Annotated in this window: 90 protein-coding genes, 2 pseudogenes and 1 riboswitch (1 of these 93 only partly in view); of the genes and pseudogenes, 59 read left to right on the top strand and 33 right to left on the bottom strand. The window is 71.5% G+C overall.

What is annotated here, in order from left to right; genetic code table 11:
* The 4 genes from rpoZ to ACH4YP_RS23840 form a co-directional block, all read left to right on the top strand.
* Positions 1 to 114: the final stretch of a DNA-directed RNA polymerase subunit omega gene (rpoZ, locus tag ACH4YP_RS23855; RefSeq protein WP_030610454.1), read on the top strand. Its footprint begins 159 nt before the window's first position; the window shows 114 of its 273 coding nt (coding positions 160-273); its start codon lies off the left edge, out of view; its stop codon occupies positions 112 to 114.
* Between the two features lie 102 nt (positions 115 to 216).
* Positions 217 to 1,419, top strand: coding sequence for a bifunctional phosphopantothenoylcysteine decarboxylase/phosphopantothenate--cysteine ligase CoaBC (gene coaBC, locus ACH4YP_RS23850; protein WP_398492352.1), 1,203 nt, complete (start codon positions 217 to 219; stop codon positions 1,417 to 1,419).
* A gap of 238 nt (positions 1,420 to 1,657) precedes the next feature.
* Positions 1,658 to 2,866, top strand: a complete 1,209-nt coding sequence (gene metK, locus ACH4YP_RS23845) for a methionine adenosyltransferase (RefSeq protein WP_143635364.1) — start codon at positions 1,658 to 1,660, stop codon at positions 2,864 to 2,866.
* A 473-nt stretch (positions 2,867 to 3,339) separates the two neighbouring features.
* Entirely contained in the window at positions 3,340 to 5,517 is a 2,178-nt protein-coding gene (locus tag ACH4YP_RS23840) for a primosomal protein N' (protein WP_398492351.1), read from the top strand.
* A gap of 309 nt (positions 5,518 to 5,826) precedes the next feature.
* Here the strand turns inward: ACH4YP_RS23840 and ACH4YP_RS23835 are convergent, their stop codons facing one another.
* Positions 5,827 to 6,378 (bottom strand): hypothetical protein, encoded by a 552-nt coding sequence (locus ACH4YP_RS23835; RefSeq protein ID WP_361058200.1) that lies wholly within the window; start codon positions 6,376 to 6,378, stop codon positions 5,827 to 5,829.
* Between the two features lie 301 nt (positions 6,379 to 6,679).
* Between ACH4YP_RS23835 and fmt the strand changes: the two genes are divergently transcribed.
* Both fmt and ACH4YP_RS23825 read left to right on the top strand, forming a co-directional pair.
* Positions 6,680 to 7,612: a methionyl-tRNA formyltransferase gene (fmt, locus tag ACH4YP_RS23830; protein ID WP_326731064.1), complete on the top strand. Its 933-nt coding sequence runs from the start codon at positions 6,680 to 6,682 to the stop codon at positions 7,610 to 7,612.
* A 322-nt stretch (positions 7,613 to 7,934) separates the two neighbouring features.
* Entirely contained in the window at positions 7,935 to 9,365 is a 1,431-nt protein-coding gene (locus ACH4YP_RS23825; RefSeq protein WP_398492348.1) for an RsmB/NOP family class I SAM-dependent RNA methyltransferase, read from the top strand.
* A 153-nt stretch (positions 9,366 to 9,518) separates the two neighbouring features.
* Here the strand turns inward: ACH4YP_RS23825 and ACH4YP_RS23820 are convergent, their stop codons facing one another.
* Entirely contained in the window at positions 9,519 to 11,705 is a 2,187-nt protein-coding gene (locus tag ACH4YP_RS23820) for an MMPL family transporter (protein ID WP_398492346.1), read from the bottom strand.
* Between the two features lie 182 nt (positions 11,706 to 11,887).
* Here ACH4YP_RS23820 and rpe point away from each other — a divergent pair, with 182 nt between their 5' ends.
* The 3 genes from rpe (at position 11,888) to ACH4YP_RS23805 (ending at position 16,634) form a co-directional block, all read left to right on the top strand.
* Complete coding sequence (gene rpe / locus ACH4YP_RS23815; RefSeq protein WP_143635342.1) at positions 11,888 to 12,574, top strand: ribulose-phosphate 3-epimerase; 687 nt, start codon at positions 11,888 to 11,890, stop codon at positions 12,572 to 12,574.
* Between the two features lie 78 nt (positions 12,575 to 12,652).
* Positions 12,653 to 13,696, top strand: a complete 1,044-nt coding sequence (locus ACH4YP_RS23810) for a sugar-binding domain-containing protein (protein WP_361058194.1) — start codon at positions 12,653 to 12,655, stop codon at positions 13,694 to 13,696.
* A gap of 286 nt (positions 13,697 to 13,982) precedes the next feature.
* Complete coding sequence (locus tag ACH4YP_RS23805) at positions 13,983 to 16,634, top strand: tetratricopeptide repeat protein (protein ID WP_398492344.1); 2,652 nt, start codon at positions 13,983 to 13,985, stop codon at positions 16,632 to 16,634.
* Between the two features lie 53 nt (positions 16,635 to 16,687).
* Here ACH4YP_RS23805 and ACH4YP_RS23800 read toward each other — a convergent pair whose 3' ends face one another.
* Complete coding sequence (locus ACH4YP_RS23800; protein WP_398492342.1) at positions 16,688 to 18,769, bottom strand: hypothetical protein; 2,082 nt, start codon at positions 18,767 to 18,769, stop codon at positions 16,688 to 16,690.
* Entirely contained in the window at positions 18,766 to 19,923 is a 1,158-nt protein-coding gene (locus tag ACH4YP_RS23795; protein ID WP_361058189.1) for a toll/interleukin-1 receptor domain-containing protein, read from the bottom strand. Before ACH4YP_RS23795 ends, ACH4YP_RS23800 begins: the two co-directional genes overlap by 4 nt.
* A gap of 146 nt (positions 19,924 to 20,069) precedes the next feature.
* Here ACH4YP_RS23795 and ACH4YP_RS23790 point away from each other — a divergent pair, with 146 nt between their 5' ends.
* The 3 genes from ACH4YP_RS23790 to ACH4YP_RS23780 all read left to right on the top strand — a co-directional run bounded on the left by ACH4YP_RS23790 (position 20,070) and on the right by ACH4YP_RS23780 (position 24,001).
* Positions 20,070 to 21,275, top strand: a complete 1,206-nt coding sequence (locus ACH4YP_RS23790; RefSeq protein ID WP_398492340.1) for a CHAT domain-containing protein — start codon at positions 20,070 to 20,072, stop codon at positions 21,273 to 21,275.
* A 43-nt stretch (positions 21,276 to 21,318) separates the two neighbouring features.
* Positions 21,319 to 23,403: a hypothetical protein gene (locus ACH4YP_RS23785; RefSeq protein ID WP_398492339.1), complete on the top strand. Its 2,085-nt coding sequence runs from the start codon at positions 21,319 to 21,321 to the stop codon at positions 23,401 to 23,403.
* 133 nt (positions 23,404 to 23,536) lie between these two features.
* A complete protein-coding gene (locus ACH4YP_RS23780) occupies positions 23,537 to 24,001 on the top strand; it encodes a hypothetical protein (RefSeq protein WP_398492337.1) in 465 nt (154 codons plus the stop codon).
* On the opposite strand, the gene ACH4YP_RS23775 is transcribed toward ACH4YP_RS23780, so the two are convergent.
* Complete coding sequence (locus tag ACH4YP_RS23775; RefSeq protein WP_361058180.1) at positions 23,995 to 24,903, bottom strand: TIR domain-containing protein; 909 nt, start codon at positions 24,901 to 24,903, stop codon at positions 23,995 to 23,997. The genes ACH4YP_RS23780 and ACH4YP_RS23775 overlap by 7 nt on opposite strands.
* Positions 24,904 to 25,001: 98 nt before the next feature.
* Between ACH4YP_RS23775 and ACH4YP_RS23770 the strand changes: the two genes are divergently transcribed.
* The 8 genes from ACH4YP_RS23770 to ACH4YP_RS23735 all read left to right on the top strand — a co-directional run bounded on the left by ACH4YP_RS23770 (position 25,002) and on the right by ACH4YP_RS23735 (position 35,345).
* On the top strand, positions 25,002 to 27,137 hold the full coding sequence (locus tag ACH4YP_RS23770) for a tetratricopeptide repeat protein (protein WP_398492335.1): 2,136 nt from the start codon (positions 25,002 to 25,004) through the stop codon (positions 27,135 to 27,137).
* Between the two features lie 19 nt (positions 27,138 to 27,156).
* Positions 27,157 to 29,997, top strand: coding sequence for a tetratricopeptide repeat protein (locus ACH4YP_RS23765; protein WP_398492333.1), 2,841 nt, complete (start codon positions 27,157 to 27,159; stop codon positions 29,995 to 29,997).
* 82 nt (positions 29,998 to 30,079) lie between these two features.
* Positions 30,080 to 30,397 carry a barstar family protein gene (locus ACH4YP_RS23760; protein WP_361058175.1) on the top strand — a complete coding sequence of 106 codons (318 nt, stop codon included), beginning with the start codon at positions 30,080 to 30,082 and terminating at the stop codon, positions 30,395 to 30,397.
* A gap of 128 nt (positions 30,398 to 30,525) precedes the next feature.
* A complete protein-coding gene (locus ACH4YP_RS23755) occupies positions 30,526 to 31,968 on the top strand; it encodes a GuaB1 family IMP dehydrogenase-related protein (RefSeq protein WP_398492603.1) in 1,443 nt (480 codons plus the stop codon).
* Positions 31,969 to 32,062: 94 nt separating this feature from the next.
* Entirely contained in the window at positions 32,063 to 32,587 is a 525-nt protein-coding gene (locus ACH4YP_RS23750; protein WP_361058173.1) for a GNAT family N-acetyltransferase, read from the top strand.
* 15 nt (positions 32,588 to 32,602) lie between these two features.
* The gene (locus ACH4YP_RS23745; protein WP_398492330.1) at positions 32,603 to 32,998 is read left to right on the top strand and encodes a hypothetical protein; all 396 of its coding nucleotides are present in this window, start codon (positions 32,603 to 32,605) and stop codon (positions 32,996 to 32,998) included.
* 417 nt (positions 32,999 to 33,415) lie between these two features.
* Positions 33,416 to 34,882, top strand: coding sequence for an amino acid permease (locus ACH4YP_RS23740; protein ID WP_398492328.1), 1,467 nt, complete (start codon positions 33,416 to 33,418; stop codon positions 34,880 to 34,882).
* Positions 34,883 to 34,892: 10 nt separating this feature from the next.
* Positions 34,893 to 35,345 carry an Lrp/AsnC family transcriptional regulator gene (locus tag ACH4YP_RS23735; protein WP_055618648.1) on the top strand — a complete coding sequence of 151 codons (453 nt, stop codon included), beginning with the start codon at positions 34,893 to 34,895 and terminating at the stop codon, positions 35,343 to 35,345.
* 81 nt (positions 35,346 to 35,426) lie between these two features.
* On the opposite strand, the gene ACH4YP_RS23730 is transcribed toward ACH4YP_RS23735, so the two are convergent.
* Complete coding sequence (locus tag ACH4YP_RS23730; RefSeq protein WP_361058167.1) at positions 35,427 to 36,176, bottom strand: GntR family transcriptional regulator; 750 nt, start codon at positions 36,174 to 36,176, stop codon at positions 35,427 to 35,429.
* A 221-nt stretch (positions 36,177 to 36,397) separates the two neighbouring features.
* Between ACH4YP_RS23730 and ACH4YP_RS23725 the strand changes: the two genes are divergently transcribed.
* The 6 genes from ACH4YP_RS23725 to ACH4YP_RS23700 all read left to right on the top strand — a co-directional run bounded on the left by ACH4YP_RS23725 (position 36,398) and on the right by ACH4YP_RS23700 (position 43,444).
* A complete protein-coding gene (locus ACH4YP_RS23725) occupies positions 36,398 to 37,543 on the top strand; it encodes an ABC transporter substrate-binding protein (RefSeq protein ID WP_398492326.1) in 1,146 nt (381 codons plus the stop codon).
* Positions 37,540 to 38,439, top strand: coding sequence for an ABC transporter permease (locus tag ACH4YP_RS23720; RefSeq protein WP_398492325.1), 900 nt, complete (start codon positions 37,540 to 37,542; stop codon positions 38,437 to 38,439). Before ACH4YP_RS23725 ends, ACH4YP_RS23720 begins: the two co-directional genes overlap by 4 nt.
* A complete protein-coding gene (locus ACH4YP_RS23715; RefSeq protein ID WP_398492323.1) occupies positions 38,424 to 39,251 on the top strand; it encodes an ABC transporter permease in 828 nt (275 codons plus the stop codon). The genes ACH4YP_RS23720 and ACH4YP_RS23715 overlap by 16 nt, the downstream gene beginning before the upstream one ends.
* A 3-nt stretch (positions 39,252 to 39,254) precedes the next feature.
* A complete protein-coding gene (locus tag ACH4YP_RS23710) occupies positions 39,255 to 40,325 on the top strand; it encodes an ABC transporter ATP-binding protein (RefSeq protein WP_361058159.1) in 1,071 nt (356 codons plus the stop codon).
* 86 nt (positions 40,326 to 40,411) lie between these two features.
* Positions 40,412 to 41,947, top strand: coding sequence for an HAD-IA family hydrolase (locus ACH4YP_RS23705; RefSeq protein WP_398492601.1), 1,536 nt, complete (start codon positions 40,412 to 40,414; stop codon positions 41,945 to 41,947).
* 123 nt (positions 41,948 to 42,070) lie between these two features.
* Positions 42,071 to 43,444 carry an MFS transporter gene (locus tag ACH4YP_RS23700; protein WP_398492321.1) on the top strand — a complete coding sequence of 458 codons (1,374 nt, stop codon included), beginning with the start codon at positions 42,071 to 42,073 and terminating at the stop codon, positions 43,442 to 43,444.
* On the opposite strand, the gene ACH4YP_RS23695 is transcribed toward ACH4YP_RS23700, so the two are convergent.
* Positions 43,413 to 43,994 (bottom strand): Repetin, encoded by a 582-nt coding sequence (locus ACH4YP_RS23695; protein WP_398492320.1) that lies wholly within the window; start codon positions 43,992 to 43,994, stop codon positions 43,413 to 43,415. The two genes, ACH4YP_RS23700 and ACH4YP_RS23695, sit on opposite strands and share 32 nt — an antisense overlap.
* A gap of 333 nt (positions 43,995 to 44,327) precedes the next feature.
* Between ACH4YP_RS23695 and ACH4YP_RS23690 the strand changes: the two genes are divergently transcribed.
* Both ACH4YP_RS23690 and ACH4YP_RS23685 read left to right on the top strand, forming a co-directional pair.
* Positions 44,328 to 45,116: a carbon-nitrogen hydrolase family protein gene (locus ACH4YP_RS23690; RefSeq protein WP_361058151.1), complete on the top strand. Its 789-nt coding sequence runs from the start codon at positions 44,328 to 44,330 to the stop codon at positions 45,114 to 45,116.
* A 62-nt stretch (positions 45,117 to 45,178) separates the two neighbouring features.
* Positions 45,179 to 46,870 carry a flavin monoamine oxidase family protein gene (locus ACH4YP_RS23685; protein WP_398492318.1) on the top strand — a complete coding sequence of 564 codons (1,692 nt, stop codon included), beginning with the start codon at positions 45,179 to 45,181 and terminating at the stop codon, positions 46,868 to 46,870.
* A gap of 30 nt (positions 46,871 to 46,900) precedes the next feature.
* On the opposite strand, the gene ACH4YP_RS23680 is transcribed toward ACH4YP_RS23685, so the two are convergent.
* On the bottom strand, positions 46,901 to 47,608 hold the full coding sequence (locus ACH4YP_RS23680) for a DUF5995 family protein (protein WP_361058147.1): 708 nt from the start codon (positions 47,606 to 47,608) through the stop codon (positions 46,901 to 46,903).
* A 173-nt stretch (positions 47,609 to 47,781) separates the two neighbouring features.
* On the opposite strand from ACH4YP_RS23680, the gene ACH4YP_RS23675 reads away from it, so the two are divergent.
* On the top strand, positions 47,782 to 48,903 hold the full coding sequence (locus ACH4YP_RS23675; RefSeq protein WP_398492599.1) for a glycoside hydrolase family 6 protein: 1,122 nt from the start codon (positions 47,782 to 47,784) through the stop codon (positions 48,901 to 48,903).
* Here ACH4YP_RS23675 and ACH4YP_RS23670 read toward each other — a convergent pair.
* Both ACH4YP_RS23670 and ACH4YP_RS23665 read right to left on the bottom strand, forming a co-directional pair.
* Positions 48,885 to 50,339: a uracil-xanthine permease family protein gene (locus ACH4YP_RS23670; RefSeq protein ID WP_398492598.1), complete on the bottom strand. Its 1,455-nt coding sequence runs from the start codon at positions 50,337 to 50,339 to the stop codon at positions 48,885 to 48,887. The two genes, ACH4YP_RS23675 and ACH4YP_RS23670, sit on opposite strands and share 19 nt — an antisense overlap.
* A gap of 126 nt (positions 50,340 to 50,465) precedes the next feature.
* On the bottom strand, positions 50,466 to 51,680 hold the full coding sequence (locus ACH4YP_RS23665; protein ID WP_398492315.1) for an MFS transporter: 1,215 nt from the start codon (positions 51,678 to 51,680) through the stop codon (positions 50,466 to 50,468).
* A 132-nt stretch (positions 51,681 to 51,812) separates the two neighbouring features.
* On the opposite strand from ACH4YP_RS23665, the gene ACH4YP_RS23660 reads away from it, so the two are divergent.
* From ACH4YP_RS23660 to ACH4YP_RS23615, 10 genes are all read left to right on the top strand, one after another.
* Entirely contained in the window at positions 51,813 to 53,012 is a 1,200-nt protein-coding gene (locus ACH4YP_RS23660; protein ID WP_361058143.1) for an ROK family transcriptional regulator, read from the top strand.
* 306 nt (positions 53,013 to 53,318) lie between these two features.
* Positions 53,319 to 53,449: riboswitch (FMN riboswitch) on the top strand.
* A gap of 152 nt (positions 53,450 to 53,601) precedes the next feature.
* On the top strand, positions 53,602 to 54,237 hold the full coding sequence (locus ACH4YP_RS23655) for a riboflavin synthase (RefSeq protein ID WP_361058141.1): 636 nt from the start codon (positions 53,602 to 53,604) through the stop codon (positions 54,235 to 54,237).
* The gene (locus ACH4YP_RS23650; protein ID WP_361058139.1) at positions 54,234 to 54,878 is read left to right on the top strand and encodes a nicotinamide mononucleotide transporter family protein; all 645 of its coding nucleotides are present in this window, start codon (positions 54,234 to 54,236) and stop codon (positions 54,876 to 54,878) included. Before ACH4YP_RS23655 ends, ACH4YP_RS23650 begins: the two co-directional genes overlap by 4 nt.
* Positions 54,875 to 56,173 carry a bifunctional 3,4-dihydroxy-2-butanone-4-phosphate synthase/GTP cyclohydrolase II gene (locus tag ACH4YP_RS23645; protein ID WP_398492314.1) on the top strand — a complete coding sequence of 433 codons (1,299 nt, stop codon included), beginning with the start codon at positions 54,875 to 54,877 and terminating at the stop codon, positions 56,171 to 56,173. Before ACH4YP_RS23650 ends, ACH4YP_RS23645 begins: the two co-directional genes overlap by 4 nt.
* Positions 56,174 to 56,198: 25 nt before the next feature.
* A complete protein-coding gene (ribH, locus tag ACH4YP_RS23640) occupies positions 56,199 to 56,684 on the top strand; it encodes a 6,7-dimethyl-8-ribityllumazine synthase (protein WP_361058135.1) in 486 nt (161 codons plus the stop codon).
* Positions 56,685 to 56,718: 34 nt separating this feature from the next.
* A complete protein-coding gene (locus ACH4YP_RS23635; protein ID WP_361058133.1) occupies positions 56,719 to 56,991 on the top strand; it encodes a phosphoribosyl-ATP diphosphatase in 273 nt (90 codons plus the stop codon).
* Positions 56,992 to 57,038: 47 nt separating this feature from the next.
* Positions 57,039 to 57,905 carry an ATP phosphoribosyltransferase gene (hisG, locus tag ACH4YP_RS23630; RefSeq protein ID WP_361058131.1) on the top strand — a complete coding sequence of 289 codons (867 nt, stop codon included), beginning with the start codon at positions 57,039 to 57,041 and terminating at the stop codon, positions 57,903 to 57,905.
* A gap of 12 nt (positions 57,906 to 57,917) precedes the next feature.
* Positions 57,918 to 58,406, top strand: a complete 489-nt coding sequence (locus tag ACH4YP_RS23625; protein WP_398492311.1) for a PH domain-containing protein — start codon at positions 57,918 to 57,920, stop codon at positions 58,404 to 58,406.
* Positions 58,407 to 58,606: 200 nt separating this feature from the next.
* Positions 58,607 to 59,977, top strand: a complete 1,371-nt coding sequence (locus tag ACH4YP_RS23620; RefSeq protein WP_398492309.1) for a hemolysin family protein — start codon at positions 58,607 to 58,609, stop codon at positions 59,975 to 59,977.
* Positions 59,974 to 61,083, top strand: a complete 1,110-nt coding sequence (locus ACH4YP_RS23615; protein WP_398492307.1) for a hemolysin family protein — start codon at positions 59,974 to 59,976, stop codon at positions 61,081 to 61,083. Before ACH4YP_RS23620 ends, ACH4YP_RS23615 begins: the two co-directional genes overlap by 4 nt.
* Before the next feature lie 65 nt (positions 61,084 to 61,148).
* On the opposite strand, the gene ACH4YP_RS23610 is transcribed toward ACH4YP_RS23615, so the two are convergent.
* Together ACH4YP_RS23610 and ACH4YP_RS23605 are read right to left on the bottom strand one after the other, a co-directional pair.
* Complete coding sequence (locus ACH4YP_RS23610; protein ID WP_398492306.1) at positions 61,149 to 63,017, bottom strand: AAA family ATPase; 1,869 nt, start codon at positions 63,015 to 63,017, stop codon at positions 61,149 to 61,151.
* Between the two features lie 434 nt (positions 63,018 to 63,451).
* Positions 63,452 to 64,078: a uridine kinase gene (locus ACH4YP_RS23605; protein WP_398492596.1), complete on the bottom strand. Its 627-nt coding sequence runs from the start codon at positions 64,076 to 64,078 to the stop codon at positions 63,452 to 63,454.
* Positions 64,079 to 64,313: 235 nt separating this feature from the next.
* On the opposite strand from ACH4YP_RS23605, the gene ACH4YP_RS23600 reads away from it, so the two are divergent.
* From ACH4YP_RS23600 to ACH4YP_RS23590, 3 genes are all read left to right on the top strand, one after another.
* Complete coding sequence (locus ACH4YP_RS23600) at positions 64,314 to 65,696, top strand: peptidase C39 family protein (RefSeq protein WP_398492304.1); 1,383 nt, start codon at positions 64,314 to 64,316, stop codon at positions 65,694 to 65,696.
* Positions 65,697 to 65,875: 179 nt separating this feature from the next.
* Positions 65,876 to 66,022, top strand: coding sequence for an SCO1431 family membrane protein (locus tag ACH4YP_RS23595; protein ID WP_200399568.1), 147 nt, complete (start codon positions 65,876 to 65,878; stop codon positions 66,020 to 66,022).
* Positions 66,023 to 66,109: 87 nt separating this feature from the next.
* Entirely contained in the window at positions 66,110 to 66,769 is a 660-nt protein-coding gene (locus ACH4YP_RS23590) for a TetR/AcrR family transcriptional regulator (protein WP_398492302.1), read from the top strand.
* A 66-nt stretch (positions 66,770 to 66,835) separates the two neighbouring features.
* On the opposite strand, the gene ACH4YP_RS23585 is transcribed toward ACH4YP_RS23590, so the two are convergent.
* On the bottom strand, positions 66,836 to 68,083 hold the full coding sequence (locus ACH4YP_RS23585) for a glycoside hydrolase family 18 protein (RefSeq protein ID WP_398492300.1): 1,248 nt from the start codon (positions 68,081 to 68,083) through the stop codon (positions 66,836 to 66,838).
* Positions 68,084 to 68,418: 335 nt separating this feature from the next.
* Between ACH4YP_RS23585 and ACH4YP_RS23580 the strand changes: the two genes are divergently transcribed.
* The 3 genes and pseudogenes from ACH4YP_RS23580 to ACH4YP_RS23570 form a co-directional block, all read left to right on the top strand.
* A complete protein-coding gene (locus tag ACH4YP_RS23580) occupies positions 68,419 to 69,591 on the top strand; it encodes an acyl-CoA dehydrogenase family protein (protein WP_361071621.1) in 1,173 nt (390 codons plus the stop codon).
* A 521-nt stretch (positions 69,592 to 70,112) separates the two neighbouring features.
* A pseudogene (locus ACH4YP_RS23575) lies at positions 70,113 to 71,196 on the top strand (hypothetical protein).
* 30 nt (positions 71,197 to 71,226) lie between these two features.
* Positions 71,227 to 72,006: pseudogene (locus ACH4YP_RS23570) on the top strand (phosphotransferase family protein); the annotation flags it as partial.
* A 215-nt stretch (positions 72,007 to 72,221) separates the two neighbouring features.
* Here ACH4YP_RS23570 and ACH4YP_RS23565 read toward each other — a convergent pair.
* On the bottom strand, positions 72,222 to 72,650 hold the full coding sequence (locus ACH4YP_RS23565; protein WP_361071624.1) for a hypothetical protein: 429 nt from the start codon (positions 72,648 to 72,650) through the stop codon (positions 72,222 to 72,224).
* Positions 72,651 to 72,914: 264 nt separating this feature from the next.
* Here ACH4YP_RS23565 and ACH4YP_RS23560 point away from each other — a divergent pair, with 264 nt between their 5' ends.
* The 4 genes from ACH4YP_RS23560 (at position 72,915) to fxsA (ending at position 77,087) form a co-directional block, all read left to right on the top strand.
* Positions 72,915 to 73,355 (top strand): Lrp/AsnC family transcriptional regulator, encoded by a 441-nt coding sequence (locus ACH4YP_RS23560; RefSeq protein ID WP_143635274.1) that lies wholly within the window; start codon positions 72,915 to 72,917, stop codon positions 73,353 to 73,355.
* Positions 73,356 to 73,430: 75 nt separating this feature from the next.
* Positions 73,431 to 75,056, top strand: coding sequence for an amidohydrolase (locus ACH4YP_RS23555; protein WP_398492297.1), 1,626 nt, complete (start codon positions 73,431 to 73,433; stop codon positions 75,054 to 75,056).
* A gap of 512 nt (positions 75,057 to 75,568) precedes the next feature.
* Positions 75,569 to 76,336 carry a polyprenol monophosphomannose synthase gene (locus tag ACH4YP_RS23550; RefSeq protein ID WP_398492296.1) on the top strand — a complete coding sequence of 256 codons (768 nt, stop codon included), beginning with the start codon at positions 75,569 to 75,571 and terminating at the stop codon, positions 76,334 to 76,336.
* Between the two features lie 169 nt (positions 76,337 to 76,505).
* Positions 76,506 to 77,087: an FxsA family membrane protein gene (fxsA, locus tag ACH4YP_RS23545; RefSeq protein WP_398492294.1), complete on the top strand. Its 582-nt coding sequence runs from the start codon at positions 76,506 to 76,508 to the stop codon at positions 77,085 to 77,087.
* A gap of 393 nt (positions 77,088 to 77,480) precedes the next feature.
* Here fxsA and ACH4YP_RS23540 read toward each other — a convergent pair whose 3' ends face one another.
* The 4 genes from ACH4YP_RS23540 to ACH4YP_RS23525 all read right to left on the bottom strand — a co-directional run bounded on the left by ACH4YP_RS23540 (position 77,481) and on the right by ACH4YP_RS23525 (position 81,110).
* Positions 77,481 to 77,855 carry an RNA polymerase-binding protein RbpA gene (locus ACH4YP_RS23540; RefSeq protein ID WP_003977404.1) on the bottom strand — a complete coding sequence of 125 codons (375 nt, stop codon included), beginning with the start codon at positions 77,853 to 77,855 and terminating at the stop codon, positions 77,481 to 77,483.
* Positions 77,856 to 78,110: 255 nt separating this feature from the next.
* Complete coding sequence (locus ACH4YP_RS23535) at positions 78,111 to 79,460, bottom strand: MFS transporter (RefSeq protein WP_398492292.1); 1,350 nt, start codon at positions 79,458 to 79,460, stop codon at positions 78,111 to 78,113.
* Positions 79,461 to 79,521: 61 nt separating this feature from the next.
* Complete coding sequence (locus tag ACH4YP_RS23530) at positions 79,522 to 80,289, bottom strand: glycerophosphodiester phosphodiesterase (RefSeq protein ID WP_398492290.1); 768 nt, start codon at positions 80,287 to 80,289, stop codon at positions 79,522 to 79,524.
* Positions 80,286 to 81,110, bottom strand: coding sequence for a hypothetical protein (locus ACH4YP_RS23525; protein WP_361065624.1), 825 nt, complete (start codon positions 81,108 to 81,110; stop codon positions 80,286 to 80,288). The genes ACH4YP_RS23530 and ACH4YP_RS23525 overlap by 4 nt, the downstream gene beginning before the upstream one ends.
* Here ACH4YP_RS23525 and ACH4YP_RS23520 point away from each other — a divergent pair.
* Complete coding sequence (locus ACH4YP_RS23520) at positions 81,109 to 82,608, top strand: PLP-dependent aminotransferase family protein (protein ID WP_398492288.1); 1,500 nt, start codon at positions 81,109 to 81,111, stop codon at positions 82,606 to 82,608. The genes ACH4YP_RS23525 and ACH4YP_RS23520 overlap by 2 nt on opposite strands.
* 156 nt (positions 82,609 to 82,764) lie before the next feature.
* On the opposite strand, the gene ACH4YP_RS23515 is transcribed toward ACH4YP_RS23520, so the two are convergent.
* Positions 82,765 to 84,387 carry a hypothetical protein gene (locus ACH4YP_RS23515; protein WP_398492286.1) on the bottom strand — a complete coding sequence of 541 codons (1,623 nt, stop codon included), beginning with the start codon at positions 84,385 to 84,387 and terminating at the stop codon, positions 82,765 to 82,767.
* A gap of 37 nt (positions 84,388 to 84,424) precedes the next feature.
* A complete protein-coding gene (locus ACH4YP_RS23510) occupies positions 84,425 to 84,619 on the bottom strand; it encodes a hypothetical protein (RefSeq protein ID WP_235799508.1) in 195 nt (64 codons plus the stop codon).
* Positions 84,620 to 84,937: 318 nt separating this feature from the next.
* Here ACH4YP_RS23510 and ACH4YP_RS23505 point away from each other — a divergent pair, with 318 nt between their 5' ends.
* The 5 genes from ACH4YP_RS23505 (at position 84,938) to ACH4YP_RS23485 (ending at position 90,444) form a co-directional block, all read left to right on the top strand.
* A complete protein-coding gene (locus tag ACH4YP_RS23505; protein WP_361065615.1) occupies positions 84,938 to 85,330 on the top strand; it encodes an ankyrin repeat domain-containing protein in 393 nt (130 codons plus the stop codon).
* Positions 85,331 to 85,631: 301 nt separating this feature from the next.
* On the top strand, positions 85,632 to 87,050 hold the full coding sequence (locus tag ACH4YP_RS23500) for a HEAT repeat domain-containing protein (protein WP_398492284.1): 1,419 nt from the start codon (positions 85,632 to 85,634) through the stop codon (positions 87,048 to 87,050).
* 225 nt (positions 87,051 to 87,275) lie between these two features.
* Complete coding sequence (locus tag ACH4YP_RS23495) at positions 87,276 to 88,400, top strand: glycosyltransferase family 1 protein (RefSeq protein ID WP_361065611.1); 1,125 nt, start codon at positions 87,276 to 87,278, stop codon at positions 88,398 to 88,400.
* Positions 88,397 to 89,590 carry a glycosyltransferase gene (locus ACH4YP_RS23490; RefSeq protein WP_398492281.1) on the top strand — a complete coding sequence of 398 codons (1,194 nt, stop codon included), beginning with the start codon at positions 88,397 to 88,399 and terminating at the stop codon, positions 89,588 to 89,590. Before ACH4YP_RS23495 ends, ACH4YP_RS23490 begins: the two co-directional genes overlap by 4 nt.
* Positions 89,587 to 90,444: an SGNH/GDSL hydrolase family protein gene (locus ACH4YP_RS23485; protein ID WP_398492279.1), complete on the top strand. Its 858-nt coding sequence runs from the start codon at positions 89,587 to 89,589 to the stop codon at positions 90,442 to 90,444. Before ACH4YP_RS23490 ends, ACH4YP_RS23485 begins: the two co-directional genes overlap by 4 nt.
* Positions 90,445 to 90,548: 104 nt before the next feature.
* On the opposite strand, the gene ACH4YP_RS23480 is transcribed toward ACH4YP_RS23485, so the two are convergent.
* Genes ACH4YP_RS23480 through ACH4YP_RS23460 form a run of 5 tightly spaced genes read right to left on the bottom strand, consistent with a single transcriptional unit; the run spans position 90,549 to position 94,953 of the window.
* Entirely contained in the window at positions 90,549 to 91,418 is an 870-nt protein-coding gene (locus tag ACH4YP_RS23480; protein WP_398492277.1) for a biotin-dependent carboxyltransferase family protein, read from the bottom strand.
* Positions 91,418 to 92,032 (bottom strand): 5-oxoprolinase subunit PxpB, encoded by a 615-nt coding sequence (gene pxpB / locus ACH4YP_RS23475; protein WP_361065599.1) that lies wholly within the window; start codon positions 92,030 to 92,032, stop codon positions 91,418 to 91,420. The genes ACH4YP_RS23480 and pxpB overlap by 1 nt, the downstream gene beginning before the upstream one ends.
* Positions 92,029 to 92,787 carry a 5-oxoprolinase subunit PxpA gene (locus tag ACH4YP_RS23470; protein WP_361065596.1) on the bottom strand — a complete coding sequence of 253 codons (759 nt, stop codon included), beginning with the start codon at positions 92,785 to 92,787 and terminating at the stop codon, positions 92,029 to 92,031. The genes pxpB and ACH4YP_RS23470 overlap by 4 nt, the downstream gene beginning before the upstream one ends.
* Positions 92,788 to 92,806: 19 nt before the next feature.
* Positions 92,807 to 93,637, bottom strand: a complete 831-nt coding sequence (locus ACH4YP_RS23465) for a putative hydro-lyase (protein ID WP_398492275.1) — start codon at positions 93,635 to 93,637, stop codon at positions 92,807 to 92,809.
* On the bottom strand, positions 93,634 to 94,953 hold the full coding sequence (locus ACH4YP_RS23460) for an MFS transporter (protein ID WP_398492273.1): 1,320 nt from the start codon (positions 94,951 to 94,953) through the stop codon (positions 93,634 to 93,636). Before ACH4YP_RS23460 ends, ACH4YP_RS23465 begins: the two co-directional genes overlap by 4 nt.
* 198 nt (positions 94,954 to 95,151) lie before the next feature.
* Between ACH4YP_RS23460 and ACH4YP_RS23455 the strand changes: the two genes are divergently transcribed.
* From ACH4YP_RS23455 to ACH4YP_RS23440, 4 genes are all read left to right on the top strand, one after another.
* The gene (locus tag ACH4YP_RS23455) at positions 95,152 to 95,847 is read left to right on the top strand and encodes a GntR family transcriptional regulator (protein WP_398492272.1); all 696 of its coding nucleotides are present in this window, start codon (positions 95,152 to 95,154) and stop codon (positions 95,845 to 95,847) included.
* 179 nt (positions 95,848 to 96,026) lie between these two features.
* Entirely contained in the window at positions 96,027 to 97,553 is a 1,527-nt protein-coding gene (locus ACH4YP_RS23450; protein WP_398492270.1) for a hypothetical protein, read from the top strand.
* 163 nt (positions 97,554 to 97,716) lie between these two features.
* Positions 97,717 to 98,595 (top strand): hypothetical protein, encoded by an 879-nt coding sequence (locus ACH4YP_RS23445; protein ID WP_398492268.1) that lies wholly within the window; start codon positions 97,717 to 97,719, stop codon positions 98,593 to 98,595.
* Positions 98,596 to 98,699: 104 nt separating this feature from the next.
* Positions 98,700 to 103,544: a hypothetical protein gene (locus tag ACH4YP_RS23440; RefSeq protein ID WP_398492266.1), complete on the top strand. Its 4,845-nt coding sequence runs from the start codon at positions 98,700 to 98,702 to the stop codon at positions 103,542 to 103,544.
* A gap of 80 nt (positions 103,545 to 103,624) precedes the next feature.
* Here the strand turns inward: ACH4YP_RS23440 and ACH4YP_RS23435 are convergent, their stop codons facing one another.
* The 8 genes from ACH4YP_RS23435 to ACH4YP_RS23400 form a co-directional block, all read right to left on the bottom strand.
* Entirely contained in the window at positions 103,625 to 105,178 is a 1,554-nt protein-coding gene (locus ACH4YP_RS23435) for a GMC family oxidoreductase (RefSeq protein WP_398492264.1), read from the bottom strand.
* A gap of 52 nt (positions 105,179 to 105,230) precedes the next feature.
* Positions 105,231 to 106,808, bottom strand: coding sequence for an APC family permease (locus tag ACH4YP_RS23430; RefSeq protein WP_398492263.1), 1,578 nt, complete (start codon positions 106,806 to 106,808; stop codon positions 105,231 to 105,233).
* A 202-nt stretch (positions 106,809 to 107,010) separates the two neighbouring features.
* A complete protein-coding gene (locus ACH4YP_RS23425; RefSeq protein WP_361065572.1) occupies positions 107,011 to 108,477 on the bottom strand; it encodes an aldehyde dehydrogenase family protein in 1,467 nt (488 codons plus the stop codon).
* Positions 108,470 to 109,633 (bottom strand): aromatic ring-hydroxylating dioxygenase subunit alpha, encoded by a 1,164-nt coding sequence (locus ACH4YP_RS23420; protein WP_398492260.1) that lies wholly within the window; start codon positions 109,631 to 109,633, stop codon positions 108,470 to 108,472. The genes ACH4YP_RS23425 and ACH4YP_RS23420 overlap by 8 nt, the downstream gene beginning before the upstream one ends.
* An 11-nt stretch (positions 109,634 to 109,644) precedes the next feature.
* Positions 109,645 to 110,799: an N-methyl-L-tryptophan oxidase gene (gene solA, locus ACH4YP_RS23415; protein WP_361065567.1), complete on the bottom strand. Its 1,155-nt coding sequence runs from the start codon at positions 110,797 to 110,799 to the stop codon at positions 109,645 to 109,647.
* Positions 110,800 to 110,821: 22 nt separating this feature from the next.
* The gene (locus tag ACH4YP_RS23410; protein ID WP_398492258.1) at positions 110,822 to 113,284 is read right to left on the bottom strand and encodes an FAD-dependent oxidoreductase; all 2,463 of its coding nucleotides are present in this window, start codon (positions 113,282 to 113,284) and stop codon (positions 110,822 to 110,824) included.
* A 97-nt stretch (positions 113,285 to 113,381) separates the two neighbouring features.
* Positions 113,382 to 114,047, bottom strand: coding sequence for an MBL fold metallo-hydrolase (locus ACH4YP_RS23405; protein ID WP_398492256.1), 666 nt, complete (start codon positions 114,045 to 114,047; stop codon positions 113,382 to 113,384).
* Positions 114,044 to 115,129 carry an S-(hydroxymethyl)mycothiol dehydrogenase gene (locus tag ACH4YP_RS23400; RefSeq protein ID WP_398492254.1) on the bottom strand — a complete coding sequence of 362 codons (1,086 nt, stop codon included), beginning with the start codon at positions 115,127 to 115,129 and terminating at the stop codon, positions 114,044 to 114,046. Before ACH4YP_RS23400 ends, ACH4YP_RS23405 begins: the two co-directional genes overlap by 4 nt.
* Positions 115,130 to 115,343: the final 214 nt, after the last annotated feature.

Raw genomic sequence — 115,343 nt, 5'->3', positions numbered from 1 at the left:
TACGTCGGTCCCCTCGTCGACACCCACGTCCACGAGAAGCCGCTCTCGATCGCCCTGCGCGAGATCAACGCGGGTCTCCTGACGTCGGAGGCCGTCGAAGGCCCGGCGCAGTAGTATTTTCTGCTTGCAGTTCGTTTTTCCACAGGCCCGGCAGCGCGACTGCCGGGCCTGTGGTGTGTGATGGGGGCGTACGTTTTCCGAGGTCTGGGGAGAGACGTGGACAAGCCGAAGGTCGTGCTGGGGGTCAGTGGCGGCATCGCCGCGTACAAGGCCTGTGAGCTGCTGCGGAGACTGACCGAGTCGGGGCACGACGTGCGGGTCGTCCCGACGGAGTCCGCGCTGCACTTCGTCGGCGCGGCGACCTGGTCCGCCCTCTCCGGCCACCCCGTGTCCACCGAGGTCTGGTCGGACGTCCACGAGGTCCCGCACGTCCGCATCGGGCAGGGAGCCGACCTCGTGGTCGTCGCTCCCGCCACCGCGGACATGCTCGCGAAGGCCGCCCACGGCCTGGCCGACGACCTGCTGACGAACACGCTGCTCACCGCCCGGTGCCCGGTCGTCTTCGCCCCCGCCATGCACACCGAGATGTGGGAGCACCCGGCCACCCGGGAGAACGTGGCGACGCTGCGCCGCCGCGGCGCCATTGTCATCGAGCCCGCAGTAGGGCGCCTGACCGGTGTGGACACGGGCAAGGGGCGGCTGCCCGAGCCGTCCGAGATCTTCGAGGTCTGCCGCAGGGTGCTCGCGCGCGGAATCACCGAGCCCGATCTCGCCGGCCGGCACGTCGTCGTCAGCGCCGGCGGCACGCGCGAGCCGCTCGACCCGGTCCGCTTCCTCGGCAACCGCTCCTCCGGGAAGCAGGGGTACGCCCTCGCGCGCACCGCCGCCGCCCGGGGCGCCCGGGTCACGCTGATCGCCGCGAACACCGGCATGCCGGACCCGGCCGGGGTCGACGTCGTACAGGTCGGGACCGCCGTGCAGTTGCGCGAGGCCGTGCTCAAGGCCGCGCCGGACGCCGACGCCGTGGTGATGGCGGCGGCGGTCGCCGACTTCAGGCCCGCCGCATACGCGGCCGGAAAGATCAAGAAGAAGGACGGTCAGGAACCGGAGCCGATCGTTCTCGTTCGCAATCCGGACATCCTCGCGGAGATCTCTGCGGACCGCGCCCGACCGGGCCAGGTGGTCGTCGGTTTCGCCGCCGAGACGGACGACGTGCTGGCCAACGGCCGGACGAAGCTTCAGCGCAAGGGCTGCGACCTCCTCGTGGTGAACGAGGTCGGCGAACGCAAGACCTTCGGCTCCGAGGAGAACGAGGCGGTGGTGCTGGGCGCCGACGGAAGCGAGACCACGGTGCCGTACGGACCCAAGGAAGCCCTGGCCGAGACCGTGTGGGATCTCGTGGCGCGTCGCATCGGGTGAATGTCTCAATCGCTTCAACGGGCCCACTGGAACCGTCGGATCGGGGTGTGGGAGCCTGGCGCAGATGGTTCGTCGTGTCGCAGAATGCCCGTGCCGCAGGTCACAGCGCTTCCGAGAGGCGAGACACTAGCCCGGCGGCAGAGCGCGACCGATAAACTGTTTCTCGGACGACGCCGGGCGCAGCCCCCGGCCGTCCGCCAATGATCAGCCAGCAGCCGCTGCAACCTCAGGGAGCGTTGTGTCCCGTCGCCTGTTCACCTCGGAGTCTGTGACCGAGGGTCACCCCGACAAGATCGCTGACCAGATCAGTGACACCATTCTCGACGCGCTTCTCCGCGAGGACCCGCATTCCCGGGTCGCCGTGGAGACGCTGATCACCACCGGCCTCGTGCACGTGGCCGGCGAGGTCACCACCAAGGCCTACGCGCCGATCGCGCAGCTCGTGCGCGACAAGATCCTCGAGATCGGTTACGACTCCTCGAAGAAGGGCTTCGACGGCGCGTCCTGTGGCGTTTCGGTGTCCATCGGCTCGCAGTCGCCCGACATCGCGCAAGGCGTCGACACGGCGTACGAGAAGCGTGTCGAGGGCGATGAGGACGAGCTCGACAAGCAGGGCGCGGGCGACCAGGGCCTGATGTTCGGCTACGCGACGGACGAGACGCCGGCGCTGATGCCGCTCCCGATCCACCTCGCGCACCGCCTCTCGCGCCGCCTCTCCGAGGTCCGCAAGAACGGGACCATCCCGTACCTGCGCCCGGACGGCAAGACCCAGGTCACCATCGAGTACGACGGCGACAAGGCGGTCCGGCTGGACACGGTCGTCGTCTCCTCGCAGCACGCGTCGGACATCGACCTGGACTCCCTCCTGGCCCCCGACATCCGCGAGTTCGTGGTCGAGCCGGAGCTGAAGGCCCTCCTCGACGACGGCATCAAGCTGGAGACCGAGGGCTACCGCCTGCTGGTCAACCCGACCGGCCGCTTCGAGATCGGCGGCCCGATGGGCGACGCCGGCCTCACCGGCCGCAAGATCATCATCGACACCTACGGCGGCATGGCCCGCCACGGTGGCGGCGCCTTCTCGGGCAAGGACCCGTCCAAGGTCGACCGCTCCGCCGCGTACGCCATGCGCTGGGTCGCCAAGAACGTCGTCGCCGCGGGCCTCGCCACCCGCTGCGAGGTCCAGGTCGCCTACGCCATCGGCAAGGCCGAGCCCGTCGGCCTCTTCGTCGAGACCTTCGGCACCGCCAAGATCGACGCCGAGAAGATCGAGACGGCCATCACCGAGGTCTTCGACCTCCGCCCGGCCGCGATCATCCGCGACCTGGACCTGCTCCGCCCGATCTACGCCCAGACCGCCGCGTACGGCCACTTCGGCCGTGAGCTGCCCGAGTTCACCTGGGAGAAGACGGACCGGGTGGACGCGCTGCGGAAGGCTGCGGGGCTGTAGGTCCTGCACTTTCTCTGCCGGCTGTTTTCGTACCAGCCAGCTGTTTTCGGCGAGGCCCGGCGCCCCTCTCAGGGGGTGCCGGGCCTCGCCGCTGTCCGCCCGTCGGATTCCGCGGACAGAGACGGCTGGGCCGACAAACGACTGGCACGGCTGTCGTCGGACTTCGTACGCTGGCGGTCCTCCCGGTGCGCAGGCCGCGGTTACTTCGGTGGAGTGCGTCGAGTGCGTGCGGTGAATCTGGTTCGTGTACCGCTGCCGTTCAGAACTCGGGAGGAGCTGACGTCGTCGCGCCCGGTGCGATGGTCGCGGTTACTTCCGGGTGATCCCCTCGCAGGTTCGAATCCTGCTGCCGGTCCTGGACCGGTATGGCCGAGTGGCCCATGGCAGAAGCGCCCCAGGGGCGTTCGTGATCCGCGGCCGGCCTTGATCTCGGGCGCGCGGCGGTGTCAGTGCGGTTTGGTAGGAATGTTGCTGTGAGCAGCACGGACGGGCGTGGTGAAGGTGGGGCCGAGGGTGCCCCGCCCGAGCAGCTTGCGTTGATTCGGGACGCCGTGCGGAAGGCGCCGCGGGCCAAGCCGCGGACCTGGCGGGGGGCCGCGGTCGCCAAGGAGCTGCCCGTGGCTCGAGTGCTCGTCGACAAGGGCGTGCTGCATCTCGATCGGTACTTCGACTATGCCGTGCCCGAGGAACTCGACGCGGATGCGCAGCCGGGGGTGCGCGTGCGGGTGCGGTTCGGGGCCGGGCGGCATCGCGTGCGGGAGGGGCGGCGCGAGGGCGGGGGGCTGATCGACGGGTTCCTGATCGAGCGGCTGGCCGAGTCCGACTACTCAGGGCCGCTGGCCGCGCTCGCTCAAGTCGTGTCGTCCGAGCCCGTGTTGAGCGAGGAGTTGCTGGGGCTGGCCCGGGCCGTCGCCGATCGGTACGCGGGGAGCCTGGCCGATGTGCTCCAGCTGGCCGTGCCGCCGCGCAACGCCAGAGCCGAACAGAAGCCGTCGCCCGAGCCGTCGCCGGTTCCCGAGGCGCCGGAGGTGGGGTCCTGGGCCCGGTACTCGCGGGGGGCCGCCTTCGTCGAGTCGCTCGCGGGCGGCGGGGCGCCCCGGGCCGTGTGGAACGCGCTGCCGGGGCCCGGCTGGGCCGAGGAGCTGGCGCGGGCCGTGGGGGCGACGCTCGCCTCGGGTCGTGGCGCGCTCGTCGTCGTGCCGGACGGGCGGGCCGTCAGCCGGGTCGACGCCGCGCTGACCTCCGTGCTGGGTGAGGGGCACCATGCCGTGCTCACCGCCGAGGCCGGCCCAGAGAAGCGCTACCGGCAGTGGCTCGCGGTGCGGCGAGGGTCCGTACGGGCCGTCGTGGGCACCAGGGCCGCCATGTTCGCGCCCGTGCGGGATCTCGGGCTTGTCGCCATGTGGGACGACGGGGACGGCAGCCACAGCGAGCTGCACGCCCCCCAGCCGCATGCGCGGGAGGTGCTGCTGCTGCGGGCCGCGTACGACAAGTGCGCCTTTCTGCTGGGGAGTTGGAGCTGCACCGTCGAGGCCGCGCAGCTCGTGGAGAGCGGCTGGGCGGCTCCGATCGTCGCCGAGCGGGAACAGGTGCGGGGGGCGGCTCCGCTCGTACGGACCGTGGGGGACGGGGATCTCGCGCGCGACGAGGCGGCGCGCGCCGCACGGCTGCCCACCCTCGCCTGGCGGGTCGTACGGGAGGGGCTGAAGCAGGGGCCGGTACTGGTGCAGGTGCCACGGCGTGGCTATGTGCCGCGGATGGCCTGTGCGCAGTGCCGGGAGCCCGCGCGGTGTCGGCAGTGCGCCGGGCCGTTGGAGGGGCAGGACGCCGGCGCGCTGCGCTGCGGGTGGTGCGGTCGGGACGAGCCGGAGTGGCGCTGTCCCGAGTGCGGTGGGTTCCGGTTGCGGGCGCAGGTCGTGGGGGCGCGGCGGACCGCCGAGGAACTCGGGCGGGCCTTTCCGGCGGTTCCTGTGCGGACGTCGGGGCGCGAGCAGATCCTGGACACGGTGCCGGGTGCGCCCGCGCTGGTCGTCAGCACGCCGGGCGCCGAGCCCGTGGCCGAGGGCGGGTACGCGGCGGCGCTGCTGCTCGACGGCTGGGCGATGCTGGGGCGGCCCGATCTGCGGGCCGACGAGGACGCGTTGCGGCGATGGATCGGTGCGGCGGCGCTGGTGCGGGGGCAGCGGGACGGCGGGACCGTGGTGGTCGTCGCCGAGCCGACGCTGCGGCCGGTGCAGGCGCTCGTGCGGTGGGATCCGGTGGGGCACGCCGTCCGTGAGCTGGCCGAGCGCGCCGAGCTGGGCTTTCCGCCCGTGTCGCGGATGGCCGCCGTGTCCGGGACGGCGGAGGCGCTCGCCGGATTCCTGGCCGCGGTCGAACTGCCGCGTGAGGCCGAGGTGTTGGGGCCCGTGCCGGTGCCTCCGGCGGATCCCGGGCGGCCACGGCGGACGGGGGCGCCTCCGGCGGGCGAGCCGTGGGAGCGGGCACTGATCAGGGTGCCGCCGGGGAAGGGGGCCGCGTTGGCCTCCGCGTTGAAGAGCGCGCAGGCGGCTCGGATGGCGCGTGGGGGGAGTGGTGGCAGCGGTGGCAGTGGTGGCGGCGGGGGAAGTGACGTGGTGCGGATTCGGGTTGATCCGCCGGATATCGGGTGACCGCTCGGTGCGGGTGCGGGTGCGGGTGCGGGTGCGGGTGCCGTGGCGAGTGCGGGCGGAGGGGATGTGGGTGCAGGTGGGGTGTGAGTGCGGCTGATGCCGGGCTGTGTGCGCCGGGGATCTCGGCGGCCGGCCCGGGCGGCTGTGGCTGTGGTGGCCTGTGTCTGGGGTGGTGAGGGCGGCCGAGTGCCGGTGTCGGTGAGGCGGCAGGGTGCCGGGGCCGGTGAAGTGGCCGCGTGTCGGCGGCTGTTCGTTCGGGATACGGGTCTGCCCCCGAGCCTCGTCGGGGGCAGACAGGTGGGTGTGGGGTCAGCCGTTGCGCGGGCCCGGGAAGGCGCTCGGCCTGATGATGTCCTCGCGGAGCGTGGAACTGCCCGCCGTCGGCTGGGTGGGCAGCGGCATCGGCATGGAACGGGCCGCGGGGACCGTGGGGAGGCCGGTGTTGACGGCGACCGTGCGGGAGGAGCCCGACGGTTCCGTGGCGCGCTCGGCCTCGGCGGCGGCCTGGGCCGCCGCCCGGCGGGCGCCGTAACGGCGGTGCACCGCCTGTTTGGTGACCCCCAGCGCCGAGCCCACCGCGTCCCACGAGAAGCCCAGTGAGCGGTCGAAGTCCACGGCGGCCGTGACCAGGGTCTCGACGCTGTCCCGCAGCTCCTGGGCGAGGCGGACGGTCGGGGCGGGCGCCCGCCCGTAGACGACGAAGCCCGTGGACGGGCCGGAGCGGCGCGGGCGGTAGACGTTGCCCAGCTGGGCTGTCAGCGTGCGCAGTGCGTCCACCTGCCGGCGGACCCGCTCGATGTCCCGCACCAGCAAGTGCAGGCTGGCCCGAGCCTGGGCGTCGTGGGTTGCGTGGTCGGCCATGAACAAGCCTCTCGAACCGGCGTTGAAAAGGACCGGGCAGCGAGTGCGGCCCGTTTTGGTCAACTCTTTCTTGACCAACGCGTTTGAGGGTGAGTGGTCACGCTTATGGGGCGTGGGGGCATATGCGTACGCCCCCGGCGGCTGGGCGTGCGCTCGCCTCGGCCTTCGTCTTCGGGCTTCGACTTCGCCTCGCGACGGGTGAGTCCCGCCCGGACTGCCCGCACCGCTCGCACGGTCCGCGCCGCCCCATAGACTGGTGTGCTGCCCGTCATGAACTCGCCCGAGAGGCCGACTGCCACCCATGAAGCTCGTCTTCGCCGGTACCCCCGAGGTCGCCGTTCCCGCTCTGGACGCCCTGATCGCCTCCGGGCGGCATGAGGTGGCCGCCGTCGTCACCCGGCCCGACGCGCCGGCGGGGCGGGGGCGGAGGCTTGTCGCCAGCCCCGTCGCCGAGCGGGCGGAGGAGGCCGGGATCGAGGTGCTGAAGCCGGTGAAGCCGCGGGACGAGGCGTTTCTGGCACGGCTGCGGGAGATCGCGCCGGACTGCTGCCCCGTGGTCGCCTACGGTGCGTTGCTGCCCCGGGTCGCGCTCGACATCCCCGCCCAGGGCTGGGTCAATCTGCACTTCTCGCTGCTGCCCGCCTGGCGTGGGGCGGCGCCCGTGCAGCACGCGGTCATGGCGGGGGACGAGATCACCGGGGCCTCCACCTTCCTCATCGAGGAGGGGCTCGACTCCGGGCCCGTCTATGGCACCGTCACCGAGGAGGTGCGGCCCACCGACACCAGCGGGGATCTGCTGACGAGGCTCGCCTTCGCGGGAGCGGGGCTGCTCGCCGCGACCATGGACGGGATCGAGGACGGCACGCTCAAGGCCGTGCCGCAGCCGGGGGACGGCGTCACGCTGGCTCCGAAGATCAGCGTCGAGGACGCGCACGTCGACTGGGCCGCGCCCGCGCTTCGCGTCGACCGGGTCGTACGCGGGTGTACGCCCGCGCCGGGGGCGTGGACCGTGTTCCGCGGGGAGCGGCTCAAGTTGATCCAGGTCGCGCTCGCTCCCGAGCGGACGGATCTCGCTCCGGGGGCGTTGGGCGTCGGCAAGAACAATGTGTACGTGGGTACCGGGTCGTGTGCCGTCGAGTTGCTGTGGGTGCAGGCTCAGGGGAAGAAGCCGATGCGGGCGGCGGACTGGGCGCGGGGGGTTCGGATCGGGTCCGGCGAGGTGGTGGGGGGCTGAGGTTCCCTTCCGTCGGATGGCTCGGCGTGGGTGGGTGTGCGGGACGCGTGGGTTGTCGGGTGCGGGCCGGTGGGGGCTGGGCGCGCAGTTCCCCGCGCCCCCGAAGGCGCGCAGCTCCAGGCGCCCCTCAGGAACGAGCCGTCCCTCGTCCCCCGTGCCTGAAAGCGTGCCGCTTCTCGCGGCCCAGAAAGAAGGACGGGGCCTGCGCCGCGCCTCCGCCCCCCTGAAAGCGTGCTGTTCCCCGTGCCCTGAGCAGCAGCACGACCGCCCCCGCGACGTACGCTGGACCCGTACCTCTTCCACGATCCGGAGCACCTTTTAAGTGAACGAGCAGTCCCGTCGGCCCCGGCAGCAGGGCAAGCCGTACCGTCGTCCCACGAAGGACCCCGTGCGGATGCTTGCCTTCGACGCGTTGCGGGCGGTGGACGAGAGGGACGCGTACGCGAATCTCGTGTTGCCGCCGCTGCTGCGCAAGGCGCGGGAGAAGGGGGACTTCGACGGGCGGGACGCGGCGCTGGCCACGGAGCTGGTGTACGGGACGCTGCGTCGGCAGGGGACGTACGACGCCGTCATCTCGGCGTGTGTCGACCGGCCGCTCCGCGAGGTCGACCCGCCGGTGCTGGATGTGCTGAGCCTCGGCGCGCATCAGCTGCTCGGGACACGGATCCCGACGCATGCCGCCGTATCCGCGTCGGTCGACCTGGCGAGGGTCGTGCTCGGGGACGGGCGGGCGAAGTTCGTCAACGCTGTGCTGCGGAAGATCTCGCAGCACGATCTCGACGGCTGGCTGGAGCTGGTCGCGCCGCCCTATGACGAGGACCCCGAGGACCATCTCGCCGTGGTGCACTCGCATCCACGATGGGTCGTCTCGGCGTTGTGGGACTCGCTGGGGGGCGGGCGCGCGGGCATCGAGGATCTCCTCGAAGCCGACAACGAGAGGCCCGAGGTGACCCTCGTGGCCCGCCCGGGGCGCTCCACCGCCGATGAGATCCTCGGCGCCCTCGGAGAGGAGAACGCGCTGCCGGGGCGCTGGTCGCCGTACGCCGTGCGGCTGTCCGAGGGCGGCGAGCCGGGCGCCATCGACTCCGTACGCGAAGGGCGTGCGGGCGTGCAGGACGAGGGCAGCCAGCTCGTGGCGATCGCCCTCGCCAACGCGCCCCTGGACGGACCCGACAAGGCCTGGCTCGACGGCTGTGCCGGACCCGGTGGCAAGGCGGCCATGCTCGCCGGACTCGCCGCCGAGCGCGGGGCCCTGCTGCTCGCCTCCGAGAAGCAGCCGCACCGGGCCGGCCTCGTCGCCAAGGCGCTCGCCGGGAACCCGGGGCCGTACCAGGTCATCGCCGCCGACGGGACACGGCCGCCGTGGCGTCCGGGCACGTTCGACCGCGTACTGATGGACGTGCCCTGCACGGGTCTTGGTGCCCTGCGCCGTCGTCCCGAGGCCCGTTGGCGGCGGCGCCCCGACGACCTGGACGGGTTCGCGCCGTTGCAGCGCGGACTGCTGCGTACGGCACTCGACTCGGTGCGGGTCGGCGGAGTCGTCGGGTACGCCACCTGCTCGCCGCACCTCGCGGAGACCCGGGTCGTCGTTGACGACGTGCTCAAGCAGTACGGCGGCTCGGCCGAACTCCTCGACGCGCGCCCGCTCTTCCCGGGCGTACCGGCGCTGGGCGACGGCCCCGACGTACAGCTGTGGCCGCATCTGCACGGGACGGACGCCATGTATCTGGCGCTGATCCGCCGGACCGGCTGAGCTCGGCCGTCAGGCCAGGCTCAGCCCGTTGGTCAACGCCCGTTGGTCAACGCCCGTTGGTCAACGCCCGTTGGTCAACGCCCGTTGGTCAACGCCCGTTGGTCAACGCACGTTGGCCAGCGACAGGATGGCCGGTTTGGTCCGGCGGTCGGGCTACTCCGACGGGCCTGTCGGCTTCGACGCCGGTTTCGTGGGCCCGGACCCGGTGGCCGTCGGTGGATCCGCCGTGCCCCCGTCCTCGTGGGCCAGCCGGTGTGGCCACCAGACCTTCGGGCCGACGTCCAGGAACAGGGACGGCACGAGGACCGAGCGCACGATGAACGTGTCGAGCAGTACGCCCAGGGCGACCGCGAAGCCGATCTCGGCGAAGGCGACCATGGGGAGCGTGCCGAGCGCGGCGAAGGTTCCGGCGAGGACCAGGCCTGCCGAGGTGATGACCGCGCCGGTGGTGGCCAGGCCCGTCACCACGCCCTTGCGGGTGCCCTGGCGGCCCGCCTCCTCGCGGATGCGGGTGGTCAGGAAGATGTTGTAGTCGATGCCCAGCGCGACCAGGAACACGAAGACGAAGAGCGGGAAGTCCGTCGCCTCGCCCGCGTAGTCGAAGATGTGGCGGAACGCGAGCGCACTGATCCCCAGCGCGGCGGCGAAGGACAGCACCACCGTGCCGATCAGCAGCAGCGGGGCGACCAGGGCGCGGAGCACGCCGCACAGGATCAGCAGGACGACGATGAGCACCAGCGGGATGATCAGGATGTTGTCGTGGGTCGTCGCCTTGTCCATGTCGAGCAGGGAGGCCGTGCCGCCGCCCACCTGAGCGTCGGCGTCGGGTACGTCGTGCACGGCGTCACGCACCCGCTCCACCGTCTGTTTCGCGGCCTCGCTGTCCGCGGGGGCGGTCATGGTGGCCTCGAAGAGGACCTTGCCCTCGAACTCGGGTTTCGTGCCCGGTGGCAGGCCGAGGGACTCCGGTACGACACCGCTGGTGGCCGCGACCGCCTGGCCGACGTCCTCGGCCTGGGCGCGGTTGCTGACGACGACGAGCGGATCGCCGCTGCCCGCCGGGAAGTAACGCGCGGACACCTCCTGGCCGACGATCGAGTCGGGTTTGCCGGTGAAGGCGTCGGCGTTGCTGATGCCCTCCGCGCGGAGCTGGATGAGGCCCAGCGAGAGCAGCGCGAGCGCCGCCACCGTGACAGCCCAGATCATGCGGGGGCGGATGGAGATACGGCGGCCCATGCGCGCCCAGACACCGCTCTCGGTCGGGTCGGGGGAACCGAAGTGCGGGATCACCGGCCAGAAGATCCAGCGGCCGAAGATCACCAGCAGGGCAGGGAAGAGGGTCATCATCGCGGCCAGTGCCACGGCGACGCCGATGGCGGCGACCGGGCCGAGGCCGCGCGTCGAGTTCATCTCGGCGGCGAGCAGCACCAGCATGCTCAGTACGACGGTCGCGCCGGACGCGAGCACCGCCGGGCCCGCCCGGTGCAGGGCGAGCGCCATCGCCTCGTGGCGGTCCTCGTGGCGGCGCAGTTCCTCCCGGTAGCGGGCCACCAGGAGCAGGGCGTAGTCGGTCCCCGCGCCGAAGACGAGGACGGTGAGAATGCCCGCGCTCTGGCCGTTGACGGTCAGGCCCGCGTGCTCGGCGAGGAAGTAGATCACCGCCTGCGCGGTGAACAGTGCGGCGACCACGCCGAGCAGCGGGACCAGCAGCAGGGTGGGACTGCGATAGGTCAGCAGCAGCATCACGATGACGACGAGCATCGCCGAGAACAGCAGTGTGGAGTCGATGCCCTCGAATGCCTCGGAGAAGTCGGCGGACGTACCGCCGGGGCCCGTTACGTGCACGGCGAGCCCGTCGCCGCCCTTGCCGACGACGTCACGGATCGAGTCGACGGCGGGCGAGATCTCCTCCCAGCCCTTCTCGTCCATCCTGATGGGGACGAGGATCTGGGCCGCACGCGGATCGGTCTGCCGGTCGAAGACCGGGCCGCGGGTCTCCGCGCCGAGGATGCCGTGCGCACGCAGTTCCTTGATCTGGCGTGCGTCCTCGGCGATCTGTGCCCGTTCCTCGGCCGTCAGGCCGCTCTCGCGGGCGTACACGACCACCGCGGGGATCTGTTCCGGCCTGAAGTCCTCGGAGATCTCCAGGACTTGGGTGGACTCGGCGGATCCGGGCAGCCAGGACGCGGCGTCGTTGTCCTGCGCGTCGGTGAGTTTCGAGGCGAAGGGCGCGATCAGGAACAGCAGCACCAGCCACAGTCCCACCACGATCCATTTGCTGCGTCGGCCGCACACCAGCCAGCCGATGCCGCGTCCCCGCTTCCCCTGTGCGTCCGTCATGGCGACCCCCGTAGCCGCGTGTGGAGCTGGTGGGCCGACAAGGATGGCACGGGCCGCGAGGCGGGTGCAGTCCCTCGGCGGGGTTGGTATATACCGATCGGTCCCGGTCGAGGACCTGGGTGACCTCGGGGACCTCGACGACCGGGGAGAACAACCGGCGCCGGACATGGCAGGCTTAACGCATGGCCGCGCAGATCAACCCCAGCATCCTGTCCGCCGACTTCGCCCGCCTTGCCGAGGAGGCAAAGGCGGTGGAAGGGGCTGACTGGCTCCATGTCGACGTGATGGACAACCATTTCGTCCCGAACCTCACGCTAGGTGTGCCGGTCGTAGAGTCTCTGGCGCGCGCTACGGACACGCCGCTGGACTGCCATCTGATGATCGAGGACGCCGATCGGTGGGCGCCGCAGTACGTAGAAGCGGGTGCCGGTTCCGTCACCTTCCATGTCGAGGCGGCCGCCGCACCCGTGCGGCTCGCCCGCGAGATCCGGGCCAAGGGCGCCCGGGCCTCCATGGCCCTGCGGCCCGCGACTCCCATCGAGCCGTACGAGGATCTGCTCCCCGAGCTCGACATGCTGCTGATCATGACCGTCGAGCCGGGCTTCGGAGGCCAGGCCTTTCTCGACATCATGCTGCCCAAGATCCGCCGCACTCGCGAGTTGATCAACAAGCACGGCCTCGAACTGTGGCTGCAGGTCGACGGCGGGGTCTCGGCCTCCACCATCGAGCGCTGTGCGGAGGCGGGCGCCGACGTCTTCGTCGCCGGTTCGGCGGTGTACGGGGCGGCCGACCCCGCCCAGGCGGTACGTGCATTGCGCACGCAGGCGGAGGAGGCGACGGCCCAGGCAGCATGGGCATGCGACCACTGAGCCAAGGGAACGTGAACGCCGCCCCTCAGGGCTGATCAAGTACGCCGGATCTGCAAGGATGAACGGCGAATCCAGAGTGTGAACAGCAGTGAGGAGATCGCCGTGTCGGGTATGTCGGCGGGCCGGTCGGCCATGCGGATGGGACCCGCTGAGCTGGTGCAGGCGGCGGCCATGGCCCGCCGTTTCTACCTTGAGGGCAAGTCCAAGATCCAGATCGCCGAGGAGTTCGGCGTCAGCCGCTTCAAGGTGGCCAGGGTCCTGGAAACCGCCCTCGAACGGGATCTCGTGAGGATCGAGATCCGCGTCCCCGCCGAGCTGGACGCGGAGCGCTCGGACGCGCTGCGCGCCCGCTACGGCCTGCGGCATGCCGTCGTCGTGGAGTCACCGGCCGAGGCCGAGGAGTCGCCCGACCCGGAGAACCTCGGTGAGGTCGCCGCGGACCTGCTCGGTGAACTCGTCGCCGAGGGCGATGTGCTCGGCCTCGCCTGGGGCCGCTCCACCATCCACATGGCGGCGGCGCTCGACCGGCTTCCGCCGTGCACGGTGGTGCAGTTGACGGGTGTCTACGACGCCGGGACGGCCGAGCGCGGGTCGGTCGAGGCGGTCCGCCGGGCCGCCCAGGTCTCCGGCGGGGACGCCCACCCCATCTACGCGCCGATGCTGCTCCCTGACGTGGCCACCGCGGCCGCGCTGCGCAGCCAGACGGGGATCGCCCGCGCCTTCGAGTACTTCGACAAGGTCACCGTCGCCTGTGTGTCGATCGGCTCCTGGGAGGCGGGCATCTCGACGGTGCACGACATGCTCACCGAGGACGAGCGCGCCCACTACGCCACGCTCGGGGTGGCCGCCGAGATGTCCGCGCACCTCTTCGACTCCGAGGGCCGCCGCGTCGGCCGGGACCTGGGCGAGCGGTGCATCACCGTCGAGGCCGACCGGCTGCGGCGGATCCCCGAGGTCGTCGCCATCGCCGGCGGCCAGCGCAAGGCCGCCGCCATCGACGCGGTGCTGCGCTCCGGCCTCGTCACCAGCCTGGTGACGGACACGGCGGCCGCGGACTACCTGATGACGGCGGGTTCGGCACCGCGTCCGGCGCTCGGCCGGACCGATCCGGACGGCGTCTGACGTCCACCGCCGCGGGCCGCACGAGGTGTCTCACCCGGTGCCGCGCGGGGACGGGGCCGGTTCGGCCGCGTCAAGCCGTGGTTCGCCCCTTCCCTGCCAGGGAGGGGGCGTTTTCCGTTGGGCTCGGACCTTCCCGGACCCGGCGACGGCCTGTCCTCGTGAACCGCCGGCGGGCACACTCTCCTGAACGCGGCCGGGAGGGGAAAGAACAGTGAGCGACCGTCTCGACGAGCCGCCCCCCACACGCGGCCGGCCAGGAGCTCGCGCGCTCCGACGGGCTCGCTGGGTGGCGCGAGCGCTCGCCGCCCACGAGCGGTACACCGAGACCGGCGACGTACGCAGCCTGCACGAGGCCGTACGCCGGCTGCGGGCGGCCCGCCTGCTGACCCCGCGGGGCCATTCCGACCGGACCGCGCTGTTCACCAATCTGTCCGTCATGCTGCTCGCACGCTTCGCGTACTCGGGGCACCGCCGCGATCTGCGGCGGGCCGTGCGCTGTGCCGAGACAGCCGTGCGCATCACACCCGCGGCCGACAAGGGCCGAGCCGCGGTCCTCGCGAGCCTCGCGGCCGCCCTGGAGGCACGCGCCGAACGGGACGGGCACCCCGACGATCAGCTGCGGGCGGTCGAACTGTCCCGGCAGGCCCTGGCCGCCACGCCCCCAGACGACCCGGAGCGTGCCGGGTATCTGTCCGATCTCGGTACGGCCCTGCAGCGCGGCTTCCTGAGCACCGGACGGCTCGCCCACCTCGACGAGGCCATCCACCTCGGCCGGGACGCCGTGGACGCCGAGCGGAACGACGCCCGGCGGGCACTCCTGTGGGCCAACCAGTCCAACGCGCTGAGGCTGCGCTACGAGCACCTCGGAGACGTCGCCGACATCGACGGCGCGATCGAGGCGGTGGAGCACGCGGCGGTCACGGACACCCCGGACATCGCCACGCGGGTCGCCCTGCTCACCAATAGCGCGGCAGCACACCGGCTGCGCTTCGATCGCGTGGGCGACCCGGACGACCTCGGCCTGGCCGTGGATCGTCATCGATCGGCGCTGCGAGCGGCGGGGGCGAACCCGGCGCTCCGGGCCGCCGTGCTCACGGGGCTCGCCGGAGCGCTCACCGACCGCTTCGAGACGAGCGGCGACGTCGACGACCTGGACGAGGCCGCGGAGGCGTGCCGGCAGGCACTGGGAGGCGTCGGCACGGACGATCCACTCCGTGTTCCCGCCGCCGCGGCGCTCGCCTCCGCCCTGCGTGCCCGCCATCGCACGACGGGCGTCGCAACGGATCTCGACGAGGCTCTCGAAGCCGGTCGAACCGCGCTGACCGGGAGCCGGACCGATCAGCCGGAACACACCACCCACCGCTCGAACCTCGCCAACATCCTGTACGACCGCTTCGAGCACCACGGCGACCTCACCGCGCTCGACGAGGCGGTCACCCTGCTCTCCTCCGTCGTGAACACCCTGTCCGAGGACCATCCGGGCCTGTCCCGTCACCAGAGCAACCTGGCTGCCCTGCTGCAGACCCGCTTCGAGCACACGGGACGGATCACCGATCTCCACGACGCGCTGTCCGTACTCGACTCTGCGGCTTCCTCCTCGGCGGCCGGCAAGGTCCCGCGGCGGGACCGACCGCGCCAGGCCGCGGCCCGGGCGGACGCCCTGGTCACCCGGCACCGGCTGACGGGTGATCCGGCAGACCTCGACCACGCCGTCGACAGCGCCCGTGCGGCCGTGGCGGCCGCGGTCTCCCCGGGCGACTCAGCGAGCCATCGCAGCGGTCTGGCCGCGATTCTCCAGACACGTCACGAACTGCGCGGCGAACGCGGAGACATCGACGAGGCCGTGGAACAGGCCCGCGCCGTCCTCGCCACGACCGCGGAGCGCCACATCGCACGCGCCGAACGGCTGTCACGGCTCGGCCTGGCGCTGCTGGCCCGTTCGGAGCACACCCGGCAGGCGCAGGAGGATCCGCTGGGCGGGCACCCGGCGAGCAGCACCCCGGCGGACGACTCCCGGGCCGTGCGCGGTGGCCAGGAGGGCCGAGGAAGGGCACGGCGGAGTCCCGCGGACGCGGACGCCGACCTCGACGAGTCGATCGAGCTGGCCCGGGCGGCCGCCCGCAGCACCGCGCCCCACCAGCCCGAACGGGCCGGCCTGCTGTCGAACCTGAGCAGCGCCCTGCTGGTCCGGGGCGACCTCGACGGCGGCCCGGCCGACCTGGACGCCGCGGTCACCGCGGCGCAGCAGGCAGTCGACGCCGTCCCCGTGCTCCACCCCGACCGGCCGAAATACCTGTCCAACCTGGCCAACGCCCTGTGCGGCAGACACGGGCGGGGACGGCACCCCGGTCACAGCGCGGACCTGGACACCGCTGTCGGGCTGCTGCGCGAAGCCGTGGCCGAAAGAGACCCGGCACACCCGGAACAGGCCACGCTGCTGTCCAACCTGGCAGCCGCCCTCCAGCACCGAAACCGCGACGGCGGCGACCGGACGGAGAGCCTGGCCGCACTGCGCGGGGCCGCCGGAACCCGGAACGCGGCCAGCTGGGTGCGGCTGCGCGCCGCCGACGCCTGGGCCGACTGGGCCTGGCGGACCGGTGAGCCGGAGGAGGCGGCGAGCGGCGGCCTCACCGCGGTCCGGCTCCTGCCGGAACTCGCCTGGCACGGCGTGGACCGGATCACCCGGGAGCGCCACCTCGGTGCCTGGAGCGGACTGTCCAGCCGAGCGGCGGCGGCGACGCTCGCCGCGGGGCGGCCGGAAGCGGCCCTGGAGGCCCTCGAACTCGGCCGCGCCGTGCTGTGGACCCAGTTCCTGCAACAGACGGAACCGCTCGACGAACTCGCCGCGGCACACCCCGAACTGGCCGACGCGCTACGCAGGGTCCGTCATCAGCTGGACCGGTCCCACGGCAGGGTTCCGCTGCTTCCGGGACCGTAATCGGGCCCGGCGTGATCCGTCCGCCACGGTGTCCTTTCGGCCTTGTTCCGTCGTCAGACCCGCCGCAGCATCGACACGGTGGCGAAGTTGACGTCGTCGAGTGCGCCGCGCACCCTTCGCAGGCCCTCGGCGAGTCCTGGCGCCACGGCACTCAGGGCGTCCATGTCGTCATGGAGGTGCAGGTGCTGGTTCCACAGCACGGCCCGTCCCTGCTCCAGGCTCCGGAAGGCGTGCTCCGCGTCCTGGGCGGCCAGTCCGGCCGCGGCCGCGTCGCGCGCCACGGTCGCCTGCCGCATCAGCCCGTGCTCCTGGTCGGAACGTTCCAGACCGTGCCAGGCCACGAGGGGCAGGAGGACACCGGCCTCCGCGTACCCCTGGACAGCGGAGTCCCAGGAGCCCCGTTCCGCCTCGAACTCCGCCCACTGCCGTGCGCAGGCCAGCCGGAGCGCCACGGGTGAAGCCGCGGCAGCCGAGCCGGACCGCCACGCCTCGACGGCCCGGTCACCGCGGCCCTCACCCGCCGCGTCGGCTCGCAGCGCCGAACCGAGGTTCAGCGCGGCACCGGCCAGGGCGGGATGCCGCTGGGGGAGCGAGCCGACCGCTTCGCCGCAGACCCGGATCGCATCGTCCAGATCGTCCGTACGGCCGTCCTGCTCGAACCGGCGCAGCAGGATCAGCCCCAGCGTGCTGAGACTGCCCAGGTGCCGGGTGGGCAGGGCATCCGCCGCCGCGGTGTCCCAGACGGCTTCCCGGAGAGCGCGGGCGGCGGCGGTGAGGTCGGCGGAATCGGCGTCTGCGTGCGTGCGGCGCCGGTGATCGAAGCGGCTGAGGAGCGCCGTGGCGTAGTTGTGCGCCCGGTTCACCAGCCCGGGGTGCCCCGGCTCGGACAGCTCCACCGCGCGCCGGGCCGTGTCGACCGCGAGTTCGAGGTCCTCCTCGTCGCCCTCGGCGTCCCCGCGGACACGCAGGACGGCGCTCGCGTTGGAGAGCAGGACGGCGAGCGCCGAAGGGTCGCCGACGAGTTCCTCCTGGCGGCCGACGGCCTGCCGGGCCGCGGCTGCCGCCCCGGTCAGATCGTCTCGGGCGCCCAGCAGTTCGTAGCGGTCGTGCAGGGCGGCGGACAGGTTCTGCCATCGGATGACGGCGCTCGGGTCGCCGGGAACGGTGGCCTCCACCGCCGTCCGGCACGCGGCCACGGCACCTTCGATGTCCCTGCGCGCGTTGGCCAGGGTGGCGCGCACCGCCCGAGCCATGCCCAGATTCGTGTGGTGCTGAGCGTAGAAGGGGTCGTCGGGGGCGGCCGAGGCGGCGGCCTGCTCGCACAGTTCGACCGCGGCGTCGATGTCGTCCGGACGTTCCCCGACGACGAAGCGGGCGGTCAGCGCGGCCCCCAGTTTCCCCAGTGCCGTGCCGCGCAGGGGATGTTCCGCCGACGCGGCCTCGACCGCTTTGACATGGGCGGAGACGGCCAGCTCCAAGTCGTCGGGGTCGTTCGAGTGCTCGAAGCGGGCGTGCAGGGAGTCCGCGAAGTTGGCCAGGCAGCCGACCCGGTCGAAGGCGTCCGGCGGGCACGCCGCGACGGCCCGCGCTCCCGTGGAGACGGCCAGGTCGAGCTCACCGCTGCCATGGCGCTCGGCCCGCATCCGGTACGCCAGGCCCAGGTTGGACAGCCGGGCGGCCAGGTGATCGCTTCCCTCGGGGGTGGCGCCGACGGCCTGCTCCAGGAGATCCGTGGCGCGATGCAGCACGCTCGGGTCGGGGTCGGTCCTGGCCCGGCCCAGGAGGTCGGCGCCCAGCAGGGCCAGCCCGTCGTCGAGGCCCGCTCCGATGGCCGCGAAACTGTCGTCCGTCACCAGCTCGGCGGCGGCGAGACGTACTTCCGTCAGGAGCCGCAGCGCCACGAGACGTTCGTCCTCGTCGCCGCCGTACAGGAAGCGCAGTGCCCGCAGGGCGGCCACGGCGTGTACGGCTTCGACCGGGGACGCGCCCTCCGGGGTCGCCGAGACACGAAGGAGCCGGTCCGCCTCGTTCAGCGCGCTCGGGTCCAGCAACGCCTGTCCGTCCCCCGCGCCTCCCGCCTCGATCCGCTTCCACAGCGCGCGCAGCAGGAGGTCCGCCTCGGCCGGATCCGTCACGAGGACGGGCCCTCGTGCAGCAGGACCCGCAGCAGATCGCCGGCTCCCTCGTGCGTGACGTCCTCCACCACGTAGTGGTCGGCCGTCCAGGGCGCGAAGGTCAGCGGGATCTCGTCCGCGGACCGTCCGGGCAGCACGACGGGGAGGATCTTCTTGAGCCAGACGTCCGGGGCACGGTGCTGCAGATCGGCCAGACGCCGGTACTCGGAACGCAGGCCCAGGTTCCGTCCCGCCGGAAGCTCGTCCTCCGCGACCTGCCGATAGGCGGGGGACGCGATGAGGAGCACGAAGTCGGCCCGCATGATCTGTCGGGTGGTCCACGTCTCCCAGTTCCGGCGCTCGTGCTGGTCCGCCTGGTCGTAGCGGACGTCGAGACCCTGGTCGCGGAGCAGTTCGTACAGCCGGCGGACCGCGTCCTTGTGGTCCGGCGTCTCATGGGCGTACGAGATGAAGACGCGGCCCCGGTTCCCGCGCGGGCGGCCGGCGGTGACGGCCGTCCTCGACCGTTCCGAGGGCGCCGTCGGCAGGCGTACGAGGAAGGCGTCGTCGAGGGAGGCGGGATACAGCCGTACGTCCGGATCGAGCGCGATGCGGTACCTGCCCTCGGCGGTCACCCGGATCTCCTCGCACCCGTCAGGCAGGGTGAGTACGAAGCAGCCGGTGTGCGACCCGGGCAGGACCCTCTCCGTGTGGCGCCACTTGACGAAGGCCTTGCCTATCCCGAAGCAGTCGATGTGTGGGTTGATCGCGGGCATGCCGATGGTGGCCGCGGGAGAACCGGCGGGCCAGCCGTGGCTCTCGCCGTTGCGCTGGGCGAAGTGCAACTGGGGCGTCAGCGTGTAGATCTCCGGTGCCGCGGGGGTGCTCACGTGGCGCGGCAGGGCGTCGACGACGGGGGTGTCGTCCGCACGATCGACGAAGGTGAACCCGACCTCGACCCAGGCGAACACGACTTCGGGGTCCAGCGTGAACTCGTAGTGGGTGCGGACCAGATAGGAGGCCGTTCCGGCCTGCTCGCTCGGTACCGGCTCCAGGCGGTGGATCTGCCAGCCGCCCAACTCGATCAGACCGATGGCGACCCTGCTGGGCGAAGCCTCCATCGACTTGGTGGACGGGGTCAGGAAGAGCGGGATGTCGCCGAGGACTGCATCCATGCATTTCTCCGAAGGCCGACGTGTCTGGCGCAGGCGCACAGTACGGTAATTACCAGTCAAACGGGGCAGTAATCGAGTCGAACGGGCCGGTGCGCGTGACCGCTGACGCAGCGTGGGAACGTCATTCACGACAGGTCGACCGGCGTATGGCCCTGGCCAGGGAGTGGGACGAACTGGTCGCTGAGGTCCGGAAGTTGGACGGCTTTCACGACTTCCTGCAGCCACCGCCCCTGGACTCCCTGCTGAGGGCCGCCGAGCACGGGCCTGTCGTTGTCGTCAACGTCAGCCGCTGGCGGTGCGACGCGCTCCTCGTCCGGCGCGAAGGCCTGGAGACCGTGGCCCTGCCCGAGCTCCTCGCGGACGACGTCTCCCGACACGTGGCGGACTACCTGAGAGTGCTGCGGGACGATCTGAGTGCCGAGGCCGGGACGTCGTTCAGCCAGATCATCGCGGCGCGTCGACGGGCCCGCCAGGAGCGTGAAGCCGTACTGCGCTCGGTCATGGAGTGGCTGTGGGACGCGGTGGCCGCTCCGGTGCTCGAAGCGCTCCGGATCACCTCGGCCCCCGCCGACGGCGAGTCACCGCCCCGGCTGTGGTGGTGCCCGACGGGACTGCTCACCCTGCTGCCCTTCCACGGGGCCGGCCACCACGCGGCCGGGGACGGGCGTGCGGTGATCGACCGCGTCGTGTCGTCCTACACACCCACCCTCAGAGCGCTCGACAAGGCCTCGAAGGCCGCTGAGGGCCGGGCGGACCGTTCGGAACGGCTGCTGTTCGTGGGGGTGCCCGACGCACCGGACCAGATTCTGCTCGTCGACGACGTGGCCCGGGAGCACGACTTCCTGAACGCGCGGTTCCCCGGCGGCATCAAGGTGATCGAGGGGGCGGACGCCACCGTGGAGGAGGTGCAGGCCGCCCTGTCCGCCCATCGCTGGATCCACCTCAGCTGCCACGGCGTGCAGAACCTCGACGATCCCTCCGCGGCCGGACTGGTCCTGTCGGACGGAGTCCTCACGGTCACCCGGCTGAGCTCCGCCCGCTACACCGGGGACTTCGCCTTCCTCTCGGCGTGCCGGACCGCCACGGGAGGTCTGAGCCTGCCGGACGAGGCGATCACGCTCGCCGCCGCGCTGAACTACACGGGATACCGGCACGTGGTGGCGACTCTCTGGTCCGTGGACCCGGCCGTGGCCGCGGACGTCACGGAGGCCGTCTACCCCGGACTGATGGACGGGGAGGGGCGTTTCCGCCCGGACCGGGCCGCGTACGCCGTCCACGATGCCGTCCGCTCACTGCGCGCGGAGGGCCGATCCCTGGACGACTGGCTGCCGTTCACCCACACCGGTCCCTGAGCCCGGGAGCCGGTGCCGCGGCGAGCTCAGGAGGAGGGGTGTCATGGACGGTCGGACCACATCGAGAGTGGACCCGGCCTGGCGGGAGCCGTTCGACGAGGCCCACGCCCGGATCGCCGCGTACGTGACCGGGGGAGACGCGAGCGGAGTGACGGGACCGGACGTCCCGGAACTGGCCGAGGACCTGTGGACACTGGCGCGGGACGACGACGGAGCAGTGCCGCTCGACGTCGCGCTGACCGTGGCCGAGCTGTACTGGCGCCGGTATCAGGCGCGTCAGGACACGGACGACGACACCGAGGATCTCGGTCACGCCGTGGCCCTCTACACCATGATCGCGGAGGTGGCGGGCGACGCCGTGCCCGAACCGCTGCGGCCCCTGTTGGCCCAGGCGGCGGCGCAGGTCGAGGAGGGCGCGTCGCTGGATCCGACGGATGCGGTGCTGGACCGCGCCGCCGACCGGCTGGAGGCCGCGCAGAGCGGCGAGTCGCCGGCCACCCTCGACGAGGCGATCGGCCTCTTCCGGTCTCTGCTGGACGACTCTCATCGCCTCCCGGAGGGCGACGCCCGCAGGTTCGCGGCGCTCTCCAATCTCGGACTGGCCCTGCGCCTGCGAGCGGAACGGACCGAGCACGGCGGCATCGACGACCTCGACGAGTCCGTACGGCTTTCGCGTGACGCCCTGCGGCTCGGCGACGCGGAGAACAGGGCCGCCTGTCTCGGCAACCTGATGTCCGGCCTCGGCACCCGGTACGGGTGGACCGGTGACGACGCCGATCTCGACGAGGCGGTCCTCGTCGGCGAGGAGGCGGTCGCCGCCGCCCGGGGCGAACCCGGATGGGCCGCCTGCGCCTCCAACCTCAGCGGGCTGCTGAGGATCCGTTTCGACGTGCGCGGCGGCGGGGCGGATCTGGACGAGGCGGTGCGGTTGAGCGCCGAGGCCGCCGGAGCGACGCCGGAGGACGACTCCGCCCGGAGTCTGCGCTGGTCCAACGTGAGCAACGCGCTCGCCGCGCGTTTCGATCTCCGCAGGCACCCGGACGACCTGGACGGCGCCGTGGACGCCGGGCGGAAGGCGGCAGCCGCGGTGGCCTCCCAGCCGGGGCTCCGGGCACCCGTGGTCGCCAACCTGGGCAACCTGCTGCTGACCCGCTTCGAGCACTGGGGGGAGACGGCAGACCTCGACGAGGCGATCAGGCGGGGACACGAGGCACTGGCCGCGGGACACCTCGGCGCACCCGCGGAAGCCGCGCTCCGCTCGAACGTCGGCAACGCCCACCGCTGTCGCTTCGAGAACGGCGGAGACGTACAGGACCTCGCGCTGGCCGTGTCGATGACGCGGGAAGCCGCGGACGCCACCGGGGAGCGCGAACCGCAGCGGGCCGGCCGGTGGTCCAATCTCGCGATGGCGCTGATGGCCGCGTACGAGCACTCCGGGGGTGCCGCGTACCTCGAAGACGCGGTCGAGGCGGGCCGTACCGCGGTCCGGGCCTCGGGAGCCGACCAGAGCAGGACGTCCAAGTACCTGTCCAATCTCGCGATCCTGCTGGCCGCCCGGCAGGGGACCGGTGACCTGGAGGAAGCAAGGGCGGCGGCGACGTCCGCCGTCACCATGCTGCCGGAGGACGACCCGGCCCGCGCGATCCGTCTCCTCAACCTGGGGACCCTTCTGACCGAGGCTGCCGGGAAATCGGGGGAACCGGCGGCGTCACAGTCGCACGGTGCCGCGCTCGCCCGCTTCCGGCAGGCGGCGGAGCTGGTCACCGCGGCGACATCGGTGCGGCTGACGGCCGCGCGCCGGGCAGCCGACTGCGCGGCAGGAGCGGGTGATCACGCCTTGGCCCTCACGTCCTACGCCGACGCCGTGGCACTGCTGGAGCGTCTCGTCACCCGGCGCATCTCCAGGCCCAGCAAGGAGAGACAGCTGGTCGGCCACGTCCGGCTGACCGGCGACGCGGTGGCCACCGCTCTCCTCCTCGGGAAACCCGACAGAGCGGCCGCCCTGCTGGAACAGGGAAGGGGAGTGCTGTGGTCCCAGCTGCTCGACCTCGATCCCGACGCCGAGTTCGCGGCCCGGCATCCTGCACTGGCCGCGCGGCTGGCGGATGTCGCCTCTGCCCTCGACTGACCTTCAGGAACCGCGGACGGGAACTGGCAGGCGTATTTTGATCGTTGCCGTTCCATGTTTTGATCGGTGTCTTTCGGTGAGTAATTCCTTACGCATCGTATCGATGACGTAGGGGTGGGAAGGGTGATGGCTGATGGATCCGGTGTCGCTCGGATTGCTGGCGGCGCTCGCCGGCGGGGCTGGTGGCGAGCTCGGACGTGAGGCGTGGGCCGGTCTGACCGCACTCGTCCGACGCCCGTTCCGGCGCGGGGACGACAGCACCGCACCGGTCCCCGCGGTCAGTTCGGGGGAACCGGAGCTCGTGCGACTCGCACAGGATCCCGACGACCAGAGCGGTGCGCACGCGCTCAGCACCGCTCTGGCGGTGCGGGCCGCGCTGGACTCGGACTTCCACACGGCCCTCGTGGCCTGGCTGCGGCAGGCCGAGGCGGTGCGCACCGAGGAAGGCGCCGTGCACAACACGATCAGCGGCGGCATCCAGCACGGACCGGTGCTGCAGGGCCGCGACTTCTCCGGTCTGACCTTCGCCTCCGCGTCCGCGCAACGGCCCGGACGGACCGACCGCGACGGGGAGGAACCCGGCGGAACCGCTCAGTGAGTGTCGGCGATCTGCTGCACCTGGTCGACGAGCCTGTTCCACAGGGCCTCGAACAACTCCTCCTTCGAGTACGACCTCACGCCGGGGGTCGTACCGAGGACCGAGTAGTCGTGCATCTCCAGTTTCACTACACCGGCGTCACGGTCGAACACCGGTGTGGCCGTGCCGTTGGTGCGGTTGCGGCCGTCTGACCAACCGCCCTGTGCGAGCGCGAAGTTGAGGACGTCGTCACGCCCCATGCCGCCGAGCTGGATGTCGATCCCGTACACGGTCCTGCCCCGATGCTCCACGCGCACCTTGAGTTCGGACTCGGAATTGCGGACCGTGCAGACGAACCCGGACCCTTCCATCTGTGCCGATGCCACTTTGTACCGTTCGGTGAGAAAGCGGAACGACTGTTCCAGCTCGCGGTACTTACTGAAGGCCTGCGGGGTCGTGACCGGCATGCGCAGCGATGGCCCCTCGGCGGTGACGGACCCTCTGATCCGTTGCTCGAAGGCCTGAGCCAGCGCCTGCGGGGTGTAGTCCTCGCAGCGGAGCAGCCCGACAGCCGGGCTCAGCAGCTCCGGAGGGACGACGACGTCTCCGAACGTCACCGGCAGGAGGTAGTCGTCGGGATTCTCGATCGCGGGCACGAGCATCGCCCTGAACTCATCCATCGGATAGGGCTTCGCCAGGTACTCCCGCGACAGGAAAGGTGCGACATAGCGTGCCTGGCTGCCGTTGTACGCGCCACGGAACCCCGTGATCAGATTGCGGCCCCACAGGTGGATGGACTGATCGCGGTCGTACATCACGGTCAGTTGGCGGCCTTTGCAGGCCTCCACCACTTGTTCGACGTAGGGTCGCTGTTCGCCCGCGAAGGAAACGGCAAGATCGTAAACAGGGTTCTGCTGACGCATGAACGGAGCTTACGACGCCGTATGTGTCAGGCGTCCGTGTGACGGGGAAGAAGCCTGCGGCACCAGTGCCTGATCAGGGAGTTCGAAGAGGTGGAGCGGTGACGAGCGAGCCCGTGCCCGGCACGCACAACAACATCGGTGGCGGTATCTTCCACGGCGCCGTCATCCAGGCGGGCAGCGTCGGGAGCCTGACTGTCACCGCCGAGCCGGCACCCGTCCCTCCGCTGGGCGCGGTGGCCGCGCCCTCGTCCGTGTTCATCGGCAGGGACGCCGAGTTGGCCGATCTCCTGGAAACGATACGGCCGGACGGGGGAGCGGTCCGGGTGGGGCTGGTGAACGGTCCCGCCGGTGTGGGAAAGAGCGAACTGCTCCTGCACGCCGCCCACATCGCACTGGAACGCGGGTGGTTTCCGGGCGGGGCGCTCTCCATAGACCTCCAGGGGTACACGGACGGCCTGCCGCCGCTGGCACCCGGTGAGGCTCTCGGACGGCTGCTGCACCGGCTGGGGTTGCCCGCGGACGCCATTCCAGGGCACGTGGAGGACCGTGCCGCCGCCTACCGGGCCTGTCTGGAGGACCGCTCGGTCCTCGTCCTGCTCGACAACGCCGGCGACAGCTCGCAGGTCCGTCCGCTCCTGCCGTCCGGCGGCTGTGCCGCCCTGGTGACGAGCCGCCACCTGCTGCCGGCGCTGGACGACGTACGCCGGATCCCGCTCGGACTCCTGCCGCCCGGGCCGGCCGGCGACCTCCTGCTCGCCGCCGCCTCGCCGGACGCGCGGACGGAGGCCGAGATGCGGACGGCCCGGTTCCATGCGCGGAGGATCGCCGAACAGTGCGAGGGACTGCCGCTGGCCCTGCGCGTCGCCGCCGCGCGGATCCGGGGCGAGACGCCCGAGCGGTTCGCGGAACTCGCCGAATGGATGGACGACGAACGGAAGAGACTGGTGGAACTGGACGACGGCGAGCGCACCGTCACCGCCGCGTACCGCGCCAGCTACCACCGACTCGGCGATGACCAGCGGCTGTTGTTCTGCCTGCTGGGCATGCACCCCGGACCCCGCGTCGGCGTTCACGCCGCGGCCGCGCTCGCCGACCTGCCGATGCGCGACGTGCGGCGCCTGCTGCAGGATCTGCGCAACCTCCACCTGATCGCGGGGGACGGGCCCGGCCACTACCGGCTGCACGATCTCCTGCACGTGTACGCCCGGACCCGCGCTCACGAGGAGATCGCCGAGGACGTCGTCCAGGCGGCCACGGACCGACTGATCGACTATTACCTGTACACGGCCGACCGCGCCGATCGCGCGGTGGCGCCGGGACGTTACCGCCTGCCGCACTCCGTGGCCCGGCCTCCGCACATGACACCGGACCTCGACGACCGGCAGGCCGCGCTGGCCTGGTTCACCGAGGAGATGCCGCACCTCACCGCCGTGCTCAGAGCCGCCGCCACCACCGCGGAGCCGGCCAGGTGCTGGCTGCTCGCGGACGCGTTGCGCGGTTACTTCTTCCACGTCAAGGCCTGGGACAGCTGGCTGGACACGCTCGACGTGGCGCTCGGCGTCGCCACCGCGGCCGGGGAACAGAAGGTGCAGGGGGTACTGCACAACAGCATGGGAATCGCCCTCATCGAGCTGGACCGGTCCTCGGACGCGGCTCGGCACTACCGGGAAGCGGAAGAGCTCTTCAGATCGGCGGGCGACGCGCACGGGGTCGCCACTTCGGTGGAGAACCATGCCTGGGTGCACCAGTACGCAGGCGACCACGTGGAAGCCCTCGCCTGCCACCAGAGGGCACTCGACGTCTACGAAGAGCTCGGAGCCCGCCGGAACGTGGCGATCGTGCTGCGGGGCATGGCGCTCGCCGAGATCGAACTGGGCCGGTCCGGGACCGCGATCTCGTATCTGACACAGGCGCTCGACGCCTTCCGGGAACTCGGCCTGGACCTCGACGCCACCATGGCTCTCAACGGACTGGGCGAGGCATGCGCCAGGGCCGGTGACACCGACGAGGCACGGCGGTTCCACCTGTTGGCACTGCGGCAGAGCCGGGCGTGCGGCAGCGTCTTCGAAGAGGCCCGGGCCCGCGACGGGCTCGGCACCCTCAGCGTGCCGGTCAGCCCCGGCCGCGCCGCGCACCACTGGCGGCGGGCACTGCTCCACTACGAGGCGCTGCGTTCCCCCGCGGCCGAGCGGGTCCGGGGCCGGCTGGACGCACTGCCGCACCACGTCTCATGAACGAACGGCTGGGGGGCTCTTGCGAGCGGACACCGAGGACCGCGGAGACTACGACGTCTTCTTCTGCTACTCCTGGAAGGACAAGGCCCGCGCGGACCAGCTGGTCGAACTCCTGGCGGCGGAACAGGTGGACGGCAGACCGCTGAGGGTGTTCCAGGACCATCGGGCTCTGGAGGACTACGACCAGATCTCCGCCTCCGTCCAGGAGGGGCTGCGGCGCTCGCGGTGCCTGGTCGTCCTCTTCTCCGAGAGGACGCTCAGGAGTCACTACTGCCGCGCGGAGCTGCGGTACGCGCTCTCGGCCGCCCGCCGCCTGGGCGGAACGGCCCAGCGGGTGATGCCGATCCTGCACCGCACCGAGTACGAGGACGTCCGTCCCCAGACCCTGGGCGCGGTGCGCCTGCCGGATCCGCGGACGTCCTCCGACGAGCACCTGATCGGCTCGGTGGCTGCGCGCGTCCGACGGACCGACGTCCGCAGGTTCGGTGACGCCCCGGAACCCGGGGCACCCGACTGGCACCCGTCGCCCCTGGTGGGAAACAGGGCCTTCCGCGGAAGGGACGTCGAACTGTTCGAGGTCCACGACGCCCTGCACGCCCACCACGACCCGGGCTCCGGCGGCGTGCCGGTGGCACGCATCGTGGGGCTCGGAGGCCAGGGCAAGACGATGCTCGCCGAGCAGTACGCGCGCGAGTTCGCGGCCGACTACCCCGGTGGGGTCTTCGTCCTGCGGGGCTTCGGCAGTCACCTGGCCGGCCGGACCACCGACCACCACGTGCGATCGCGCATCGGGGATCACATCGCGGAGTTCGCCGGGTCCATGAACGTCCCTGGGCTGGAGGGCCTGGACCGGCCCGCGGTACTCAACGCGTTCCGCGAACATCTCGGACGCCGGAAGCAGCCCTACCTGTGGATCATCGACGACCTGCCCTCGGGCCTGGACGAGAAGACCTTCCGAGCCCTCCTCGCTCCGACGGCGGACGGCCACACCCTCGTGACGACCCGGTACCGGTCCTCGGCCGAGGAGTATCCCTGGGGAGGCGAGGTCCTTCTCGGTGAACTCGACGAGGGCGCGGCACTGAGCCTGCTCACCAGCCATGTGCGGCCGGCCGACGGGGACGAGGTACGGTCCGCGCTGGCCGTGGCCGAGAAGCTCGGCCGCCACGCCCAGGCCGTCGCGGTGGCGGCCGGACTCCTGGCCGACCCGGATCAGGGAGGCTTCGACGGACTCCTGGACGCGATCGCCGCGCCGGGGCCGGACGCCGTGGAACTCGCCTCCCGCCTCGGCAGGGACCTCCCCACCGGTTACGGAGCGAGCATCGCCACGGCCATGCTGCGCAGCATCGACCGGCTGGACCACCGAGGACACGAGGTCCTGCGGATCGCGAGTCTGCTCGCTCCCACCCCGCTCCCGCAGAGCCTGTTGGAGGGCGTCGTCGCACGCAGCGACGACGGGGCGCCCTCGGAGGCCCGCACGTTCGTCGAGGCCGGTTTCGCGGACGCGGTGGACAAGTCCCTCGCCCGAGCCCTCCTCCCCGCGTCCGTGGCAGGGGAGCGACTGTGGACCGTCCACACGCTCGTGAGCCGCACCCTGCGCTTCGCCGACACCGGCGACACCCGCCGAACCCGGCTCAGGCAAGGGGCTCTGGAGGAGCTGACCGAGGCACTGGAACAGAGCAAGACACGTTTCGTCCACCGCCTGCTGACCCACCACCTGCCCCATGTCCAGGAACTGCTGACGAGCATGGAGGGCGAGGACGTCCTGCACCTCGCCAACGAGGCGAGCCGGGTGTACGCGGAACTGGGCGACGGCCGCGGAGCCCTGGACCAGTTCGAGCGGCTCCACACGGCATCCTCGCGGCTGCTCGGCCCCCACCACGAGATAACCCTGAAGACGCTGGCAGGACTGGGCGTCGGGCACGGGCTCATGGGCGACCACGTCGCCGCACTGAAATGCAAGCGAGCGGCCTACGAGGGGCTGGCCGCGGTCCTCGGAGAACACGACCCCGAGGTCCTCATCGCGCGGAACAACGTGGCCGTGACCCTGAGCGACACGGGCGACCGGGCCGCGGCCCGCGACGAGTACGCCGCGATCTACCGCATCCGGCGCCGCGTCCTGAACGTGCAGCATCCCGACACCCTCATGGCGTTGAACAACTACGCGATAGAGGTCGGCAGATGCGGCAACCACCGACTCGCCCGTCGGCTCAAGGGCATCGTGCACACACGGAGCCGTACCGTCCACGGGGAGCGCGATCCGAGAACGCTCGACGCGCTGCACAACCTCGCCGCGAGCACGGCGGCACTGGGCGACCGGGCCACGGCCCACGACCTGCTCGTCCAGGTCACCGAGGCGCGGCGCGAGGTTCTCGGCTCCGATCACGTGGACACACTCACCTCCCAGGAGGGAGCGGCGGTGACGGCCGCCTCGCGCGCGGAGGCCCTTCCCCTGTTGCGGGACGCCTACCGGCTGCGCCTGACCGTGCAGGGGCCGGCTCATCCGGACACGGTCCGGGCGCTGGTCACCCTGCTGGAGTGGAGTCTGCCCCGGGACACCGTCGCCGCCGCGCGGGCACGCGCGGACCTCGACGAACCGGACGAGGCCGTCCTGGCGGGCCTCCTCGCGATGGACCTGCACGAACGGCTGGTCGCGGAACGGGGTGCGGACCATGCCGAGACCGCGGTGGCCCGGTGCCAGCTGGCGCACGCGCTCGCACTGCAGGGTCCGGGCCTGAACGCCGACCTGCTGATCGAGGACGCGGCCGACGGACTCGCCGAGGAACTGGGCAGAGCCGCCCCGTGGAGCCGCGGCGCGGAGATCCTCAAAGCCTGGATCCAGGACGTGGAGGACCGTGGATGAGCCGCCCCCGCTTGCCGCTCGGCCCGCCCGCGAGTTCTACTGCACCCCACGATCACCATGACCGGCTCGGAAGGGCGTCCGGATGACCGAGTACGTGCTCACGCTCGACCTGGGCGGTGTCACCGACAAGGCGGGCCTGATGGACCGCTGTGCCCACGAGCTGGCACTGCCCGACTGGTTCGGGCGCAACTGGGACGCCCTGACCGACAGTCTCTCCGACCGCACCGTCTGGCCCGAGACCGCGGTTGGGCGGGAGCTGCTGGTCGTCGTGCGGAACTGGCGGGCGTACGCGACGGCGCGGCCCGACGAGTGGAAGACCGCTCAGGAGGTGTTCGCCGAGGCGGCCGACCGCACCCCCGCGCTCACCGTGGCGCTGGCGCTTGGAGGATCCCACCAGTAGCCCCTTGACCAGCCTGGACGATCGGCCCGGGGGGTGCGCACCCACTGGCATGGGACAATGAGGTACGTGCTCTTCCCTCGGGCTGTCCTGTTCGGGGGCCACCTCTGAACGACCGGGATGTGCAGCACGTGCGTTTCCTCAACGACATCCAGCCCGCGTACGACCTGACGTACGACGACGTCTTCATGGTGCCGAGCCGCTCCGCGGTCGGTTCGCGGCAGGGCGTCGACCTGGCTTCGCCGGACGGCAGCGGCACCACGATCCCGCTGGTGGTCGCCAACATGACGGCCATCGCGGGCCGCCGGATGGCCGAGACGCTGGCCCGCCGGGGCGGGCTCGTCGTCATTCCGCAGGACATCCCGATCGAGGTCGTCACCGAGGTCGTCTCCTGGGTCAAGAGCCGTCATCTCGTCCTGGACACCCCCATCGTGCTGGCCCCGCACCAGACGGTCGCCGACGCGCTGTCCCTGCTGCCGAAGCGCGCGCACAACGCCGGTGTCGTGGTGGACGACGAGGGCAGGCCGGTCGGTGTGGTCACCGACGCCGACCTGAACGGGGTCGACCGCTTCACGCAGCTGTCCGAGGTCATGTCCCGGGACCTGCTGCTGCTCGACGCGGACATCGAGCCGGGCGAGGCGTTCAACAGGCTCGACCACGCGAACCGCCGCTATGCCCCCGCCGTGGACAAGGACGGCAGGCTCGCCGGCATCATCACCCGCAAGGGCGCCCTGCGCGCCACGCTCTACACACCGGCCACCGACGCGGACGGCAGGCTGCGCATCGCCGCCGCCGTCGGCATCAACGGCGATGTCGCGGGCAAGGCCAAGCAGCTCCTCGCCGCCGGCGTCGACACACTCGTAGTGGACACGGCGCACGGCCACCAGGAGTCGATGATCGCCGCGGTCAAGGCGGTCCGCGGGCTCGACCCCCGGGTGCCGATCGTCGCGGGCAACATCGTCGCCGCCGAGGGCGTACGCGACCTCATCGAGGCCGGCGCGGACATCATCAAGGTCGGTGTCGGACCCGGCGCCATGTGCACCACGCGCATGATGACCGGAGTGGGCCGCCCGCAGTTCTCGGCCGTGCTCGAATGCGCCGCCGAGGCGAAGAAGTTCGGCAAGCACGTGTGGGCCGACGGCGGGGTGCGCCACCCGCGCGACGTCGCCATGGCGCTGGCCGCGGGCGCTTCGAACGTGATGATCGGTTCCTGGTTCGCCGGTACGTACGAGTCGCCGGGCGACCTCCAGCAGGACGCCAACGGGCGCCTCTACAAGGAGTCGTTCGGTATGGCGTCCGCGCGCGCGGTGCGCAACCGCACGTCGGAGGAGTCGGCGTACGACCGCGCCCGCAAGGCGCTGTTCGAGGAGGGCATCTCGACCTCGCGGATGTTCCTCGACCCGTCCCGGCCGGGCGTCGAGGACCTGATCGACTCGATCATCGCGGGCGTCCGCTCCTCCTGCACCTACGCCGGTGCCAACTCCCTGGAGGAGTTCGCCGAGCGGGCCGTCGTCGGCGTCCAGAGCGCGGCCGGCTACGCGGAGGGCAAGCCGCTGCACGCCAGCTGGAGCTGACGCCACTTCCGACTCCCTTCCGTACGGCCCCTGTTGTCCCGCATGCCGGGAAACGGGGGCCGTGCCGTTCTCGGTTGTCGCTAGGGTCGGGCGGATGAGGATCGACATCTGCAGGGCCGAGGACATCGCGGTTCTGGAGCGGTACATGCCCTCGCACAGCGTGGACGGGAGCCACCGGGCGCGGTTCGCGCGGCAGGAGACGGGTGACAGCAGCTATCTGATCCCCTGGCTCGACGGCCGGCCCGTCGGTCACGCGGAGGTCCGCTGGACCGGGTGCGAGGCTCCCGAGGTGCGGGCTGCCCGGCCTGGCTGTCCCGAGCTCAACGGGTTGTTCGTCTGGCCCGCGTCGCTCCGCTCGCGGGGCATCGGAACGGCACTGGTGCGTGCCGCCGAGGAACGGGCCCTCGCCCGCGGCGGCTTGCTCATGGGGCTCGGCGTGGGCGACGACAACCCGTCAGCCGCGCGGCTCTACGCACGGCTCGGCTACCGGCCCGCCGTGTCGTACGTCGACCGCTGGGCGTATCTCGACGTGGACGGTGTACGCCAGGTGTGCGCCGACCCCGGTGTCTTCCTGGTCAAGGACCTCTCGTCAAGCCCTCTTGACGTCAAGCCTGCCTGACGGGACGCTGGGGTCATGACGACACCGCAGAGCCTCGAGCCCCAGTACACGCTGCTGACCGCCGTGGCCCGTCTCGATGAACTGCGCGTGCGGGAGTCGCTGGCCGGGGCGGGGAGCGACGAGGAGGCCCTCGACCGGGGCGAGCTGCTCGAACTGCTCGCGCTGAGCGAGGTGGTGGCCCGCAAGGCCGCGTACGGGCGGCAGTTGAGCGTGCGCGCGGCGCGTCGGGCCGGGGCCTCCTGGTCGCAGATCGGGTCGGCCCTGGGCACCAGCAAGCAGGCCGCCTGGGAGGCCCACAACCGTTGGATCGACGAGCAGGCGGCGGCCCACGGGCGGCCCGGGCAACTGGGCTTCGACGAGAACGACGTGGCCGAGGCGCGGGCCATCGCGGGGGATCCGGACGGGGTCTGAGGGCGGCCTCGGGGCTGCCCTGAGGTCGGGCGGCGGGTCTGTGCGGCGAGCGGATTGGCGTCCCGCCCGAGTCGCTTCCGGGTCTCCGGACGGGGTCTGGCAGCGGGCCGGCACGAGTGGCCTCTCGGGCCGGTGCGGTGGACGAGCGAGCGGCCTCGGCGGTGGTCGCGCGAAGGGTCCCGGCGGTGGCCGTGCAACGGTTGACGAGCCCCGCGCAACGAACACTCGCCTGCCCGTGATCAACGCAACGATCTTGCGGAGGCGCGCAAGGTTGCTGCATTACGGCTGGAAAGGCCGTGCTCGTAGAGTCGTGCGCTGAACGTAGTGTGGCGGGGACCCCGTGCACGGTGGTCCCCTTCCTTCGGGCTGCCGTGGGGCCGCGCCGCCCTGACCGGCAGCGATGAAGGAGCCAGCCGCGTGCTCGACCACGGCGCACCCCCGCAGTCCCGCAGTCACCCCACCCCCGAGCCTCCGGGAGCCGGCGCCCGCCTGATGCGCCGCAAGCCCGTGGAGAGCCTGGTCGCGGAGGGTGGCCAGGGCGAGGGCGGCAGCCTGCGGCGCTCCCTCGGCCTCTGGCAGCTGACGATGATCAGCATCGGCGCCACGCTCGGCACCGGCATCTTCGTGGTGCTCGGCGAGGCCGTCCCCAAGGCCGGCCCGGCCGTCACCGTCTCCTTCGTGATCGCCGGTCTCACCGCGCTCTTCTCCGCCCTCTCGTACGCAGAGCTGGCCGGCACCATCCCGGTCGCAGGGTCCTCGTACTCGTATGCGTACGCAACGATGGGCGAGCTCATCGCCTGGATCTGCGGCTGGTGTCTGGTCCTGGAGTACGGCGTCTCCGTCGCGGCCGTCGCCGTCGGCTGGGGCGAGTACCTGAACGAGCTGCTCGACGGCACGATCGGTGTCACCATCCCGGACGCGCTCTCGGCGCCACCCGGTGACGGCGGCGTCTTCAACCTGCCCGCGCTCATCGTCGTACTGCTCGCCATGGCGTTCCTGCTCGGCGGCGCCCGCGAGTCCGCGCGCGCCAACACCGTCATGGTCGTCGTGAAGATCGCCGCGCTGCTGCTGTTCTGCGCGATCGGCGTCCAGGGCTTCCGCTCCGGCAACTACGAGAACTTCATGCCGCTCGGCATGGCGGGCGTCAGCGCCGCCGGAGCGACCCTCTTCTTCTCGTACATCGGGTTCGACGCGGCCTCCACAGCCGGCGAGGAAGCCAAGAACGCCCAGCGTGACCTGCCGCGCGCGATCATGCTCTCCCTGATCATCGTGACCGCGCTGTACGTGCTCGTCGCGGCCGTCGCCGTCGGCGCGAAGCCCTGGCAGGGGTTCACCGACTCGGAGGCCGCGCTCGCCGGGATCATGAAGGACGTCACCGGAGACGCCTTCTGGGGCACGCTGCTCGCGGCCGGCGCGGTCATCGCCATCGCGAGTGTCGTACTGACCGTGCTCTACGGGCAGACCCGCATCCTCTTCGCCATGTCCCGCGACGGGCTCGTACCGAAGGTCTTCTCGCGCGTCCACCCCAAGACCGGTACGCCGCGCGTCAACACGGTCATCGTGTCGCTGTTCTGCGGTGTCCTCGCCGCCGCGATTCCGCTCGGGCAGCTCGCCGACGCGACCAGCATCGGCACGCTGTTCGCCTTCGCGCTGGTCAATGTGGCCGTCGTGGTGCTGCGGCGTACGCGGCCCGAGATGCCCCGTACGTTCCGGGTGCCGCTGTCGCCGGTGATGCCCGCGCTGGGCTTCGCCTTCTGCGTGTGGATGATGGGCAGCCTGGACACCGTGACCTGGGTCGTCTTCGGGGTCTGGATGGCCGTCGGGCTCGTGTTCTACTTCAGTTACGGCTATCGCCGCTCCCGTCTCGCCACTCCAGAGAAGTGATCCACCCGCAGTGCTGAACGATCTCGACGAACGCATCGTGCACGCCCTCGCCGAGGACGCCCGCCGCTCCTACGCCGACATCGGGCAGGAGGTGGGGCTGTCCGCGCCCGCGGTGAAACGGCGGGTGGACCGGTTGCGGGCGACCGGGGCGATCACCGGGTTCACCGTTCGGGTCGACCCGGCCGCGCTCGGGTGGGAGACCGAGGGGTTCGTCGAGATCTACTGCCGACGGAACACCTCGCCGGAGACGATTCAGCGGGGGCTTGAGCGTTATCAGGAGGTTGTGGCCGCGTCCACCGTCACGGGGGAGGCGGATGCGATGGTGCAGGTCTTCGCCTCCGACATGCGGCATTTCGAGCGGGTGCTTGAGCGGATCGCGGGGGAGCCGTTCGTGGAGCGGACCAAGTCGGTGTTGGTGCTTTCGCCTTTGCTGCGGAGGTTTTCTTCGGGGTCGCCCACGTAGGGGGTGTGCGGGGTGGTGGGGGCGGCTGCGGGTGTGTCGGGGCTGGTCGCGCAGTTCCCCGCGCCCCTGAAGGGGCCGGGCTCAGAAGTCGGACTGGCCCGACTGGCGGGCCAGGGCGTTGTTGGCTATCGAGTTGTGGACGCTGAAGGTGATCGCGTCCGGGCGGTAGCGGTCGTCGGACCATTCGACCGGGCGGCCCTCTCGCGTCGTCGTCACACGGCGGACGCGTAGGAGGGGGCTGGTGCGGCGGACGTCGAGGAGTTCGGCGTCCTGGGCGCCGGCGGCCACCGCGTCGATGACGTGCTCGCCGTAGGCGAAGACGAGGCCGCTGTCCTCGTACAGGCGCTGGGTGACCGAGGGGCAGTCCGGTTCGACGGCCTCGACGGCGGGGGAGATCCAGGCCGCGTAGACCGTGCGCTCCAGGAGGACCGGTTCGCCGTCCAGGCCGCGTACGCGCAGGACGTGCAACACCGGGGTGCCCGCGGCCAGTTGGAGGCGGACGGAGTCCTCGGCGGTGGCCGGACGGTACCGCGACGACACCACGTGGCCCGTCGCCTCGCGGCCCATCGCGCGGGCCCACTGGGCGAAGCTGCGCAGCTCCTCGAAGGACTGGCTGCGGCGGCTCGCGAGGACCACGCGGCGCGCGCCCTGCCGGGAGCCGATGAGGCCCTCGGCGGTCAGGGCGGCGACGGCCTGGCGGACCGTACCGCGGGAGACGCCGTAGCGGGCCGCGAGGTCGGTCTCGGCGGGCAGTCGACTGCCCACGGTGTACTCCTCGCGGTCGATCGCCCTTCTGAGTTCCTCGGCGATCTCCTCGTGTCGCGTCGCCATGCTCCCCCTCTGTGCGCAGCTGAGTACCGCTTGATCAGCCTAGACGAGGATCGGCGGTGGCATGTGCGCTCGGCGAGTGGCAGGGAAACCAAGGGTCACGGTTTCGACAATGTTTACGAGCAGGTCACCAACGCCGGGCCTACTTGGGCCAACTTGTTCAGACAAGTTCTGCTGACAAGCTCTGCGTCTCATGTGATCCCTGCGCGCCCCTGGAGAAGAACGTGACCGTGTCCCTGCCCAGAACAGCCGTCTTCGTAGGCGCCGCCGCACTCGCCCTGAGTGCCTGCGGCGCGGCCCCCGACGACGCGTCCACCACCACCGACGGCAGGAGCGCCGACACCGCGACCTCCGCGGAGGCCTTCGGCGGCATGGACGCACTGGTGAAGGCGGCCAAGAAGGAGGGCACGCTGCAGGCGATCGCACTGCCCCGCGACTGGGCCAACTACGGCGCCCTCATCGACGGCTTCCAGAAGAAGTACGGCATCAAGGTCGAGGTCGAGAACCCCGACGGCGCCAGCCAGGACGAGATCAACGCCGTGACGTCGAGGAAGGGCCAGGACCGGGCGCCCGACGTCCTCGACCTGGGCAGTTCGTTCGCGCTCAGCGCCGCCCAGCAGGGACTCCTCGCGCCCTACAAGGTCGCGGGCTTCGCCGACATCCCCGAGGGGCAGAAGGACGCGAAGGGCCGCTGGTTCAACGACTACGGCGGCTACATCTCCATCGGCTGCGACGCCAAGCGCGTGAAGCCCTGCCCGACCACCTTCGCGGACCTGCTGAAGCCGCGGTACAAGGGGCAGGTCGCCCTCAACGGCAACCCCACCAAGTCCGGTTCGGCCTTCGGCGGCGTATGGGCGGCCTCCCTCGCGAGCGGCGGCTCCTTCGACGACATCCAGCCCGGCCTCGACTTCTTCGCCAAGCTGAAGAAGAACGGCAACTACACGCCCGTCGAGTCGACTCCGGCCACGGTCGAGAAGGGCGAGACGCCGATCAGTATCGACTGGGACTACCTCAACGCCGGATACGCCGAGGAGTTCAAGAAGAAGGGGCTCGACTGGAAGGTCGCGGTCCCCTCCGACGGCAAGTTCTCCCAGTACTACTCGCAGGCGATCAACAAGGACGCCCCGCATCCGGCGGCCGCCCGCCTGTGGCAGGAGTACCTCTACAGCGCCGAGGGCCAGAACCTCTGGCTCAAGGGATACGCCCGCCCGGCCCTGATGACCGCCATGGAGAAGGCCGGCACGCTCGACAAGACCGCCGCCGCCAAGCTCCCCGAGGTCTCCGGGACGCCCACCTTCCCGACCGAGGCCCAGCAGAGCAAGGCCAAGACCGTGCTCGGCCAGGGCTGGGGCAAGGCCGTCGCCGGATGACCGCGACCCTCACCCGTGTGGACGTGGCGCCCGTCGCTTCCCCGAAGCGGCGGCGCCACGCGCCCGGCTGGCTCGCCGTCGTCCCGCTGCTCGCCTTCGTGGCGCTCGCCTTCGGGATCCCCGCGCTGGCCATGCTGAACGGCGCGTTCACCGTCAAGGACCCCACCACCGGGGCGACTTCGTACACCACGGCGAACCTGACCGCCTCGCTGAAGGGCGCGTACCTCACCGCCCTGCTCGGCAGCGTCAAGCTGTCCGCCGTCTCGGCGGTCATCTCGACGGTGTTCGGCCTGCTGGTCGCCCAGGCCGTGGTGACCTCCCGCTTCCGCGCTCTGCGCGAGGCCGTGCTCACCGCGTCCGGCGTGCTCGCCAACTTCGGCGGCGTCCCGCTGGCCTTCGCGTTCGTCGCCACGCTCGGCAACTCCGGTGTCCTGACCCGCCAGTTGGGCCTCGCCGACAAGGGCTGGAGCCTCTACAGCTTCTGGGGTCTGGTGATCGTCTATCTCTACTTCCTGATCCCGCTGATGGTCCTCACCATCACGCCCGCCCTCGACGGACTGCGCGTCCAGTGGCGCGAGGCCGCGCGGAACAACGGGGCCACCGCCGTCCAGTACTGGCGGCACATCGCCCTGCCCGTCCTCGCGCCCTCACTCCTCGGCGGATTCGTACTGCTCTTCGGCAGCGCCTTCGCCGCGTACGCCACCGCCGCGGCCATGGTGGGCAGTTCGGTCCCGCTGGTCACCCTGCAGATCGCCGACGCCATCTCCGGCAATGTCCTGGTCGGCCAGGAGAACGTGGCGCTCGCCCTCAGCCTCGACATGGTCCTCGTCGCGGGCCTGGTGATGGCCGTGTACCTGCCCCTGCAACGACGGAGCGCGCGATGGCTCGACAACTGAACCGGTCCGTACGTCCCTGGCGCGGGGTCGTCCTCGCCGGCGCCGCGCTCTACTTCCTGGTGCCGCTGGCCGCGTCCGTCGTCTTCACGGTCGACGTGCCGGGGGAGGGCATCACCTTCGACGCGTACACGCAGATCTTCGGCACCGACGGGTTCGTCTCCAGCCTGCTGCTCTCGCTGGAACTGGCCGTCGCCACCATAGCGATCGTGCTGCTGCTGATGGTGCCCGCGATGGTCGCGCTGCGGCTCGGCGCGCCGAAGCTGCGGCCCGTCGTCGAGATCGTCTGCTCGCTGCCGCTCGTCGTCCCGCCCATCGCGTTCGTCGCCGGGATCGGCACGGTCCTGAAGTGGGGGCCCGAACACCTCTCCCGCACCCCGCTGTTCCAAACGTTCGTGTCGATCCAGAACCCCGACTTCCCGTTCGTCCTCGTCCTCGCGTACGTCGTGATGGCGCTGCCGTTCGTGTACCGGGCCCTGGACGCCGGGCTGCGCGCGATGGACGTACGCACCCTCGTCGAGGCGGCCCGCAGCTGTGGCGCGAACTGGCCGCAGGCGCTCGTACGGGCCGTGCTGCCGAACCTGCGCGGGGCACTGCTCAACGCGTCGTTCCTCACCCTGGCCCTGGTGCTCGGCGAGTTCACCGTCGCCCAGCTGCTCGGCTTCCAGCCGTTCGCCGTGTGGATCGTCAACGTCAGCGGCTCGCAGGCCCAGTTGTCCGTCGCCGTCTCCGTGCTCAGCCTGCTCGTCACGTGGGCACTCCTCCTCGCGCTCGCCGGATTCGGCGGGCGCTCCCGTACCGCTCCCCGGGGATGAACCATGACCGCAACCACGCTTGAGAAAACGGCCACGACGGCCGCGACCGTCGAATTCCGGGGCCTGCGCCGGGAGTTCGGCCGGACCGTCGCCCTCGACGGGCTGGACCTGACCGCCCGGCCCGGTGAACTCCTCGCCCTGCTCGGCCCGTCCGGCTGCGGCAAGACCACGGCCCTGCGGATGCTCGCCGGGTTCGAACACCCCGACTCCGGTGAGGTGTTGGTCGACGGCGAGGACGTCACGCGCGTCCCGGCCCACCGGCGCGACGCCGGGATGGTCTTCCAGTCGTACAGCCTCTTCCCGCACCTCAGCGCGCTCGACAACGTCGCCTTCGGGCTGCGGATGCGCAAGGTGCGTACGGCCGAACGGCAGTCGCGCGCGGCCGAGTTGCTCGAACTCGTCGGCCTCGGCGACAAGGGCACGAGCTTCCCGCACCAGCTCTCCGGAGGTCAGCAGCAGCGCGTCGCGCTCGCCCGCGCGCTCGCGCTGCGGCCCCGCGTCCTGCTCCTCGACGAACCGCTGTCGGCGCTCGACGCCAAGGTGCGGCTCACGCTGCGCGAGGAGATCCGCCGGCTCCAGCAGGAACTGGGCATCACCACACTGTTCGTGACGCACGATCAGGAGGAGGCCCTGTCGATGGCGGACCGGGTCGCCGTGATGCGGGCCGGACGGCTCGAACAGTGCGCTGCCCCGGCCGAGTTGTACGGGCGGCCCGCGACCGCGTTCGTCGCCGAGTTCGTCGGCACGATGAGCCGCATACCGGGGCGGGTGACCGACGGGACGGTCGAGGTGCTCGGACAGCGGCTGCCGGTCGACGGTGAGGCGCCCGCATCTCCCGAGGTCGACGTGCTCGTACGGCCCGAGGCGGTGCGGGTGACGGCCGAGGACGCCTCGGACGCCCGGGTCGTCGCCTCCGCCTTCCTCGGCGCGGCCACCCGCGTCACCGTCCGGCTCGCCGACGGAACCGAGGTGAAGGCCGACCTGCCGACCCACGAGGCCGCCGCGCTGGGCGCGGGCACCGCCGTGACCGTGAGCCTGCCGGAACGTCCCGTCCTGGTCGCCGACCGCCTGTGAGAGAGAGCCGCGTGACCCCCCACACCACCCCCGCCCCCTACCCCCCTCGCCATCCCCAACAGCCGCTCCAGGCCGTCCTGTTCGACATGGATGGGACCCTCGTGGACACCGAGCGGCTGTGGTGGGACGCGGTCGAGCACGTTGCGGCGGGGCTCGGCCGGTCGCTCACGGAGGCCGACGAGGAGGACGTGCTCGGGCGGCCCGTCGAGCACACCGCCGAGACGCTGAGCCGGGCCACGGGAGCCCCGTTCGCCGAGGTCGCCGCCGATCTGCACCGGGAGTTCGCCGTCCGGGTGCGCTCCGGAATCGTGGCCAGGCCCGGCGCGCTCCGGCTCCTCGACGCACTGGCCGCGGACGGCGTGCCCACCGCTCTGGTGACCGCGTCACCGCGCGCCATCGCGGACCTCGTCGTCGAGGGCCTGGGCGCCGGGCGCTTCGCGGTCACCGTCACCGCCGACGACACCCCGCGCACCAAGCCGGCCCCCGACCCGTATCTCGCCGCCTGCCGAGCCCTCGGCGTCGAACCCGCCTCCTGCGTGGCCGTCGAGGACACCCGGACCGGTGTCTCCTCGGCGGAGGCGGCGGGCTGCGCGGTGCTCGCCGTGCCGTCGCTCGCGCCGATCGCCGCCGCGCCGGGCCGCACGGTCCGCGAGAGCCTGGAGGACGTGACCCCGGCCGGACTGCGCGACATGATCACCACCCGTCAGGCGCCTGAGTCTTCTGACCTGCCCGGCTCGTCCGACCTGCCCGATCCATCCGATCCATCCGATCCGTCCGACCCGCGTGAGCTTCGCGTGATGAGCTGGAACCTCTGGTACGGCGGCACCAAGGTCCGCCGGCACCGCGAGAAGCAGCTCAAGATCATCCTGGCGGCCGGAGTCGACATGGTCGGCCTCCAGGAGACGTACGGCACCGCCGCCCGGGAACTCGCCGATGCGCTGGGCTGGGAGTACCACCAGGCGGGCGAGAACCTCGGCGTCATCAGCCGGTATCCGATCACCGGCCGGCTGGGCGCCGCTGACCCCGGCTTCTACGGGGCGACCGGCGTACGCGTCACGCTCGGCGCGGACCAGGACATCGTGCTGTGGAGTGCCCACCTCGACTACACGCCGTACGGCCCGTACGAGGCCTCCTTCGACGGGCTCGCCGGGCCCGAACTGGCGGCCCACGAGGCGGGACGGCTGGGGCAGCTGCGGGAGATCCTGGCCGCGATGGCCCCGGACCTGGCGACCCGCGACACCACTCCGGTCCTCCTGGTCGGCGACTTCAACGCGCCCTCCCACCTGGACCGCGAGGACGCCGAGTGGCCCGTGACCAGGGCCGCCGAGGAGGCCGGCCTGCGCGACTCCTACCGGGAGGCGCACCCCGACCCGGTCCGGAGCCCCGGCCACACCTGGTCGCCGGTCCACATCGAGCACGAGGACGGCAGTGGACGCCCGGAGCCGCAGGACCGGATCGACTACGTGCTGTACGCGGGCGCAGGGCTCCGGGTCCTCGACTCCCGGACCCTCGTCACCGGTACTCCGCGTCCCTGGCCCGACGTCGAGGACAACGACTGGCCGTCGGACCACGCTGCGGTGATCACGACATTCTCGCTGGGCCGGGCCGCCCGTCCGGACTAACATCGGTGTCATGACCAGGCGACATTGATCCACCAGTTGTGCCTCCCGAGGGGCCCGAGGACCGCCTCGGACGCCGTGTCTCCGGCGTCCGAACTGTCCCTGCGGTCCCTGCGGGAAGGCCTCATGACTCACTCACCTGCGCGTGCGCCCGGCACCGGCTCCGGCCCCGCCGTCCGGCGGCTGACGACCACGCTGTACGGCTACGCGTTCCTCGACGACTTCGTCCTGCTCTACCCGGTCTACGCCCTGCTGTTCAGCGACACCGGGCTCACGGTGTGGCAGATCTCCTCGCTGTTCTGCCTGTGGGCGCTGACCGGCGTCCTGCTGGAGATCCCGTCCGGCGCCTGGGCCGACGCCGTCTCGCGGCGACTGCTGCTGTGGTTCGGACCGCTGCTCACGGCCACCGGATTCGCCCTGTGGGTGTTCGCCCCGTCGTACTGGGCGTTCGCCCTCGGCTTCGTCCTCTGGGGCGCCAAGGGAGCGCTCGGCTCCGGCGCTCTGGAGGCCCTGGTCTACGAGGAGCTGGACCGGCTCGGCGCGGCCGACCGGTACGGCGCCGTCATGGGCCGGGCCCGTGCGGCCGGGCTCGTCGCCGTGATGGCGTCGATGCCGCTGGCCGGGCCGGTGTTCGCGTTCGGCGGCTACCCGGCCGTCGGGCTCGCCAGTGTGCTGGCCTGTCTGCTGACGGCGGCCACGGCGGCACGGTTCCCGGAGCACCGGGAAGCGGCCGATGCGGCGAAGGACGGCGACGCCCGCCGCGAGGGGCCGGGCGACGACCCCGGCGGGGGACCGGGCGACGAAACCGGCGAACGGCCGGGCGGCGCACCTGGTGTGGGCCCGGGCGACGGCTGGACCAGGACGCTGCGGGCCGGGCTCGCCGAGGCCCGTGGTGACCGGTCCGTCCGTAGTGCCCTGCTGCTGGTCCCGGCCGTCACCGCAGTCTGGGGCGCCCTCGACGAGTACACACCGTTGCTCGTCCGCGACACGGGCGTCGCGGAAAGCGCCGTCCCGAACTGGCTGTTGCTGATCTGGGCGGGGGCGACGGTCGGCGGGCTGCTCGCCGGTGTCGGCCGTCGGCTGGGCACGGGCGGGTTCGCCGGGCTGCTCGCGGTCTCCGCGGTGGCACTGGCCGCGGGGGCGTGGGTGCGGACCCCGGCCGGGATCGGCCTTGTGGCGCTCTCCTTCTGCGGTTTCCAGTTGGCGAGCGTGCTGGCCGACGCCCGGCTCCAGGACCGGATCGGCGGAACCGGCCGTGCCACCCTGACCTCGGTGGCCGGGGTGGGCACCGACCTGACCACCATCGCCGTGTACGGCGCCTACGGGGTGATCGGGTCGGCGACCACGCACGGCGCGGCCTTCGCCTTGTTCGCGGTGCCCTACCTGGTGACGGCCGCGCTGCTGGCGGCCGCGGGGAAGGGGCTGCCGACAGGGAAGGGACCGGCGGGGAAGCGGGCGGCCCGCGCGGCTAGAACTTCGGGCTCCAGGGCACGACCGTGAAGTCGCCCGTGCCCTTCTTGATCTTCTCGAAGGGCGCGGAGCTGACGCACTTGGGCAGGTCCTTCGTCTCGACGGGGTTTCCGACGGAGGCCCAGCTGTACCCGAGCCGGTCGTGTCGTCCGGTGTCGTGGACGGTGATCCCGACCCGCTTGCCCTCGGCACCCGGCAGGTCCGAGTCGGTGATGACACCGGAGACGACGGCCACCTTGCCACCGGTGAGGAGGCAGTCCACCTCGGCCTTCGCCCAGGCACCGTCGCCGTCGACGTAGTGGCTCCACTCGAAGGTGCCGGTGGCCTTCAGCGGATCGTCGTTGTCCTTCGCCGCCAGGTGCGCGTCGAAGGAGAACGTGATGTCGTCCCCGGCGGACCGGTACAGCTTCGCGGTGCCGGTGAGCGCGGCGGCCTCGCGCTGCCGCTCACCGGCCGCGGAGGCGATGGACGCCGAGGCAGTGGAGGCAGTGGCGGACGAGGTGGCCCCGGCGGCTCCCGTGGCCCCGGCGGTCACGAGCAGAGCGGCACCGAGCACGGCGGTCTTCGTACGGCGGTTCATGTCGGCCCTTTCGGTGGTTCGTTCGGTGGTTCGGCGACTGGTGCGGACATCACTCACTGTCCCGGCGCCGACGCCGTGCCACATCGCGCCGCAGGCTGCACCGCGCCTCCGCCACCCGGCGGGGGAGTACACCCCTGGCCTGCACCCCTGGGAGTACGGGCCCTCGTGCCAGGGGTATGCATGCCATGGGGCGCAACGAATCGCCGCCGTACCGCCGACGGACGCAACGATTCGTTCACCGGCGCGCAACGGCTCCTCCTTGTCCGCCCGAGCCTGCCGCCCGTACCGTCTATCTGGCCCCCAAAACCCCTCCGATTCCGGTGAGGATCACGCATGCGCACCGCCCTGCTCCAGAGCTCCGGCCGTCCCGGCTCGGTCGTCGAGAACCTCAAGGTCCTCGACGAGGCCGCGGGCCGTGCCGCCGCCGCGGGCGCCGGGCTCCTCGCCGCCCCGGAGATGTTCCTGACCGGCTACGCGATCGGCGCCGACGTGCACCGGCTCGCCGAGCCCGCCGACGGCGACTCCGCGGACGAGATCGCCGAGATCGCGTCCCGGCACGGCGTGGCGATCGCCTACGGCTACCCGGAGCGCGCGGCGGAACTGGTCTTCAACTCGGCCCAGTTGATCTCCGCCGACGGCACGCGTCTCGCCAACTACCGCAAGACGCACCTCTTCGGCTGCTTCGAACAGGAGTGGTTCACCCCCGGCGAAGAGCCGGTCGTCCAGGCCGAGCTGGACGGCCTCCGCGTCGGCCTGATGATCTGCTACGACGTGGAGTTCCCGGAGAACGTCCGCGCGCACGCCCTCGCCGGCACCGACTTCCTGGTCGTGCCCACGGCCCAGATGCACCCGTTCCAGTTCGTCGCCGAGTCCGTCGTACCGGTGCGCGCCTTCGAGAACCAGATGTACGTCGCGTACGTCAACCGGGTCGGTACGGAAGGGGAGTTCGAGTTCGTCGGGCTCTCCACGCTGGCCGGCCCCGACGGAGGCGCCCGGGCCCGCGCCGGCCGCGGCGAGGAACTCGTCCTCGGTGACGTGGACCCCGTCCTCCTCGCCGCCTCGCGCGAGGCGAACCCGTATCTGAAGGACCGCCGCCCCGGCCTCTACGGGTCCCTCGTCTGACCCGCCCAGTTCCCAGACCCACCAGCCTCACCCCAGCTTTCCCCGCAAGGAGTCCGTACCCCATGACGTCCACGGTGCCCCCCGCCGTCCCGCACACCGACGCGCAGCCGCCGATCACCATGTTCGGCCCGGACTTCCCGTACGCGTACGACGACTTCCTCGCGCACCCCGCGGGCCTGGGCCAGCTACCGGCGACCGAGCTCGGCACCGAGGTGGCCGTCATCGGCGGCGGGCTGTCCGGCATCGTGGCCGCGTACGAGCTGATGAAGATGGGCCTCAAGCCCGTCGTGTACGAGGCCGACCGGATCGGCGGCCGGCTGCGGACGGTGGGCTTCGACGGGTGCGACCCCTCCCTCACCGCCGAGATGGGCGCTATGCGCTTCCCGCCCTCCTCCACGGCACTCCAGCACTACATCGACCTGGTGGGGCTGCGGACCGAGCCGTTCCCCAACCCCCTTGCCGAGACGACCCCTTCGACCGTGGTCGACCTCAAGGGCGAGTCGCACTACGCGACCACCGTCGACGACCTGCCGCAGGTCTACCGCGAAGTGATGAACGCGTGGAACGCCTGCCTCGAAGACGGCGCCGACTTCTCCGACATGAACCAGGCCATGCGCGAGCGCGACGTGCCGCGCATCCGCGAGATCTGGGCGAAGCTCGTCGAGAAGCTCGACAACCAGACCTTCTACGGCTTCCTCTGCGAGTCCGAGGCCTTCAAGTCCTTCCGGCACCGCGAGATCTTCGGCCAGGTCGGCTTCGGCACCGGCGGCTGGGACACCGACTTCCCGAACTCCATCCTGGAGATCCTGCGCGTCGTCTACACCGAGGCCGACGACCACCACCGCGGCATCGTCGGCGGCAGCCAGCAACTCCCGCTGCGCCTGTGGGAACGCGAACCGCAGAAGATCGTGCACTGGGCGTACGGGACCTCGCTCGCCACCCTGCACGACGGGACACCGCGGCCCGCCGTGACCCGCCTGAACCGCACGGCCGGCAACGGGATCACGGTCACCGACGCCTCCGGCGACATCCGTACGTACCGGGCGGCGATCTTCACCGCCCAGTCCTGGATGCTGCTGTCCAAGGTCGCCTGCGACGACGCGCTCTTCCCGATCGACCACTGGACGGCGATCGAGCGCACCCACTACATGGAGTCGAGCAAGCTGTTCGTGCCTGTCGACCGGCCGTTCTGGCTGGACAAGGACGAGGAAACTGGTCGGGACGTCATGTCGATGACGCTCACCGACCGCATGACGCGGGGCACCTATCTCCTCGACGACGGTCCGGACAAGCCTGCCGTCATCTGCCTCTCCTACACCTGGTGCGACGACAGCCTGAAGTGGCTGCCGCTGTCCGCGAACGAGCGGATGGAGGTCATGCTGAAGTCGCTCGGCGAGATCTACCCGAAGGTCGACATCAGGAAGCACGTCATCGGCAACCCGGTGACCGTGTCCTGGGAGAACGAGCCCTACTTCATGGGCGCGTTCAAGGCCAACCTGCCCGGCCACTACCGCTACCAGCGGCGCCTGTTCACCCACTTCATGCAGGACCGGCTCCCCGAGGACAAGCGGGGCATCTTCCTCGCGGGCGACGACATCTCCTGGACGGCCGGCTGGGCCGAGGGCGCCGTACAGACCGCGCTCAACGCGGTGTGGGGCGTCATGCACCACTTCGGCGGCAGGACGGACCCGGCCAACCCGGGCCCCGGCGACGTATACGACGAGATCGCCCCGGTGGAGCTCCCCGAGGACTGAGAGCCCGAGCCTCTTCGGGGCGCGGGCTGATCACCGTGCTTGCAGCGGAGTGAGCAGGCAACGGCCGACCAGGCCGACCCCCGTGTCGAGCCGTTCCACGAACTCCTCGGCCAGATCGGGGAGTTCGCGCAGCGCCCACACCGCCCGGGCCGCGGACCACGCCGCGTCCCGGGCCCGGTCCAGGCTCCACGCGCCGAGCAGATGGGTCAGCGGATCGGCGATCTGGAGGAGATCGGGGCCCGGCATCAGATCTTCGCGGATGCGCTCCTCCAGCGAGACGAGGACATCACCCACGCGGTCGAACTCGTCCTCCAGCTCGGCCGGTTCGCAGCCGAGCGTACGACAGGTGTCCACCACGGCGAGCGCCAGATCGTGCCCGATGTGCGCATTGATACCTGCGAGCGCGAACTGCAGCGGACGTACTCCGGGATGGCGCCGGAGTTGGAACAGCGGCCGCCAGCAGGCGGGCGGACGGCGCTCGTCCGCCACCGCCTCGACGGCGTCCAGGTAGCGCTCCGCGAACCGCACGTCCAGCGTGATCGCGGCGCGGGCGTCGGTGAAGTGCCCCGTCTCCAGGCGCCGGTCGACCTCCTCGGTGACGGCGAGGTAGACACGGTTGAAGACCGCGACACCGTCCCGCTCGGGCCAGGCCGCACCGAGCGCACGCATCCGGTGCACCACCGCGTCGACGCTGTGCACGCGGACGGTGTCTTTCCCGAAGCGTTCCAACCGCACCATGGGGGCAGGGTCCCAGGCCTAGGCTGTACGGAGGGCCGCCGGGCCGAGCGCTTCCCCAGAACGGGGGAACACGCGGGACCCGACGGAGGGGGGAGCACCACGTGTCAGGGCAACGTGCCCAGCGCCTGGCCGTACGCAGGGCCGAGCGCAGGCGTGCCGCCCGGCGCGGCGCCATGGCCGCCGTGGCGTCCGCGGTCGTCGCGGTCGGCACCGTGACGGGGATGATGTCCGCGCTCGACGACGGCCGCGGCAGCGACGAGGCGCGCCCCGAAGTCACCAGCTCACCGCTCCTGCAGCCGCTGCCCGGCGTGCCCACGCCGTCGCCCTCGAAGACGTCCGCCTCACCGTCTCCGTCGCCCTCCCCGTCCAAGGCCAAGCCGAGCCCGAAGCCCTCGAAGAGCGCGTCGACGAAGCCGAGGACGGAACCCGTGTCGGTACAGCTGTACCGCCACCCCGAGTCCCAGGTCCTCGACTGGGTCCGCGACCACCGCGACGACCCGCGCCGCCCGGTGATCGAGTCCCGGATAGCCGACCGGCCGGCCGCCGTCTGGTTCGCGGACTACACGCCGTCGAACATCACCGCCCGCGTCAGGGCGGTCACTTCGGCCGGCTCGGCGAAGGACCGGGTCCCGGTCGTCGTCCCGTACGCGATATCGAACCGCGACTGCGGAGGGGCCTCCCAGGGCGGTGCGCCGGACCTCGGGGCGTACGACGGGTGGATCGACAAGTTCGCGGCGGGCCTCGGTTCCGAGGAGGTCATCGTGGTCCTGGAGCCGGACGCGATCGCCCAGTCGGACTGCCTGTCGGAAGGCGACCGGGCCGCCCGTTTCGCCTCGCTGGCCCGCGCGGGACGCGTCCTCAAGGCGGCGAACCCGAAGGCGCGGGTCTACTTCGACGCGGGCCACTCCGACTGGAACACCCCGGAGAAGCAGGCCGGGCTGCTGCGCCGGGCCGGTGCCGCGTCCGCCGCCTCCTCGGACGGCATCTTCAGCAACGTCTCCAACTTCAACCGGACGGGCGACGAGGTCGCGTACGCCCGCCGGACCCTCGACGCCCTCGGCGGCCCCGCGAGCCTGGGAGCCGTCATCGACACCAGCCGCAACGGCAACGGCGCTCCGGCCGACGGCGAGTGGTGCGACCCCGCGGGCCGCAAGCTCGGACAGGCGCCGACCATGAGAACCGGAGAGGCACGGATCGACGCCTATCTGTGGGTGAAGCTGCCCGGTGAGTCCGACGGCTGCAAGGGCGCGCCCGGGACGTTCACACCGGACTACGCCTACGACTTGGCGCGCTGACCGCCCGCCGAGCCCGAGCCCGATCCTGAATCGGAGCCCGAGACCGATGCCGAGTCGGCTTCCGGGTCGGAGCCGTACGACGACGTGCCCTCGTCCAGCAGCGGCTCCTGCGACTTGAGGTGCGCCGGGGCCAGCGCCCGCAGCGCGTGGTAGCCGATGATGACGACGAGCGTGCCGAGCGCGATGCCGCTCAGCGAGAACGTGTCGGTGAACTCCAGCGTGACGTTGCCGACGCCGATGATGATGCCCGCCGCGGCCGGCACCAGATTCAGCGGATTGCGCAGGTCCACCCCGGCGTTGAGCCAGATCTGCGCGCCCAGCAGGCCGATCATGCCGTACAGGATGACGGTGATCCCGCCGAGCACACCGCCAGGGATGGCGGCCACGACCGCGCCGAACTTCGGGCAGAGGCCGAAGAGCAGCGCGAAGCCGGCGGCGGCCCAGTAGGCGGCCGTGGAGTAGACACGGGTCGCGGCCATCACGCCGATGTTCTCGGAGTACGTCGTGTTGGGCGGGCCGCCCACGGCGGTGGAGAGCATCGAGCCGACGCCGTCCGCGGAGATCGCCGTGCCCAGCTTGTCGTCGAGCGGGTCGCCGGTCATCTCGCCGACCGCCTTCACATGGCCCGCGTTCTCGGCGACCAGCGCGATGACGACAGGCAGCGCCACGAGGATCGCCGACCACTCGAAGGACGGGCCGTGGAAGTTCGGCAGCCCGATCCAGTCGGCCCGGCCCACGGCGGAGAGGTCGAGCCGCCAGTGGTCGGTGAGCTTGCCGCTCGCGTCGACCGAGTGGATCCGCCCGAAGACACGGTCGAAGACCCACGAGATCCCGTACCCGAAGACCAGCCCGAGGAAGATCGCGATACGCGACCAGAAACCGCGCAGGCACACCACGGCCAGCGCGGTGAACACCATCACGAGCAGCGCGGTCCACTGGTCCTGCGGCCAGTACGTGGAGGCGGTGACCGGCGCCAGGTTGAAGCCGATCAGCATGACGACCGCGCCCGTGACGATCGGCGGCATCGCGGCGTGGATGATCCGCGCCCCGAACCGCTGCACCGCGAGGCCCACGAGGAAGAGCGCGACCCCGACCACGAGGACGGCACCGGTCACGGTCGCGCTGGTGCCGCCCTGCGCGCGGATCACCGCCGCGACGCCCACGAAGGACAGTGAGCAGCCCAGATAGCTGGGCACCCGGCCGCGGGTCGCGAGCAGGAAGATCACCGTCGCGACGCCCGACATCATGATCGCGAGGTTCGGGTCCAGGCCCATCAGGACGGGCGCGACGAAGGACGCCCCGAACATCGCCACTACGTGCTGGGCGCCGAGCCCGGCCGTACGCGGCCACGACAGCCGTTCGTCGGGGCGGACGACCGCCCCCGGCGCGGGCGTGCGCCCGTCACCGTGCAGCTTCCAGCGCACGCCGAGGTCCATGGTGGGGTTCCGCTTTCTCTGCACGTCGAGCTCTGTACGTCGAGATCCTGACGTCGACGGACCGACGTCAGGATCCGTGAGTGAAGATCAGCGCCATGGTAGGGCGGAGCGGGGAGAGCGGCCGGTTCAGGGCCGGCGATCCGGAATCGGCGCGTCCACCGGGGCGGCCTTCCCGCCGGTGGTGCGGCCGCTGGCACGCAGCACGTTCGCGAACGAGGCGAGGCCGAGGGTCAGCACCGTCACCAGGACGAACGACGTCACCAGGCTCGTCGCGTCCGCGACGGCCCCGATCGCGGACGGCGCGATCAGACCCGAGGTGTACGTGATGGTGGCGACGCCCGCGATGGCCTGGGAGGGATTGGGGCCGCTGCGACCGGCCGCCGCGAAGCAGAGCGGGACGACGACGGCGATGCCGAGGCCCAGCAGGGCGAACCCGGCCATGGCCACCGCGGCGTTCTGGGCCAGTACGACGAGCAGCGCACCCAGGGTCGCGAGGGCGCCGCTGACCCGTACCGTGCGGACCGGGCCGAAGCGGTCCACCACCGGGTCGCCGGCGAACCGCGCGATCGCCATGGTGAGCGTGAAGCCCGTGGTGGACGCGGCCGCGACTCCGGCCGAGCTGTCGAGGACGTCCCGCAGGTACACCGCCGACCAGTCCAGGCTCGCCCCCTCCGCGAACACCGCGCAGAAGCCGATCGCGCCGATGAGCAGCGCCGACTTGGGAGGCAGCGCGAAGCGCGGGGGCGGTTCCTCGTCCTCGGTGGGCCGCAGGTCCAGCACCCACTGGCAGGCGGCCACGCCGATCAGCGTGAGCGCCACGGCGGCGAGCGCGTGGTGCACGCGCGCGTCCGAGCCCAGATGGGCGGCGACGGTGCCGGCCGCGGAGCCGACCAGGGCGCCCGCGCTCCACATCCCGTGCAGCCCGGACATGATCGACTTGTCGAGCCGGTACTCGATCTCGACACCCAGGGCGTTCATCGCCACATCGGCCATGCCCGCCGTCGCGCCGTACACGAAGAGGGCCATGCACAGGGTGAGCAGGTTCGGCGCGAGCGCCGGGAGGGTGAGTGCGAGCGTCCACAGCGCGATCAGGCCGCGCAGGGCCGCGCGGGCGCCGAAGCGGTGACTGATGCTGCCCGCGAGCGGCATCGCGACGGACGCGCCGATCGCCGGGAACGCGAGCGCCAGGCCGAGCTGGCCCGCGCTCACGGAGGCGTGGTCCTGGATCCAGGGGACGCGGGTCGCGAACGAACCGGTGACGGCACCGTGCACGGCGAACACCACCGCCACCGCGTACCGGGAGCGCTTCACCTCGCGCTGGTCGTAGACCACTTCACCCATCTTCCCGGCCCCTCCTTGTCCATTGGCAGCACACTCCCCACTGTGCTGCCGTAAACTATCAGGAACCCTGCCTGATAGATAGGCGGTATTGGGCCTGCCGTCCAGGCGCCCCCGATCTGGAAGGATCCCGGCATGCCCGCATCACCGAGCACCGCCCGGGCCATCAACGACCGGCTCGCCCTGCGTCTCCTCCAGCAGGAAGGCCCTTTGACGGCAGGGCAGTTGAAGCAGCTCACCGGTCTGTCCCGGCCCTCGGTCGCCGACCTGGTGGAACGCCTCGCCGCGGCCGGACTCATCGGCGTGGTGGGGGAGTCGGGCGAACAGCGACGCGGTCCGAACGCCCGGCTGTACGGGATCGTCGCCGACCGCGCCCACCTGGCCGCGCTGGACGTACGGACCGAGGGTGTGGCCGTCCTCGTGTCGGACCTGCTGGGCTCGGTGCTGGCCGAGGCGTCGGTGCCGATCGGCGACGGCACGGACACCGGGCCCGCCGTCGAGCAGGCGGTCACCCTGGTCGAACGTACGGCCAAGGAGGCGGGCGTCGAGCGGCTGCACACCATCGGCGTCGGAGCCCCGGGGCTGATCGACCCCTCCACCGGCGAACTCCGCGACTCCTCGGGGCTGCCCGAATGGCACCGCCGCCTCGCCGCGGCGTTGCAGGAGCGACTCCCGGCCCGCGTCCTGGTGGAGAACGAGACCAACCTCGCCGCACTGGCCGAGCAGCGCGACGGGGCCGCACAGGACCGCGACACCTTCGTCCTGCTCTGGCTCGGCCACGGCATCGGCGCGGCCGTCGTCCTGGACGGCGTCCTGCGCCGGGGCGCCTCCGGCGGTACGGGCGAGATCGGCTTCCTTCCGGTGCCCGGCACGAGTGGCCTGCCGTCCGCGACGGGCTGCGAGGGCGGCCTGCACTCCCTCGCGGGCGCCGCCGCGATCTGCGAACTGGCGGCGCGCTACGGGATCGTGGCACCCGCCGAGCCCCACGAACCGCACGCGGCGGCGCTGGTGCGCGAGGCCGTGGCGCGAGTCGCGGCCGACGCCGAAGACCGCTTGGCCTCCGGCTTCCTCGACCTGCTCGCCGAACGCGTCGCCCTCGGTGCCGCCTCCGTCGTCGCCGTCCTCGACCCGGGGTGCCTGGTGCTCGCGGGCGAGATCGGCGGGGCGGGCGGCGAGACGCTGGCCGCCCGTGTCCAGGACCGGGTCGGCCGGATGTCACCGCTGCCCACCGAGGTGCGGGCCGGCACCCTGGGCGGCGGGGCCGTGCTCCGCGGGGCGCTGCTGATGGCGCGGGACGGCGCCCAGGACGAACTGTTCGCACCTCCGGAGAGGTGAAGGCGCCCGGGTCCGGGTAACGGAGACCCGGCGGCGGGGCAAGGGCCTCCGTCACCGCCGCCGGGTCGTTCTGGGGGGCGGGCCGGCGAACGCGGAGCCCGTACAGGCGTCGGTGAACGCAGACCCTAAAGAGGACTAGACCAAAGCGTCAATAGGTATGGACCAATCATAAGCCGCTGTGCCTGAAAGGTAGTTGGTCCGTCACGAGTGTCCAGTGAAGTCCATCGGCACACCCTGTGAGGCAGCCCACAACATTCGCCCGCATGGGTGTCGATCAGGCGTGGCACACTGAGTCTGTACCAGAAGCAGCGCACTCCGGGGTCGGTGAAAGTCCGAACCGGCGGTTACAGTCCGCGACCCGGTCGCTTCCAGCGGCCGGTTGACCAGGTGAAATTCCTGGACCGACGGTTAAAGTCCGGATGGGAGGCAGTGCGCGGCGGGCGGGCATTCGTGCGCGCCGCCGTCTGTTTCGACGTGTCCCTCGGGATCCGTCCTACGCGGCGTCGCCCTCGGTGTCCTCGCTCGCTCATAGCTGTCGTCATCGACAGGCCCCGGAGTCCGTGCCCGAAATGGCAGGAGGACCCGGGAAGTGTTCACCGGAATCGTCGAAGAGCTGGGTGAGATCACCGCCGTCGAGAACCTCGGCGACGCCTCCCGTTTCCGGCTTCGTGGCCCCGTGGTCACCGAAGGCGCGCGCCACGGCGACTCCATCGCCGTCAACGGCGTCTGTCTGACGGTCGTCGAGCACGAGGACGGCGAATTCACCGCCGACGTGATGGCGGAGACCCTGAACCGCTCCAGCCTCGGCGTCCTCGCCGTCGGCTCCCGCGTCAACCTCGAACGCCCCATGGCCGTGGGCGAGCGCCTCGGCGGGCACATCGTGCAGGGCCATGTGGACGGCACGGGCGAGGTCATCGAGCGCAAGCCGTCCGAGAACTGGGAGATCGTGAAGATCTCCCTCCCCGCGGACCTCACGCGCTACGTGGTCGAGAAGGGCTCCATCACCGTCGACGGCATCAGCCTGACCGTCGTCGAGGCGGGCCCCGACTTCTTCACCGTCAGCCTCATCCCGACCACCCTCGACCTGACCACGCTCGGCCTCAAGCAGCCCGGCGACCCGGTCAACCTCGAGGTCGACGTGATCGCCAAGTACGTCGAGCGACTGCTCGGCGCGCGGGGGGAGCAGCCGGCCGCTCTGCCCGGCACCCAGGGAGCGACACCGTGAACGTGCTCAACTCCGAGGCGTTCACGCTCTTCGGCCAGCACATCAAGTGGGCCGACATGATCGGCAACGTGATCGGTCTGATCGGCCTCGCCCTCGGCTGGCGGCGGTCCATCTGGACCTGGCCCGTCCAGTTCCTGTCCGGTGCCATCCTCCTCGCGGCCTTCGCCACCGCCCACCTCTCCGGCAGCGCCGGCAAGCAGGTGGTGGTCATGGCCGTCGCCCTGTGGGGCTGGTGGCAGTGGAACCGCGGCAGGGGCGGTGCGCAGGACGGTTCCATCGCCGTCCGCTTCGCCACCTGGCGCGAGCGCGGGTACCTCCTCGGCGCCGCGGCCGTCGGCACCCTCGCGGTCGGCAGCCTGTTCACCGCGTACCCGACGCTGTCCTGGGACCCCTGGCCGGACGCGTACATCTTCGTCGGCACGGTCGTCGCGATGTACGCCCAGGCGCGCGGCATGGTCGAGTTCTGGTTCGCCTGGCTGCTCGTCGACCTGGTGGGCGTGCCGCTGAACTTCGCCAACGGCTTCGCCTTCTCCGGTTTCGTCTACATCATCTACGGCGCGCTCGTCCTGTGGGGCATGCGCGACTGGTGGCTGCGCTCCCGCAAGGCCGGGCAGCCTCTCCTGGAAGGAGCCCCGGCATGACAACGGCGCCGGTTTGGTACAGCACAGGACACGATCAGGACGCCTCGGACTTCGCGCTCGACCCGGTCGAGCAGGCCATCGCCGACATCGCGGCGGGCCGCCCGGTCGTGGTCGTCGACGACGAGGACCGGGAGAACGAGGGCGACCTCGTCCTCGCCGCCGAGAAGGCGACCCCCGAGATCATCGCCTTCATGATGAGCGAGTGCCGCGGTCTGATCTGCGCACCCATGGAGGGCGACGAGCTCGACCGCCTCCAGCTCCCGCAGATGGTCGAGAACAACACCGAGTCGATGCGCACGGCCTTCACGGTCTCGGTCGACGCGGGCCCCGCGTACGGGGTGACCACCGGCATCTCCGCCGCCGACCGCGCCACCACGCTCCAGCTGCTGGCCGGCGGCGAGGCCCAGGCGAGCGACCTCGTGCGGCCGGGCCACATCTTCCCGCTGCGCGCCAAGCCCGGCGGCGTCCTGGCCCGCAACGGCCACACCGAGGCCGCCGTCGACCTCGCCCGGCTCGCGGGTCTGCGCCCGGCCGGCGCCATCGTCGAGATCGCGGGCGAGGACGGCCGGATGCTGCGGCTGCCCGAGCTGATCCCGTTCGCCCGCAAGCACGGCCTGACGATCATCTCCATCGAGGACCTGATTGCCTACCGCCGCACCGCCGAGCCCACCGTCCGCCGCGAGGCCGAGACCCAACTGCCCACCGCCTTCGGCGAGTTCACCGCCTTCGGCTACCGCTCCATCGTGGACGGCGTCGAGCACGTCGCCCTCGTCCACGGCGAGATCGGCGACGGCGAGGACGTCCTCGTCCGCGTCCACTCCGAGTGCCTCACCGGCGACATCTTCCACTCGCTGCGCTGCGACTGCGGGCCCCAGCTCGAAGCGTCCCTGGAGCGCATCCAGGCCGAGGGCCGCGGCATCGTCGTCTACCTCCGCGGCCACGAGGGGCGCGGCATCGGACTGCTGTCCAAGCTGCGCGCGTACGAACTGCAGGAGCAGGGGCACGACACCCTCGACGCCAACCTGGAGCTCGGCCTGCCCGCCGACGCCCGGGACTACGCGGCCGGCGCGCAGATCCTGGAGGACCTCGGCGTGCGCAGCCTGCGCCTGATGACCAACAACCCCGAGAAGACCGAAGCGCTCGTCCGGCACGGCCTCAAGGTCAACCACCGCGAGCCGATGCCCGTACAGGCGGGCGAGCACAACCTCCGGTATCTGCGCACCAAGCGGGACCGGATGGGGCACGACCTGCCCTGGCTGGACACGACCACCGTGTCGGCCTGCGGCAACCAGTAACGGAAAAGTACGAGGAGACACACACGTGAGCGGCAAGGGTGCACCCGAACTGTCCGTACGCAACTGCAGCGACCTCCGGGTCGCCGTCGTCGCGGCGCAGTGGCACGAGAAGGTGATGGACGGACTCGTCGACGGCGCGCTGCGCGCCCTGCACGAGCTGGGAATCGACGAGCCGACCCTCCTGAGGGTCCCCGGCAGCTTCGAGCTGCCGGTCGTCGCGAAGGTCCTCGCGGGCCGCGGGTACGACGCGATCGTCGCGCTCGGCGTCGTCATCCGCGGCGGCACCCCCCACTTCGAGTACGTGTGCCAGGGCGTCACCCAGGGCCTCACCCAGGTCTCGATCGACACCGGCGTGCCCATCGGCTTCGGCGTCCTGACCTGCGACACCGAGGAACAGGCCCTGGACCGCGCGGGTATCGAGGGCTCGAACGAGGACAAGGGGCACGAGGCGGTGACGGCCGCCGTGGCGACGGCGGCCACCCTCCGCTCAGTATCCGAACCCTGGCGCTAGAGGCACCGACAAGTGCAATAAGGTGGGCGTCACCATGTCCAATAAGACGTTCGAGGAGCTGTTCACCGAGCTCCAGCACAAGGCAGTCAACGGCGACCCCGCCACCTCCCGCACCGCGGAGCTGGTCGGCAAGGGGGTCCATGCCATCGGCAAGAAGGTCGTCGAAGAGGCCGCCGAGGTCTGGATGGCCGCCGAGTACGAGGGCAAGGAAGCCGCCGCCGAGGAGATCTCGCAGCTGCTCTACCACGTCCAGGTGATGATGGTCGCCCGCGGAATCTCGCTGGACGACGTCTACGCCCACCTGTAAGTCTCCTGGTCCCACCCAAAACCCGTCACGCGAAGGAAGCCGACCTCATGCTGCGCATCGCCGTCCCCAACAAGGGTTCCCTGTCAGGCCCCGCGGGGGAGATGCTGCATGAGGCCGGCTACCAGCAGCGCAGGGAGGCCAAGGAGCTCAGGATCGTCGACCCGGAGAACGAGGTCGAGTTCTTCTACCTCCGCCCCCGCGACATCGCGATCTACGTCTCCTCCGGCAAGCTCGACATCGGCATCACCGGCCGGGACCTGCTGATCGACTCCGGCGCCAACGCGGAGGCCATCCTCCCGCTCGGCTTCGCCCGTTCCACCTTCCGCTTCGCCGGCAAGCCCGGCACGGCGACAGACCTCGCGGACCTCGCCGGCAAGACCGTGGCCACCTCGTACGAGGGCATCGTCGCCAAGTACCTCGCCGACCACGGCGTCGACGCCTCCGTCGTCCACCTCGACGGCGCCGTCGAGACGGCCATCGAGCTCGGCGTCGCCGAGGTCATCGCGGACGTCGTCGAGACCGGCACCTCGCTGCGCAACGCGGGCCTCGAGGTCTTCGGCGACCCGATCATGAAGTCCGAGGCCGTCGTCATCCGCCGCACCGGCGCGGAGGCCACCGGGGCCACCGAGGAGACAGAGCCCAAGGTGCAGCAGTTCCTGCGCCGCCTCCAGGGCGTCCTCGTCGCGCGGACCTACGTGATGATGGACTACGACTGCCGCGTCGAGCAGCTGGAGAAGGCCGTCGCCCTCACGCCGGGCCTGGAGTCGCCGACCGTCTCGCCGCTGCACAACGAGGGCTGGGTCGCCGTGCGCGCCATGGTCCCGTCCAAGGAAGCCCAGCGGATCATGGACGACCTGTACGACATCGGCGCGCGGGCCATCCTGACCACGGCCATCCACGCCTGCCGCCTCTGAGGACCGCCCGCCATGTCCGACGCACCAGAGCTGCCCGCTCTTCCGGTCACCTTCCGGCCGGGCCGCACCCGAGCCGTCCTGCTGACCGCCGGCGCCACGATCTTCGTGGTCATCACCACAGTCGCGATGCTGCTGGAGAAGCTCAGCCCGGGGGAGCGCACCAGCTTCGTCTTCACCGGAGCCCTGCTCTTCGGGGTGCTCGTGCTGCTCTCGCGGCCGAAAGTCGTCGCCGAGGAGTCCGGCGTGACCGTCGTGAACATCGCCGGCCGCCGGAAGCTGGCCTGGGCGGAGATCGTGCAGGTCAACCTGCGCCCGGGCGACCCGTGGGTGTTCCTGAACCTCAGCGACGGCACCAGCCTGGCCGCGCTCGGCATCCAGCCGGGCATCGCCAAGGAGCACGCGATCCGCGACGCCCGTGCGCTGCGGGCCCTCGCCGAAGCCCACTCCGTCCACGAGCCCGACGGACCGCAGGAAGACGAGCACGACGAACATCACGCCTGACTCTCGGCCTTCCACCCTGCCGTACGGGCCCATGTCTTGATTAATCTGTTGGCGGAGGCGTTTTCGTTGCGCCTCCGCCTCCGGCTTCCCACCCGGGATCCAGAGGCCCCCTGCTATTTCGAGGAGTGACTCCCTCCAGCGATGGACGGATCGTCCTGTAGTACCTGCGCCGCCCCCTCCCGACATATCGAGGCGGCGGCATGACCATCCCCCTGCTGCTCCTCGGAGCGGCGTTCCTGTTGATCCTCGCCAACGGCTTCTTCGTGGCGGCCGAGTTCGGCCTCGTCACGGTGGAGCGCCCCGACGCCGAGAAGGCCGCCGCCGAGGGCGACCGACGGGCCCGTACGGTCGTCAACTCACTCAAGGAGCTGTCGTTCCAGCTCTCCGGCACCCAGCTCGGCATCACCATCACCTCCCTCGTCGTCGGCATGCTCGCCGAACCGGCGCTCGCCGAGCTGCTCAACGGCCCCATCACCGCGGTCGGCATCCCCGAGGGCGCCGTGTCCGGTGTCGCCGTGGTCGTCGGCATGCTGCTGGCCTCGGCCGTGCAGATGGTGATCGGCGAGCTCGTGCCCAAGAACTGGGCGGTCTCCAGGCCCATGCAGGTCGCGCGGTTCGTCGCGGGCCCGCAGCACGCCTTCTCGACCGTGTTCCGGCCGGTGATCTCGGGGCTGAACTCCGTGGCCAACCGGCTCGTCCGCACTCTCGGCGTGGAGCCCACCGCGGAGCTGGCCTCCGCCCGCACCCCCGGCGAGCTGGTCTCCCTGGCCCGGCACTCGGCCCAGGCGGGCACCCTGGAGCAGGACACCGCCGACCTCTTCGTCCGTACGCTCTCGCTGGCCGACCTCACCGCGCAGCACGTCATGACCCCGCGCGTGAAGGTCAGCGCCCTCCAGTCCTCCGCGACCGCCGAGGACGTCGTGAACCTCACCCGTGCCACCGGCCTGTCCCGCTTCCCCGTCTACCGGGAGCGGATCGACGAGATCGTCGGCATGGTGCACCTCAAGGACGCCCTCGCGGTGCCCTCGCGGGACCGGCTGCGCACGCCCGTCACCAGGATCGCCCAGGCCCCGCTGCTCGTCCCGGAGACGCTGCCCGTGCAGCCCCTCCTGGAGCGGCTGCGCAACGAACAGCCCATCGCCGTCGTCGTCGACGAGTACGGCGGCACGGCCGGGGTGGTCACCCTGGAGGACATCGTCGAGGAACTCGTCGGCGAGGTCCGCGACGAGCACGACGGCCACGATGTCCCGGAACTCGCCGCCGCGCCGGCCGAGGACGGCCGGCCCGCCTGGGACGCCGACGGCAGCTGCCGGGTCGACATCCTCCAGCGCATAGGCCTGGACGTCCCCGAGGGCCCGTACGAGACGGTCGCCGGCCTGATCGCCGATCTGCTCGGCCGGATCCCCGCACCCGGTGACAGGGCGGAGCTGCCGGGCTGGCGCCTCTCCGTGCGCCAGGTCGGGCACTACCGGGCCGAGCGGGTCCGGCTGGTCAGGACCGCCGGCACCGCTTCGGCTTCCTCGGCTTCCTCGGCTTCCGTTTCCGCTTCCGTGGTGGAGGCCGTGCGATGAGCGTGCTCCAACTCCTGTTCGCGGTCCTGCTCGTGCTCGCCAACGGCTTCTTCGTCGGCGCCGAGTTCGCGCTGGTCTCCGTCCGCCGCAGCCAGATCGAACCGCTCGGCACCGCACGGGCCCGCCAGGTCATGTACGGCCTGGAGAACCTGCCGCAGATGATGGCCGCCGCGCAGTTCGGCATCACGGTCTGCTCGCTGACGCTCGGCGCGGTCGCCGAGCCCACCGTCGCACACCTCCTGGAGCCGGTGTTCCACGCCGTGCACCTGCCCGAGGGCATGATCCACCCGCTCGGATACGTCATAGCCCTCGCCGCGGTCGTCTTCCTGCACCTCGTCGTCGGCGAGATGCTGCCGAAGAACCTGGCGATGGCCGCCCCCGAGAAGACCGCGCTGTGGCTCAGCCCCGGCCTGGTCGCCTTCGCCCGGCTGTGCAGGCCGGTGACCGTGGGCCTCGGCGCCTGCGCCCGCGTCATCCTGCGGCTCTTCCACGTCGAGCCCAAGGACGAGGTCGAGGCGGTCTTCACAAGTGAGCAGCTCAACCGGCTCGTCGAGGACGCGGGACAGGCGGGCCTGCTCGACCCCGAGGAGCAGGAGCGCCTCGAGGACGCTCTGGAGCTGGGCTCCCGCCCGGTCACCGACGTGCTCCTGGACAGCGAGTCCCTGGTGACCGTCGGCCCCTCGGTCACCCCGGGCCAGGTCGTCGCGCTCACCGCCCGCACCGGGTACTCCCGCTTCCCGGTGGCCGCCGAGAACGGCGCCTTCATGGGCTATCTGCACGTGAAGGACGTACTCGACCTGGAGGAGTCCGAGCGGGCCGTGCCGCAGCAGGTCTGGCGCCCCATGACGACCCTCGGGGCCGAACTCCCGCTGGACGACGCCCTGACCGTGATGCGCCGCGCCGCGACGCACCTCGCCCAGGTCGCCGACGCGTCGGGACGTGTGCTCGGCCTGGTCGCCCTGGAGGACGTACTGGAACTGCTGGTCGGTGAGGTCCGCGACCCGGCGCACCGGGAGACTCCGGCGGTACGGGTCGGCGAGCCGCGCAAGGAGACGCCGGAACCGGCCCCGGGCCAGGAGACGGCGGAGCAGGCACTGGCGAGCTGACGCGGAAGGCCCGCGCCCCTGTCTTCAGGGGCGCGGGCCTGTGACATCCGCGGCTCCGCCGCGACTCACATCGGTGAGGGATCCTGCGGCCCCCGCCCCGACAACACCTCGCCGTACGCCTGCATGAGATCGGCCAGCCGCAGCGTGGAAAGATCATCGCGCGTGAGGTGTCCCGGATACACCGACAGCCGCAGATCGCGATACGCGCAGCTCTTCTCGTACAGGGTGCGCAGAAACCGTCCGTTGCCGAGCTCGTCGATCCAGCCCTGGTCGACGACGTGCCCGCTGATGGAGCGCAGCTCGTCGAGTGCCTCCTCGTCCCACACGTCACCGTTCTCCGCGGCCAGCACCTCACCGATCGAGGTGAGTTCGAGCGGACGGTACGAGGGGAAGTCGACGCGGGTCGTGAAGCGGGACGAGAGCCCGGGGTTGGCGGCCAGCAGGCGGTCCATGCCCTCGGGGTAGCCGGCGAGGATCACCACAAGGTGGTCGCGGTTGTCCTCGGCACGCTTCAGCAGAACCTGGAGCGCCTCGTCGCCGTACGCGTCGCCCTTGCCGTAACCGGAGTTGGAGAGCGAGTAGGCCTCGTCGACGAAGAGGACGCCGCCGATCGCGGAGTCGATCAGCTCGTTGGCCTTCACGGCGGTCTGGCCGAGGTACTCGCCCACCAGGTCGGCGCGCTGGGCCTCGACGAGATGGTCGCCGCCGAGCAGGCCGAGCGCGTAGAAGACCCGGCCCAGGATACGGGCCACGGTCGTCTTGCCGGTGCCGGAGGGACCCGAGAACACAAAGTGCCGCTTCGGCGGCTGGACCGGCAGACCCTGCCCGGCCCGCAGCCGCGCCATGTTCAACTGCGCGGACAGCGCCTTCACTTGGCGCTTCACCGGTTCGAGACCGACCATGCGCTCCAGCTCCAGGAGCGCCTCTTCGAGCAGTGCCGGATCGGTGGGACCGGTCGGCAGATGCGGCGGAAACACCGGCACGATGGCCTTCTCGCGGACCCGGTCCGCCTCGGAGGGCAGCGCGCCCGGCGGCGGCAGTTCGGGATCGGAGAGCTTGAGATCACGGCCCTCGCCGCCGAACAGCGGGTCGACGCCGTCCGGGCCGTCCAGAATGTCCTGCCCGACACCGGTGAGCGTGATCGCCGCGAAGTCGGCCGTGTCGTCGTACCCGTCGCCCTCGGAGATCGCCGCGAGCCGCGCGGAGGTGTCCATGAAGGCCGGGTCGACCCGGTGCACCGCCCGGTACAGGGGCAGCGCCGCGGCGGAGCGGCCCGTGCCCTCGTGCGCCCGCGCCAGCCAGTACCGCAGCTCCTTGCGCTGCGGCTGCTCGCTGCGACAGCGCATCAGCGCGGACGACAGCAGCGGCTCGGCCTGCCCGAACATCTCCAGGCGTACCCGTGCCATACCACCGAAGAGACCGGCCTCGATGCCCAGCATCGGATCGGCGATCAGCGGATCCGTGTGGCGGACCAACTGCTCCCAGTCCTTGACGAGATACGCCCGGCAGGCGTGCAGGAACCGCACCTGCGGATCCGCGTCCACGGGCGGCAGGCTCGCGAGCGCCCGGTCCAGCTCCGGGACATGACGCCCGTCGAGCCAGTGCGAGGCGTGCGCGAGCAGCAGATCGCGCGGCGACTCCAGGACGGGCTGCACCCACCAGCCCAGCCAGTACCAGGAGTTGAGCGTCCGCCGGTGGCGCGAGCGCTGTTCCCCGAAGCGCTCCCGGTGCCGGAACATCCGCAGCAGCGCCGTCGTCGTGTCGATGCGCAGCGCGTGCAGCCCGAGCCAGCCGTCGGCCATTCCCGGATCCATCCGGACCGCGGCGCGGAATTCCTCCTCCGCCTGCGGATAGGCCCCCATCGTGTACGCGTCCACACCTCGCAGCCAGGCGAGGTCGGCCGGGGCCTCGGGGCCCTGCGTGCCGAAGTCCATCACGTCCCCCACAAACCGTGCCCCCGTTGAACGCCGGGCGGGCCGGTGCCCGTCGGCAGTCTTCGTCGAACCGCTGTGCCGCGGACGGGAGTTGCGTTCGGTGCGGAGAGCAGCCGTCCGAATGTCGCACCGAGAGGCATCGTACCTGCGGGGCAGTACCGGGCCGAAGGGTGCCGCACGACAGGTTCTCCGAGGTGGGAGCAGATGGGGCGCACTCGACTTGGTGACTCAGGGTGAACGAATCACGCCTCGGAGCGTCCGAAAAACGGCTGTGGGCAGAACGAAGCCCCCGATCACGGGGGAACAACCGGGGGCTTCGCGTCTGCGGGGCGGCCCCAAAAGGCCGCACATTCAGAAAGTAAGTCCTGTACGGCCCCCGGGTCAAGCCGAGTTGGGGCACTCAGGCAACTTCTCAGATGTGGGTCTTCACAAGTTCAGCACACAGACGCTGGCCCGTCACGGTCCGTGACGGGGAGGCTCTTCACTGACGTCGCAGCAGATCCCTGGAGTACCTCGTACCCCTCTGAACACTGCAGCACCAGAAGATCGGCGAACGGTTTTGACGGGTCCTTGGTGAAGTGCCGGCGCTCGGCGCGGACCCACCCCTCCCAGAACTCGTTCTGCGCTGAACCGTCCCGCTGCCGCCCGCGCGCCCACGCGTCGTCGTCGGCCAGCTCCATCCACAGCAGCCGCGCCAGCCACGGTCTGAGCGCGCGACGGCCGGCGCCCACCCCCTCGACGAGGACCACGGGCGCGGGCGGCAGCGCGCGGGCCGGTCCGAAGCCGCGTGTCTCCCAGTCGTACGGCAGATAGTGCGCCGTCGTGCCGTGCGACAGCGGCTCCACGACCTCCCCGAGCAGCCGCCCGGTCCAGGCGAAGAGCTCCTCGTGCGTGGCGATGTCGTCCAGGTGGAGCACGGGGACCGCGCCCAGCGCCTCGGCCAGCCGCCCCGCGAACGTGGTCTTCCCCGAGCCCGCGTGCCCGTCGACGCCGACGAGCCGGACGGGTCCGCAGGAGGGCGGCAGCCGGTGCAGCCGGGCGGCGAGGGCGTCGAGGTGAATGAGGGATCCCTTGGTGCGGTGCGGTGCTCCTGGGCTTCACTCTACCGAGGCCATCCTCGGGCGAACGGGGGAGAAGGCGCCCTATGTCCTGTCGCGGCCATGCCAGTGGTATCGACCAATATTGGTCGGCGCCGCGACGCGCGAAGTGCTGGCAGAAGCCGTGATCGCGAACCATAGTTGGCCCACACCCACGCATTGGACCAGCCCGTTCCGGACACCTGGGGGTCACCCGTCCATGACCAGAGCTGAACAGCCGTCCCGCAGAAGCCTCCTGGCCGTGGCGGTCGCCGCGGCCACCGCGGGCGCCGCGAGTCCGGCGGCGGCCGCCGCCGGCTCGACGGCCGGCCCCGCGAGAACCCGGACCGCCGCCCCGTCGAAAGCCCCGTCAAGCCTCGTGGACAACCATGCCTGGACCTCGTACACCGACTGGCGCGGTGGTACCGCGGCAGGGACCCGTGCCGTGCCGGGGACGCGCCCGGGCCTGGTGATCGGGACGCCCGAGGGCCGCACCGACTACAAGGACCCGCACACCGGCACGACCGCCACCTGGGAGTACGCGCGCTGGACCTCGCCCGTCCACCGCCTTGCCGTCCCCGCGACCGAGGTCATCCCGTCCTGGAACGCGCGGACCCCGGCGGGCACCTGGCTTCAGGTCGAGCTGTCGGGTACGTACTCCGACGGCAAGAAGACGCCCTGGTACGTGATGGGCCGCTGGGCGGCCGGGGACCGGGACATCCGGCGGACCTCGGTGGACGACCAGAGCGACGGCCGGAGCAGTGTCTGGACGGACACCTTCTCCATCGACGACGCGGCCTCCGGGCTGCGCCTGGTGTCGTACCGGCTGCGGCTGACCCTGTACCGCAAGCCCGGGACCGCGGCCACGCCGACCGTGTGGCGGCTCGGCGCGATGGGCTCCGACGTCCCGGACCGCTTCACCGTCCCGGCCTCGACGCCCGCACTCGCGCGGGAGCTGACGGTGCCGCGCTACTCGCAGGAGATCCACGCCGGCCAGTACCCCGAGTACGACAACGGCGGCGAGGCCTGGTGCAGCCCCACCTCCTCCCAGATGATCATCGAGTACTGGGGTCGGAAGCCCACTGCGGCGGACCTGGCCTGGGTCAAGCCCGAGTACGCGGACCCGCAGGTGTGCCACGCCGCCCGGTTCACCTTCGACCACCAGTACAACGGCTGCGGGAACTGGCCCTTCAACGCTGCGTACGCCGCGACGTACAAGGACCTCCAGGGCGTGGTGACCCGGCTCGGCTCGCTCGCCGACCTGGAGACGCTGATCGCCGCCGGAATTCCGGCCATAACGTCCCAGTCGTTCCTCAAGACCGAACTGACGGGAGCGGGGTACGGCACCGCGGGCCATCTGATGACGGTCATAGGGTTCACCGCCGACGGCGACGTGATCGCCAACGACCCGGCCTCGCCGGACAACAACGCGGTCCGGCGCGTCTACAAGCGGCGCGAGTGGGAGAACATCTGGCTCCGTACCAAGAGGTACAACGCCTCCGGGGCTGTCGTCTCCGGTACCGGCGGCGTCTGCTACGTCTACTTTCCGGCCCGTCCCACGGCCGGCCAGCGGAAGGCGCTGACGGCGGTGGGCATTCGCTGAGCGACGGGCAGCTGTGACGAGACTGCCGTGACGGGATTGCTGCGACGGGGCTGCTGTGGCGGGTGCCACAGCAGCCCCTCGCGCGTGACCAAGCTCTCCCCCGCAAAAGCCCGATCCGGTGGCAAGGTGGACAGAACGACGGGGGGAGTCCACCGCAACACCGACGTGAGCGAGCTGCCATGACCACGACCTCAGCCACCGCCGGACGGGTCCGTACCCGTACCGGCGGCCCCAAGGACGACGGCCCGAAGATCCTTGAACACATCGTGGGCTGGACGTTCGTGGTGGTGCTCGCGATGCTCGTGACACAGCTCGGCCTCGTCTGACCGCGGTCGAAGAGAGTCGAACAGGCTGGTGACGCTGCTCTGCCATACTGCGGGGGTCCCGCTCGCAGTTGGAGACCAGGTCCGGAATTGAGTAACAGTCAGCAGCGTGGTGCCGACCGCCCCGGAGCGCGCGGCACCGACCGTTCCTTAGCGCGCCGCGCCGAACTCATCGCCATCGGGCGGAAGTTGTTCGCCGACACGTCCTACGACGCACTGTCGATGGACGACATCGCGAAACAGGCGCAGGTGGCCAAGGGGCTGATCTACTACTACTTCAAGTCCAAGCGCGGCTACTACCTGGCGATCGTCCAGGACTCGGTGGCCGAGCTGATCTCCCGGGCGGCCGGCGGCCTCGAACTGCCCCCGGAGCAGCGGGTCCACCGCACCATCGACGGCTATCTGCGCTATGCCGAGCACAACCACGCCGCGTACCGCACCATCATCAGCGGGGGTGTCGGTTTCGACGCCGAGGTGCACGCGATCCGGGAGGGCGTGCGGGAGGCGATCGTCGAGACGATCGCCGAAGGGGCGTACGGGCGACGGAAGATCGCCCCGCTGCCACGGATGGCGCTGCTCGGCTGGCTGTGCAGCGTCGAGGGCGCCACCCTCGACTGGATCCACCACTACAACCTCCCGCGCGACCTCATGCGCGAGCTGCTGGTGAAGATGCTCGGCGGCACGATGCGCGCCATCGAGGAGCTGGACGCCTCCTACCCGGCACCGAAGGCCGCACGCCGGGACGTATGACATGAGTGGAGGGCGGGAGCCCGCCGACCGGCCCCCGCCCTTCACCCAACTGCCCTACCGTCGAAGCTAGTTGATCGCCCTGATCAGCTCGCCGTTCGACGTGTCACCGCTCAGCTCCCAGAAGAACGTGCCGCCCAAACCCTGCGCGTTCTTGTAGTTCATCTTCCCGGCGATGGTCGACGGGGTGTCGTAACTCCACCAGTTGTTCCCGCACTTGGCGTACGCGGTACCGCCGACCGTGCCGGTGGCCGGGCACTTCGTCTTGAGCACCTTGTAGTCGTCGATGCCCTGCTCGTACGTGCCCGCCGCCGGGCCCGTGGCCGTGCCGCCGGGCGCCGCCTGGGTGACACCGGTCCAGCCGCGCCCGTAGAAGCCGATGCCGAGCAGCAGCTTCGAGGCCGGGATGCCCATGCCCTTGAGCTTGGCGATGGTCGCGGAGGTGTGGAACTCCGCCTGCGGGATCCCCGAGTAGGAGTTCAGCGCCGAGTGCGGAGCCGTGGGACCGGTCGCGTCCCAGGCGCCGAAGAAGTCGTACGTCATCGGGTTGTACCAGTTGACGTACTGGGCGGCGCCCGCGTAGTCCGCCGCGTCGAGCTTGCCGCCGGCCGTGGCGTCGGCCGGGATCGCCGAGGTGACCAGCGCGGAGCCGCCGAACTTGGCGCGCACCGCCGACATCAGGTTCTTGTACGCGGCCCGCCCGCTGGTGTCACAGGTGGCGCCGCACGAGTTGGGGTACTCCCAGTCGATGTCGATCCCGTCGAAGACGTCCGCCCACTTCGAGTTCTCGACCAGGTCGTAGCAGGACTGGGCGAAGGCGGCCGGGTTCCTGGCCGCCTCGGTGAAGCCCGCCGACCAGGTCCAGCCGCCGAAGGACCACAGGATCTTGAGCTTCGGGTGCTTCTTCTTCAGCTCGCGCAGCTGGTTGAAGTTGCCGCGCAGTGGCTGGTCCCAGGTGTCCGCGACGCCGTCGACCGACTCGGCCGCGGTGTGCGTCCGCTCGGTCGCCGCGTAGTTGTCGCCCATCGCGCACTTGCCGCCGGTGACGTTGCCGAAGGCGTAGTTGATGTGCGTCAGTCTGGCCGCCGAGCCGGACGTCTCGACGTTCTTGACCAGGTACTTCCGGTCGTAGGTGCCCCATTCGGTGAAGTAGCCGACGACCTTGGAGCCGGCTGCCTTGCGTGCGGCGGCCTGTGCGTCGGGGCCGGCCGCGGTGGCCGTGCCCGCGCCGACGAGCAGCCCCGCGCCGAGAACGGCGCAACACGCTGCGGATACGAGCGCCCGGAAACGGACGCGGGGGCGGAGCGAGGTGAACATCGTGTCTCCACAGGAGGGGGAGGGGAACGCGCGCCTGTTGGCATGAGCGCGGTGAAGCGTTGGGGCGAAACAGTAAGAGGACTAGACCAGTGCGGTCAATGGTTCGGACCAATTCGGCACGGGATTCGACGCAGGAGTCCCTTACTCTGGAGTAAGCGGTCGTTAACTGGTGACTGGATCCCGCCGATCGGGCATACTCACAGCGCACAGCCGCTGATCAGCCGCTTCCGTGACCCGGCGGCGCCGAGCGTCGGCAGTGCCCAGTGAGACCCGGCGGGGCAGCCCCACCCAGGTGTGCGTTCGCCGAAGTGCCCGACAGGGAGGAGAGCGTCACCATGCCCGACCGCGCCCCGCAGCCGGTGGACCGTCAACTGCCCACGGACGAGGCCCGGGATCTGATCTCACTCGTCCGCGACATCGCGCAGCGCGAGATCGCCCCGAAGGCGGCCGAGGAGGAGGACGCCGGGCGCTTCCCGCGCGAAGTCCTCACGCTGCTCTCGGAGTCGGGCCTGCTCGGCCTCCCGTACGAGTCGGAGTACGGCGGCGGAGACCAGCCGTACGAGGTCTATCTCCAGGTCCTCGAAGAGCTGGCCGCCGCCCGCCTCACCGTCGGCCTCGGCGTCAGCGTGCACACGCTCGCCTGCCACGCCCTAGCCAACTACGGCACCAAGGAACAGCAGATCGAGCATCTCCCGGACATGCTCGGCGGCGGCCTTCTGGGCGCCTACTGCCTCTCGGAGCCGTCCTCCGGCTCGGACGCGGCGTCGCTGCGCACCAAAGCCGTGCGGGACGGCGAAGACTGGGTGATCACGGGCACCAAGGCCTGGATCACGCACGGCGGAGTCGCCGACTTCTACACCGTGCTCGCGCGCACCGGCGGCGAGGGGGCGCGGGGCATCACCGCGTTCCTGGTGCCCGGCGACGCCGAGGGGCTGAGTGCCGCGGCGCCCGAGAAGAAGATGGGCATGAAGGGCTCACCCACCGCCCAGGTCCACTTCGACGGGGTACGGATCCCGGACGACCGGCGCATCGGCGACGAGGGCCAGGGCTTCGCGATCGCCCTGTCCGCGCTCGACTCGGGGCGGCTCGGCATCGCGGCCTGCGCGATGGGTGTGGCCCAGGCCGCGCTGGACGAGGCCGTCGCGTACGCCACCGGGCGGCAGCAGTTCGGCCGCCCGATCGCGGACTTCCAGGGCCTGCGCTTCATGCTCGCGGACATGGCGACCCAGATCGAGGCGGGTAGGGCGCTCTACCTCGCGGCGGCCCGGCTGCGCGACGCGGGACGGCCGTTCGCCAAGCAGGCGGCCATGGCGAAACTGCACTGCACCGACACCGCGATGAAGGTCACCACGGACGCCGTCCAGGTGCTCGGCGGGTACGGCTACACCGCGGACTTCCCCGCGGAGCGCCTCATGCGCGAGGCCAAGGTGCTGCAGATCGTCGAGGGCACCAATCAGATCCAGCGGATGGTCATCGCCCGTCACCTCGCGGGTCCTGAGTCGCGCTGAACCTCCCGTACGCGTACATCGCCGAGGGCGCCGCGAGCCGGGCCCACTCCGGGTCGTGGCGGCCCGGCAGGGTCCGGCCCCGGTCCGCCCAGGTGCGGATCAGGGCGCGGTAGATGGGGGGATCCAGGGGCTGAGGGTGTACGTGGGATGCCTGAGACCCCTGCGATCCCTGGGTTTCCTGTGCCCAGTGAACTCCTTGTGTCCACTGAGTCCCCTGTGTCCACTGGGTCCCCTGTGTCCATTGAGTCTCCTGCGGTCCCAGGTTCCCCAGGGACCCCTGGGGAACCGATTCTGCCGACGTGGGGAAGAGGATCCGGCGGCGGCGCTCCGCCTCTGCGTATGTGGGGGTCATACCGAGGCCAACGGGTCCACATGCGGACAGGTCACCGGCGCGCGGATTCGCCAGTGAGTTCGCGGCACGCCCTTCTCGGTCCCGCTCTTGTCCGGGGGTGCCGCCGGTCCGTACGAGGGGCGCACCCCTCCGGGCGACGTCACGCGCCGTACGCCCCGGGAGGCAGCCGATGCCCGACGACCGCCCCGTAGCCCTCGACGAGTACCCCGTGCACCAGGTGCCTACGACCGGTGCATCTTCCAGGTCTTCGACCACCAGGGGCGGGCGCTGCTCGTCCTGGGGCTCGGGGTGTACCCGAACGTCGGCGTGATCGACGCGTACGCGACCCTGCGCACCGGCGACACCCTGCACGCCGTACGCGGCTCCGACGCGCTGGACGACGACACCAGGATGACGATGGCGGTCGGTCCGCTGCGGATCGTGGTCGAGCGCCCCTGAAGGACTTCGTCCTGAGCTGCGCGGCCGACCCCGACGACCCGGACGGACTGTCGTACGAGATCAACTGGTCGGCGGACTTCCCCGCGCTGTGGGAGCCGCATCACGTCCAACGCCGGGGCGCCCGCCTCACGTTGGAGGGCCGGCGCTTCGTGCAGGCGGGCCGGTGCGAGGGCTGGATCCGGGTCGCGGGGGACGAGACACGGCTGTCGGGCGACAACTGGACCGGCACCCGCGACCGCAGCTGGGGCACGCGCCCCCTGCCCGGCGAGGAGGGCGGCAGGCTCGCCGAGGAGCACCGCACCGAGGGCTTCCACTGGCTCTGGTGTCCCGTCCGCTTCGAGGACCGCTTCCTGATGGTCATCACCCAGGAGGACGCCGACGGCTACCGCACCCTGAACGACGCGACGCTCGTACGGAACGGGGAGCGGGACCGCCAACTCGGCTGGCCCCAGGCCGAGATCACCTACCGGAGCGGAACCCGGCACCCGGAGCGCGCGATCGTCCACCTCGGCGACTTCCGCAAGCCGTCGGAGCTCGGCGTCGAGATCCTCACCTCCTCACCGCTCGCCGTCGGGGCCGGCTATCCGCCTGCCGAGGGCTGGCAGCACGGCACCTGGCGGGGACGCGGCTGGACCGACCGGCGCACGTACGACCTCTCGGACCCGGCCGCGCTCGGGCTCGCCGCGTACGGCGTGACCGACCACGCCGCCCGCTTCACGATCGACGGACAGGTGGGGCACGGCATCTTCGAGCACAGCTCGTTCGGACGGCACGACCCGAGCGGGTTCACCGGCTTCGACTCGGTTGCCCCGTAGGGAAGTTGACGCGAGGGAGGGAGCGGATCGATGGCAACGGCACCCCGTCCGCGTACGACCACACGCGACCCGGAGGAACTCGCGCGGCGGCTGACCGCCTGGCTCGCCGGACGGCTGCCCGGCGCCAAGGCGGTCGACGTCCGCGTCCCCGCCTCCAACGGACTCTCCAGCGAGACCCTGCTCTTCGACATCGAGCACCCCGAACCCCCGTTGCGGGCCTGCGCGTTGAGGCTCGCGGCGGATCCGGCGGCGTACACCGTCTTCCCGGTCTACGACCTGCCGCGCCAGTACCGCACCATGCGACTGGTGGCGGACCGTACGGACGTGCCCGTACCGCGGGTGTGGTGGCTGGAGGAGGACCCAGGACCCCTCGGGGCGCCCTTCTTCGTCATGGAGCGCGTGGAGGGCCGCGTACCACCGGACGTCATGCCCTACACGTACGAGGGCAACTGGCTGCACGCCGCAAGTGACGCCGAGCGGGAGCGACTTGAGGCCGCGTCGCTCGGACTCCTCGCCCGGCTCCACGACCAAGTCCCGCTGCGCGACGCGGACTTCCTCGCCTCGCCAGGGAACGGCAGCCCGCTACGACGTCATGTCGAGGCCCAACGTGCCTACTACGAATGGGTGATTGACGGACTGCCGCGGTCACCCCTGATCGAGGACACCTTCGACCGGCTCGACGCGCTCCGGCAGCGCGACGAGGGCGAGACGGTCCTCAGCTGGGGTGACGCACGCATCGGAAACGTCATCTACGACGGCTTCGAACCCGCCGCGGTCCTCGACTGGGAGATGGCGGCCCGGCCTGCGCGAGTTCGACCTCGCGCAGGACCTGCCGCTATTCCTGCACCACGACAGCGTCTCTGACTGGCTTGGCGATCCTGCAGGTTGCACAGGATCATGGTGCGGGAAATGCGCCGCAAGCCAATCGTCTTCGTGGCTAATCAGGTTGGTGGAGCCCATGAGCCATGGTGCAGGGCAGTGACAGGAGCTGAGGACCGCTCAGGCGGAAACCGGCCGTTCGGTGCTCAGGCGGCCTGGTCGCGCATCACCGGCACCCGCATGGGGCGCGAGCCTGGGCCGGCGACGTGCGAGAACGGCTGCGTACGCCAGTCGAGACCCTGAGGGAGCGTCAACAGCAGGGCGGTGTCCTGCTCCTGAGCCTCCATCGTCTCGTCGGCGGGGCGGGCCTCGGCCGCCGTCCTGCCCGTACCGGCGCAGACCGTGAGCCCGAACGGGTTCCACGGCGACGCGCACAGCGCGTGCTCCGGCAGGATCTCCTCGTCCGCGAGGAGCGCGATGGGCTGCGCGCAGTCCGGGCAGATCACCCGGTACATCTCGAAGGTGTCGTACGCGTCGAACTCCTCGGCGTCAGGTTCGACGCCCTCCGGCTCGGGCTCGACGACGGGCTGCTGCCGCTTGGGCGCGGTGCGACCAGGGCGCTTCAGACTCTGCATGGGCTACTCCCCCTCGGGTGGGCCGACAAGGCACTGCGACCTCGACCACAGCAAGCACTTCCCGCCCCGTCTCTGCGGTAATCACGAGAACATCACGGAACCGACCGCTGCTATGTGGCGTTCGTCACATGCCGCGTGCAGGTGCCCGACCCGGTGGTTTTGTCCCCCGGGTGTCTCGCCCGCTTCTTCAGGCCACATCACAAACAGGGTATGACCTGCGCCGCAGAGTACCCGAGCGGATCAAGGGCATGTAGGTTCTCCGCCATGGAGGAGCTGGACCGCCACATCGTGCAGCTGCTCGTCGAAGACGGGCGGATGAGCTACACCGACCTGGGCAAGGCCACGGGCCTGTCCACGTCGGCCGTGCACCAGCGGGTACGCCGGCTGGAGCAGCGCGGAGTCATCCGCGGCTACGCCGCGGTCGTCGACCCGGAGGCCGTCGGGCTGCCGATCACGGCCTTCATCTCGGTGAAACCGTTCGACCCCAGCGCCCCCGACGACATCGCCGAACGGCTGGCCGACGTCCCGGAGCTGGAGGCCTGCCACAGCGTCGCCGGCGACGAGAACTACATCCTCAAGGTCCGCGTCGCGAGCCCGCACGAGCTGGAGGAACTCCTCGCGCGCGTGCGCACGCTGGCGGGCGTTTCGACACGTACGACGGTGGTTCTCTCCACGCCGTACGAGGCCCGGCCGCCGAAGATCTGAACCGCCGGGGTTCTGAACCCCTGGTGTGGGGCCCCGTGCGCGGGGCGCGTGCGCCGAGGGGCGAGACTGTTCCCCATGAGTGAGAGCACCGCCACCTCCCGAACCGTGCTGCTGCGCGGCGGGGAAGTCCACAGCCCCGCCGACCCGTTCGCCACCGCGATGGTCGTGGAACGCGGGCAGGTCGCCTGGGTCGGCTCCGAGGGCGCGGCCGACGCGTTCTCGGACGGGGTCGACGAGGTGGTGGACCTCGAAGGGGCGCTCGTCACCCCGGCGTTCACCGACGCGCACGTGCACACCACGGCCACCGGACTCGCCCTCACCGGCCTCGACCTCTCCGACACCCGCACCCTCGGCGAGGCGATCGCCCTCGTACGGGACTTCGCGGCGGCCCGTCCCGCCGACCGGGTACTCCTCGGTCATGGCTGGGACGCGTCACGCTGGCCCGAGCGGCGGCATCCGCGGCGGGAGGAGCTGGACGAGGTTACCGGCGGCCGCCCGCTCTACCTCAGTCGGATCGACGTCCACTCGGCCGTCGTCACCACGGCGCTGCTGGACATGGCGCCGGGCGTACGCCGGGCGCAGGGCTTCGAGGACGGCGAACCGCTCACCCGCGACGCCCATCACGCCGTACGCGCCGCCGCGTTCGCAGCCGTGACACCGGAGCAGCGCGCCGACGCCCAGCGCGCCGCGCTGAAGCACGCGGCCTCGCTCGGCATCGGCTCCGTCCACGAGTGCGCGGGCCCGGAGATCTCCTCCGAGGACGACTTCACCGGGCTGCTGAGGCTCGCCGCGGAGCAGACCGGGCCCCGGGTCGTCGGCTACTGGGCCGAACAGGCGGAGGAGGGCGTGGCGAGAGCCCGGGCGCTGGGCGCGGCCGGAGCGGCGGGCGACCTCTTCGTGGACGGCGCCCTCGGCTCGCACACGGCCTGCCTCCACCAGCCGTACGCCGACGCCGGGCACACCGGCACCGCCTACCTGGACGCCGCCGCCGTCGCCGCCCACGTGGTGGCATGCACCGAGGCGGGCCTCCAGGCGGGCTTCCACGCCATCGGGGACGCCGCCGTGACCTCCGTGGTCGACGGAGTCCGCGCAGCCGCCGAGAAGGTCGGCCTGGCCCGCGTACGCGCCGCCAGGCATCGCGTCGAGCACGCCGAGATGCTCACGCCGGAGGCGATCGCCGCCTTCGCCGAACTCGGCCTCACCGCTTCCGTCCAGCCGGCCTTCGACGCGCTGTGGGGCGGCGAGGACGGTATGTACGCCGAGCGCCTCGGCGCCGAGCGGGCCCGGGCGCTCAACCCGTTCGCGGCCCTGCTGCGGGCCGGGGTGCCGCTCGCCTTCGGCTCCGACAGCCCCGTCACACCGCTCGACCCGTGGGGCACCGTCCGCGCCGCGGCCTTCCACCGCACTCCGGAGCACCGGGTGTCCGTGCGCGCCGCGTTCACGGCGCACACGCGGGGCGGCTGGCGGGCGGTCGGACGCGACGACGCGGGCCTCCTGGTACCCGGCGCGCCCGCCGACTACGCCGTGTGGCGCACCGACGAGCTCGTCGTCCAGGCCCCGGACGACCGGGTCGCCCGCTGGTCGACCGACCCGCGCTCCGGCACCCCCGGACTGCCCGACCTCACGCCCGGCGCGCGACTGCCCGTCTGTCTGCGTACGGTCGTGGGCGGACGGACGGTATTCGTACGGCCGGACGAGTGATGTCCCGGGGTGGCGCGGTGTCGATCATGGCCCGGCGCTCCGTCGCGCGACCTGCGTATCCTCCGCGCTGACCAGGCATTTGAGGGAAAAGTCCCAGGTCAAACGACTGTTGACAGCTAGCGGCAGGTGGCCGGTAGGTTCGGCCGGGTCCACCACCGGACGTCCGACCGGTGAACTTCCGCGCAGTCGCCGCAGCGCAGTTGGGTCAGGGATGGTGTGCCGCACCGGTACACCGCCACTGGGAGCCAGGCCCAGCGCCCGCGCCACGGGGCGAGGGAACGTTCCGGCTCGGATGGTGTGACCCGGGTGGGGCCCGGACGCTCAGTAGACAACGGCTTTCGGTCGACCCGCAGCCAGCGGGTCCCAGGTCGGCCCGAAGGGCGCCGGGCCCCGATCCGCAGTCCCACCCCCTTCTGGCCCCTTCCGGGAACTTTCACGTCGGTGTCTCACCGGCCTGAAGAGCGACGCTCGCTATGGTGGAGCCCCTCGCACGGAAGTCTTAAGGGGAAGCTGTGAACGACGGCGGTGGGCGACAGTTCGGTGCGCTCGGCACGACCTTGGTGATCATCCCGACCTTCAACGAGGCGGAGAACATCAAGGCGATCGTCGGCCGTGTGCGGGCCTCCGTGCCCGCGGCGCACGTTCTGATCGCCGACGACAACAGCCCCGACGGCACCGGCAAACTCGCCGACGAACTGACCGTCGAGGACGACCACGTCCACGTGCTGCACCGCAAGGGCAAGGAAGGCCTCGGCGCCGCCTACCTCGCGGGCTTCCGCTGGGGCCTGGAGCACGGGTACGGCGTCCTGGTCGAGATGGACGCCGACGGCTCGCACCAGCCCGAGGAACTGCCCCGGCTGCTCACCGCGCTCAAGGGGGCCGACCTCGTGCTCGGGTCCCGCTGGGTGCCGGGCGGGCGTGTCGTCAACTGGCCCAAGTCCCGTGAGTTCATTTCGCGCGGCGGCAGCCTGTACTCGCGCGTCATGCTCGACGTGCCGATCCGCGACGTCACCGGCGGCTACCGCGCGTTCCGCCGCGAGACCCTGGAGGGCCTCGGCCTCGGCGAGGTCTCCTCGCAGGGCTACTGCTTCCAGGTCGACCTGGCGCGGCGGGCCGTCAAGGCCGGCTATCACGTCGTCGAGGTGCCCATCACCTTCGTCGAGCGCGAACTGGGCGACTCCAAGATGAGCCGCGACATCCTGGTGGAGGCCCTGTGGAGGGTGACCACGTGGGGGGTCGGGGAGCGGGCGGACCGGATTCGCGGGCGTCGGAAGTCCTGAGGCCCGGTTGGTTGTGTGGTCCGGCTGGCCTGTCCGGGCCTGTGGTCCGGTTGCCGTCGTGGTCCGCTTGCCGTCGCGGTCCGGCTGACGGGGCGGGCGGCTCCGCTTCACAGGTGGTGCTGACCTCGCGTTTATCCCGTACTGAGCCGTGCCCAGGCACACTGGACGCATGACGACTGGCGCTTCGACTCCGCCCCACCCCGCACGGCCCCGGCGCTCCGGCCCGCTCAGGTACCTGCCGCTCGGCATCGCCGCATGGCTGGTGCTGGAGATCTGGCTGCTGATCGTGGTGGCGGGCGCCACGAGCGGCTTCATCGTCCTCCTGCTGCTGGTCGCCGGATTCGTCCTCGGTTCCGTGGTCATCAAGCGGGCCGGACGCCGTGCCTTCCGCGCGCTGAGCGAGACGTTGCAGCAACAGCAGAGCGGGGCGCTGCCGCAGGGCGGTACGAATTCCGAGGGCAACGGTCTGATGATGCTGGGCGGCCTGCTGCTGATGCTGCCGGGGCTGATCTCCGACGCGCTCGGGCTGCTGCTGCTGGTTCCGCCGGTTCAGAAGGGGCTGAGCCGGTATGCGGAGCGGACCTTCGAGCGCAAGATGCGGGAGGCCGGCGCCGGGACGCTCGGGGGTGCGTTCCAGCAGGCGCGTATCCATCGGCCCGACGGGAAGGTCGTGCCGGGCGAGGTCATCCGGGACGACGAGCCGCGGGGGCGTCAGGAGGACGCGGGGCCGCGGCCGCCGCTGAACGGCTGACGCCGAGGGGTCTTTCTTCGCCCCCGCCGCCCCTTCCCTCCCCCACTCTCGGCTTCGCTCGAGCGGGGGGACCCCCACCGTCCCTTTTCGGGGGCCGGCCCCCGAACCCCCGCTCCTCAAACGCCGGAGGGGCTGAGATACCTCAGGGGCACGAGATACCTCGGGGACTTGAGATACCTGCCGGCCGAGGTACCTGAGGGGCGCGGGGAACTGCGCGACCAGCCACAGCGAACCCGCACCCAATAGACGAACCCGCATCCTCTCAGCCCGTTCGGCGTTTGAGGACAAGGCGCCCGAAAGTCATCCAAACGCACAAAACCGCAGGCACCGTACCCGAAGGTACGGCACCCGCGGTTGGGTGCGTGCGTGTATGCCGCCCAACCCCCGGAGGGGTTACGCGGACTTGCGGCTGTCCCGAGGGTGGACCGCGATGTTCATGGCTCCGGAGCGAAGTACGGCCAAGCGCTCTTCGAGGACCTCTTCGAGCTCCTCTCGCGTGCGCCGCTCCATCAGCATGTCCCAATGCGTGCGCGCGGGCTTGGCCTTCTTTTCCTCAGGGCCGTCGCCGTCCACCAGGAGTGCCTGGGCCCCGCAGACCTTGCACTCCCACTCCGGCGGGATCTCCGCCTCCACCGAGAAGGGCATCTCGAATCGATGGCCCTTCTCGCATGCGTACTCCACGGCCTGGCGCGGGGCCAGGTCGATGCCGCGGTCCGTCTCGTAGCTGGTCACCACGAGGCGCGTGCCGCGAAGAGCTCGCTCACTCATGAATCGTGCCTCCCGGGCTTGTCGCCCACAGGACAGGTGTCGCTGTCGTCGTCATCCGGTCAACGTCCGGTCGGCGGTAAAGATTCCCGCTCCGGGTCATGCGTCGCCGTCGTAGCCGCCCCTTGTTGTACCCACCTGCGCCCGGTTTGTCACATCTGAACGCAGATGTCACCCAGCGTTTCGGCATCTTTGACGCGCAGTAACGGTACGCCTGGCAGGCCAAACGCGTACACTACCGGCCTTTGGCCTCCGGCGCTAAATCCTGTCCGGAACGGGGTTGCCCGCGTCGCGCACCGCCTGGCGTACCGGAACCCTCGCGAGCAGCACGAATCCCAGCACGAAGAAGATCACGAGCGAGATGATCGCGTCCCGATAACTTCCGGTCAGCTGGTAGGTGAGACCGAACAGAAGCGGGCCGAGCCAGCTCATACCGCGGTCGCTCATCTCGTACGCCGAGAAGTACTCGGCCTCCTTGCCGGGCGGCACCAGATGCGAGAAAAGGGACCGGGACAGCGCCTGGCTGCCGCCGAGGACGAGGCCGATTCCGGCGGCGAGGACGAAGAACCAGACGGGCGCGCCGGCGGGCAGGAAGTAACCGGCGCCCAGCGTCACGGTCCAGGCGATCAGCGAGCCGAGGATGATCCGTTTGGCGCCGTACGTCCGGGCGAGTCGGCCCATCCCGAGCGCCCCGGCCACCGCGAGCAACTGGACCAGCAGCACGGCGACGATCAGCGTCGACTGGTCGAGGCCCAGTTCCTCGGATCCGTACACGGATGCCTGCGAGATGACCGTCTGGATGCCGTCGTTGTAGACCAGATAGGCGAGCAGGAAGGCGAGCGTCAGTGGCTGGCGGCGCATGTCCCGCACGGTCGCCGCCAGCTGCCGCCATCCGTGCGAGGACGTACCCGAGGAGGCCGTCGTGCGGCGGTCGCGCAGCCGCTTGAGCGGGATGAGCGTGAAGGCGCCCCACCAGATGCCCGCCGAGGCGAGGCAGATGCGGACCGCCATCGCCTCGGAGACGCCGAAGGAGTCATGGGCCGTGTAGAGGATCAGGTTCGCGACCAGGACCAGTGAGCCCGACGCGTAACCGAAGGCCCAGCCCCTCGACGAGACGGCGTCGCGCTCGTCCGGCGGGGCGATCTGGGGGAGGTAGGAGTTGTAGAGCACCATCGACACGGCCAGTGAGGCGTTGGCCACAATCAGCAGGAGGCCGCCCAGCAGATAGCGGTCGCCGTCCAGGAAGAACATGCCCGCGGTGGCCGCGGCACCCACGTAGGCGGCGACCGCGAGGAGCGGCTTCTTGCGGCCCGTACGGTCGGCCGCCGCGCCCGCCAGCGGCATCACGAAGATCGACAGGATGACGGACGCCGACACGCAGTACGCGAAGAAGGAACCGGCGCGCAGGGGGATCCCCAGCGGGTGTACGAATCCGTCCGCGTCCGCCGCCGCCTTGGCGACCGATGTCAGATAGGGGCCGAGGAACACGGTGAGCACGCTCGTCGAGTAGACGGAACAGGCCCAGTCGTAGACGTACCAGCCGCGTTGTTCGCGCCGCCGTTCCGCGACCTCGTCGACCGCCTGTTCCCGCACGGTGTCGGTGCCCACCCGTGCCCTCGCTTCCCCGTCGCAGTCCCCGTACGCGGACGCCGCGCGGGGCGCCGGGCCGTCAGACCCAGGTGCCGCGGTCCTCCAGGACCCCGCGCAGCGTCTCGATGTGATCGGTCATGATGCCATCGACTCCCAGGTCCAGGAGCCGGTGCATCCGCTCGGCTTCGTTGACCGTCCAGACGTGGACCTGCAGCCCGCGCGCGTGGGCGGCGCGAACGAAGCGGTGATCGACCACGGGGATGCCCGACTGGGACTCCGGCACCTGGGCGCAGACCGCTGAGCGGCGCAGCGGGGCCGGGATCCCCCACGACCGCAGGCGCAGTCCGAGGACGCCCCGGGTGCCGTACGAGGTGGCCAGGCGCGGACCGGCCAGGCGCTGTGCGCGGGCGACCCGCGCCTCGGAGAAGGAGCCGACGCAGACGCGGTCCCAGGAACCGGTGCGGCGGATCAGGTCGAGAAGGGGATGCAGGGCGGGCTCCGCCTTGATGTCGACGTTCCAGCGGACACCGGGGAACGTCTCCAGCAGCTCCTCGAAGAGGGGGACCGGTTCCGAACCCGCCACGCGCGCGTGGCTCACGTCGTCCCAGGGGAGGTCCGCTATCCGGCCCGCCCCGTCGGTCACCCGGTCCAGCGTCGCGTCGTGGAACGCGACGAGTTCTCCGTCCGCCGTGGCGTGTACATCGGTCTCGATGTATCGGTAGCCGGCCTCGACCGCGCGCCGGAACTGGGCCGCGGTGTTCTCCAGGCCGTCCGCGGCCCCGCCCCGGTGGGCGAAGGCGATCGGGCCGGGATGGTCGAGGTAGAGGTGGCGTATCCGGGTGCTCACCCGCGCAGTATCGCCTGCTCCGGTTGCCCCGCGGCAACGACCGTGCTGCCGTCCGATGATGCCGAGGGGACGGTGAACACGCGCAGGAAGAGCTGGGCCAGCGGGCCGATGGCCACCGCGTACAGGACCGTGCCCACGCCGACCGTGCCGCCGAGGACGAAGCCCGTGGCCACCACGGCCACCTCGATGGCCGTACGCACCAGACGGATCGAGCGGCCGGTCCGCCGATGGAGCCCGGTCATCAGGCCGTCGCGCGGGCCCGGACCGAAACGGGCCGCTATGTAGAGGCCGGTCGCCACGCCGTTGAGGAGGATGCCCGCCACCAGCAAGGGGACGCGGATCTGGAGGGCGTGCGCGTCCGGGACCAGGGCGAGCGTGCCGTCCATGGCGATGCCGACCACGAAGACGTTGGAGACCGTGCCGAGGCCCGGGCGCTGGCGCATCGGGATCCACAGGAGCAGCACCACGGCGCCCACGATGATCGACACGACGCCGATCGTCAGCCCGGTGAGCTCGGCGAGGCCCTGGTGCAGGACGCCCCACGGCTCCAGGCCCAGCCCCGCCTCCACGAGCAGCGCCGAACTCGCTCCGTACAGGGCCAGGCCCACGTACAGCTGGAGCAGCCGGCGAGTGAGGTGCCTCGGGGGCGTGCTCGATGGCGGACCTGACGGCTGGTCCGACGGCCGGTTCGGCGGTCGATCCGATGGTGGAGTGGACAAGATGTGCCCCCTGGTGGTGACAGTGGCCTGACTCGTGCCACTCTGTGGCTTGAGAAGAAACCTCTTCCATGGCCAATTCGGGGAAGGTGGACTGGAAATCATGGCGCAGTGGACCTCGGCGGTGGGTGCCGCTCAGCTCGCGCGGCTGCTCAACTCCCAGCAGGAGCGCCCGGCGGGCCCCGGCACACGCCGCCCGCCCGCCTATCGTGCCCTCGCCGACGGCGTGCGCCTGCTCGTCCTCGAAGGGCGCGTCCCCGTCGCCGCGCGGCTGCCCGCCGAACGCGAACTGGCGCTCTCCCTCTCCGTGAGCCGCACCACAGTGGCTGCCGCCTACGAGGCGCTGCGCGCCGAAGGGTTCCTGGAGTCCCGCAGGGGAGCCGGCAGCTGGACGGCCGTACCGGCCGGGAACCCGCTGCCCGCGCGCGGCCTGGAACCGCTGCCGCCCGAAGCCCTCGGCTCCATGATCGACCTGGGCTGCGCGGCCCTGCCCGCCCCCGAACCATGGCTCACGCGTGCCGTCCAGGGCGCGCTGGAGGAGCTCCCGCCGTACGCCCACACGCACGGCGACTATCCGGCGGGGCTGCCCGCGCTGCGCGAGACGCTGGCCGAGCGGTACACCGCGCGCGGCATCCCGACCATGCCCGAGCAGATCATGGTGACCACCGGGGCCATGGGCGCCATCGACGCCATCTGTCACCTCTTCGCCGGGCGCGGCGAGCGCATCGCCGTCGAGTCCCCCTCGTACGCCAACATCCTCCAGCTGATGCGCGAGGCGGGGGCCCGGCTGGTGCCCGTCGCCATGGCCGAGGGGCTCGCGGGCTGGGACATGGACCGCTGGCGGCAGGTGCTGCGCGACGCGGCGCCCCGGCTCGCCTATGTCGTCGCGGACTTCCACAACCCGACCGGTGCGCTCGCCGACGAGGACCAGCGGCGGCAGCTCGTCGACGCGGCCCGCTCCGCAGGCACGGTGCTGATCGTCGACGAGACCATGAGCGAGCTCCACCTGGACGACGACTTCGAAGTGCCGCGTCCCGTCTGCGGGTTCGACCCGGCCGGGTCCACGGTCATCACCGTCGGCTCGGCCAGCAAGGCGTTCTGGGCGGGGATGCGGATCGGCTGGGTCCGCGCCGCCCCCGACGTGATCCGCAGCCTGGTCGCGGCCCGTGCGTACGCGGATCTCGGCACTCCCGTCCTGGAGCAGCTCGCCGTGAACTGGCTGCTCAGCACCAGTGGCTGGGAGCAGGCCTTGGACATCCGGCGCACCCAGGCCCGCGAGAACCGCGACGCGCTCGTGACGGCCCTGCGCCGCGAACTGCCCGGCTGGGAGTACGACGTGCCGCGCGGCGGGCTCACCCTGTGGGTGCGTACGGGCGGTCTGTCCGGTTCACGGTTGGCCGAGGTCGGCGAGCGGGTGGGCGTGCGTGTGCCCTCCGGGCCCCGCTTCGGAGTCGACGGGGCCTTCGAGGGCTATGTGCGGCTGCCGTTCACCGTCGGTGGCGCGGTGGCCGACGAGGCGGCGACACGCCTGGCCGCGGCCGCCCGCCTGGTGGAGTCGGGAGCGAACGGCGGAACGGACGCGCCACGCACGTTCGTCGCGTGACGCCTCGGGCCGCGCCTGCTGCCGTGACGCCTCGCGCAACCGGCGTCCCCGGGAGGCGCGGCGCTCCGGGCCACTACTACCCGGCCAGGGGCAACGGGCGTGCGAGGAGGGCGGAGCGCCGCGCACTCTCGTGCGTGACGCCCGCCCTCCGCCCGCTCAGCCTTCCGCCGGGACGCCCACCGCACCCGGCGCGGTGAAGCGCACGGGGCTTTCCGGGGCCGCGTCCACGAGGTCTGCCGGTGCCGTGTCCGTCGGCTCGGCGTCCGCCGGAGTCGTGCGCGCCGGCAGCAGACCGACCACCGCCCGACGGTGGGCCTCGCTCGTCGCCTCGTCGTACGGGTCCGGGGTCGCCGGGACCTGGAGGCGGTGGACCGGGCCCGAACCCAGCCGGGCGTAACCGCGGCCGGGCGGCACGTCCGGTGTCGGGGTCGTGGGCGGGGGAGACCCGAGCACCGCTTCGAGCCGGCCGGCGGACGCGGGGCCGAGCACGACACGCGCGCGCGTGTGTCCGCGTACCGCCTCGCTGAGCGAGTCCAGGGCGTCGAACTGCTCGGCCACTACCACCGTCACACCTGCCGCGCGGCCGTGGCGCAGCGGCACCTGGAGGAGGGACTGCGGATCTTGGCGGCCGTCGGCCGCCGCGAGATGACCGAGGACCGTCGGACGGTCGAGGAGGAGCCAGAGGGGACGCCTGGTGTCCTCCGGCGGGGCGTGGCCCGCCTGCCGGGCCTGGTTCGCGGCGATGAGCCGGCGCTCCGTCTCGTGCGCCGCCCACTCCAGGCTCGCCAGCGCGCCCGCCAGGCCGCACTCGATGCCCAGGACGCCGTCGCGGCCGGTCAGACACGCGAACTCGCCGCTGCCGGCGCCCTCGACGATCAGTACGTCACCGTGCTGGAGGGCCTGCAGCGCCATCGAGCGCAGCAGGGTGGTCGTGCCGCTGCCGGGCCCGCCGACCGCGAGCAGATGCGGCTCGGTCGAGCGCGCACCGGTGCGCCAGACGACCGGTGGGGCGTCCCGCCGCTCCTCGCCGAAGGTGAGCGGGAGCGTGCGCTGGACCCCGGCCGGGTCGGTGAAGCCGAGGACGGTCTCACCGGGAGCCGTGACGAATCGCTGGGCGGCGACATCGGTGGGAAGCGGCGGCAGCACCGCGACCGAGAGCTGGTTGCCCTCCTCGTCCCACGCGAAGCGGTACTCGCGCCCGCGGCCCGACTTGGTGTGCAGCAACTGCTCGATACGGGCACGCGCGTCCGCCTCCCCGTCGGTGAAGTACGCGGGGTAGTGGAGCGAGAGCTGCGAGACACGGCCGGTGTCGTCGAACTCGTACGAGGTGAAGGCCTTGTCCCACTCGCCGCCGTGGGCGTAGAGCGGGGCCGGGTCCTCGGGGACCGAGAAGTAGGGGACGAGTGCTTCGTAGAGCGACTCGAGGCGCTTGGTCTGCGCCTCGTCGGGTCCGATCGGCCCGGGCGGGGTGCGGTCCCGGCCGTGCCACGCCGACGCACCCATGAGGGTGACGATGGCGAGCAGCGGCCCGTACGGGACGAGGGCCACGACCAGGACGACCGAAGCCACCAGGAACAGCAGTGGACCGCGCCGGTCCTTCGGGGTGTCCGCCCACTTGCGCCGTCCGGCGGCAGCCAGCCGGCGCAGTCCACGGGTGACCGTGATCAGTGGGTGAAGGACGTCGGTGGCGCTGTCGGCGGCCGTCCGGGCCAGGTCCCGGCTGCGTGCGATCTGCGCGCTGCCGGTACTCAGAATGCGGGGAAGAGGGCGCCGGGCCACTGCTGTCTCCTGGAGGTGCGTGCGAACGGGATGGGTGTCAGAACTTGATCCCGCCGAGCAGCCCGGCGAGGCTCGCGCCGCCTGCCGTGATGCTCGGAGCGATGGCCGTGCCCGCGAGGTAGAACCCGAAGAGGGCGCAGACCATCGCGTGCGAGGCCTTGAGTCCGTCCTTGCGGAAGAAGAGGAAGACGATGATGCCGAGCAGCACCACACCTGAGATGGACAGGATCATGAGAGTTCTCCTGGTCGATGGGGACAGTCACCATGAGTACTTCCAGGCTCACAGGATGTATCCATACGATAAAAGGTGCAACAGAGTGAAATTCCGCTTATTTCACCTTGATGGCTCTGCCTGAAAGGGTCTCCAGGGCGGCCGCTCGACGGTTTGCCGGATTCGTGGTGATCTTTGCCTCGGTCGGGCCCGGTCATGTGCCCGCGAAGCCAGTACGCTGGCGATTCACTCGTACGGCCGCACACCGCTGACGGCCGCACGTTCCCGCAGTCCCGTTCGTTGTCGCATGTGTTGTCGCAGTGAGAGGCGGTCCCGCCGATGAGTGAAGCCCCCGACCCCGAGGTCGTGGAGCTGGCGACCAAGATCTTCGATCTGGCCCGGCGGGGGCAGGCCGAGGCCTTGGTGGCGTATGTGGACGCGGGTGTTCCGGCCAACCTCACCAACGACCGCGGCGACTCGCTCGTGATGCTCGCGGCCTACCACGGCCACGCCGACGCCGTCCGCGCCCTCCTGGAGCGCGGCGCGGAGGCCGACCGCATCAACGACCGGGGCCAGACTCCGCTCGCCGGAGCCGTCTTCAAGGGCGAGGACGCCGTGATCCGGGTCCTCCTCGACGCCGGCGCCGACCCCACCGCGGGCACGCCCTCGGCCGTCGACACGGCTCGGATGTTCGCCAAGGCCGAATTGCTCGAACTGTTCGGCGTGCACTGAACAAGACGCCTTGACCAGGCGAAACAACGATTTTGGGGGAGGCGGTACGGGGCCGCCGGAAATGCGGTCGCGGCAGCGAGAACCGCTGGGTCATCATGACGTCGTGATTCACGTACGCGATGGCTGGGCAGGTGTTGCCGCACCGCGCGGACCGTGAAGCGGCCCGCACGGGCCACCGACGAGAGGCAGAGGAAGATGGTCTACAGCAAGCAGGAAACGGCGGGCGCCCCGACGTGTTGTCACGCGGCCAGGTAAAGCAGGATCCCCGGTTGCGTCGACGCTTGATGTGAGGCTGTTTCCCATGTTCGATCCGGTCATAGCGCCCAGCGGTACGCTGCTCGGCCTGCTCCAGAGGGGCCGCGGCGACGGCACGCTGCACGCGCTCACCGCCCCGCGCGCCGAAGCGCTCGCGGCACTGAGCCAGTGCGTGCTGCGCGACCCCCGCCACGACTGGCAGGTGGAGAACCGCTCCCTCTACTACGCCCGTCTCTTCCTCGACCTGAACGGCGAGCTCGACGAGATCGAGGCACACCTCTTCGACGCGGACGACCTCCTCGACACGGAGGAGTCACGCACGGGCCTCGCACTGGCCGTCCTCGGCCACCTCGCCTCGTACGGCAGGCGGGACGCGCTCGAACTGCTCAGGCGGTACGCCGCCTGCGGCGCCAACTGGGCCTGGGCCCTCGACGAGCTGGCGCTGCGCGACGACGACGCCGGACTGCGAGCCCTCGCGGCCCCCGTCCTCGCCCGGTTCCCCGCGGATCCCGAGGGCGAGGCCGAGCTGGCGGTCGTCGTACGGGACTCCTTCGAACCGCGGCCCTGGCGCCTGTGGGCCGACGATCCCCGCGAATCCATCGGCACGCGCGTGCGTGGTGCCCAAGAGGCCGGCTCCTTCGACCGATGGCAACGGCAGATGCGACCGTCCGGGCCCCGCCCGGGGTGGAGCGTGCGGGCCGTCTTCGAGTGGGCCCAGCAAGGCATCGAACGCGGAGCGGCCCTCCATGTGCCGGCCGCGCGCTGCCTCACCGCCGTCGCCGGACCCGAGGACCGCCCCGAGATCATCGAGGCCGCCCGCTCAGGGGACGACGGCGCGCGCTGCACGGCCCTGCGCTATCTCGCCGACAGCCAGGATCCCGACGTACTCGATCTCGTCGAGGCCGCCCAGGCCGCCGCCTCACGGCTCGTCGTGGACGCCGCCGTGGACGCCTTCGAACGCATGCGGTCCATCGCAGCCGTGGAGCGGGCGCGCGGCTGGGTCCACCGGCCCGACGCCCTCGGAGAGGCCGCCGGGCGCGTCCTGGCCTGCCGGGGCGGCGCACCGGACCGGGAGCTCGTCCTCGGCGCCCTGCGCGAGGCCGTCCGGGGCGACGGGCCGGACGCCCCGACCCTGTGGACCCTCGTCGACGGCGCCGGACGGCTGGGCATCGCCAACGCGGCCCCCGTGCTGCGGCATGTCTACCGGGAGACCGCCTCGTCCCATCTGCGCGGGCGCGCGGCCCGTGCGCTGGCCGCCACCGACCCCTCGTTCCCCGCCGGATTCGCCGTCGAGTGCCTCTGGGACTGCGAGGAGACCACTCGTGAGGTGGCCGCACGGAACGCCGAGACCGGTGACGCACGAGTCGTCGACCAGCTCCGGCGGCTCGCCGCTGATCCGGCCGAGGAGGCCGAGGTACAGACCGCGGTACGCAGCCGCATCGGACCGGACGCGTCCGCCGTGTGAGGCACCTGAGCGGGACAGCGATGTGGGACCGCCGTCAGAGGTGGCGTGTGAGACCGGCGTGTGAGCGTTCCGTCGTCGGCCCGTATCCCGTTGGTACGGGCCCGGACGCCCGAGCGTGACCGGCTTGTGATGCGGGGGCGCGCGGAGCGCAACGCTCACGGGACGTTCCTCGTCCGGAAAGATCCACGTTGACGCGTCCACGTCCGGCCCGACGACAACACGGGTATGCGTGTCGTCATCGTGACCGAATCCTTTCCCCCCGATGTGAACGGCGTGGCCCACTGCGCGCTCCAGACCGCCCGGCATCTCGTCGAGCGCGGTCACGCCCCCATCGTCGTCGCCCCGGCCACCGCTGCCGGGAACGGGCCCGACGCCCTCGCGCCGTGCCCCGTCGTCCGAGTCCCCTCGCTACCGCTCCCCGGCTACCCCCAGGTCCGCGTCGCCCTCCCCAGCCGACGCGTCGCAGCCGCGATCACCGAACACCGCGCCGACATCGTCCACCTGGCCAGCCCCTTCGTCCTCGGCGTCCGTGGCATGACGGCCGCCGCCCGGCTCGGCATCCCCGCCGTCGCCGTCTACCAGACCGACCTCGCCGGCTACGCCCGCACCTACGTGCACGCGGGCGAGGCGGCCGCCTGGCGCCGCATCCGCTCGGTCCACGCCGCCGCCGACATCACCCTCGCCCCGTCCACCCCGGCCCTGCACGACCTGGAGGCACACGGTGTGCCCCGGGTACGGCTGTGGCAGCGTGGCGTGGACACCGTCCGATTCCGGCCGGAACACCGGGACGACGCCCTCCGCCGTGAACTCGCCCCGAACGGCGAGCTGATCATCGGCTACGTGGGCCGTCTCGCCCCCGAGAAGCAGGTCGAACTCCTCGCCGGAGCCTGCGGCCTGGACGGCGTACGCGTGGTCGTCGTCGGCGACGGACCCAGCCAGCCGAGCCTGACGCAGGCCCTGCCGGGGGCCGTCTTCCTGGGGCGCCGCACCGGCGACGAACTCGCCCGGATCTTCGCCTCGCTGGACGTCTTCGTGCACACCGGACCGTTCGAGACCTTCTGCCAGACCGTCCAGGAGGCCATGGCCAGCGGCGTCCCGGTCGTCGCCCCCGCCGCGGGCGGACCGCTCGACCTGGTGGCGCACGGGCGTACGGGACTGCTCGTCCCGCCGCGCGACGAGGCCGCCGTACGGGACGCGGTGTGGTCCCTCGCCGCCGATCCCGCGCTGCGGGCCGCGTACGGCGCCGAGGCGCGGCGGACCGTCGAGGGGCGCACCTGGGCGGCCGTCGGGGACCAGCTCATCGGGCACTACACCGATGTGCTGGCCGGACGGGCGGTGGTCGCGGCATGAGCGGGCCCCTGCGGATCGTCCGGCTAGCCAACTTCGTCGCCCCCGCCTCGGGCGGCCTGCGGACCGCGCTGCGCGAACTGGGCGCCGGCTACCTGGCGGCCGGGCACGAGCCCGTACTGATCGTGCCCGGCGAGCGCGCCTCGGACCGCGAGACCGAACAGGGGAGGGTGATCACGCTGCCGGGCCCGCTGCTGCCCGGCACCGGCGGCTACCGCGTCCTCACCGACAGGCGGCGTGTCGCCGGCCTCCTGGAGGCGCTCGCCCCCGACCGCCTTGAGGTGTCCGACCGTACGACGCTGCGCTGGACCGGCGTCTGGGCGCGGCGCGCTCGGGTGCCCGCCGTGATGGTCTCCCACGAGACCGCCGACGGAGTACTGCGCACCTGGGGCCTCTCCGAGGGCATGGCCCGACGAACCTCCGACGCCCTCAACATCCGTACCGCCCACCACTATTCACGGATCGTGTGCACCACGGAGTTCGCGGAGCGCGAGTTCGTCCGCATCGGTGCCCGCAATGTCGTACGCGCCCCGCTGGGCGTCGACCTGGAGGGCCGGCACCCCGCGCTGCGGGACCCGGGGCTGCGGGCCCGGCACGCGCGCGAGGACGAGGTCCTGCTCGTGATGTGCTCCCGGCTGTCCGTCGAGAAGCGGCCCGGTACGGCGCTCGAAGCCCTGGAGGCGATGCTGCGCCGCGGGCGGCGCGCGGTGCTCGTCGTGGCCGGTGACGGGCCGCTGCGGGCCCGCCTCGAACAGCGGGCGCGCGAAAGGCGGCTGCCGGTCACCTTCCTCGGACACGTCGGCGACCGGGCGCTCCTGAGCGGTCTCCAGGCCTCCGCCGACGTGTGCCTGGCGCCCGGGCCCGCCGAGACCTTCGGACTCGCCGCCCTGGAGGCGATGGCCTGCGGCACGCCCGTCGTCGCCAGCGCCTCCTCCGCACTCTCGGAGGTCGTCGGCTCCGCCGGAGCCACCGCCGCGGACAACGGAGAGGCCTTCGCGGACGAGATACGGGGGCTCCTGGACCGCCCCGAGAATGAGCGGCGGGAGGCCGCACGCACGCGTGCGGCCTGTTTCGGGTGGCCGGCCGCCGTCGAGGGGTTCCTCACCGCCCATGACGCCGAGGTCCGTGTGGGGCGGCCCGAGACGCCCGCGACGGCCTCCGCCGTGGAACGGGCTCGGGAGGGTGTCGGATGAGACCCCTGCGGTTCGTGGCGCTCGGTGACTCCCTCACCGAAGGGGTCGGCGATCCCGTGGGCGAGGAGTGGCGCGGCTGGGCCGCGCTGCTCGCCGCCGGGCTCGCACCGGCCGACGCGCCCGTGGAGTTCGTCAACCTCGCGGTCAGCGGCGCCCAGACGCGTGACGTCCTGGAGCGCCAGACCCCGGCCGCGCTGGCCGAGCGGCCGGACATCGCCTCGGTCGTCATCGGCGTCAACGACACCCTGCGGTGCACCTTCGACATCCACGCCGTCGCCGAACGGCTCGACGAGGTGTACGCCGCGTTCACCGGTCAGGGCGCGATGCTGCTCACCGCCTGTCTGCCCGACCCCGGCGCGATGCTGAGGCTGCCCGGGGCGCTGGCCCGCCCGCTCGCACGGCGTCAGCGGGCCGTGAACGCGGTCGTGCACGCCCTGTCCGAGCGGTACGGGGCGGTGCATCTGCATGCCGCGGAGGGCGACTGGGTCACCGACCGGGCCATGTGGAGCTCGGACCGGCTGCACCCGGGGGAGCGGGGGCATCGGCAGCTCGCGCTCCACTTCCACGCGCTGCTCGCCGAGGCGGGCAGCGCCACGGGGGCCGCGCCTTCCGCCGAGCCCGAGTTTCCCGAGCCCACGCGGTCGGCCGGCCTGTGGTGGCTGGCCACCGCCGGGACCGGGTGGGTGGCTCGCCGCTGCACCGACCTGTTGCCCCAACTCCTGAGTCTGGCCGCGTCCGAGGTTCGTCATCGGGCGAGGGGGACGAGCGCGCGGCTCGACCTCAGTGCGTCTCACGCGGTGGCGGCGGCGTTGGCCGCGTTGTCTGTGAGCGGGGAGCGGCCGGATGTCGCGTAGCGCTCCGCGGGTTGGGCCGTTGTACGGGTGCGGGTCCGTCGTTGCTGAGCGCGCAGTTCCCCGCGCCCCTTGAGGGGCGTGCCCAGCACTTGCCTGTGCCCTCGTCAGCGGCGGCGTACCAACACGAACCGTACCGGCGTGCCCGGGACCGCCTGGGCCGCGGCAGGGAGGTCGTCGGGGCGGACGACCGCGATCACCGGGTAGCCGCCGGTGGTCGGGTGGTCGGCGAGGAACACCACGGGGCGGCCGTCCGGTGGGACCTGGATGGCGCCCAACACCATTCCCTCGCTGGGCAGTTCGCCCGGTCGCGCCCGCTCCAGGGCGGGACCCTCCGTGCGCAGGCCGATGCGGTTGCTCGCCGAGGAGACCCGGTAGGTGTGCGTGGTGAGGGTGTGGATCGCCGAGGTCGTGAACCAGTCGTCGCGTGGGCCGAGCGTCACCCGCAGGACGAGTTCGGCGGGGGGCCGCGGCTGCGGAACGACGTCCACGCGCGCGTGGGGGGCCGTCGGTGTCCCCAGGGGGAGCACCGTTCCGTCGGTGAGGGGCGGTGGGCCAAGGCCCGACAGCAGGTCCGTCGACCGGCTGCCGAGCACCGGTTCGACGGCGACTCCACCAGAGACGCCCACGTAACTGCGTACTCCGGAGATCGCCGTTCCCACGGACAGCAGCGCCCCGGCGGGCACGAGCACGGGTGCTCCCCAGGCGGCCGGGCGCCCGTCCACGGTGACCGGGCACGGGGCGCCGCCCACGGCGACGGTGACGGTCGAACGCGGCCGTACGGCGCAGCCGTTGAGCGTGGTCTCCAGGAGGGCCGCCTCGGGCGGATTGCCGACGAGCCGGTTCACCAGGGCGGCGGCGGGCGCGTCGAGGGCGCCGGAGCGCGGTACGCCCAGGTGCGCGTGGCCCGGGCGCCCCTGGTCCTGCACGGTGGTCAGCGCCCCGGCCCGTACGACGGCGAGTGCGCGGTCCGTCATCAGGACTCCACCGGTACGAAGCGGACCGGCGTGCCGGGCGACAACAGGGCGGCGGGCACGCGCGCGTGGTCCCACAGGACCGCGTCCGTCGTCCCGATCAGCTGCCAGCCGCCCGGCGACGAGCGCGGGTACACGCCCGTGTACGGACCCGCGAGGCCGACGGATCCCGCCGGGACGGTCGTACGGGGTGTCGCGTGCCGGGGCACTCCGTAGTGGGCCGGGAGCCCGGTCAGATAGCCGAAGCCCGGGGCGAACCCGCAGAAGGCGACCCGGAACTCGGCCGCCGCGTGGATCCGGGCGACCTCCTGCGGGGACACGCCCCAGTGGCCGGCGACGGCCGCGAGATCCGGGCCGTCGTAGCGGACGGGTATCTCGACCACCTCCTGAGCGCGCGCAGGCGTGGCCGGCAGTTTCGACGTGGTCAGCCGGGCGGCCAGCCCGGCCGGATCGTCGAGGCCGTCCAGCAGGACCGTACGAGCCGCCGGGACGATCTCGCGGACGGAGAGCGAGCCCTCCGCGCGGCGGCGGAGCAGATCGGCGTGCAGGGCCTGTGCCTCCTCGTCCGTGGACACCTCGACGAGCAGCGCACGGTCGCCGACCGGCAGTGCCCTCATACGAACGCCTCCACGCGGATGCCGGTCTCCTCCAGCCGTGCACGGACCAGGCGGGCCAGGTCCACCGCGCCGGGTGTGTCGCCGTGCAGGCACAAGGAGCGGGCCCGAACCGGGATGTCACGCCCGGAGTGGGACGTCACGACACCAGAACGGGCGAGGGTCACCGAGCGTTCCACTACGGCGGCCGGATCGGTGATCACCGCGCCGTCCAGGCCGCGCGGCACGAGCGTGCCCTCCTCGGTGTAGGCGCGGTCCGCGAACGCCTCGGTGACGACCGGGAGGCCGGCCTTCCCGGCCACGTCGAGGAGACGCGAGCCGGGCAGGCCGAGCACCGGGAGCGTGGCGTCCGCGAGCATCACGCCCGCCACGACCGCACCGGCCTGCTCCTCGTCGTGCACCACGCGGTTGTAGAGCGCGCCGTGCGGCTTGACGTAGGCCACGCGCGTGCCCGCCGCGCGGGTGAAGACCTCCAGGGCGCCTATCTGGTAGGCCACTTCGGACGCCAGTTCGTAGGGTGGCACGTCCATCGCGCGTCGCCCGAAGCCCGCCAGGTCCCGGTAGGAGACCTGGGCGCCGATCCGTACACCGCGCTCGGCCGCCAGGTCGCACACGCGGCGCATGGTGGCCGCGTCCCCGGCGTGGAAGCCGCAGGCCACGTTGGCGCTGGTGACGACGGACAGCAGCTGTTCGTCGTCCGTGAGGCGCCAGCGGCCGAAGCCCTCGCCGAGGTCGGCGTTCAGATCGATCGTGCTCATGGAGTGCTGTTCCTCCCGGTCAGGCGACGCGGTACTGCTCGTCGCGGGCGTCGGTGATGAACATCTGGCCCGGCGCGTGAGTGATCGCGAACGGCGGCCGCGAGGCCATCACCGCGGCCTGTGGCGTCACACCGCAGGCCCAGAACACCGGGATGTCGTCCGGCTCGGCGTCCACCGGATCACCGAAGTCGGGGCGGGCGAGGTCCTCTATGCCGAGGCCGCCCGGATCGCCGCAGTACACCGGGCTGCCGTGCACCGCGGGCAGCAGGCTGGTCTCCCGGATCGCCGTGGGCAGGTGCTCGGGCGGCACCGGACGCATGGACACCACCATGGGGCCGTGCAGCCGCCCCGCGGGACGGCACTGGCGGCTGGTCACGTACATGGAGACGTTGCGCCCCTGCTCGATGTGGCGCATCGGCACCCCCGCCTCGGACAGCGCCGACTCGAAGGCGAAACTGCACCCGATCAGGAACGACACGAGGTCCTCGCGCCAGTGGGCCACCACGTCCGTCGGCTCCTCGGCCAACTCGCCGTGCTCCCACACCCGGTAGCCCGGCAGATCGGTCCGCAGATCGGCGTCGTCGGCCAGGACGGTCGTCCAGGAACCGGCGTCGGTGACGTCGAGCACCGGGCAGGGCTTCGGGTTGCGCTGGCAGAACAGCAGCATGTCGTACGCCCAGTCGGCCGGCACCGAGATCAGGTTCGCCTGGGCGTGCCCCGCCGAGCAGCCCGCGGTGGAACCCGTCACGCCCGAGCGGAACCGGGAGCGTGCCTCTGCCGGGCTCCACGCGTGCGCGTGGTCGTCGAGAAGGTTCAGGGGGCGGTGCTGTGTACTCGGCGGCCGGTTCACAGAAGTTCCTTCCCACGGGTCTCGGGCAGACCGATCAGGGCCAGCGCCGCGAGACCGTATCCGATCGCGCCGAAGACCAGCGCGCCCCCGACGCCCCAGCTGTCGGCGAGGAAGCCGACCACTGTCGGGAAGACCGCGCCCACGGCACGGCCGGTGTTGTAAGTGAAGCCCTGTCCCGTGCCGCGCACCGCGGTCGGGTACAGCTCGCTGAGGAACGAGCCGAAGCCGCTGAAGATCGCCGACATGCAGAAGCCGAGCGGGAAACCGAGCACCAGGACAAGGGTGTTGGCGCCGCTCGGGATGTTCGCGTAGGCCAGGATGCAGATCGCCGAGAGGATCGCGAAGAGCAGGATGTTGCGCTTGCGGCCCAGCTTGTCGGTGAGATAGCCGCCGGTCAGATAGCCGAGGAAGGCCCCGGAGATCAGGAACGTGAGGTAGCCGCCGGTGCCGACGACGGACAGCCCGCGGTCCGTCTTCAGATAGGTCGGGACCCAGGTGGCCAGCGTGTAGTAGCCGCCCTGGACGCCCGTGGAGAGCAGGACCGCGAAGATCGTCGTCTTCAGCAGTCCGGGCGCGGCGGCCGTGCCCGGCTTGAAGATCGCGGCGAACGAGCCCTTCTCGGGGCTGTCCTTGCGGCGCTGGGCCGCTTCCGGCGCGTCCTTGACGTTGCGGCGCACCCAGATGACCAGCAGGGCCGGCAGCGCCCCGGTCCAGAACATCACGCGCCAGGCCAGGTCGTCGTCGAGGTACTGGAAGACCAGCGTGTAGACCAGCACGGCGAGTCCCCAGCCGACGGCCCAGGAACTCTGGATCGCGCCGAGCGTGCGCCCCCGGTGCTTGGGGCTCGCGTACTCGGCGACCAGGATCGCGCCGACCGCCCACTCACCACCGAAACCGAGCCCCTGGAGAGCGCGGAAGACCAGCAGGGTCTCGTAGTTGGGCGCGAAGCCGCAGGCCACGGTGAAGACCGCGTACGTGACGACGGTGATCATCAGCGCCTTGACGCGTCCGATGCGGTCCGCGAGCACACCCGCGGCCGCGCCACCGATCGCGGACACGACCAGCGTGACCGTCGTGAACAGCCCGGTCTGGCCGCTGTTGAGGCCGAAGTACGCGGACAGGGCCACCATGCTCAGCGGCAGCGTGAAGTAGTCGTACGAGTCCAGCGCATAGCCGCCGAACGCGCCGCCGAAGGCGCGGCGGCCGCGCGGCCCCAGTGCCCGCAGCCAGGCGAACGCGCCCTCGTCGGTGATGGGTTCACCCGCTCCGGGGCGCGTCTCGGTGTTCAGGGCCTGCGGTGGAGGGGGCGTGCTCATGGGCACCTCACAGATGAGGGAGGGGAGGGTGCTTGGGGACTGAGCCGTGCGGAAGCACTTGCGTTGCCGAACTGTGGCGTGCGGAAGCCGTCGGCTCCGGGACGTGTGGCCGGTGCCTGACTAGCAAGGTAGAGGATCGTTGAACGATCCTTCAATACCCGTGTTGTTTCGTTCTTGTATCTACGATTGAATTCGGGCGTGGCCGAACTGAACGGACTGGCGGACGACCGCGCGCTGCTGGGTCGCACCAGCACCGCCGAGCGGGTCTCGGACATCCTCAGAAGCCGGATCGCCGAAGGGTTCTTCCCTCCCGGCACACGGCTGTCCGAGGACAGCATCGGCAACGCGCTCGGCGTCTCGCGCAACACGCTGCGCGAGGCGTTCCGGCTGCTCACGCACGAACGGCTGCTGGTCCACCAGCTCAACCGGGGTGTCTTCGTGCGGGTCCTGACCGTCGAGGACGTCGAGGACATCTACCGCACCCGCAGCCTCGTCGAATGCGCCGTCGTACGCGGACTCGGCGAACCGCCCTACGTGGTCGACGGCCTCGCCAAGGCCGTCGCCGACGGGCGACGGGCGTCCCGCGAAGGTGACTGGAAGGGCCTGGGCACGGCCAACATCCACTTCCACCGGGAGCTGGTGGCGCTCGCCGGCAGCGCCCGCACCGACGAACTGATGCGCAGCGTCTTCGCCGAACTCCGCCTCGCCTTCCACCTGGTGGACGACCCCCGCCGGCTGCACGAGCCGTACCTCGCCCGCAACGGTCAGATACTGCAGGCCCTCCAGGGCGGCGACCGCGGGGAGGCCGAGACCCTGCTCGGCGTATACCTGGATGATTCACGCAAAAGGGTCGTTGAGGTCTACGGCCGCCGGGTGGCGGAGGACGCCCCTTAGGGGTGCGGGGCTGTGACCTGTGCGGCTGGGGCGCGATGGGGTCCCCCGCTCGAGCGAAGCCGAGAATGGGGGAGCGCCCAGCCGCGGTCAACCCGCGGACAACGAACCACCCGCAGCCATCCGGTGATCCCAGCGGAGCGTTTCGGTCGATGTCAGACCGAGGACCTAGTCTGTGCACCGTGACTTCGCCTGCATCGACGGACAGTGTTCCGCCCCAGCTCAGCGCGGGGCCGCGACCCGCACCGGGCCCGGCCGCCGACGAGGGACTGGCGCGGCGGCTGCGCGCGCTCGCCTGCACCGCGCCGCTGCACGACCTCGACGTACGCAAGGCGAACCTCGCGGGTGAGTACTCGGTCTACGGGATGGCGGAGGTGGCCCTCGCCGCCATCGACCTCGTCACACTGAACATGGACTTCGACACGGGCGCCGACCACGACCAGATAGTGGCCAGGCTCATCCCGCGCATCGCCGCCCAGGCCCCGCGCCGCCCCGTCGCCGAGCACGAGCGCGTCGCACGCTGGGTCCTGGAGAACCTGATCAACGTCGGCAGCGTCGACCGCGGCTTCCGTGCCGTGTACGGCACGTTCGCGCCCGACGGTTCGTACGTGCGCCGGGACTACGACTTCAAGCTCATCGAGGAGGTGCCCGGCTACGGAGGGAGCGTGTATCTCCGTACGACGGACGAGGCGGTCAACGTTCTCGTGGGCGCCCTCGACACCGACGTCACCAGCGCGCAGATCGCCGCCGAGGTCAAGCTGGAGGTGCTGATCAGTCGCGGTCGGCTCGCGGACGCGCAGCTCGCCGCCGAGCAGGCCCGCTACCGGACCGTGCAGTACTCCGAGACGCTCCGCAGGGCGCTGGACGCGACCCGGCGCAACGTACGGGCGGTGGACTGGCTGCAGGCCGTGCCCGACATGATCGCCGAGGCGCTCGACCACGTCGCCGACCGCTATCGCCACGAGAACGCGATCCTCACGAACATCCGCAAGGCGCGGGACGAGTCGGAGGACGCCGAGCAGAAGCGGCGGGCCGCCGAACTCGTCGACATCGTCAAGGACTGCATCCGGCGCCACACGCAGCTGCAGTCCCGTCTCCTGGAGGCCGGGCCGCTGTTCCGTGCCGAGCAGGACCGGCAGGCCTTCGCCACGCCCATGACGACGTCCGGGATAGATCTGTACGGGCATCTCGTCGCGCCCGTGCTGCCGTTGCCCGTCGAGCAGGCGCTGCGGGTGACCGACGCGTTCTTCGCCCGTGGGACGGGGCTTCGGACACCCGCGTCGGTTCGGGTCGGGGATCTTGTCGATCTTCTGCTGACGCCCCCCGTGGAGCGCGAGCACCTCGGTGCCGAGATGCCCGAGCCGGATCTGATCGCCACGCCGGACGACAGCCGGTTCAGCGAGGAGCAGCTCGCCTCTGCCATGGAGCTGCTCGACCTGCCGGCCGACGCGCCGCGCCGGCTGTCCGGCCTGCTGGCCGACGCGCGGCTCCGGGATCCCGAACTGCCTTATCTGCTCGCCCTGCTGGCCGTGCACGCGGCCAGTCCACCGGTCGGTACGGCGTATCGGCAGGGTGAGGAGAAGCTGTTGTTCGCCGTGGACGACGGGACCGAGTTGGAGGATCCGGAGTTCGGCGGGGCCGATCTGATCGTGGGGATGGCTCTGCTGGACGCGGTGGGGATGGCGGCGGACCGGAAGGACGCGGCGTGAACGCTCCGCTGGGAGAGCCGGGTAACCGCGGGGTGCCTGTGACCTGCGGGTTGGTCGTGGCTGGTCGCGCCCACGCGGCGGAGCCGCAGGTGTCACAGCCCCGCGCCCCTGAGGGGGCGCTAGTCCTCAGCCCCGTATTCGAGTTCAGGGAGTTGCAGTAGTCGTGACCGAGCAAGTCGAGTGGAGTGAGCCGGAGGCTGTCGCCGCGCCGGTGAGCAGCGCCGTCACTCCCGCCGACGCCGCCGATGCCGCGCGGCTCGTGGCCTTCGGGCTGCAGCCGAAGTTGCAGCCCGCGCGGGACCAGGAGTACGCCGAGTTGTTGCGGAGGTACCGGGAGGATCCGGCCTTCGCGCGGCTGGCCGATGCCGTGGCGACCGGGCTCGGGCTCGTGGTGCTTGAGGTGTCCCCGCGGGCGGGTATGGCGGTGACCGCGGCCGAGGACTCGGTGTTCGCCGTGCGGATGGGCGACTACGCGCGGCGGGCGTCGTCCGACTCGGGGGACCGGTTCCTGCACGGGCTCGCGCATCTCGCCGTCGCCGCCATGGCGTTCCCGCGGCCGGAGGATCTCGCCGACGACGGGTACATCGGCCGGGTGTCGGTCAACGGAGTCGATGCCTTCGTGCGGCAGGCCTGTCGACGGCTTGAGGAGCAGGCCGACGAGCACGGGGAGAACACCGACCCGGCGACCGACGCACCCGGCCTTGAGGCCGCCTGGCGGATCTGGGCACGGCGCAGCTCCACCGGGGCCACCAAGGACGCCCGAAGACTCGCCGGTTCGACCACCGGCATCATCGGCAAGGCCGTCGCGTTCCTCACCGACTCGGGGTTCCTGCAGCGCACCGGGGACGACGGCGGGGGGACGTACCGGACGACCGCCCGCTACCAGCTCCAGGTACGGGACATGGCCGGCAGCGCCGCGATGGCCGAGCTGCTGGAGCTCGGCATCGTGCCGGTCACCGACGGCACCGCCAGCCTGCTGCCCGCCGAGGACGCCGAGGACCTGGAGCTGGCCGCCGATGCCGGACTGCCGTTCCACTCGTGAGCTGGGGGTCGGCCCAGTGACCGAGACCCGCCGGCCCCGGTTCGACGCCCCGACCCTCTGACCGACCGCCCCAACTCCCTTTACGACTACGAGAGTCCGCCGCCATGTACGAGCTGTCCAGGGTCCGCCTCTACTCCATCGGGCCTGCCGGTGCGCGCTACGCCGACACCGTGCTGGACCTGCGGGGTGTCGGCGAGCCCGTGCCCGACCCCGCGCCCACGCAGGCGGAGTTCTTCGCGGAGGAGCCCGTCGGGCCGCCGCGCCGCCCCGCGCCCGCCGGTGTCCTCTTCCTGGAGAACGGCGGCGGCAAGTCCGTACTGCTCAAGCTGATCTTCTCCGTGATGCTGCCCGGCCACCGGAACACGCTGGGCGGCGCCAGCTCCGGCGTGCTGCGGAAGTTCCTGCTCGCGGACGACTGCGGGCATGTGGCCCTGGAGTGGCAGCACACGCTGACCGGCGAGTGCGTCGTGGTCGGCAAGGTCAGTGAGTGGCGGGGACGTCAGGTCTCCAACGATCCGCGGAAGTTCGCGGAGGCCTGGTACTCGTTCCGGCCCGGGCCCGGGCTGAGCCTGGACAACCTGCCGGTCGCCGAGGCCACTTCGGTGCGGCCGTCCGCCGAGGGCGCCTCGGGCGCGCAGGGGCGCCGGCGCACCATGAAGGGCTTCCGGGACGCGCTCACCGAGGCGGGCAAGGCGTACCCGCACCTCGAAGTGCACTGGGAGGAGATCCACGACCGGTGGATCGAACACCTCGGTGACCTGGGCCTCGACCCCGAACTCTTCCGCTACCAGCGCGAGATGAACGCCGACGAGGGCGAGGCCGCCGGTCTCTTCGCCGTCAAGAAGGACTCCGACTTCACCGATCTGCTGCTGCGCGCGGTCACCGACACCCGGGACACCGACGGGCTCGCCGACCTGGTCGGCGGGTTCGGCAACAAGCTGGGGCGGCGGGCCGAGCTGATCGCCGAGCGGGAGTTCACCGCCGGGTCGGTGGACCTGCTCGGACGGATCGTCGAGGCGACGGGGACGCGTTCGCGCGCACGGGACATCCACGCGGCTGCCGAGCGGCGTACGAGGACGCTGGCGCGGCGGCTCTCCGCGCGCGCGGGGCAGGAGCGGGGCCGCACCGGCGACCTCGCCCAGCAGGTCACCGCCGCCGCCCACCGCGTCACCGAGGCCGACAGTTCCCGGGAGCGAAGCGCGCTGATCTCGGCCCAACTCGCCTACCGGCACGCCTCCTTGGCTCTCGCCGGGGCCGAGAAGGGCGCGGCGGCGCAGAAGCGGGAACTCGCCGACGCGCGCACGCTGCACTCCGCGTGGCAGGCCGCCGAGCTGGTGCTGCGGCACCGCGCCTCCGCCGACCGCTCCGCGCGTGTGGCCGTCGCCATCCGCGAGGCCGAGCGGGACGCCGCGCCCGCGCTCGCCGCGCGTGCCAAGGCGGCCGCCGATCTCGTACGGGCCCTGCACGCCGCGGCCGAGGGGGCCGAGACGGTCGCCAACGAGGAGGAGGAGCGGTCCGCCGCGCTCCAGGAGGTCGGCGAGGCCGCCCACGGGGACTCGACGTCCGCCGCCACCGAGGCGCAGCGCGCCCGCAGCGAGATCGGCCATCTGCGTCAGCGCCTCAGCGAGGTCGAGCAGGAGACCGCCGAGGCGGTGCGCGCCGGGTGGCTCGACGACACCGCTCCCGACGCCGACCCGGCCCGTGCCGCGCTGGCCGCCAGTGACGCGGAGAAGACCGCCGTCGCCGCGTGGGACACCGCGCGCGAGGCGTCCCGCCGTACGACGGAGCACTCCCGCGAGGCGGCGTCCGCCGAGTCCCGCGCCGAGCTCACGGCGGCCCGCGCGGCCGACGCCGCGACAGCCGCCGAGCGTGCCTACGACGCCGAGCGGGGGACCGCCCGGGCGCTGGCGGGGGAGGAGCGGCTGGCCGAACTGCTGAGCCTGCCGGGTGCCTCCGGTGGTTCGGGTGCCTCCGGTCGCGGCGGATTGCCGCAGCCACGACACGGCGCGGGCGTGCCATCCGGCGAGGGCGCCGCGAGCACGGCCGACGGCGAAGGAGCGGACGGGACCGGGCAGGGGCACGCGTCGGGCCGTGTCCCGGGTGCCGCTCCCGGCGGTGGCAGCGGACGCGCGCCCGGCCGGGAGTTCTCGGCCGCACGCGGCGCCGACGCGGCGGGCGCTCGCGCGGGGCGCGGCGGCGGCCCGGCCGCGGACGCCTGGACCGACAGTGAAATCCCCTTCTCCGCCGAGGAGTTGGACCACTACGCCGACGAACTCCGACAGCTCCTCGACGACGGGGTCGCCTCCGCCGAGCGGCAGCTCTTCGAGCTGCGGACCGCCGCCGCCGACGACGCGCGGATCCTCGGCGCGCTCGGTGACGGCGGACTGCTGCCGCCAGGACCCGACGTGCTGGCCACCGTGGAGTACCTGGGCGAGCACGGCATCCCCGCGCTACCCGGCTGGCGCTATCTCGCGCAGGCCGTCGACCCCGTCGACCACGCGCGCGTGCTCGCCGCGCGGCCCGAGCTGGTCGACGGCGTGATCATCACGGACCCGGACACCCACGCGAGGGCCCGCGAAGCCCTCGCCGACGCCGCGCTGCTCCCGCGCTCCGCCGTCGCCGTCGGCACGGCCGCCGCGCTGCTCGCCCCGACCCCGGCCCCCGACGCGGGCGACGGGGACGTCTTCCTCGTACCGCCGAACCCGGCCATGCACGACGAGCACGCCGCCGACGAGGAGCGGCAGACGCTGCGTACGCGCGCGGCCGAACGGGACGAGGAGATCCGGGAGCTGGCGGCCCGGCTCGCCAAGGACCGGGAGCTGGCCGCACGGCTCGCCTCCTGGCGGACCGGCTGTCCGGCGGGGCGGCTCGCCGAGCTTGCCACGGCGGCCCACGACGCACGCGCGTTCGCCGAGGAGTCCGAGGCCGAGCTGTCCGAGGCGCGTACGGTCCGCGCCGAGGCCGACGAGTCGGCGGCCGAGGCGGCGCTCGTACGGGACGAGCGGCAGGAGGCCGCGCAGCGGGCCCGGCGAGCCGCCGACGCCCTCGCCGGACTCGCCTTCCGACTGCGCGAGCGCGCCGGCTGGCAGGTCAAGCTGCGCGAACTCGCCGACGACGCCACCGAGTCGGAGGCCCGCGCCCAGTCCTGCCTGGAGCGCGCCCGCGCCGCCGACGAGGACCGGCGCGGCGCCCAGCGCGCCGCCGACGACGCCCGTCGCACGGCCCGTGCCCTGCGTGGCGAGCGCGCGGAGATCGCGGGCGCCCCCGACGACGTACCGGAGGCCGACCCGGCCGCCGCGAAGTCGTCGCTGCCCGCCCTCCGCGAGGCCTACCGCGCCGCCTCCCAGCTCTACGAGCAGGTCGGCGTCGGCGCCGACCTGCGGGCCGAGCAGTCCCGTGCGGAGAGCGACGAGAGCGCGGCGCTCGCGGAGCTGGAGCGGCTGAGCAACAAGGTGCGTACGCGCGCCGCTCAGCTCCTGGAGTCCACCGACGGCTCGGACGGGCCCTCCCGGCAGGCCGCCGCGGCCCGCGCCGAGGAACTGGTCCAGCTGCTGGAAACGCGTATGTCGACCGCCAGTGAGCACCTCGGACGGCTGCGGGGCGAGGCCGAGCGGCACGCGCCCGAGGACGGCGAGGCGCACACCGAACTGCCCGAGGACCTGGTCCCGCGCGACGCCGAGCACGCACAGAGCCTGCTGCGCACCGCCACCGGCGAACTGGCCTCCCGCACCGAGGCGTTGAGCCAGGCGCGCGCGTCCCACACCGAACTGCTCGACGCCCACCGCGCCGCCGAGGACGCGGCGGGCGGTTTCGACGAGACGGCCGCCCTGCTCCGGGACCTCCTCAGGGAGCACGTGGACGAGGAGCATGAGGAGCCCGAGCCCTACCCGGGCACCCTCGAAGAGGCCCGGCACTCCGCCGCCGAGTCCCGCCGTTCACTGCGCGGCTGCGCCGCCGACCTCTCCGCCGCGGAGACCTCGGTGCGCGAGGCGAGCGACGTACTGGTCAGGCATGCCAACTCGACGCGCTACGAGCAGGTGCGCACGCCCGCCCGCCAGCAGATCCGTGAGCTGCCGGCGTCCTCCCTGCCCGAGCACGCCCAGAAGTGGGCGGACGCCTTCGCGCCCCGACTCCGTGTCCTGACCGACGAGTTGGAGCAGCTGGAGCGCAACCGCGACTCGATCGTCGACCGGCTGCGAGGGCTCGTGGAGTCAGGGCTCGCCACGCTCAGGTCGGCCCAGCGGCTGTCCCGTCTCCCCGAAGGCCTCGGGGAGTGGTCGGGGCAGGAGTTCCTGCGCATCCGGTTCGAGGAGCCCGACCAGGCGACACTCGCGGAGCGGCTCGGCGAGGTCGTCGACGAGGCGACCCGCGCGGCCGTCAAGAAGAACTCCGACATGCGCCGCGACGGAATGTCCCTGCTGCTCAGAGGCGTCGGCGCGGCACTCCGGCCCAAGGGCGTCGCCGTCGAGATCCTCAAGCCCGACGCCGTACTGCGCGCCGAGCGCGTACCGGTCGGGCAGATGGGCGACGTGTTCTCCGGCGGCCAGCTGCTCACCGCCGCGATCGCGCTGTACTGCACGATGGCGGCCCTGCGCTCCAACGACCGGGGCCGCAGCGACAAGCACCGCCACGCCGGCACGCTGTTCCTCGACAACCCCATCGGCCGCGCCAACGCGACGTATCTGCTGGAGCTCCAGCGGGCCGTGTCGGACGCCCTCGGTGTCCAACTCCTCTACACCACGGGCCTGTTCGACACGACCGCGCTCGCCGAGTTCCCCCTGGTCATCCGTCTGCGCAACGACGCGGACCTCCGCGCCGGGCTGAAGTACATCAGCGTGGAGGAACACCTTCGGCCGGGCCTGCCGCGGGAGGCTCCCGCCGGGGAGGCCGTTCACACCGAGATCACGGCGACCCGCATGTATAAGAGGCCGGCAAACAGCGCCCCTTAAGGGGCGCGGGGCTGTGACATTTGCGGCTCCGCCGCGTGGGCGCGACCAGCCACAATGGCCCCGCAGCTCCCCGCAACCCCCTACAGGGCGTCCTCCTTCAAAAGATCAGCGCACTTCTCGCCGATCATCATCGTCGTGATGCACGGATTGACGGCCACAAGATCCGGCATCACGGACCCGTCCGCGACCCGCAGCCCCTCGATCCCCTTGACCCGCAGCCGGGCGTCGAGCGGCGCCGAGGCGTCGTCGTCCGCGCCCATCTTCACCGTGCAGGACGGGTGATAGACCGTGTTGTGCGTCTTGTGGATGTAGTCGAGCAGCTCGTCGTCCGTGCGGACATCCGGCCCGGGGGCCAGCTCGGCCCCCGCCCACCCGCTCAGCGCGGGCTGCTCCGCGATACGCCGGGCCAGCTTCAGCCCGAACGTCATCACGCGCGCGTCGTGCTCGTGCGTGAAGTACCGCGGATCGACCTTGGGCTTATCCCGGAAGTCGCGCGTCCGCAGCCGCACCGTGCCGCGCGACTTCGCGCTCGTCACGTTCGGCGTGAGACAGAACGCGTTCTCGGAGGTCGGATAGCCCCACCGGGCCGTGTTCATGTCGAACGGGACCGAGCCGTAGTGGAACATCAAGTCCGGGCGGTCCAGGCCCGGTTCGGTGTCGTAGAAGATGCCCGCCTCCCACCACTGGCTGGAGGTGGTCGTCATGGGCTGCTTGGCGTCCCACATGATGACGCCCTCGGGGTGGTCCTGAAGGTTCTCGCCCACGCCGGCCGAGTCCACCACCACGTCGACACCCACCTCGCGCAGATGCTCGGCGGGGCCGATGCCCGACAGCATCAGCAGCTTCGCGCTGTCGATCGAGCCGCACGACACGATCACCTCGCGCCTGGCCCGTACCGTCCGGGTGTGGATCAGGTCCGGGTCCAGGTACTCGGCGCCCACGCAGCGCCGCCCGTCGAGCACGAGCTTCTTGGCCCGCACCCCGGTCCGTACGGCCAGGTTCGGACGCCTGCCGAGGATCGGGTGCAGATACGCGACCGACGAGGACTGGCGGATGTTGTTCTCGTCGGAGTTGATCTGGAACCAGTTGGCCCCGCGCACGACGGTCTTGCCGGTGTTGAACGGGGTGGTCGGGATGCCCGCCTGGGCGCAGGCCTCCAACAGTGCGGTGCCGCAGGGGTCGTCGTTCTTCAGCTGGCGCAGCTTCACCGGGCCGGAGCGGCCGTGGTGCTCGCCGGGAGCGTCGTTGTTCTCCAGCCGCCGGTAGAGCGGGAAGAGCTCGGCCGCGCTCCAGCCCGTACAGCCCGCGGCCGCCCAGCCGTCCAGGTCCTCGGCCGGTGCCCAGAAGGCGATACAGGAGTTGTGCGAGGAACAGCCGCCGAGCACGCGGGCGCGGGCGTGGCGCATGAAGCTGTTGCCGCTGGCCTGTGGCTCGACCGGGTAGTCCCAGTCGTAGCCGGACTCAAGGAGTCCCATCCAGCGTTCCAGCTTCATGACGTCGTCGTCGCCGACGTCGCTGGGCCCCGCCTCCAGGACGCACACCGTGACGGACGGGTCTTCGGAGAGGCGGGCCGCGACCACGTTGCCCGCGGTGCCTCCGCCGACCACGACGTAGTCGAACTCGTCTTCGTTCATGGGGAGTTGACCTCCTTGAGTCCTTGCGACGTACTGCCTTCGGATCGGGCGCTCAGTCGGCCGTCGGGGTGGCCGCGGGAGACGAGGGCGGGAGAGGTGTGTCGGGGGACTTGTACTGGTGCTCGGCGAGGACTCCGGTGCGGTGCCGCTGCACGAACCAGTAGTAGGCGAAACCGCCGCCCATCACGATGCCGACGAACAGGACGGCACCCCAGCGCAGATACCAGTGGTACGGGGCTGCCGCGTTGTAGACGGCGGCGCGCGGCCAGATCAGGTTGATCATCATGGCCGTGCCCCACACCACGGCGACGATGTTGACGGGCAGTCCCCAGCGGCCGAGCGAGAACTTGCCGTCGCCCGCGGGCTGCCACTTGCCGCGCAGCCTGGCCACCAGCATGGGCCCGGTGACCAGCAGATACGCGAGGTAGATCAGGATGATGCCGATACTCGTGACGACCGTGAAGATCTGCGGCTGGCGGATGTTGACCACCAGGATCGCCAGCGCCAGGATGCCGATGATCACCGCGGGCAGGATCGGGGTCTGGAAGCGCGGATGGACCTTGGCCAGCTTGGCGGAGGCGGGCAGGTTGTTGTCGCGGGACATCGCGAAGGCCAGCCGGATCGCCGCCGTGTGGACGGCCAGGGCGCACACCGTGACCGCGATGAACACGCACCACAGCATGGCCTTGCCCGCGTCCTCGCCGAGCACGTTGAGGACGACGTACTGCAGGCCGTCCGTGGACAGCTTGTCGCCCTTCAGGCTGGACACGCTCATCAGCGCCAGCAGCAGGATGAGCCCGCCGAGGACGAACGAGGCGACGATGGCGCGGATGATGGCGCGCGGCGCGTTGCGCGACGGGTCGAGGGACTCCTCGCCGAGCGAGGCGGCCGTGTCGAAGCCGTACATCACGTACGCGGACGCCAGCGAGGCGATCAGGAAAGCGCCGAGGTAGCCGCCGGGCTGGCCCGCTCCCGTGCCGTTCGTCTCCAGCACGACCCCCGGTCCGCGGGTGATGTGCACGGCGAACAGCACGATCAGTACGACGGTGGCGATCAGCTCGATGAAGACGCCCGCCGTGTTGATCCGGGCCATCAGCTTCACGCCGAGGGCGTTCACGAGGGTGGTGAAGATGATGAGTACGGAGGCCAGCAGCACGGCGTTGGTGGCGACGTCGTACTTGCCGGTGCCGTCGCCCACGAACTGGAACGTGGAAGAGATCTGAGGAAGCGTCAACTGATACGCGAGGGCCACGGCCGCGATCGACACGATCGAGGCGATCAGCATCGTCCAGCCGGCCAGCCAGCCTATGTGCGGGTTGCCCACCTTCTTGGACCAGTTGTAGACGGAGCCCGCCACCGGATAGCGGGCGGCGAGTTCGGCGAAGCAGAGCGCGACCATGAACTGGCCGACGAAGACCATGGGCCAGGACCACCAGTAGGCGGGCCCGCCGCTGCCGTAACCGAAGTAGAAGAGCTGGAAGGTGCCGGTGAGGATGGAGATGTAGCTGATGCCGGCGGCGAAGGTGTGGAAGTTGCCGAGCGTGCGCTTCAGCTCGGGCTTGTAGCCGAACTCGTTGAGTTCCGAGTCGTCGTTACTTTGTTTCTCAGGTGGTTGAGCGGTGGTGGTCATGAGGCGCCTCCTGGGAAGGGGGAGTTCTCCCGGGCGGGAGGGGAGTGCGGCTCGTGCGGGATCGTTGGTGCGCGGGTGCTGGATCTCGGGGTGAAGAAGGCTGGATCTTACGATGCCTGCGACTGGTTCTGACCATGAGGAGTGCCGGTTTCTTACGATGAATGCGTAGAACCGGTCCTGGGGACATGGATGGGGACCTGGATCAGGAGAACCAGCCCTGTGGACTGGGGTTGGTCGTGCGCCAGATGTGTTTGGTCTCGCGGTACTCGGCGAGACCGGCAGGACCGAGCTCCCGCCCGAACCCGGACTGCTTGTAACCGCCCCACTCGGCCTGTGGGACGTACGGGTGGAAGTCGTTGATCCAGATGGTGCCGATCCGCAGCGCGGACGCGACCCGCTGGGCCTTCGCCTCGTCGGAGGTGAAGATCCCGCCGGCCAGACCGTAGATCGTGTCGTTGGCCAGCCGCACCGCCTCCGCCTCGTCCGTGAACCGCTCCACGGTCAGCACGGGCCCGAAGGACTCCTCCTGGACGACCGACATCGGGCTGGAGCACTCGTCGAGCACGGTCGGCGGGTAGTAGAAGCCGTCCGAGTGCGGAGGATCGGCCGGCCGCTCCCCGCCGCAGCGCAGGACCGCGCCCTCCGCCAGGCCCTTGGCGACGTACGCCTCGACCTTCTCCCGGTGGGCCGCCGAGATCAGCGGACCGGTCTGCGCCTGCTCGTCGAACGGCCCGCCCAGCCTGATCAGCCGGGCCCTGCGGACGACCTCGTCGACGAACCGGTCGTGCAGCGAGTCCTCGACCAGCAGCCGCGACCCGGCCGAGCAGACCTGCCCGGAATGCAGGAAGACGGCCGTCAACGCCATGTCGACGGCCGTCTCGAAGTCGGCGTCGGCGAAGACGATGTTCGGGTTCTTGCCGCCCAGTTCGAGGGCGACCTTCTTCACCGTCCCGGCCGCCGCGGCCATGAGTCTGCGGCCGGTCTGCAGACCGCCGGTGAAGGACACCAGGTCCACGTCCGGATGGTCGCCCAGCGGAGCGCCGGCCTCGGGACCGGCGCCGAGGACCAGGTTCGCCACACCGGCGGGCACCCCGGCCTCCTCCAGGAGGCGCATCAGATGGATCGCGGTGTGCGGGGTCAGCTCGCTCGGCTTGAGGACGAAGGTGTTGCCCGCGGCGAGCGCCGGGGCGACCTTCCACGCCGTCTGGAGCAGCGGATAGTTCCAGGGAGTGATCAGCGCGCAGACACCGACCGGTTCGTATACGACCCGGCTGTCGACGCCCTCCGTGCCCGTCTCCACGACCCGGCCCGACTCGCTCGCGACGAGCCGGCCGAAGTAGCGGAAGCAGTTCTCGATGTCGTCGATGTCGTACTCGCTCTCCACCAGGCGTTTGCCGGTGTCGAGGGACTCCGCGCGGGCGAGTACGTCCTTGTCGCGGGCGAGCAGGTCGGCGACCCGGAGCAGCAGGTCACCGCGCTCGTTCGGGGGCGTCCGGGGCCAGGGGCCGTCGTCGAAGGCGCGGCGAGCGGCCGCGATCGCGTCGGCCGTGTCCTGGGGGCCCGCCTCGTCCACCACGGCGACCAGCGAACCGTCGGCCGGACAGCGGATCTCGCGGGTGCCCTTCTCCCGCGCGCTCGTCCATGTGCCGCCGATATAGAGATCAGCCATCCATGCCTCCCAGCATGCCAATGAGCCACTCGTGGAAAATCCCGATGTGGTGCTCGGTGGGCACCAGCACCCCGCCCCTCCGGTAGGCGCGGGACGCCATCGCGGGCTGCGTACGCTCGCAGGCCTCGAAGTCCTGGGCGTTGACCCGGTGGAAGAGTTCCACGGACTTCGACACATCGGCGCCCGACTCGACGACCTCGGGTGCGTAGAGCCAGTCGCACTCCACGATCGTCCGGTCCTCGGCGAGGGGGAACATGCGGTGCAGGATGACATGGTCGGGGACGAGATTGATGAACACAGTGGGTTTGACCGTTATCGCATAGTAACGACGGTCCTGATCCTCCGCGACTGCGGGAAGTTTCCCGAAACCCTCGCTGCCGTCGACGGTGAAGCCCTTGACCTCCTCGCCGAACTCGGCGCCGTGCCCCACGTAGTACTGGGCGGCGTAGCCGTCGGCGAACTCCGGGAGCACGTCGGTGAGCTCGGGGTGGATCGTCGCGCAGTGGTAGCACTCCATGAAGTTCTCGACGATCAGTTTCCAGTTCGCCTTCACGTCATAGGTGATGCGTTTTCCCAGGGCGAGGTTCTCCGTGCCGTAGTGCTCGATGGCCGCCACGTTCCCGAGCCGCTCCACGGCCGCGCCCATCACCGACTCCTCGAAGGACGGCGGCTCGTCGGCCAGACACACCCAGGCGTACCCGAGCCACTCCCGCAGCGCGACCTTGACCAGGCCGTACTCCGTTCGGTCGACGTCCGGCATCTTCACCAGGTTCGGCGCCGCGATCAGCCTGCCGTCGAGGTCGTACGTCCACGCGTGGTACGGGCACTGGAGATTGCGCCGGACCTCACCGGCCTCCTCCAGACAGAGCCGGGCCCCGCGGTGGCGGCAGACGTTCAGGAAGGCGCGCAGCTCACCGGTGCGGGACCGGGTGATCAGGACGCTCTCTCGGCCCACTTGGACCGTACGGAAGGCGCCCGGTTTGGCCAGGTCCGCGCCGCGGATCGCGCAGAACCACATCGACTCGAAGAGCCGTTCCTGCTCCTCCCGGAAGATCTCCGGATCGGTGTAGTAGTGCCCGGGAAGGGTGGCGATCAGGCTGGACGCCGGCTGACCGGGGGTGGAGACGGGGGCGGGGGAGACGGGGGTCGTCGTCACGTGCGTGCTCCTCAGGCGGGCGCGGCGGCGAGGCGGTGGGGGTCGAACAGGCCGATCGGGTGAGCGGTGGTGCCCGTGAGGGCCAGATCGGCGAGGATCTCGCCGACGACCGGCACGAACTTGAAGCCGTGCCCGGAGAACCCGCAGGCCACCGTCACGGACTCCGGATGCGCGGGATGCCGGGCGAGGACGAAGTGCTCGTCCGGGGTGTTGGAGTACATGCAGGTGGCGGCCTTCAGGAAGGTGCCGGGCAGATCCGGGACGCAGCGGGACATGTGGTCCGCCATCGCCCCGATCTCGTCCTCGTGGACCGTGCGGTCGATGTTCTCCGGGGTGCACTCGACGCCCTTGCGGAAGAAGGCGACCTTGGCGCCCAGCTCCGGCCCGTCGATGGACGGGAAGCCGTAGACCTGGACGTCGTCCGCGTCCTCCCAGATGTAGATCGGATGGTTCTCGGGCAGGAACGGCCGGACCCCGCCCCTCGGCTGGAACCAGTACATGACCTGCCGCTCGATGCTGAACGGCACCCCGAGGTCGGTGAGCAGCTGGGGCGCCCAGGCACCCGGGCAGATCACCAACTGGCTGGCGGTGTACGTGTTCTCGGCCGTGTGGACGCGTACTCCGTCCCGGTACGGCTCCCAGCGGGTCATCGGCTCGTCGAAGTGCAGGTCGGCGCCCTGCCGGGTGGCGAGCTGGAGATGGGCCGCGACCATGTTCTCGGGGCGGACCAGGCCGGCCTTCTTCTCGTAGAGCGCGACCTCGTCGTCCTTCGGGCTGAGCGTCGGGAAGCGGCGGCGGATCTCGGCCGCGTCCAGCATCTCGTGGGGCAGGTCCCACTGCTCGGCCGAGCGCAGCGAACCCGAGACGGTCAGTGAGTCGGGGGGCCCGACCATCACACCGCCGCACAGCGTCGCGATGTCCCGGCCGGTGGCCCGCTCCACGTCCTCGTACAACTCGTACGCGCGCAGCAGCAGCGGTACGTACGCCGGGTCCTCGAAGTAGGACTGCCGGGTGATCCGCGAACCACCGTGACTGGAACCGCGGTTGTGCACCGGCCCGAACTTCTCCAGCCCGAGCACCCGCACGCCGCGCGAGGACAGATGGTGGGCGGCGGCGCTGCCCATACCGCCGAGACCGATGACGATCACGTCATAGGTAGGGGACACAGGGGACCTCCAGAGCTCGTGATCAACGCCGTATTCGGGTCATCTTCGGATCGAAGAGCGGTTCGTCGGCGACGGTGGCCGGCACCTTCTCGCCGAAGTACTCCACGTGCACGCTCGCCCCGGTGGGGAGCACGGGCAGCCAGGCGTAGGCGACGCACCGGCCCAGCGTGTACCCGTACGACGCGCTGGTGACGTAACCCGCGGGGGAGCCGTCCACGTACACCGGCTCCTTGCCGAGGACGACGGACGCCGGGTCGTCGAGGAGCAGCGGCGTGAGCCGGCGCCGGGGCTCACCCCGGGCCTCCAGCGCCCCCATCCCCGTGAAGTCCCCCTTGTCCAGGCGGACGGCGAAGCCGACCCCCGCCTCGTACGGGTCGTGCTCGTCGGTCATGTCGACGCCCCACGCGCGGTAGCCCTTCTCCAGGCGCAGGCTGTTGAAGGCGGAGCGCCCGGCGGCGATCACGCCGTGCTCCCGGCCCGCCTCCCAGAGCGTGTCCCAGAGGCGGAGCCCCAGGTCGGCGGAGGTGTAGAGCTCCCAGCCCAGCTCGCCGACATAGCTCAGGCGCATGGCGGTGACCGGGACATGCCCGAGATACGTCTCCTTCGCGCGGAAGTAGCCGAAGCCCTCGTGCGAGAAGTCGTCGCGGGTCAGCGGCTGCACGAGGTCGCGGGCGAGCGGCCCCCAGACGCCGATGCAGCAGGTTCCGGAAGTGATGTCCCGGACGTGCACGCCCTCCGGGGCGTGCCTGGTCAACCAGTCGAGGTCCGCCGGGGAGTTGGCACCCACCTGGAAGCGGTCGGGGCCGAGCCGCGCGACGGTGAGGTCGGACCGTATGCCGCCCGTCTCGTCCAGGAGCAGGGTGTACGTGACCGCGCCGGGCTTCTTGCGGAGGTTGTTGCTGGTCATGCCGTGCAGGAAGTCGAGGGCTCCGGGGCCGGTGACCTCAAGGCGGCGCAGGGGGGTCATGTCGTAGAGGGCGACCTTCTCACGGGTCGCCCTCGCCTCGGCCGCCGCGATCGGCGACCAGTAGCGCGCCGACCAGGCATCGCGCTCGGGAAGCGGGCCGAAGGCGTCGACCAGCGGGGCGACGAGGGGTGCGTTCGCCTCGTACCAGTGCGGGCGCTCCCAGCCACCGCCCTCCAGGAAGTACGCGCCCAGCTCCTGCTGGCGGGCGTAGAAGGGGCTGACCCGCAGCGGACGCGGCTGTTCCATGGGCTGGAGCGGGTGCAGCACGTCGTACACCTCGACGAACTGCCGCGAGCCCCGGTCCCTGACGTACGAGGGGGAGCGCTGGGCGTCCTCGAAACGGGTGAGGTCGCACTCGTGGGCGTCGGTCTCCGGGCGGCCGTCGACCATCCACTCGGCCACCGCCTTGGCGACTCCGGCCGAGTGGGTGACCCACACGGCCTCCGCCAGCCAGAAGCCGCGCAGCGCACGGGACTCGCCGAGGACGGGCATGCCGTCGGGCGTGAAGGAGAAGACGCCGTTGAAGCCCTCCTCGATCTCCGTCTCCCGCAGGGCCGGCAGCAGTTGGCGGCAGTCGTCCCAGCTCGGCGCCCAGTCCTCCTCGGTGAAGGGGAACGAGGACGGCATCTCCATGTCGTTCGCGCGCGCCTCGTCGTAGTCGAGGATCGCGAACGGGTCGACGGGGAGCGGCTTGTGCGCGTAGCTGCCGATGCCGATGCGGTCGGCGTGCTCGCGGAAGTAGAGGTCGCGGTCCTGGAAGCGGAGGATGGGCTTCGAGGCCTCTTCGGTGGCCCCGGCCAGTTCGGGGAGGGGCCTGGTCCGCGCGTACTGGTGGGCGAGCGGCTGCAGGGGTACGTCGATACCGGCCATGCGGCCGATGACCGGGCCCCAGAAACCGGCCGCCGAGACCACGTGGTCGGCGGGGAAGGTGCCCCGGTCGGTGACGACCGCGGTGACCTTGCCGGCGTCCTGCTCGATGCCGGTGACCGTGTGCCGGTCCAGGAAACGGGCGCCTCGGCTCTCGGCCCGCTCCAGCTGGGCGCGGGAGGCGAGCAGCGCGCGGGCCAGCCCGTCGTCGGGCGTGTGGAAGCCGCCGAGGACGGCCGACTCGTCGATGAGGGGCCAGAGCTCCTTGCACCGGGCCGCGCTCACGATCTCGCCGCGGATGCCCCAGGAAGCGGCGTAGCCGGCCCGGCGGTGCAGCTCGGCGAGTCGCTCGGGAGTCGTCGCGAGCTCCAGGCCGCCGACCGGGTTGAAGCAGGAGACCCCGTCCACTTCGAGGGAGTTGAACTTCTCGACCGTGTACCGGGCGAACTCGGTGAGGGTCTTCGACGGGTTCGTCTGGAAGACCAGGCCGGGTGCGTGCGAGGTGGAGCCGCCGGGAGCGGGCAGCGGTCCCTGTTCGAGGACGGTGACGTCGGTCCAGCCGCGGGCGGTGAGCTCGTCGGCGAGGGAACAGCCGACGATGCCGGCGCCCACGATGACCACGCGGGGGTTCGTTTCGGGCGTGCTGGACATGCCCCTCCTTGTCGTGGTGGGGGTTGTCGTGGCGGGGATGAACGCGCGATTGGGGCGGAGAGGTGAACGCGCCTGCGGAGCGGAGAGTTGAACGCGCCTATGGAGTGGGCACGTTGGGGCGTTCGGCGGCGATCGTGGTGTCCTCGCCGTGTCCGGTGTGGACGTCCGTGTCGCCGGGCAGCGTGAGCAGCCGGTCGCGGATGGAGGCCTCGATGGTCGGCCGGTCGGAGTAGGAGCGGCCGGTGGCGCCGGGACCGCCGCGGAAGAGGGTGTCCCCGGTGAAGACCGCGTCGAGGAACGTGGCGTACAGGGAGCAGCTGCCCCAGGTGTGGCCGGGGTTGTGGAGCACCTGGAGTTCGATCCCGGCGACGCCGATCCGCTGTCCGTCGGAGAGCTCGCCGTCCGGCTTGCGGTCGGGGTGCGTGGCGGCCCACAGCTCTTGGTCGGCGGGGTGCAGGAGCACCGGCGCACCGGTCAGCCCGGCCAGTTCTGCCGCCGCGTCGACGTGGTCGTCGTGCGCGTGGGTGCACACGACGGCGACCGCCTGGCGGCCCGCCACGGCCCGGTGGATCGTACGGGCGATGGGGGTCCCCCCGGGACGGAGCTTGTCGGAGTCTTGGGGGAGGGCGGCGTCGATGATCAGTACCTCCTCGTCGTCGCCGATCAGCCAGACGTTGTTGTCGACGTCGAAGGTGTCGCCGTCGAGGCTGAAGGTGCCGGAGGTGACGACGCGCTCGATGCGTACGGTCCCCCGGGCGCTCACAGGACCACCACCGAGCGCAGCACCTCGCCGCGGTGCATCTTGGCGAAGGCCTCCTCGACCTGGTCGAGCGCGATGGTCTCCGTGACGAAGGCGTTGAGGTCCAGCAGGCCGTACAGGTACTGGTCGATGAGGAACGGGAAGTCTCGGCTGGGCAGGCAGTCGCCGTACCAGGAGGACTTGATCGCGCCGCCCCGGGAGAACACGTCGATCAGCGGGAGCTCGACCTTCATGTCCGGTGACGGGACGCCGACCTGGACGAGCAGACCCGCGTGGTCGCGCATGTAGAAGGCCTGTTTGAAGGTCTCCGGGCGGCCCACCGCGTCGATGGCGATGTCGACGCCGTGTCCGTCGGTGAGTGCGCGGACGGCCTCGACCGGGTCGGTGCCACGCGAGTTGACCGTGTGGGTGGCGCCGAACCTCTCCGCCTGGTCGAGCTTCTTGTCGTCGATGTCGACGGCGATGACCTTCATGGCGCCGTTGAGGCAGGCGCCCGCGATGGCCGCGTTGCCGACACCGCCGCAGCCGATGACGGCGACCGTGTCACCGCGGCCGACGTTGCCGGTGTTCACGGCCGCTCCGTAGCCGGCCATCACACCGCAGCCGATCAGTCCGGCGGCCTCGGGCCGGGCCGCCGGGTTGATCTTCACCGCCTGTCCGGCCGCGACCAGGGTCTTCTCGGCGAAGGCGCCGATACCGAGGGCGTTGCTGAGCGGGGTGCCGTCCAGGAGGGTCATCGGCTGGGTGGCGTTGCGCGAGTCGAAGCAGTACCAGGGGCGGCCGCGGCGACAGGAGCGACAGGAACCGCACGGGGCGCGCCAGGCCAGGACCACGTAGTCGCCGGTCTTGAGGTCGGTCACGCCTTCGCCGATCGCCTCGATCGTGCCGGCCGCCTCATGGCCCAGCAGGAACGGGAAGTCGTCGTTGATCGCGCCCTCCCGATAGTGCAGATCCGTGTGGCAGACCCCGCAGGCCTGCACGGCGACGAGCACCTCGCCCGGACCCGGGTCGGGAACGACGATCGTCTGCACCTCGACGGGTGCGCCCTTCTTCACAGCGACTACGGCACGGACCTCGTGTGGCACGACCAAGCTCCTCTGCTGTTGCGCAATGCACTATGGGTTGCGCGATGAGGAACATAGTGAGAACGCCGCCAAGGGGCCGTCAAGAGGTGCGGGTTAATCCTTGGCAAAAGGAACGGGCGGCACGAAATCTGTCCGACACACAGAAGCGGGGGGGGGGGGGGGGGGGGGGCCCCCCCCCCCCGGGCGCCACCCCCGCGGCCCCCCCGCCGCCGCC

The organism is Streptomyces sp. NPDC020747 (assembly GCF_044334695.1).
In the GTDB taxonomy this organism is placed as follows: Bacteria; Actinomycetota; Actinomycetes; order Streptomycetales; family Streptomycetaceae; genus Streptomyces.
Note: the sequence above shows the minus strand (reverse complement) of the source record. Positions and strands in the feature narration are given on the sequence as shown.

What these genes read in the sequence shown, in the direction of transcription:
- ACH4YP_RS23780 (WP_398492337.1), top strand. Translation starts at nt 23,537, where the DNA reads ATGGATCCGGTGTCGCTCGGATTGCTGGCGGCGCTCGCCGGCGGGGCT.
- ACH4YP_RS23620 (WP_398492309.1), top strand. Translation starts at nt 58,607, where the DNA reads ATGACCATCCCCCTGCTGCTCCTCGGAGCGGCGTTCCTGTTGATCCTC.
- ACH4YP_RS23410 (WP_398492258.1), bottom strand. Translation starts at nt 113,284, where the DNA reads ATGTCCAGCACGCCCGAAACGAACCCCCGCGTGGTCATCGTGGGCGCC.
- ACH4YP_RS23820 (WP_398492346.1), bottom strand. Translation starts at nt 11,705, where the DNA reads ATGACGGACGCACAGGGGAAGCGGGGACGCGGCATCGGCTGGCTGGTG.
- ACH4YP_RS23580 (WP_361071621.1), top strand. Translation starts at nt 68,419, where the DNA reads ATGCCCGACCGCGCCCCGCAGCCGGTGGACCGTCAACTGCCCACGGAC.
- ACH4YP_RS23670 (WP_398492598.1), bottom strand. Translation starts at nt 50,339, where the DNA reads ATGGACCTCGGCGTGCGCTGGAAGCTGCACGGTGACGGGCGCACGCCC.
- ACH4YP_RS23510 (WP_235799508.1), bottom strand. Translation starts at nt 84,619, where the DNA reads ATGATCCTGTCCATCTCAGGTGTGGTGCTGCTCGGCATCATCGTCTTC.
- ACH4YP_RS23635 (WP_361058133.1), top strand. Translation starts at nt 56,719, where the DNA reads ATGTCCAATAAGACGTTCGAGGAGCTGTTCACCGAGCTCCAGCACAAG.
- pxpB (WP_361065599.1), bottom strand. Translation starts at nt 92,032, where the DNA reads ATGAGGGCACTGCCGGTCGGCGACCGTGCGCTGCTCGTCGAGGTGTCC.
- ACH4YP_RS23730 (WP_361058167.1), bottom strand. Translation starts at nt 36,176, where the DNA reads ATGGCGACGCGACACGAGGAGATCGCCGAGGAACTCAGAAGGGCGATC.
- ACH4YP_RS23500 (WP_398492284.1), top strand. Translation starts at nt 85,632, where the DNA reads ATGTTCGATCCGGTCATAGCGCCCAGCGGTACGCTGCTCGGCCTGCTC.
- fxsA (WP_398492294.1), top strand. Translation starts at nt 76,506, where the DNA reads ATGACGACTGGCGCTTCGACTCCGCCCCACCCCGCACGGCCCCGGCGC.
- ACH4YP_RS23595 (WP_200399568.1), top strand. Translation starts at nt 65,876, where the DNA reads ATGACCACGACCTCAGCCACCGCCGGACGGGTCCGTACCCGTACCGGC.
- ACH4YP_RS23430 (WP_398492263.1), bottom strand. Translation starts at nt 106,808, where the DNA reads ATGACCACCACCGCTCAACCACCTGAGAAACAAAGTAACGACGACTCG.
- ACH4YP_RS23775 (WP_361058180.1), bottom strand. Translation starts at nt 24,903, where the DNA reads ATGCGTCAGCAGAACCCTGTTTACGATCTTGCCGTTTCCTTCGCGGGC.
- ACH4YP_RS23565 (WP_361071624.1), bottom strand. Translation starts at nt 72,650, where the DNA reads ATGCAGAGTCTGAAGCGCCCTGGTCGCACCGCGCCCAAGCGGCAGCAG.
- ACH4YP_RS23520 (WP_398492288.1), top strand. Translation starts at nt 81,109, where the DNA reads ATGGCGCAGTGGACCTCGGCGGTGGGTGCCGCTCAGCTCGCGCGGCTG.
- ACH4YP_RS23760 (WP_361058175.1), top strand. Translation starts at nt 30,080, where the DNA reads ATGACCGAGTACGTGCTCACGCTCGACCTGGGCGGTGTCACCGACAAG.
- ACH4YP_RS23540 (WP_003977404.1), bottom strand. Translation starts at nt 77,855, where the DNA reads ATGAGTGAGCGAGCTCTTCGCGGCACGCGCCTCGTGGTGACCAGCTAC.
- hisG (WP_361058131.1), top strand. Translation starts at nt 57,039, where the DNA reads ATGCTGCGCATCGCCGTCCCCAACAAGGGTTCCCTGTCAGGCCCCGCG.
- ACH4YP_RS23785 (WP_398492339.1), top strand. Translation starts at nt 21,319, where the DNA reads ATGGACGGTCGGACCACATCGAGAGTGGACCCGGCCTGGCGGGAGCCG.
- ACH4YP_RS23460 (WP_398492273.1), bottom strand. Translation starts at nt 94,953, where the DNA reads ATGAGCACGCCCCCTCCACCGCAGGCCCTGAACACCGAGACGCGCCCC.
- ACH4YP_RS23705 (WP_398492601.1), top strand. Translation starts at nt 40,412, where the DNA reads ATGGATGGGACCCTCGTGGACACCGAGCGGCTGTGGTGGGACGCGGTC.
- ACH4YP_RS23505 (WP_361065615.1), top strand. Translation starts at nt 84,938, where the DNA reads ATGAGTGAAGCCCCCGACCCCGAGGTCGTGGAGCTGGCGACCAAGATC.
- ACH4YP_RS23795 (WP_361058189.1), bottom strand. Translation starts at nt 19,923, where the DNA reads ATGGATGCAGTCCTCGGCGACATCCCGCTCTTCCTGACCCCGTCCACC.
- ACH4YP_RS23525 (WP_361065624.1), bottom strand. Translation starts at nt 81,110, where the DNA reads ATGATTTCCAGTCCACCTTCCCCGAATTGGCCATGGAAGAGGTTTCTT.
- ACH4YP_RS23695 (WP_398492320.1), bottom strand. Translation starts at nt 43,994, where the DNA reads ATGAACCGCCGTACGAAGACCGCCGTGCTCGGTGCCGCTCTGCTCGTG.
- rpe (WP_143635342.1), top strand. Translation starts at nt 11,888, where the DNA reads ATGGCCGCGCAGATCAACCCCAGCATCCTGTCCGCCGACTTCGCCCGC.
- ACH4YP_RS23745 (WP_398492330.1), top strand. Translation starts at nt 32,603, where the DNA reads ATGACGACACCGCAGAGCCTCGAGCCCCAGTACACGCTGCTGACCGCC.
- ACH4YP_RS23425 (WP_361065572.1), bottom strand. Translation starts at nt 108,477, where the DNA reads ATGGCTGATCTCTATATCGGCGGCACATGGACGAGCGCGCGGGAGAAG.
- ACH4YP_RS23485 (WP_398492279.1), top strand. Translation starts at nt 89,587, where the DNA reads ATGAGACCCCTGCGGTTCGTGGCGCTCGGTGACTCCCTCACCGAAGGG.
- ACH4YP_RS23690 (WP_361058151.1), top strand. Translation starts at nt 44,328, where the DNA reads ATGCGCACCGCCCTGCTCCAGAGCTCCGGCCGTCCCGGCTCGGTCGTC.
- ACH4YP_RS23600 (WP_398492304.1), top strand. Translation starts at nt 64,314, where the DNA reads ATGACCAGAGCTGAACAGCCGTCCCGCAGAAGCCTCCTGGCCGTGGCG.
- ACH4YP_RS23720 (WP_398492325.1), top strand. Translation starts at nt 37,540, where the DNA reads ATGACCGCGACCCTCACCCGTGTGGACGTGGCGCCCGTCGCTTCCCCG.
- ACH4YP_RS23645 (WP_398492314.1), top strand. Translation starts at nt 54,875, where the DNA reads ATGACAACGGCGCCGGTTTGGTACAGCACAGGACACGATCAGGACGCC.
- ACH4YP_RS23435 (WP_398492264.1), bottom strand. Translation starts at nt 105,178, where the DNA reads ATGAACGAAGACGAGTTCGACTACGTCGTGGTCGGCGGAGGCACCGCG.
- ACH4YP_RS23675 (WP_398492599.1), top strand. Translation starts at nt 47,782, where the DNA reads ATGGCCGCCGTGGCGTCCGCGGTCGTCGCGGTCGGCACCGTGACGGGG.
- ACH4YP_RS23665 (WP_398492315.1), bottom strand. Translation starts at nt 51,680, where the DNA reads ATGGGTGAAGTGGTCTACGACCAGCGCGAGGTGAAGCGCTCCCGGTAC.
- ACH4YP_RS23585 (WP_398492300.1), bottom strand. Translation starts at nt 68,083, where the DNA reads ATGTTCACCTCGCTCCGCCCCCGCGTCCGTTTCCGGGCGCTCGTATCC.
- ACH4YP_RS23495 (WP_361065611.1), top strand. Translation starts at nt 87,276, where the DNA reads ATGCGTGTCGTCATCGTGACCGAATCCTTTCCCCCCGATGTGAACGGC.
- ACH4YP_RS23750 (WP_361058173.1), top strand. Translation starts at nt 32,063, where the DNA reads ATGAGGATCGACATCTGCAGGGCCGAGGACATCGCGGTTCTGGAGCGG.
- ACH4YP_RS23625 (WP_398492311.1), top strand. Translation starts at nt 57,918, where the DNA reads ATGTCCGACGCACCAGAGCTGCCCGCTCTTCCGGTCACCTTCCGGCCG.
- ACH4YP_RS23660 (WP_361058143.1), top strand. Translation starts at nt 51,813, where the DNA reads ATGCCCGCATCACCGAGCACCGCCCGGGCCATCAACGACCGGCTCGCC.
- ACH4YP_RS23685 (WP_398492318.1), top strand. Translation starts at nt 45,179, where the DNA reads ATGACGTCCACGGTGCCCCCCGCCGTCCCGCACACCGACGCGCAGCCG.
- ACH4YP_RS23555 (WP_398492297.1), top strand. Translation starts at nt 73,431, where the DNA reads ATGAGTGAGAGCACCGCCACCTCCCGAACCGTGCTGCTGCGCGGCGGG.
- ACH4YP_RS23700 (WP_398492321.1), top strand. Translation starts at nt 42,071, where the DNA reads ATGACTCACTCACCTGCGCGTGCGCCCGGCACCGGCTCCGGCCCCGCC.
- fmt (WP_326731064.1), top strand. Translation starts at nt 6,680, where the DNA reads ATGAAGCTCGTCTTCGCCGGTACCCCCGAGGTCGCCGTTCCCGCTCTG.
- ACH4YP_RS23715 (WP_398492323.1), top strand. Translation starts at nt 38,424, where the DNA reads ATGGCTCGACAACTGAACCGGTCCGTACGTCCCTGGCGCGGGGTCGTC.
- ACH4YP_RS23835 (WP_361058200.1), bottom strand. Translation starts at nt 6,378, where the DNA reads ATGGCCGACCACGCAACCCACGACGCCCAGGCTCGGGCCAGCCTGCAC.
- ACH4YP_RS23680 (WP_361058147.1), bottom strand. Translation starts at nt 47,608, where the DNA reads ATGGTGCGGTTGGAACGCTTCGGGAAAGACACCGTCCGCGTGCACAGC.
- ACH4YP_RS23615 (WP_398492307.1), top strand. Translation starts at nt 59,974, where the DNA reads ATGAGCGTGCTCCAACTCCTGTTCGCGGTCCTGCTCGTGCTCGCCAAC.
- ACH4YP_RS23440 (WP_398492266.1), top strand. Translation starts at nt 98,700, where the DNA reads ATGTACGAGCTGTCCAGGGTCCGCCTCTACTCCATCGGGCCTGCCGGT.
- ACH4YP_RS23490 (WP_398492281.1), top strand. Translation starts at nt 88,397, where the DNA reads ATGAGCGGGCCCCTGCGGATCGTCCGGCTAGCCAACTTCGTCGCCCCC.
- ACH4YP_RS23560 (WP_143635274.1), top strand. Translation starts at nt 72,915, where the DNA reads ATGGAGGAGCTGGACCGCCACATCGTGCAGCTGCTCGTCGAAGACGGG.
- ACH4YP_RS23480 (WP_398492277.1), bottom strand. Translation starts at nt 91,418, where the DNA reads ATGACGGACCGCGCACTCGCCGTCGTACGGGCCGGGGCGCTGACCACC.
- ACH4YP_RS23610 (WP_398492306.1), bottom strand. Translation starts at nt 63,017, where the DNA reads ATGGACTTCGGCACGCAGGGCCCCGAGGCCCCGGCCGACCTCGCCTGG.
- ACH4YP_RS23710 (WP_361058159.1), top strand. Translation starts at nt 39,255, where the DNA reads ATGACCGCAACCACGCTTGAGAAAACGGCCACGACGGCCGCGACCGTC.
- ACH4YP_RS23790 (WP_398492340.1), top strand. Translation starts at nt 20,070, where the DNA reads ATGGCCCTGGCCAGGGAGTGGGACGAACTGGTCGCTGAGGTCCGGAAG.
- ACH4YP_RS23470 (WP_361065596.1), bottom strand. Translation starts at nt 92,787, where the DNA reads ATGAGCACGATCGATCTGAACGCCGACCTCGGCGAGGGCTTCGGCCGC.